The sequence below is a fragment of the Cupriavidus campinensis genome, assembly GCF_905397395.1.
Taxonomy (GTDB): domain Bacteria; phylum Pseudomonadota; class Gammaproteobacteria; order Burkholderiales; family Burkholderiaceae; genus Cupriavidus; species Cupriavidus campinensis.
In genome coordinates this window covers 1-115,343 of the sequence record NZ_CAJPVH010000008.1, presented here as the reverse complement: position 1 = coordinate 115,343, position 115,343 = coordinate 1, and the positions used below count along the sequence as shown (strand labels likewise).

The following is a 115,343-nucleotide window of genomic DNA, read 5'->3' as shown; positions in this document are numbered from 1 at the left end:
GGCGGCAGTCATCTTGAAGGGCCGGCCGCCCTTTCTACCGCGCGCCCTCGCCGAAGCCAATCCTGCAATCGTGCGCTCGGCAATCAGTTCGCGCTCGAACTCGGCCAACGCGGCGAAGATGCCAAAGACCAACTTGCCGGCGGCCGTCGTGGTGTCAATGGCTGCGCCGTGCCCAGTCAACACTTTCAGACCGATGCCACGGCCGGTCATGTCGTGCACGGTGTTGATCAGGTGGCGCAGGTCGCGCCCGAGGCGATCCAGTTTCCACACCACCAGCGTGTCGCCGGGCCGCAGCGCTTTCAGGCAAGACACCAGGCCGGGTCGGTCCTCGCGCTTGCCGGACGCCTGATCCTCATAGAGATGGGCCGGATCGACGCCGTTAGCAATCAGCGCGTCGCGCTGCAAGTCGGTGGCTTGGGAGCCATCCGCCTTCGATACCCGCATGTAGCCAATCAGCATGTTTCACCTGTCACATATACGTTCGATTATGTGACAGTGTGCACCGGAAAGTTCTGGTCGTCAAAATTTGTCACTTAACCCGTCATTCTGTCTAAGACATGCAAAGGGTCCATCAGCCTCGTAATGTGACAGAAATTCCGGGGGAATGCCTTCCTTTGCAAAGGTGGCGCGCAACTGTTCCAGGGAAGCGGGATCGCGCCGACCATAGGAAGCCAACGCGAACAGCGAGCGTGCCGTCTCGGGGTCGTGCCGGGCTTCAATGATCGCCTCACTGATAGCTTGGACCGCCCGTTGCCAATGATTGACGGGTTCGGGCTTCGGCGGTTTCGCCGGCAGACCACTGGTGAACCCGGTTTGGAGCTCGGACCAGAACAGCTTTGCATGCTCGCCTGGCGGGCTGATATCCCTCACCTCGATCAAGCTGATTGCCGTTGCCGCCGCCTCCAGCATCTGCAACCGTATTGCCGGGTTCAGGGTTTCATACGGTCGCCACAGACTTTGCCCAGCACGCAGCGGATGCCCGCAGCCTTGCCAGACTTGGCGGAGATACCCCGCGTAGGTTCCGCACGCCGAAAGCGGGGTGTTCAGCTCATCGAGCAGCGTGCGTAGCAGTCGAAACCACAATCCAGCGTGGATGCGTCGGCACGGCAGTTCCACATGGCCGGTCGTCAGTGCCTGCCAGGTACGCCGGTCCATCACTGCAATCGCGTCGCTGGCGGTGCGCGACGCAGTGTCGGCGTTCTCCCAGCCGAGAAACCGCCCAGGCACGCCCCAATAGGATTCCAGCCAGCAGCCATGCAGCGGGCAGCTCAGCATCAGGGGCAGCTTCCATGCAAGCAGTACGGCTTGGTTTGCCGGGTCGTTCAGACAGAGAGGACAGGCGCGATGTATCGGCTGGCTGGGCAGCCAGGCACGCCAGCTCGTGATGGATCGCGTCCTACGGCGGAGTTTCGGCAGCAGCACCGAGAGCTGGAACGCATAGGTTTCCAATGCGTCTGGAATCTGATCATCAAGGCTGTCCAGTAGCCAAGGCACCCAGCCGGCGAAACTCATGCAACGCAGCCGGTCCGGCTCGATGCCGCTCCGCTGGGAGAGCATCGCCAACAGCGCCAGTGGTGGCGCGGTATCCAGGTCATCAACCTGAGCGTGACCAAGATCGTGCTCCAGCAGCTCGGACACCTCCATGTGATAGCAAAGGGCCACGCGGTTGAGCCACGAAGACAAGGCTTCGCCTTCTCTGGGGGCCGGATGCAGTGGCCAGCGTGGCGCTGGCTTCACATCAGTTCCCGCTCGAATTGCCGCCGCCGCTCGCTGGGACCGGTGTAATCGGCCATGCTCAGCGTGCGATGGTTGATCGCTTCCTCGCCGCTCTCCACGGCGACGATGGCCGCCGCCATCAGCAAGTGCGCCAGTTCGCCGATGGTGCCCTCGCTGCGTGTGAGCAGGTAGCGGGCCATGTCCAGCGTGGCAATCGACGAGGGTCGCCGCAGTGGAAGCGAAGCGGCGAAACTGGCCAGCAGTGAGCAGCAATCGTGATTGGCCTCCCATACCGGCAGCATCATCGGCTCGAAGCGATTTTCCAACTGGTCATCGGAGCGGATGGCCAGGTAGGCGTCGCGCGTGCCGACCCCGACCAGTGGGATGCGCAGTTCATTGCCGAGGAAGCGCAGGAGATTGAGGAATTCCCGGCGATTGACGCTGTTACCGGCCAGGACGTTGTGCAACTCGTCGATCACCAGCATGCGCACGCCGACCTTGCGCAGCAGTGCCAGCGCCAGTTGTTCCATTTCTGGCAGCCGTGGGCGCGGTCGCAATGGCGCACCCATCGCCGCGAGCAGCGCGACGTAGAAGCGGATTACCGACGGTTCGGATGGCATCTGCACGACCAGTACCGGAATGTGCTCCTGGTCGGCGTCGGCTCTGGCCGGATGCGTGCGCCGGAACTTCTCGACGATCATCGACTTGCCGTTGTTGGTCGGGCCGACCAGCAGCAGGTTGGGCATGCGTTGCTTGTTTGGCCACGTATACAGGATTTCCAGCCGGTTCAGCGCCTCGACTGCTCGCGGATAGCCGATCCAGCGGTCGGCGCGAAGGCGATGGATGCGTTCGTCCGCCGGGAGACGGGCCAAGCCCTGGGCCGCCGGCAGCAGGTGGGACAAGTCGATGATGGGATATTCTTCCACGGCTACCACTCCTCAATCTGGTCGAACGGTTTGGCCGGCGGCTGGTTGTCTGCCTGCTGCCCATCCATGTCAGCGCCCGGTGGTGGCGTGGTTTTGACAGGCGTTGCCGTTGCCTTGAGATGCTGGCGTCGATCCGCGTCGCGCCGCGCCTTGCGCGTAGCCTTCTGCGCGGTGGTAACGATTTCGCGCATCTGGCCGATCATGCGGAACAACGCCGACTCATCCACCTGTTCGCGCCCTTGCTGCCGCAATTTCGCCAGCGCCTGTCGTTGTTCCCAGAGGGTGACAGCCGGGTGCGACAAGGTACGGTAGGGAATTTCCAGGTAGTGCTGCCCCTCTGGTTCCAGCACCCATATGCGGCTGATGTCGCGCGGGTCGCGCCGGATCAGGAACGCAGGCAAGCGGTCCCGCCGAGCTATCCACGGCTTGAGCGCATCGGCGTAGTAGTGGATGTGGTCGATGACGAAGCCGGTGCGGGTCAGCGTGCGGCGGATGATGGGCAGAAAATCGACCAGAAAAGCCGTAGCGCGAGTGATGACGGTTGGCACGCCGGTCCGCGTGATAGCTTCGGCCCAGCGCGCGGCCGGCGGTTGGAGCAGGCCGTTGTGCACGGAGCCGTGATAGGTGCCGACCGCCAATGTGAGCCAGCGCTCCAGCTCGCGCAGTGTCAGGGCGGCCATCTTCTCGGAGGCGTATTCCCCGCGCTGGTCAGGATTGGAGAAGGTCGTCCCCGGCAATTCGTCGTGGATCATCTGCATCGCCGTGCCGATGATCCGTTCCACGATACCGCCGTAGTGCGGCTGCCCAAGCGGGCGATAGTCCAACCGGATGCCATGCTGCTCGCAGCCACGGCGCAGCGCCTCGCTCTTGAACTCAGCCGCGTTGTCCAAGTAGAGCAGTCTGGGCTTGCCGCTCATCGGCCAATCCATCTCTACGTTCAACCCTTCCAACCAAGGGCGCTTGTCGCAGGCGGCATGCACCAAGCACAAGCCGACCGAGACGGCGGACGGGGCTTCCAGCGTAACGACCATGCCAACCACGCAGCGGGTGAATACGTCGATGGCGAGGGTCAGGTATGGACGGCCAATCGGTTGCCGGTCGCGCTCGTCCACCACGATCAGGTCGATGACTGTGTGGTCGATCTGCACCTGCTCCAGCGGCGCGGAGACGGGTGGCGGAACACCACCAACACCTTGCAGGTCGCGGGCGGCATCTTGTCCTTCCCGGCGGTGAGTGACCTCGCGCGGATCGAGGCCGGCGATCCGCAGAGCCACCGTGTTGCGCGCCGGCACCCGCAGCTTTTGCAGCTTGCACGCCCGCACAACTTCGCGGTGGAACGCCGCCAAGCTACGCTTCTGCTTGGTCAGGAAGCGCTTTTGCAGTAACTCGCGGATGATTCGTTCGACCGACTCCGGCAAGCGGCCTTTACCTTTGCCACCGCTCGACTGCCCAAGAGCCAAGTCAGTGACCAGCCCCGATCCTAGCCGGGCACGGCGGATCAGGACGTAGACCTGCCGCCGGGACAGCCCCAATGCCTGGGCTGCCGCGTCGGCCGCTTCATGCCCAACCGTCTCCGACTGCGCCAACGGCCCAATGATCTCCGCGCGACGACGCGCACGCTCCCATGCCTGTTCTGGCAGGGTGGCCACGCCGTGCTCGGTAATCGGTGCGGTATCGGTCGCCATGCTCATCTCGCTTTGGTGCACACGAGTATTGAGCATAGACGAGTTTCGTGCAGAGGAGTCCTGATATCTGGCTGTCAGGAGCCGTATGCACAAGAGGCTTCAAACCGCGCTGAATGGTGCAGTCGTCTTCTGAAAATGACACCCATTCCCGCGCTGGCAGTTGGTCCGGCGACCGTGACGAGCCACTGAGCTTTGCGAGACAGCGTGGGACGATCAGCCTGGATACTGGCCCCGCCAAAGAACGTAAGACCGACCATCCACCGGCGAACACGTTTGCCGCGCAACGACAGGAGAACCGGTTTCCCAAACCGCACGCCAATCATTCGGCCACCTAGGACCAGTGAAGTACAGCAGTGCCCCAGCTCATGCACAACCATATCAAAATAGAGCCAACCATAAACGAACGCGACGTCAGTCAGCGACACCCATTGGGTAGCCATATTCAGGGCATCGGTGGAAATTATGGGAGGTGCCGGCATTGTGGCGGTCCTGTCCTAGATGGCCACGTCCAAGTCTAAAGCGCGAATTCCTCGCTGAAAGCTTTCGAGTTCCGAGGGCGTGACTGTCCAATCGTCGCCAAACAGCATGCTCCTACTGTCGTTGACCTGCTGCTTGAGTTCGGGCGTCTGTGTGCCGGCGACATACTGTCCATACGCAAAGAGAACTTGTGCGAACCGCTCCAGGCCACCGCGTTGGCGTTGAGCGAACTTGTACCACTCGGTTGTGAGGTTGCCGAAGGTTGCGCGACCGGTTTCCGCTTCATCGCGCAACGCTTCATACAACTCCTGATGCTTGATCCGGATTGTAATGAGGCACGCCATCAAGCCGTTCCAACCAAGCCCCGCCAGTACGTATAGCGCGCAAGCACGTTCTATGTCGCGGAGTGAGAGGTTAGCCAAGACTGCCATCGCGGCCAGGCATCCGGCAAAGTTGTCCGAGTTGGCTATGTTGTAACGCGCCAAGGTGGATCGCACGAATGCGCTGATGGGGGCTCCTGGGCTCATGTCCCCGGTTCGCTGCTTCGGCAAACGCAAGGACAGATGTAGAAATTTCCCCAGATAAGCGGCGGCGTCTGTCTCGGCACCATAGACACCACAGATTGCCTTCTCAAGCTGGGATCGATTCATGACGAGCACAAAGACTAGATTCGGTACCTCGAAGAAGTGTTTGATCCGTTCAATCATGCTCACTGCAAACGCCGGCCTGCACCGATCAAGTTCGTCAATGAAGATCACAGTCGGCGTGTCGCCCTCCGTCGTAAAGTCCTCTAGCGTCCGACGAAATCCTACGACCGACTCTTTTTCCGCCTTATGAGACTCCAGCCGCTTCTTTGTCCATTCCTGCGCAAACTCCGCGCTTTTGTCGAGGGCCTTGTCGTAGCTGTCCTGAAACTGATCCACGACGTCACTCGTGCCCATCAGCTTGCCAAGGCCATTCACGGTGGCCTTCACCGCCAGCGGCATCAAGGCACTCCCAACAGCCGCCGCCTTCGTCGTCAAGCGCTGCGCAAGCCCGCTACCTTGGCAGAGCTGCCGTATCTCGCTGGCTAAGAGCACAAAAGGGTCTTCCGTGTAGTCTTCCTGAAAAGCGTCGATGAAGCCTACGCGGTACTGGAGCGCTTTTAGCTGGGCTGCCCAATGTCGAGCGAACCAAGACTTGCCCTCTCCCCATGGCGCGTCGAGCGCAATCACGGCGCCGTAGCGCAGCCGGCCAAGATAACCTGTCAGCTGCTCAGCGAGTTTTGCCCGCTGAAGTAGATCACCTTCAAATGGAGTGGTGATGGAGGTGAGATCCGCAACCGGCAGGGTCAGCGCCGGACCACGTAGCGTAGTGTCGTCGCTCATGATTTGGGCTTCTCCGCCGCACTTGCTGGCTCGTTTGGCATATCAGCATCCTCCTTCTCTGGGAACAGCCGTTTGGTGAAGTCCCATTCCTCTGCATGGACATCTGTGGCGGATAGCCCGCACTCTTGCCGGAGGTTCCCTGCAAGCTGCCACGCGCGGGCGCCGCGCCGGCGGGCATGCGTCTCAATGGTGGCGACGGTGTCAAACGCCGTTGCATCGACTACGGCTTGGGAAGCAATATAGCCCTTGCTGTACCGCACCTTTAGCTGCAGCCCGAGAATTGCATCGGACAGATGTGGGCTGATCCAACGCCAGTCAGGAGCGTCCGGCATTGCGAAGTCCGGTAAGCTGATTCGACGCAGGGGCCTTTCGTCGTGGTCTGCATGTGCCTCCCCTTCTGCTTGGTCGATATCATCTATGCAGTGTGCGCAGGCAAGTGCGTAGGCTTCCAGCGCAACGGCCACCGTCAGGGCCGTGCGCGTACGCTCACGTTGGTGGTCATCTTTTCTCTGGCGCCGCTCCTTCCAAAGCGTGACGCCCTGGTTGAAAATCGCAACAACCACAGCGCCGCCAAATGCCCAAGCAGCCGGGCCGATCTCGAATCCCGCCGTGGCCACGCGCTTATAGCCCTAGCTTCTTCAAACCGGCGGGAAGCTCTTCTGATAGGTTTTTGCCGGCCAGATAGGCGACGGAACCATCGTTGAGATTGGTCGTCGTCCACTCAAGATATTTCGAGAATGGTGCGTCGTGCCCAAAGTCATCACCACGGCCGTAGTGCATGAGTGCTTTGACGTAGATAAAGTCTTCCGCCGAAAGCGTGGCTAGCAACGTCTCGACCGCATCGGGGCCGGCTAGAATCGTGGGGATCTGTTGACTGTTCGCGCCCCCGGCGCGCCGTTGGCGATCAAGCCTCACGAGTTCATCAATCGTCTTTCGCAGGTTGGGGGTCATCCCTAGTCCTCGTCTTGTGCGTAGTGGAAGCGCCATGTCGATAGTCAGTTATCGGGCATGGCCGTATGACAAAAAAAACCGCCATCAGGCGGCATTCGCTAAATCCTAGCGACGATCAGCTCGTAGATGTCGGCTTTCCACCAGGGCCCGCCCTCGATGCGGGGCTTCTTACCTTCGCCGATCTGTTGCGCGAGACTGCCCAGTTGGTCGGCAGAGGAAACGCTCCACCCTTCCTCAAGGGCGGCACTTACCACGTCGCTCTTGAGAATGACTTCTCCTTTCTCATGAAGAATCTTGAACAACTCCTTGGCCCTGTTCTCATCATTGGGATGCGATAACCCGGTGCTGACGTTCGTCGAGAGGCTCAAAGTCCTTACTGCTTCGGTGACGATTTTGGACATCATTGGAATGTTCGGCTGCCGGCCGGTGCGGGACGCGATTGATGCGCCTGGTTGTGCCCCTCGGGGCAATTCCTAAACCGGTCACGCAATGTGGCCTCGTGATCGTGTAACGTTTGTGCGCCCCCAGCCGGCGCACTTTTCACTTTTGCCGTGCAGCATCGCGAATGCGTTTTGCTGCATCACTCGGAGTGTCTCCAACCATCGACCAGTCGCCATGCCACCACGCGATGATTGCCGCGGCCTGGCGTATCGTGGGAGCTGCCACAACCTCTGCCATTTCCGCTCTCACCTCGGCCCACCAGGTCGCGCCTTCCCCGTCGTCGGCGTGCGGGTCGACGGCTTGACGGTAGATGGCCTTAGCAGTTTCGAGATTGAGCGTGCGGCCCATGTCAAACCAGTTCGTACTTGAGCAGCAGTTCATTCTTGCGCTGCTCTTTACGCTTGCGAGCAAACATAGCCTCAGGCGTTGGCACAATTTCTGGCTGCTTCGCCAAGGTGGTGTCGTAGTTTTCGATCTCGGCTACGAGTCGGATCAGTTCGCGCAGTTCGTTCTTGGCGTCGGTAAAAACTTTCATCCTTGCTCCCTTTGATCTTTGCTACCAGTTGCGTCTCACTACTGCTTGCGGGAGACCCCACCAAGGGGCAGGCCAACGGTGCGTCATCGTTACCCACGCTAATTGTACCGTTGGCAGCGCGGCCTTCTTTGTCGGCTGATGGCGTGCCCCCATCATGGGAGAAACACAAGGCGGCAAGCACCACCGCGTTGACAGCCATTCATTTCAAGACTTCGCATTGGAGAATCCCACAGCAAGCCTCTTCCTTCGGCTACAGGTACAACCCCCTAAATATCAATTTCGCACTTGCCCAGAGCGGGCACCCGAGTCGCAAGTGATGTATTAAGTGAGAAGCCGGGGTAATACTGCTTCACCGCCTCGGCGAATTTTGCCTCCGCTTCGGCCTCCGTCGCTGCGAGCACCAAAGCGTGATAGAGCTTCTTGGTACCGGCGCCCTCTTTCTGCACGAGTAGTCCTGAAACCATGTATTGCGGAGGCTGGCTCGATCGCCAACGCGTTTGGCCTGCCGCGGCAGCCGTCGCGCCAATTGCGATAACAAGTGTGCAGGCGCTGGCAATCAAAAACCTCGAAACATGCCTTGCTCGTTGGAGCGGTTCCGAAACTCGATCAGAGTGGCGTCTCATGACAACTTTGAATGGATAGGAGTGATATTAGTATATCAATATAGCGCCGACGTGTGAACTCTGGTTAGTTGTTTCCAACGTCAGAAGTGCACCCTTCCCGACGCAAAAAAAAGCCCGCTTCAGGAGCGGGCGGGATGGGAAGAATCGCGGGGTCATCACGATTTAGAGAATTTTCGCAGAGTTATTTGTATTAGACACCCCGACTTAAGTTGGGTCTGGCCCTACGCGCTGCGATCGCACTCCACGTGGCCAGGCCGCAGCCGGGCAACGTGCAGAAAGAATGTCTTTAGCGGTCACGTCCCTTAACTCGACTTGGGGCAACGATGTGAGCTTGTTGGTACTCGTATCGAAGGCGCAACGGACCGGTTCCGACGGCGTGATCCTGAGCCTTTAGTGGTACTCGGAAACTATCGTGGATGATCGCTTCGCCTTTACCTACGTCCTGCACAAGATGCCTTTGCGTCCGTTGGACGATTGGGCCGCAGTAATCACCTTTCTCCAGGTTTGTTGCGCCTAGCGTCATCCCGCTCTGCTGGACAAACGCCTCTGCGTCGTGGCGGGAAATGTCTCGACTGCGGCTTAGTCCGGCAAGGTAGCTGAGAGCAACAGTCGAAGCTTCATCAAAGCTCGGGCGATAGTCCAATGCTTCGATGGAGTCGAATTGGCGGAGGAACTGTTCGCTTGGCGCGCTGACATGGGTCACGAATGCATCAATGTGCCGAAACATGAAATTCTCCGCATGCACGAGTTCATCCTTCGCCCGATCAACGACAAGGGCAAGATCGAAAAGGTCGCGAGGAGTGGCGACGTTGCCTCGATAGTGCATCTTTTTTGCCACAATTTCGGCCGCCGTTTCCACGCGTACAGGTTTGCCAAAGAGTTCCCAGGATTCGTAGGCGGTATCAGCAGGCAGAAGGTTTGGGCTGGCGACAAAGTCTATTTCGCCTTCCTCCATTTGGAGTTTGACGTAGCCCGCAGCCTCCGTGTATTGCGAGTTGCAGATTTCATCCGCCACATCGCTGAGCCGAGGCGTCACGTAGCCAAGGCTTTGAGGATCGGGCACGAAGAAATCTATGTCCTTGCTGAGTCGATGGTTGTATCGCAGCATCAACACGGTTCCGCCGCCGAAGGTGAAGAAAGGATCCGCGACTCCTCCATGCTCTGCGATCTCGCCAACTAGTCGCACGGCGCGAGGAAAAAGAACCTGCCAGACGCCGCCGGGCAGCGTGTCTTCGCTCATGCCCAAAGCTCCTTCCGCGCGCTGGCGAAGTGAGACGCAAGATGTGAAACCTGCGCCCAAATAGAGGCAGGTGATACGGACTCCTGTTCTGCCGCTTCTTCCACAGCCATCACGACGACTTCGACTGGCGTCTCGTCCAATAGATGGCCGATGTGTGCTTCGAAGCCTACGGGTACATTCCCTGTGGCCAAAGTCGCCTCTAGCATCGAAGGCGACAAGTCTCCTCTGTAGCTCACACTGGCAGACTTCGCCGCCATCCAAAGTCCGTGCTTTTTCTTGCGGCGCTCCAGGGAGAGTGTGTCGAAATCAAGTCCGACAACGCTCAACAACCTGGCGACCCGCTGGAACCCCAGATCATTTAGTGTCCCCGCTTCCAAACGCTGCACAGTCTCGCGCGAGAGGCCCGCCAGCTTTGCCAGCCTCTCTTGCGTAAGTCCAATCGATTCGCGCCGAGTTCGAACTTGCTTGCCGACGGTAAATAGGTCCATTTGCAACCCCTCTCTACTCCATTGCCGCGCACCTGCGCTACCACCTCAGTATAGAAAGCCAAGAAGCGTAGTGCAATATTTTGCGCTTTTTAAGAGCCTAATAGTCCGCTTACACACAAGTTTGGCGAGAGGTTTGTTGCGTCTCGACCGAAGCAAGGCGAAGTTTTAGCCATGTCTCATAGCGCAACGGACTAGGGCTGCTTTTGCCACACGCTGGCGGGAGGGAACTCACGCATCGCCTCAGACGTATCCCAATGCCAGGCCGCCAGATCACTTGCCTCCGTTAATTCCGCTAGTTGCCTGCGATACTCATCGGACGCCCCGAACGAGGTGACATACATTGCGACCGGGTCCGCGGTATCGGAGAGAACCACGCTGGCCAGTGGCGTGGTCGAGGCAAGGTTATAGCGCAAACCTTTGGTAAATCGTCGCTTCTGCGAAGTCAGCGCGTCGAGCAGCAGCTTCTCGTCGACGTTCTCATACGGGATCCAGTTCTCATTGACCAACATGAGGGACGCTTCTTCGAGTGAAGCAATCCCAGCTCCACTGACGCCGAAGGTAGCAACGATCATCAGGTGAGAATTGTCATTGCCCGCCCATAGTTCAAGCTCATGTCCAAACCGTTTGAGCAGCCGCTTATATAGATCCTCATTCATCATGAAATGGGCATCCGCCATATGCTTGATGACCATCTTCATACCGAATCGTGCGGAACCCATCTCCTTCACTTCGCCGACAAGAAGCATCAGCCGTCGCGCGCTTCCATCCGCCTGCGCCAGGGCATGAAAGACACTTTGGCGCCTCCGAGAGATCTCGTCCTTCTTCTCCATCGAGAATGACTCCGGCACGAACAGCAGGTCGGCGACCGTCGTTCCTTTCGCAACCTTGTCCACCGCGGCCTGGAGCAGGTACTTGCGGACCACCCACCAGCTTCGCTTGCCTTGCATGGCAGGAGACCACCGGGTGAGGCCCGCTTCGTCGTACAGGTAGTGCAGCGTGCCGCGAAGCGTCAGCTTCTTCCCGTCGGTGCGCACACTGTCATGCTCGGCGCCGCTTGGCGCGGGAGCCGCACGCGAGCCATTCTTGGTGAGCGCAAAATCGAGCTTGAGCGTTGTCAATCCATCGGCGAGATTCGTTTGGATGGCACCACCCATGACCTCACCCAGACCGGAGAGTTCGGCGGGCGGCTCATACGAGTCACAGTCCGCCGCGTGGGATGCACCCGAGTGCGGCATCCGTTTGATGATGAACTGCTGCCCAACCTTGGCAACATACATCTCGACGCCCTTTGGTCGGCACATACACATCGGTCGCTGCGACGAGCCGTAGACTGCCGCGAGAGCGTCATTCAATCGAGCGTCACCCGACTGGTAGGTTTTGTCGGAAATCTTGTACATCGTCACCTCATTCCCAATGCAGTTAGAGTTTGCGCACCTGCGCACAGACGCTGTCGCACCAAAGCTCGCATCCGAGCGTGCTCGCCGAGCGCACCAGACCGACCCTGTAGCCGTCTATGAACGAGATGCGGTTGAGACTGACAGAGAGCACGCGCCGGACGTGAGAGCCAGAGGGCGAGACCAGAACGTCGCCCGTTTCGGGGCCACCATGCGGCAAATCCAGCATTTCGAGTTCCAACGTTGGGCGCTCCCGCATCATGAAATATATATATCATAAGTTTAGAGGCCCAGCGCGAGCTGTTGTTTTCGCGCGGGGGCCTCGCTGACCTGGGCTTTGCCTTGGGAATATTGAACTGTGACCGTTTGCCCAAGTTTCGGCTTCTTCTCGAAAGCTGAGGCTAGATGCACGACCCCCTCATTTTTGCCAACGTCCTGGATCAGCACATCGCCGGCCGCCGCCACGATCTGCCCGGCGTATCTGCCGCGTGCAGGTTCAGGACGTCTAAGCGTGGCCACCACTTCGGAGGCGATTTCTGTCGTGCTTTCGGGAAGATCAAGCCCGCTAGCAATCTCCAGTGGCCTCCGCCCCTCGATCTCCACTTCGGGTCGATTTCCAAAGCGGTTGATCGCGTTGCCTATGTGATGGGCGACGTCTTTGAAGGGCTCGTACACGATTCCTTGGCCTAAGACCTCGTGTGCGATAGTTTCGGACAGACCATCCACCAGGTGCGCAGGAACTTGCTTCACTGCCGCATGTTCTGCCGGCGTCAGCTGACGCATAAGCTCTGGTCGCTCGGGATGTTGAAGCTTCGGCTCGGTGCTTCGGATCTTAGCGTACCCCTTTCCTATTGTGCCAACCGACTCTGCAGTCCCGTCGTAGACCTGCATCTTAAATCCCTTACCTGCTGCCAAGTCCTTTTCCTGCTTCTCCACCAGATAGCTCATGGGCTTCCAGCGCGAATCATCGAGAGCGATGGGCTCCAATACGTCGCCGAGTTGACGCGGCTTCTTCGCGGGCGGCTGGAGTTGGTCGAAGCCAAACTCTATGCCTTCGGTAACAGCGACCATGCACCAGCGGTCGCGGTTCTCAAGAGCGCCCCATTCGGCACCATTCAGGATGCGCTCTTGTGTGACGTAGCCGAGGTCCCGCAACTGATTTCGGAGAATCGCCGCAGAGGCCGTGGTTGCGTAGCCGGGCACGTTCTCGTACAAGACGATAGCTGGCGCGGCCTTGTTCAAGATCATCAGGGAAGCGACCACCAGGTGACCGACCTCTGGATGAGCCTCCGCGATGCCGTGTCCTCTCTTTGCGAGCCCGGACTTGCTAGCGCCACTGCACGGTAAGCCCATCTCCATGATTTCGACCTTCGGAATCTGTGCGAGCCCGCGATCGTCAAACGCAAGCTCTTGCATGGGTGCGGCAAACGGAATCGTCTCGGCGGACCAAGCATCATTGTGGACTGCAGCGTGCTCGATAAGCTCCGGTCGGATTTCGTTCGCGAACTTCAGTACCGCGTCAATGCTCGCCGCCTTCAGCCCTTCGTGAACTGCGTGACTAAGGATGCCGCCACCATGCGACAAGCTCCCGATCCCAAGAGCTTCTCCACTTTCCAGTTTTGATCTCAGCCTTTGATACCTCTCTTGCTTCTTCAGCTCCGAGGCGAGCGGTACTAGGTAGATTTCGCCCTCTTTGACAGCGACGCGGATCGCGGACATCCCATCAAAAACGGCGAGCAACTCCCTGCTGTTCAGGTCGATAATTGGATTGGCCTGTTCTCCGATTTTCTTCGAAGAAACAATCCGTGTGCCATCCGGGCTCAATTGCAGCACCACCGTCTTCCCTTGCACCGACACGTCGTAGCGTTGCCCCGGCTCGAAGCCAGCCCGTAGCGCCTGCAGACCTTCGAGCCAAACACGTGGCGCGCCACGGTGGTTGCCGATCTTTTTCACGAAATACCCGTCGAGCATCTGTCTTCCTTTATTTGGAGTAGGGAAACAAGGCTTCCCCATGAACCTACCGAGAAATTCCTGAATCAATATCGCGCGCTACAGCGTGACCAGCGCGATAAGAAAGGCGTGCAACATCTCCCGACTTCAACGGAATGGTGGAGACGATGTCGTCGCGATGGTGGATGACCCCACGATGAGAGCCGGAATCCTGAATCAAGTAGTGCTTGGTTTCCGCAACGATGCGACCCGCATAGATGCCGGCTTCGCGCGCAGGAAGCTCCGCGACTAGGCCCGCGTTCTCTGCGGCAATGCGTGCCTCTCTCTCCAATCCAAGCACTGCCTCTGCTGCTTGCTTCATACGATCCGAAGCGAAGCGTTTTCCGGGTGCTGTCAGGACAGCCAGGGAAAGCTGAGGATTTGCTTCAATGCGGGCGATGAGCAGATCGTGGACCTCTTGACCGCCATCCTCGAAGAGGCGTTCGTGCCCGCGATTGAAAATATCAGGAGCCTTAAGCGGTTCCGCTGCGCCGGCCAAATAGTCGCGCACCGCTTGCTCCGCAGATTCATTCACCAGTTGAGCGTGCGCCATCTCTTCTTGCGCCCGCTTCTCTGCCAGCGGGTCAATGGACGCGAATAGGCCGCCTGTCTCTCCGGGTATTGATTCCAGCGTCGCGGGCTCCCAATCCGAGACATACTCCGGGTTGTCTTGCATCTTGCGAAGTTCCATCATTACTTCTGCAGTGTTCTTGCGCGCTAACTCCAACTCGCGGTGCTGCGGGAACGGCTTGCCAAGTTCGATCTTCACCTTGGCAAGCTCATCAAGCTCGCGTTGATATCGTTGGGCCACCTGGTCAACATCTTCCTCAATCGAATTCAGAATGTTGTCCATGCGCTGGATGAAGCCCGTCATGCTGAACTTGTCCTCCTTAAGATAAGAGAGACTTGGAGGCGAATAGCTGGCGGTACCGCGCAATGCGAAATTAACGCGGCTTGCATCGGCGGTGGCGGTGACAGTGAAGCCCCGATACTTGCCGATGTGAATCACTTCCGGCTTCTCGTGGGCCCTGCCTCTACCCGCGATGGCATTTTGCATCCCTTGTAGGACGGCAGCCATTAGGTGCTCTTTTGTCTCCGAGTTGTAGCTGCGTGCGCCGACCTGCATGCTCCACTCCTTCGGCGAGTTAGCATCGCGCAGAGCAATGTCGGCCTTGTATTCCGCCGAATACTTATCGGCGCGCTGCTGAGCCCGCCCAAGCCACTCGGCGGAAGATTCGAGTGTATGCCGGCTGCGTTTGTAGTTGGCCTGGAGGGCTTCCAACTTTTTCAGTTCTGCAGAGAGCTGCACCTGCTGGAAAATTAATGGATTGCCAGTCGCTGCAGCCTTCATTTCTGCGGCATTGGCGGCTTCTCCGGCAACATCCTCAATTACGCGCGAGAGCCCGTCTCCCTTTCGGAATTGCTCAATAGCGCGAGCCTTGTACTCGATGGTCTGCCACATACGAGAGTCATATGTCTGCTTTGTTGCGTAGCGCAGGATCTCGACTTCGAAGCCATCTGGATCCTCTGCATACAGCAGGTTGCCCTGCCGCACGATTCGACCTTCTCGTTGCTCCAGGTCACGCGGGCGCCACGGAGCGTCCATGTGGTGCTCGGCCACGAGAAGGGTCTGGACGTTGGTCCCCGCCCCCATCTTGGCCGTCGATCCAAGAAGGAAGCGAACCTCTCCCCTTCGCACCTGCTCGAAAAGCTTCGCGCGCTGCAAGTCTGTCTTAGCTTCGTGCACAAAGCGGATCTCATGTGCGGGGATCCCGCGGGCAACGAGCTTGTCCTTGATGTCGTCGTAGACCGAGAATCGAGCAGAACCAGAACCCGCGAGAAGTTCATCCATCGAGACCACGGCATCGCCCGAATCGCCCACGTCGGCGGAATCGTCCTCGACGGCTTGAATTGCCTCGGATTGAGATTCGAGCCTTCGGCCCTTACCCAACTTTGGTGTCGACAGATCGCAGAAGACCAACTGTGTGCCCTTCTTTTCGTCCCACTTGTGGTAGATGCGGACCATGTGCTCGACAGCGGCGTTCGTTTTGCTGCCTTCGAAGTCGGGGGCATCCGGGTCTACAAGCCGGAAATCGAGACCAGCTTTCCGCGCATCGTTCGTGATCTTGAGTGGATTGTCTTTGCTCGGATCCTTCGGAAGATTCTCCATGCGATGGATGATCGATCCTTCAGTCCAATCCGTGATCGTTGAGCCATCAGCGCGCTTCAGTATCTCGCCGGTTGTGGCATCGCGCACGGGCGTCTGCAGGCCCATGTACTCGGCTTGAATTGGCGATCGCTCTACGACGACGTTCGTGGCCTTACCACCCTTCACCTTCGGAACCGGGAAGCGCATGCCGCGTTCGGCCGACTGCCGCTCCAGGTCTTCTCTAGTGATGACGTCAGCGAAGGAGCGATACAGGTTGGTTAGCTCGGGAACGTTCTGAAACTTTGCGAAGCGCGAGTTCAACCGATAGTTGACGCCAGTCGCGTCTAGTTCCCAGCCGGTTACGACTTGCCCGAACGTGCTTGCCCATGCGTCGAAGTGATGAATACCACGGGCTTTCAACTCGTCGTATTGCATGTACCGCTGCATCGTGTAGATCTCGGCGATGGTGTTCGCAACTGGAGTGCCAGTAGCGAAATAGACGCCGCGACCGTTGTTCTGCATCTGCACGTAGCGCGCCTTCACGAACAGGTCGAATGCCTTATCGGATCCCTGCAGATTGCCGAGGCCGGAAACGTTGGACAGAGTAGTTGTGATGAAAAGGTTCTTGAACTCGTCAGCTTCGTCGACAAACAGCGCGTCGATACCGAGTTCATCGAACGTAACGACCTTGTCCTTCGCACCAGTCTCAGCGGCACGCTTGAGCTTTGTCTCCATCCGTTCCTTTGCCTTCTCCATCTCCTTGATGGTGACGCGATCACCGCGGTCTGCTTTTGCCTTCAAGATCGCTTCGGTCAGATCGGCGATTTGTTCATTCAGGATAGAGTCCAAGACCTGCGGCGGCATTCCGATCTTCTTGAAGCTGGAATGACCGACCACCACAGCGTCCCAGTCTCCCGTAGCGATTCGCGCAAAAAGCCTTTGGCGATTCTCTTTCTGGAAGTCCGTTTTTTCTGCGATCAGGACATTTGCATCCGGATAGAGCTTGAAGATGTCGTCCTTCCACTGCAGCAGAAGGTGATTCGGGACAACGAACATGGGCTTCTTCATGAGCCCCATTCGCCTTGCTTCTTGCGATGTGGCAATGCATGCAAACGTCTTCCCCGCACCGACGACATGGTCATATAGCTCCGTGCCGTCCTGGATGCCCCGCCAGATCGCGTCCTTCTGATGAGGGCGCAGCTCGATGGCGCTGGAGGCACCGGGTAGGGTCAGATGGGAGCCATCGTATCGAGGGGCGACGTTCGTGTTGAAGCGGTCGTTATACAAGCGAGCGAGCGTTTCGCGACGGTCCTTGTCCTCCCACACCCAGTCATGAAATGCCTGACGCATTTCGTCTGCCTTCTGTTGCGCTGCGGCGGTTTTCTCTTCGTTGGTCTTGCGGATAGGGTTTTTGTGGTCGTCATACCCAACGATGTCCTCGACCTTGATGATTTTGTTCGTCAGGATCGCTTCGAGAATGTTGTTTGCGCTTGCATCTGGAGTTCCCCATGTGGCTCGCATAGTTGTCGGATCGCCCATACCGATCTTGACGAGCCATTTGCCGAGGCTTTCCTGGTAGCTGATGTTTCGATGCACATCACCGAAGATGTGGGAGACGAAGTCATTGATAACCCGGTCCGGAACCCAGGTAGACCCCAGGTGAATGGAGATGTCAATGGGTTCGATATCGGGGGGCTGTACCAGCTTCAGTGCTTCGACGTTGGACGCGTACCGCGAGTCGTGCGCTGCGGCATCTTGGGCGATTGCGAACTTTGCCTTAACGTTCCCTGTGAGATATCGATCTGCCGTTTCCCATCGCTGCGACGAAGGATTCAGGAAGATCAGGCCCTGTAGCTCTCGAACGAGGGATTCTTCGGAACGGCTTGTCAATCTAACCATCAGATCGAGATCCACCCCGCCTGTCTCGTTCATCGATACCACTAGCGCATCCTTGGCGGTGCCGGCGCGCGTCACTTCGCGTCGTGGCGACATCACCCGTTTGGAGAAGATCGCGGCCTTCTCCGCGCTCGGGTCGCGCGGCTCAACGCCATGCTTCTTGGCCAGGTCCGTGGAAATACCCTTGTCGTAGTCCTTTTCAAGCGATTGCAGCAGGGGATAGTCGGGATCCTCTCCCATCGCCTGTCGGTTCACCAGGGAACTGACATGCCCGTTTCGCTTGACGAATGTGTCATATGCGCGATTCAGGGCGGTGCGCATGGGCGCAAGATCTGCGTCGGAGAGATCACCGCCACGCTCCGCGGCCATTAGGGTGCGCAGGGCCGATCGAATGTCGACCATTCCCTTGATGCGCTCCAGAGCGCGCTCAGACTTTCCTTCGACAATCTCGGCCTGCGGCTCGTCGAGAAGGTCATCCAGGCGCGTGGCGACGCGTCCGCCATCCGTGACGAAGTAGGCGCCGATCTTCACACTGAGAGGCACGGAGATGGCTTCACGGGGCTCCGCCAGCTCTTGCTCTACCTCATTTGCCCTTGCCTGGTAGATCGCTGCCGGCAGCTGCATGATTGCTGCGCTCAGATCCATGGCCAGGTCTTGATCTGGCAGGGAGACAAGCGCTGGCGTGCCCGCAGCATACTGGGTGCCTGCTCGCGCCATGCGACCCAGCATCATCTGAGGGTTGTCGATGAAATAGCTGTTGAGCGGGATGGCTTCGCCGCCATCGGGATCGGGAATTTCTCCCACCTTCGTCCACCTGCTGTCAATGGGCTCGCCCGGCCTTGCGCGTTGAAGGAAGACGATATCGGTGGTGACTTCGGTCAGCGCGTTTTTCTTGAACGCCGTGTTGGGCAGGCGAATTGCACCGACAAGATGCGCTCGCTCAGCGATATGCGCGCGAGCTTGCTCATTGCGCGCGTCCATGAAGTAGTTGGACACGACGACTGCTACAAGTCCGCCCTCGCGAACCTTATCCAGTGATTTTGCGATGAAGTAGTTGTGGATCGAGAACGCGGAAATATCGCGATGGTTCGCGTCGTATAGTGATTGACTTCCGAAGGGGGGATTCCCGACAACCAGATCGAAGTAGCGCTCCGGGATCGTGACGTCCTGGAATCCCTTGTTGATGACGGTAGCAGACGGATAGAGGTGTCTCGCGATCTGCGCCGTTGTGGGGTCGAGTTCTACGGCAGTGACCTTGCTCCGATCCCGCAACGCCTCTGGCATCAGGCCAATGAAATTGCCGCTGCCTACGGAAGGCTCACCAATGCGGCCACCGTCAAAGCCGAAGCGGTGTAGGGCCGAGTACATCGACTCAATGATCGGCTGCGCGGTGTAGTGCGCATCCTGCGTGGAACGCCGTGCAGCTTCGTATTGCTCCGCCGTAAGGAGGGAGGCAAGTTCTTCAAACTCGCTACGCCATTCGGTATTGCGATGATCGAAGACCTGCGGAATTCCTCCCCAGCCAACGTATTTTACGAGGATCGCCTGGTCTTTAATCGCTGCAGGGCGTTCAGTAGCACGCAACTCTTGCAAGAGACGCAGCGCCGCTATGTTGTCGCGATACTTCGTCCTCGCTCCGCCTTCACCGAGACGGTCTGCATCCGTGATGCGATAGTCGCCGGCGGCACCGACTACAGCAGCTCTGTCTCCACTTCGTTCTGCGCGAGAATCTCTGTCTCCGTTACTCCGGAGTTCAGCAATGTCGTCGCCTCCAGAAGGATCTCGTGCTCCAGGTTCTGTTGTTCCAAGAGCCGGCCCAGAAGTACGACCTCGCCTTCCTCCTCCAGCGCCTGGAGCTTCGAGGGGCTGTTGATTGCCCAACGATCCAGTATCAGCCACCCCCTGAGATGGAAGGGGCGCGATCGCACTGAAGAGATCGTCTCCGGCCGGAGGATTCGCTTGGCTACGTCGAGAGGCTTCGTTTCCTTGGTCAGCATGTTTGGCTCCTGCAGGGGCATCTTCAATCGGATCAGCGGCAGCATCTTCGGCGATGCGGTCGATGGCCGCAATGGTTTCGTTAAATGTAAAGTCAAAGCCGAGTTGGGCCTCTGGGACTCGTTTCCTCTTCATCGCTTTCTTCCAACGTCGTGAGAAATTTGCTAGCCTCTCGCTGCCAGAAATGGCAGGAAGCTAGCCGGAATCACAGGGCCCTAACCTGTAATTCTTGCAACCCGACCGTGGGTAAAACACGGTCGGGTTGCTTCCTTCTCCCTGAGTTCAGGGGAACGCCGGAATAATAATATAAAAAAACTAGAAGGCGGACAAACTTCCGAGCTTCTGACGTCAGAAGCGCCCAGTTAGAGGGCTGGTTGATTTGTACTACCGAATGAACGGACTAAACTGTGCCTCGATCGCATCGTAGGCAAGGAAGCCAAAAAATGCGCCGAAGCCTGCAATCGCAAGCCAGTTTTCGCGCACCCAGTCTGTCAATTTCTGACGATTAGACTGGGGTCTAAGGCCGAGCCCTGGATCATGCTGCTTGTTCATGGTCTTCCCTACACAGTGGTAACGAGTTCGGTGTACCTCGACAGATGTCCGTCTGAGGTGATGAACCGCAATGGCTCCGACATTGCCTGCGCGACCAAAAGCCGGTCAAAGGGGTCGCGATGAATGTCGGGTAGGCTGCGGACCAAAGCAGCGTGAGCAGCACGCACTGGTAACTCTAGGTACCCGCTGACTTCAATTTCCGACACAAGCATATCGATGTCCGCTTGGAGTTTGCCAAGACCGACCTTGATCGACGCCTCCCAGATGCTTGCGCTGCTTACATATACTTCCTCAGCTTCCAAAATGAGCTTGCGTGCCGCTTTCGTCAGCTTGCGATCATCCATCACCGACCACAGGTAGACGTGTGTATCGAGAAGCAGGCGCATCACCGTCCCTCGAATGCTGCAACCACGTCGTCGGGGAGCGGTGCATCGAAATCATCTGCAATACGGACCTTGCCCTTGAGACCGCCGAAGCGGCGCGTCACCTTCGCGCGCTCCATCGGCACTAGTCGGGCAGCAGGCTTGCCGGCCTTGGCGATGACGATCTCCTCACCGCCGGCTGCCGCATCGACCAAGCGCGAAAACTGGGTTTTTGCCTCGTGAATATTGACGGTCTGCATCATCGCTCCCATATGGACTTAGTCCATATTAGTCCACTTCGTCATAGCGGTCAAGCGGGCCTCAGTACCGTGACGCGGCTAGGTGACGCATGACGCCGCGAATCGTTCGAACCGCGGCATTCATTGGAGAAAGCCTGCCAGGATTTACGCTGCAGGCTATGGGCGCCCGCCAACTCTGAGGCCTGCGCTCAACGCCGCGCGATCTTATGCGCCCACATCGTGGCGATGGGCCAACCGACAATTGAAATTTGCATTGCCATGCATACAGCAGCGGCATGCGGGCGCTTCGCCGCCAAGAGCGTCAGCCACGGAAAAAAAATGATGTTCAATGCGCGCATGTCGTTGGACCTGGATCGCGCCGCTGCAGCGGCGCGTCGACATATTGGTACTTCGTGACGAGAAGAGTGAGCGTGCTCGTTCGCTCCCCGATCCAGAGCTTGCCGCTTGCCCTTATGACACCTGGTCCCGTCGGTAAGGCGACACGGCCAGGATCGAAGCAAATATTGACGCAAGCATCGTGCGTCTGGAATTTTCCGAAGACTCGCGCCTGCTCTTCACGTCGATCTTCTGGAACGAACATGCCCTCCACGTCTTGCATGATAGCAAGCCGCTTCCCAATTCGACGTAGCGCTAGGAGCAAAATGGAAGGCGTGCTGTGTCGTGCGCTCTTACTGAAATTCAACCTCTAACTCCGCATGTCGTGGATCGAACGGCCTCGCTGCCATGGCACTTCGCCCTGCTGGTGGCGCGGGAGTGCTGCGGACTGGACCGGCCACTAGCGCCGGGACGCCGGCAGTCGTGTTATTCAGCACGGTGCGAACATAGCCGTTGGAAAAACCCCGCTCGAAGTTCCCTGTGTTGTAGGCGGATATAGCGGCCCGGAGTGCGGCCTGTTCGTCCCTATATTTGCCCGCCGCATTTACGTAGAAAGCCGCTAGGATCTTGCTACCCGCCTGCAGGTTCGTGCAGGGATCGAGTACCTGTTCAACCGTCAGTCCCAATCTCGCCAGGTTCTGACTGCTAACCTGTGTCAGGCCCAACCCGACTAGATGTCCTTTGCTAATCAGATCCTTTGCGATGGTGGCGGCCTCCGCCGCCGTTCCCGCGTGGATCGTTCGGAGCATTGCCTTGCGCTCAGAGAAAGGGAGACTCCGCGGCCCATCATCCGAGAGAACGAACATCCGCCCGTTCGACTCGGTCTTGACGATGGCCCCCATCGTAGTCGGATGAACTGTAGGCGCACAGGCCGCAAGCAATGCGTTCAGATCGGCCTGCGCATGCACGGATGCAGCGAAGAAACTCAGGCACGTAGCGAGGATCAGCCGCCTCACAATTGCCTCTCCTGCAAACGCTGGAATGCGACCATGCTTCGGGCAAGCGTGATGGCGATTGCCGTGGCGACGTTGTAATCCCAGCCATAGCGTTGAAGAGATTGGCGGCACTTTGCCTTGACCAAGTCCACATCGAACCAACGTGCATGGCCGAAAACTCGCTGCTGTGCGCTGATAGAAAGGACCAGATCAAACTCCTTGGGGCACTCTCTAGACAGCCACGCGTAGAGATCGTCTGGGCTACCAAGACGCCCGTAATGCAATTCAAGCAACGCTCGGAACTCCACTGCGACCTCTGCTGTGAGCGGCAACGGCTCATTGCCGCCATCATGCACTTCAAAATCCACTGGACTTTCCACCATGGCAATGCGGCTGCCGAATACACCGGCGCAATTCGCACGAATGCACAGCACGAGGAGCAGGCGTTCGACAGAAGCGACGCGTGGCCAGAAGCCGCTCCAGCGCGCACGATAGTCAGCACCAGACAAGCACCAGTTGTAGCGTTGGACGAGCTGGAAAAGATGGAGGGCGGCGGCACGGCTCATCGAGACCGGCGCATGTGATGGCAGCGCGCGGACGCGGACATAACTCAGCACAGATCGCCTCGCTTGCCTGTGTACTTGATCGTCACGCCGTCGCCCACCTTCGGCACTGCCGAGAGCTTCTCGATGCGGTGGAGCGAGACTTGCTCACGGTCATCTGCCAGGTGCAAGGCCACATAGTGGTCCGTCACGAGGAGCACCTTGCCTGCGTAGCGACCATCTGCAGAAGCGCGCTCAATCGTCGGTTCAGTTGGCTTGCCTTCCTTTTCTTCAAATTTGTGGAACACGCTGCGGATGGCACGTCGAACTTCTCGCTCGTGTACCGACATATCCCGATAGAAGCCTGCTTGGGAGAAGCTACGGTACTCCGACGGGTCGCTCACAATAAAGTGAAGTTCAAAGGCTTCGGACGGATTGAAGTCGCCGGCATCGCCCAGAGGCACAGCGGTGAGCGACAGATGATCCAACGTCAGTTCACTCGTCACTTGGTTCCCCTTGGGGTCAACAAGCCCATAGTCAAACTCAAGTACCTCTTCGCGCAGCAGATGCTCCTGCTTCAGGACCAATCGGCAGGCGGGGAAATCTGCGTAGGTGTTGATGGTCAGCGAGAGATTCTTCGATCCCTTAACCCGTTGGCAAAGAACCATGAACCACTTTGTTCGGATGGCTTGGCCTTCCCTGAAGGTCATATGGACACGGCTAGGACTCGGGATCTCCGCCCGCCGTTGGAACTCTGGCATCTCGAAATACTTCAGCTTCTTCGCGCGAATCGGATTGTGCCCAGTATTGAAGACCAGCATCTCGTCGCGTGGAAGGCGGCTTGCTTCATCGGCTGTTAGCAGGGGGCGCTCTACCAGCTCCTCCGAAATGTTCATCTGACCCAGCATTGCGCCGAGTCGTGTGCCGCTATAAGAGACGTTCTGGCGCTTCACCGTTGTCACGCCCGTCATCTTCGAAATCTCTTCGGCGGTTTCGAGGGTGTTGGGAGCATATGCAAGACGCAGCTGGCAGCCTGCTGTGACTGTTTCATTGTCACCATAGGCTTCACGCAGTTGAATGCGGTCCTGTACAAATAGGAAGGCGGTAATGCCATAGCCGGCCATGTAGCTAAGCGCGTCCTGAAGCTGCTCCAACTTCTTCAGAGATGCCAATTCGTCCACGAGTAGCAACAGCCGATGGCGGTAGTCTTTAACGCTCCGACCGTCTTCAAATGACATGTTGGCCGTCAGCCGCAAGATCAGGAACGTTATGAAGAGACGGATGAGCGGGCGCAGCCGGGCCTTGTCGGACGGCGGCACGACAATATAGAGGCTGACAGGCTTCTGATGATTCATCAGGTCATGGACGCGGAAGTCGGATCGCGATGTATTGCGAGCGACGATTGGCTCCGTGTAGAGGCTGAGCTTCGTCTTTGCGGTGGAGAGGACACTGTTCCGCTCCTTTTCTTCCTTGTTCAGCATCGCGCGAGCGGCAATGGCCACCTGCGGATGTGTCTTGGTCGGCTTGCCTTCGGAGTCGAGCCACCCCATGACTCCATCAGGATCGTGCTCCGCATTTAGCATCCGCAAGAACATTTGTTCGGGATGCGTGAAGCTCGGATCCGCAAGGTAGGTTGAGACGCCACTGAGGGACTTGTCCCGTTCGAAGTACTTGACGTGAAGAATGACACCGACAAGCAACTCGTACGAAGTGCTCACCCAGTGATCATCCATTCCTTCACCGTCAGGGTCTGCGATTGCCTGAGAGATGTTCTGTGCGTCCATCACGTCGTATTCGCTGTGGGCGCGAATCTCGTCCAGGACGTTCCAATATGACGCTACGTTGTAGCGAGACTTACCATCAATACTCTTCTGATCGACGGAGGTTGGATCAAAGCGAATGACCAGGGATCCCGCGGAATGCCTGAATCCGCTGGAGAGTTCGAAGTTCTCGCCTTTGATGTCGTTTGTTGCGGTGCTGTGGGGGTACGACAGCAGCGTCGTCAGTACGGGTCCAACCCCCTTACCGCTTCGCGAAGGGGCGAAGCACAGCAAGTGCGCTGGATCGCTGTAACGAAGGACCTTCCGGCCCTTCGGCGTGTCAAGCGCGCCCACGTATGGGCCACTGGCGAGCCGCTTGATGCGACGACGCTTCCAGGCGGGTCCCTCGCGTCGTTCGTACGAAAGCAGTCCCATCTTTTCGACGTCTCGGACAGTAGCCCAGTGTGCTGAGCCATGCAAATCCTCAGGTGTCTCGGTCTTCAAACTGCGCCGGTAGTACAACCAGAAACCGAACAACACGCTCGCCAGCACGCCACCGCAGAGCACAAGCAGCATGACCGTGACGTGCGTAGCAAGCTGGCCCGTCGCGTTGATCCATCGTCCTGCCCAATCGAACCAGGCAAACGGCTGGTAAATGCGCGTGCGGCCGAATTGCCAAGCATACTCGCCGAGTCCATCCTGATAGCCGACCGCATGGGCAAAGTATTGCGTAGCCATCCAGGACGAAAGAATGGCAAGCACGAAGAAGATCAACAGCACCGAAGCACTGAAGTGGACCGACTTGTTTCGCTGCCCTGTTCGCATGCGACAGCCCTCCCGTACCATAATATAAACGTATCACAATGGTACAGCTATTCAAGGATTTCGCAAAACGGAGTGCTACCGAATTCGACCATTCTGAAGCGACTGCTGCCCCTCCACCCGCCCTTTTCCCTCTGCGTAAGCGATTTTGGTCGAATGGCCGACCGCAGGGACACGATCCAGGCGCGCGAGATCGTGTGCAACGGCTGATAGCTTTCCAACGCTCTGCACAGCATGAGATGGCGTGTTTCCCACCACAGTCCCGACGTACTGACGATTATCCCTCGCGGGTTCGAGGGTTGCATTAGCGCCGATCGTAGCGCGAGCCACCTCTTCTGGAGTTCGTTGATCCGGCTGAGCGGATTTCCCCATCATGGCTAGGCCAACCTGCCGGCGCACTAAGGCGATCCCCTCTCTGGCATGCAGATCGTTGAAATCAGTCGGCGATCCATCAAGGGATTGAAAGGTGGGAAATGCCGTAAGGGCTCCGTGTGCGGCAGCCGCAGCAAGAGCCTTTTCTCTTCCTGTGTTCAGGATCTTCACTGCGACTTGTTTGCCTGTTTCGGAATTTGCAAACTCCCCTACGATTCGCTGAACCCCTTCGGGGCTCCGTTCGTAGCTCAGTCGAAGGGTGCAACGGGGGTTGGCCGAGAGGCTCCTGGGGGTTCCATCAATGCAGATCTCATCCCCCTTGATGCCGCCGTTGAGTTGGAGCTTGGGCCTTGAAAAGTCGGTGTTGGCGACTTTGTTGATGGTGCTGAGGACGCGATCGGGGGTCAAAACGTCATCGTCGCCGCAGATAAGTATGGTCCGTCCGGGCAGCATGGGGGCGAGTTTGGCGACAACAGGGCCTATGTTGCCGCCATCAAAGACTTCGACCACTGGAAGTCCTGTCGCCTCGTGCAGCGACGCACAGGTGGCATAGCCCTCGCCGAATAGAACGGTCTTGCCTTGGGTCAGATCGCCGAGTACGTGGAAATTCCCGGTCTTCTTCCCGTTCTTTTCGTACAGCTTGCTGCCCTTGGGGTCAATAGACTGGAGGCTCCATATGCGCCCCAGCTCATCGCGCAACGCAGTGATCAATCGGTCTCCGTCTTGGCGGAGACCATGTGCGCTCACCTGTTTCTTGGCCAGGTACGGATGGTCGTCCCGGGCTTCTGGCAGGCTCTTCCAACGCTTCGCAGAACGCTCCGCCGTAGATACCTGCTCCGCAGCAGTATCGCTTTCGCGTTGTGCTCGATTCTGTTCCATCGCCGTACGTTGCTTGTCCCGATCGGCATCCGTGAGGACAATGCCTTCAGGAAACCACGGCTCCTGTGACCCTGTGTCAAAGTTGACGATGTATCCGTTAGTCGCTTTCCCATTCAGGATTGCGCGATAGGCTCCCTTCTTCGCAGTTGCCTTCCTGCTGGTACTTACCTTCGTGTTTTGCCATGAGCCGTCCATCACTGGCGGCCCGTCCAAGACCAGTCCCGCAGCTTCACATGCCCTCGCGAATTGATCGCTAAGGTCGCGATCGCTCAGTGAGGCCGGGGGTTCGAACCAGCGCGAGAATGGCGCATCAGCGACGCCGTGCGGTACATACCAAAGCTCCTTCTTCCAATCGAAGGCCGCGCCTAACTTACTCGCCTGGTCCTTCTCAGCATACGGAACGAAGATGTAGCGCCGCCCCTTCCGGATCGGTTCGCGGGCGACTTCTGACGTTGGAAACTTTTCGGCGGTCATTGTGTTCTGCTAGGCATACGATAGAAGGAGCGCTGCCCGCATATCGCGGGCAGCCTGTCTTAGCGGCTAAGACCTTGAGACTTGGACTTGCCCTCATTCAAATCGAGGGCCGCGCGTCCGTTTGAGTATTGGACGCCTACGTGCTCGCGACGCTCGCGAGCCTTCGCAAGCTGGCGAGCGTCTAGCCGAGCTTTGTCGTGGACAACGTTCACTCGCTTGCCCACATCCTGAACGACGTGGTGATCCGTTTCGTGAACGATCTTGCCGACGTAGCGCCCGTTCTCAACGTTCGGCGCTTGCACGCCAGCACCGTGTTTCAATGCGAACTCAGTTGCAACGTCGCGAGACGCCGCAACGAGGCGTGCGCTTGCCGCGTCGGCTGACTGTTGAGAAGCAGATGCGGTATTGTCGCCGCGCGCTTGCGCTGTGCGTAGCGTCTCCAAGTCCTTTTCAGTTGGCTCATAGCCCACCACTTCGAGACCAGCCAGCTTCGCGTGATACCACGCCTCGCTGCGGAATTTCTCCGTACCGGTGACGAGAATGGCCTCCCATTCCTTATGCTTGGCCAACTCGATTGCCGCCTGAAAGGCGTCCATCTGCTTGTCCACGAAGCGGATCTTTTCGACTTCATCGACAAGCGCCACACGCTTGCTCTCTTCACCGTCCGCAATGCGGAAATACTCGCCGTTGTCTCGGCGCACGAAGCGACCGTTCAGCAGTGTCGCCGGCCCGGTCTTTGGCGGCTGTGGCTTCTGCTCAGCGGGCGTGCCAGAAGCGAGCGTGGATGCTGCCGCAACGCCACCGGCAGATTGAATGGTGTTCTCGCCGGTCCCAGCGGGCGTTGGCACTCGCGCGCCAGGGGCGAGCTGGATGGCGTTTTCTTGCTCCGGCGGAGCGGCTACGACACTACGGTTCTTCGCGTCCGCTTCCTTCTCAACACTGACCTCTCGGACCACGCGCGAGATTGAATTTTCCATTTCCATGCCTTCAGCTTGGCCGCCAGCGCCATGCTCCCCTCCATTGAGCGCGGTCTGCATTGCCGTTTGACCACGTGCGTTGGTCAGCGTGGAATATACGATCGCGCGCACGTCCGGGTCTTCCTCATGATCCAGCAGATAAGCGCTCAGCGAATCGGCATCCGGGAACTCGACGTTCTGATCGGCATGCTCTTTAGAGATAAAGGCAAACCTGCCTCCGCCAGCGCCAGCCACAAAGAGGTATTCCCCCTTCCCTGTTTGGACTACAGAAGGTTCGGAGATCGATACCTGCATAGCTGCCGACGCGGTATCTTGGTGCTGCTCAGCGTCTGCGGCGTGCTTGACGCTTGCGGGAACCACCGGATCGGGCTCGAATCCCGGCATCGTGCGCGCCAGGTGCTCCCGCGGCGTCGTCTCGAACTTGTCCCTCGCGTCCAAGTCGGCGCCGCCCTGCACGAGGATGTTCACGATTTGAGGGGTGGACGCGTAGTGCAGAGGTGTCACGCCATCAGCGTCGACCGCTCGAACATTGGCGCCTGCCTTGATCAGAGCAGCCACCAGATCCGCATTCGACAGCCGCACGGCCTTGTGCAGGGGTGTCGCCCCTCGCGAGTACAATTCACCGCCGCGCGTGACGCGTGCATTGACCTCAGCACCAGCCGCGACAAGCAGTTCCACGCCTTCGCTGTCTGCCGCGCCCCAGATAGGAGTCTCACCGTTCTCGCCCCGGGCATTCACGTCGGCGCCCCGCGAGATTAGCTCGCGTGCAAAGGCATGATCCTGCCAATGCAGAACGAAGCCCAACGCGGGATTCCCACCAACGCCTGTGACTGAGTTCGTGCTATTGGGGTCCAGATTGTTCTCTCGCCAAACGTTGGCAGCGAGTTGGACTTCACCAGCATAGAGGGCATCAAAAAATTCCTGCTTCGCATCCATCGTCATTCTCCAGTATCAATCACTTCGACAAACGGCGAAGTTATCGCTTAATGAGCACCTCGCATATTATGCTTTTAATATCTCATTACGTGGTTGGAACAATGCGGCATGTGCCGCACTGTCCCCTCTAACCTCTGCCGCCCCGGCCGAGTTCGCGCTGCTGATCCAATACCGTTCCACGCCCATCGCGATACTCGATCGCTACACTTTTGCCGATCGCTGGAACGCGGTCCAGCTTTGCCAGCTCGTGTACCACGACGGCGCCACGACCGACAGACTGGACCAAGTGGAAATCGGTGCGCGCAATTACGTCACCCATGGACTTCCCGTCCACCTTCGGCGTTTGGATATACGCCTCGTCGCCATACGCCTCCCGTGCCGCCTTTACAGCAACCGCGTAGCTCGCTTCCAAGGCAGCAACGTGTCCTGTACTGCTCGGAATCGGAGCGCCGTGACGAAGCGCCGCAAGGTCGGCCTCATCCTTCTGCTTCTGCTCGGCAGTACGTAGGACTTTCACGATCTGCGTCATGCGCTGCTTTGAAAGCCCTAGCTCGGCCCCCGCATCGGTTTGCGACCAGCCTTCGACGAACACCAGGCGCGCAGCTTCGCGGCTATTCTGGGAGAGATTCGTATCGCGGACTAGGTTCTGAAAGTCCTGCTCGTTCATGGTCTAGCGTTTGCAACAAAGAAGAGGACGGACTATATACCAGGCGCTACGCCGTTGAGCGTGAACGTTGTTTCGGCTTCGCCGGCGTCGAGCCGGCTTCAAACTCTTCCATCCCCTGCGCCCACGTGCTTTCCAGCCATTCTGCATAGACGGACATATCGACCGAGCCGTCGGAGTTCGTTTTGAAGGGAAGTGGTGTATCCGCGAACACACGGGCCAGGACTTCTGGCGCAACGACGGCGCGATTAGAAGGCACAAAGCTACGCTCTTCTGGAAAGACACCGACCCCCATCACCACCGATAATGCTTCAATCAACACACACCTCCCAATTGGCAGAACTGGCTTATCCACATGTCACCCGCACGATGGGTCACATGATACGCGAAAAATTCAGTAAGTAAATAGCTAGAACTCTTTACTTTTGCGGCACTGCTCTTTACTTGGGCGACTCACTTCCGACGTTAGAAGTGCAGCCGACGTTGCCGAACTACGGGCGCAATTGCGCAGATTGGATTAACGGCGTCGAACAGGTGATTTTCTCCCCACGCAAGTGGGGCGAAAGTGTGTCAATTTGTGACATTTCATAATCACAAGATCACAAGGCTCGCCGCACTGCCGAGCTGGCCGATCCCCTTCATCTGCAGCAGGATCCGGCGCTGAGGCACAATTGACTTCAACTGCGATTCAGTCAAACCGAGCTTACGAACGGCCTGAGGCCAGAAGTTCGGATCCAGCCCGAGAATCACTTTGGTTCCCAAGCTGGCCAGCAGCACGTCGGCGAAGTCTGTAGGGCTTTGGGAGGCGAAGAGCATTGAGACCCCAAACTTCCGCGCCTCTCGTGCCATCCGGTTGACGATATAGTCCTCTTCCTTGTCTTGGTACAGATGAGCCTCGTCAATCACGATGCAATCCAGGACCTCGCTCTGCTCCCCACGCTGAACGGCACGCGTGAAGATCGTTTCCAACCTGGTCAGCGTGAATAACTTCTTCTCGTCCTTGCTAAGCGACTTGATGATGTAGCGCCAGACTCTGGAGCGAGGATCGAGCGGCGGAGGCGTGCTGCGATAGATGCCGATCTGGTAAAGATTCTCAAGGCGGTCGACTACGCTTTCCAGCGTCTCCTTCTGCCCCTCCAGGTCGAGGGCTTCATCAAACTCTTCTCCGGTCTCGATTGCACAGACGGCATCCTTGTAGGCGTCGATCGCACGGACTCGCGCGGCCTCTAGCTCACGCTCTAACCGCGCCGCCCCATCATCGTCGACGTTCTGCAGCGTCGCCTTCTTCGCACGCATGGCCCGTGCGCATCTGTTCACCTCTTCAAGCGCTCGTATGGCGCGTTGATTCGCACCAACGTGGTAAGCCTTGAGTCGTTCCTTCCCAAACTCGATTGCATCCGGCAACGTAGGATATCGGCGATCCCCTCCTGCTTGCCACGTCCCGGGGTTGTCAGCGATGAAGCCTTCACGCTTGTATAGCCCGGTGAGCAGCTTTGTCAGTGCCCTCTCCTGACGCGGCCCTAGCCGAACGGACGTACGTTTGATCGCCCCAATCAACGACTGGATACGCTTTCGCACACCGCCAAATTCTGGGTCGGCGTTCAGTTCGAGAGGATTGAAACCGAAATCAGCGGATTCGTGGAACGCGACGGCCGACTCGCCAGGGATGGATACGTCGCCGTGGGCATCAAAGACATGGAAACGCAGCCGTGGATGCCCAGTCTCTTGCATTGCGGATACGATCTTCCGCAGCGTGTGCGTCTTTCCCATGCCCGTATCGCCGAATACGGCCATATGAGCATTGACCACGCGATCGGACGTCCATTTTGCGCGAGCGCCGCTTGCTGCGTTTTGTCCGAAGTCTACTTCCACGCCAAACACCCTAGCATCAAGACTTGCCTTGTTTTTTTTAAATTAGAACGGGTTTTTGCATCGCATAAAGAGGAAAGGCCGGCTGAACCGGCCCTTCCTCACTACGCGCGGTTGATGGCTTCCGCGAGAATCGTCGGAAGCGAACTATCGTCTTGAGGCAGGGTGCCGCCCATTGCCATGATCGCCTTCTTCATGTCCTCGACTGGCAACATCAGGGAAACGACGTGCGACTTATTGGGCAATGCTTTGCGCTTGAGCAGTGTTTCCAACTGCGCCACAGTCAACTTCGCTTCACGTTTCTCGTGCGCTACCGCGCCAAGCACAGTTGTGCCGCTCGGAATAACCGCATCCCCGCCCGTATCCACAATCTGCGGCCCAGGCTTCGGAACATCCTTCGCCTTTGAGCTGGGAGTATAGGACTCGTTCTGCGGTGCTTGTTCCTCTACGAAGGCTTGTACTGCTGCAGCCAGCGCAGGGTCGATGTCGACAGGCCTGCGCGGCGTTGCTGGCGCCGCGACCTCGGCTTTAGGTGCGGAAGACTTGCTTGCGCTATCGTTGGCCGCGCTCGCCTTTGCCGCACGGATATCGCCCGACGTTAGCGAACGTCCCTCTGCTTTCGCGCGTGCTACCAGCTGATCCTGTGCTTCCTTGGGAAGAGGCCGAAATTGCTCCAGGAGCGACGCATACGTAATGATGCCGGTGCTCACTACGTGCTCCCACTCGGGCTCCAGAAGGGCGAGCAGGCGCGATACATATTGCGGGCTTTTCTTGACCACTTTAGCCAGGTCCTGCTTCTGAAGCTCCGGATACTGCTCGATAGTGGTTTTCAGAAAGACCGCCGTTTCCAGATCCGTGAGGTTGGAGCGTTGAATATTCTCCGCCAGCTGCGACAGACGCAGGCGCTCTTGCGCCAAGTCCTGCCGAATAATGGTGGCGATCTCTTCCGAATTCGGACGCCCATTGTCTCGATTGAGCTTGACGGCGCGCCAGCGGCGCTCGCCCATAACAATGCGGTACCGGCCGTCCACCTCGCGGACAGTGATCGGTTGTAACAGGCTGTTTTCATAGATGTCGTCGGCGAGTTCCGACAATTCCTGCATGACCTCAGGGTCGATCTGCCCGTCCACCGGCTGGAATTGAGTCCGCGGCTGCTCGGGATCCGGCTCGATCAGATCGATGCTCAGATTCACGATCTGCGCGGTGGGTGCCTCGATACTGTTCAGAAAATCAAGAGTGGTGCTCATGTGTAGATCCCTTTAGACGCCCAAGTCCAGCACGCGCTTTGAGAACATTTTCCAGTGCTGCCCTAGCTTTTTGTCGCGGGCGTGTTGCCACACCGGCTTGAAGTTCTCAAGAGCATCGGACACCGGCGTTCGCAAAGGGAATTCCTCAATTATCGCGTTGCCGAACTTCTTTTGAAGGTCTTCTCGAAAACGGCGTTGGGTCTTAGACGACTTCGTAAATAAGTTGACCACCATGCGAATCGACAGTCCGTGGTTAATACGCTTGACGCCCTTGATGGTGTCGAACGTATCGTCCAGGCCGGTGATGGAAGACAGCTTCGGCTGTACTGTCAGAATGGCAGTGTCTGACCAGAACAGCGGCCCTGCGATTCGCGGCCCGAGTGCCGGCGGCGTATCGAAGATCACATAGTCGAAAGGCAGCGAGCGAATTGCGGGACGCAGCTTAATCGCGAGCTTCAATAGCTCGTCTTCCTTCTTGTCCAACTCCTCCAGGTACAGGTGGCCGTGCAAAACCTTGAGATTATCCCACGGCGTATCAGAGAACTTGAGTTCGTTCGACGAAAAGAGCGTCTCCGCCCCACCGCGCTGCTTGTTAATGCGCAGATCCTGCGTCAAAAACTGCGACGCATTGCCCTGCCCACAGAAGTCCACGACCAGCACCCGCTTCCCTGCTTCCTGAGCGGCAAACGCGAGATGACACGTCACGGTGGTCTTCCCGACCCCGCCTTTCTGATTCGTCACCGTTACGATCTTCGGCATGCTGATCCGTCCTGTCTGTGAATTTCGTCGCGAGTCGTCAGCCGACGGCCCCGGGTTGGTCCTGCGTATGCCCCTGCAGATAGAGGCGCGTGAGTTTCTCTACAACCAGCGATGGCACGGAAGTTCGCACACGCCGCTGCTTGGCCACCTCCACCGACTCCGAAAACAGGGACTCGTGCAGCGAAACAGGAACCCGCACAAGGACGGATTTCTTCTCTCCTGGAAGGGCGGCACGCTCGGAAAAATCCTCCCCAGCAACATCGCCTTGGTCCAAAAGCAGCGTGACGATCAAAGCCGGCACAGAAATCTGGACGCGTTGCTTTTCCGTCATCTGGATCGACTCTGAGAACAGCCAGTCGACAATCGGGAGCGGCAGCCTAATCAACACAGGATGCTTCTGCTCTTTTGCCTCATTCATTGGAACCCCTGGATAGCTTGCTAGAATGATATCCACATATCAGCCATTTGGCAACGAAACTTGATTTATTTATAGCTGAATTGTGACCGCCGCTGAAGCGCACGAGGCGCTTCTGACGTATGAAGAGGTGATGCAAAAGGCGGCAAGCGCCTTGCGTGCAGCTCAATTACACGAATTTGGCACCAAACGTCGTTTATCGATCACTTTTAGAGCCCAGCATTTTGGCGGGCGGATAAATGAACTGTACCCACCAAAAAATGGCCGTGTAGCAGAGACAGGCCCGCGAAACGCCGCAAACTGTTGCGGTTTCGCCAACAAGCTCAGCCAAATCCTGAGGCAGCTGGATATTGACTTGCTCCCAGCCCGTCTTACCGGCCTGGCCGCCAGCGTAGGACATCGCAGTTTTTGGCTTGCGCCAATGCAGTCCGTGCTCCCAAGGCCGTTCGGCCAGGAACCGGCGCAGCATGTCCTCGAACATCGCCGTGAGCGAGTTGTAGAGAAAAGGTGTGATGCCCTTCAGGTACGTATAGATTTGTGAGGGGCAGCGCGTGGGCACAGCGCGCAATTCCTCCAGCCTGGTCTTAGGTCGACCGATTCTTCGCCCGTGTTCGTTGCGCGGCCGCGCCTCTACGGCTGTCGCCGACAACGACGGCTTGGTAGGTTCTGGCGCATTTACCTCCGCGGATTTGCCCGGCTTCGGCGCCGCCTTCGTGACCTGTGGAGTTTTGGCAGGCACCTTCGCGACGGCGCCCTTCCTCGCAGGAACAGCTGCCGCCTTTTTCGGAAGTGCGCGCGCCGGACTTTTTGATGCCGGCGAGCTACCCCGCTTCGGCGCGACAGCCTGCTGTGCCTTTGAGCCAGTAGCTTTCGTCTTTGTTGCCGGCGCGCTTTTTTTAGCGGTCATCTAGGGTGTTACCTATCGGTTTAATGTATCAGAATGAATGCAACCCCTATAAACATATCGTATTTGGATTGCACCGGCAAGGCGCGAAAGTCCTACATGATTTGCGCCAAGTTGCCCCAGCGCAACTTCTGACGTTGGAAATGCGAAAACCGCCCCTTTATCTTGGGGCGGCCTCATTTCATTTTGTTACATTAACGGGAGCCCTTCGCGGCGTAGCCTGATGGGAAGACGATGTCTCGCGTCACTACTACGTTGAACTTATAGCCCGGATCGCGGCTAAGCGTCGGCTGAATGTTCATCCCCTTCTGGATGAAAGCATTGCCAGTTTGGCCAAGCTGCCTGCCCACTTCCTGCGTGACGACCTGAGAGGGTGTCAGCGTCCCGTTCACATTCACCGACTGCTTCTGGGTTAATGAAATCCCGGCGGAGAACGCAGCCAAAAGCAGAGCGCCACTGAATACCTTACCGTAGTGGTTGTCTACATCGGCGTCAAAGCCAGCATATCCTCCCTTGTCTGCGCCGGGCATCCCGTTAAGGCTGATGCTGCTCCCGTCAGGGAAGATCATACGATTCCAAACCGCCAAGATGCGCTTCTGTCCGTATGCAATTTGGCTGTCGTAGGTGCCGATCAGCTTCGTTGCCTGAGGTATAAGCAAGTGCCGGCCGGTGGCACTATCGAACACGTTCTCAGTAACCCGCGCGCAAGTCTGGCCAGGTAAGTCCGAGTTCACACCACACTCCAGAGCCGCAGGTATGACCCACCCGGCCTTGATCTCAAAGGGGGAGACTGCTGCTTGGACGCGCTCATTGAGGTAAGCCTTACTGGCATTCTCCGCCGTACGAAGGAATTGCTCTTTACGCGGCTGCTTGTTCGGATCGTCCTGCTGCTGCCCGCCGTATGCTGTCGGAACAATCGGGCTTGCGGCTGGGCCCTGCGCGGAGCCTTGGACCGCCTGTGCCGCCGCAGCAAGAGCAGCGAGCTGAGAGTTGACGGCACCACCGGCCAGGCCAGGCGCCGTCCCAGCAGCTGCAAGGCGGCCCAGGTCGCCACCGCCCTCCATCTCGATGCCCCCTTCTACCGCCTTTTTGCGAGATTCTTCGAGCGCTGCCTTCGCTCGTGCCGCCGCAGTCTCTTCTGAAGTCTGATATTTCGACTCCCCGCCCCCCATCGGTTGCTGCTGGTCCAGCTTTACACCCTGCGCCGCCGGCACCGTCGCTTGCGATGCTCCGCCTATGAGCAAACCGTTGCCTTTCGCTTCTGGAGCCGAGGCTGCTGCAACTGAGGCTACGCCGACAGCGAACGTTGGCTCCAGCCGCACGTCGTTCGGTCCTGAAGGTGACAACGCTGCTTGCCCATCCCCTACACCGCTGAAATCGGGCTTGGCCGGCTCTGCCGCACGCTTTTCCTGCTTCTGCGTATCCTGCGCTTCCGTGTCCGACTTGGGCTGAGGCGCGCCATCATCCATGCTCAGGATCGACACGACGATGAACATGGCAATCGCAAAGATTCCCAAAACGATCGCGAGCTTCACCTTTCTTGACAATCGAGTGACCCCAGTCAGGGTGCCTTTCATCTCCACCACATCGGGTGATTCAAAAGCTTCAGCCATTTTAATTCCCCTCGCTGCCCCACGAGAAAAAGCTACGCTTGTGCTTGGTCCAATCGATCGAGACCTTGCGTTCATCGCCATCCGTTCCAACCAGGAGGATTGCCTTCTCGAACAGTCCGTCGATTTCGTAGAGCGTCGGTGTCTTGGCTCGCCAGTTCAGGATTTCGAGCTTCCCGTCCGTGCCCACACGCATCAGTACAGGCGCCTCGGCTGCCGTCACGCTTTCGGGCATCTGGATATACACCTTCTGGCCGTTGTTGTAGACTCGCAGAGGCTTAAATTGCGAGTCTCCGTCAATCGAGTAAGCGAAGTCCAATTTCTCGATTGAACCAGCCGGCATCTCTGCTGCGACGAGCTTGTCTCGGGCGCGCTGCGCTTTATCCTTCAAGCGTGCCGATTCGTCCCACTCTGCAGCAATGTCCTCCGGGTAGTAGAAGCCAATCATGTTGACGTAGTCCTTTTCCGAAGCGCTCGACACAAGCTCCACCTGGTATGACCGCCGATCCGTGGTAATCAAAAGGTTGGTGGCAATGTTTGTGTCGGTCGGCTTGACAACGATATGCGTCACGGCCTGGTCGCCCGAGCCAGACACCTGCTTGCTCATCTTCCAGCGCACGGTGTCTCCTGCCAGTGGCTTGCCCGTGACAATCTCCCCCGGCTGCAACTGAATGTCGCAGACACGCATCAAAGTGCAGGTGAGCTTCGGAAGATATTGCCCGAACGGATACATCACGCGCCCATCGTCGGAAATGATCGGCTTGGCAGTTCCCGTCTGTTGCCACTTCTTGGCCTGCGACACAGCAGCGTCTTCAAGCGTAAGAAAGCGCTTCCCTCCCGCCGCAAATGCATTCGCACACAATGCAATGCCGGCGGCCAGCAATACCAGTTTTTTCATTCCAACTTACTCCCGATGTCTGAAGGGGCTTAGCCCGAAACCTTGGACCACGTGAAATCAGTGACGAAGAACCCCACACCGTTGGCGCGGATGCCTTCATCGGTGCTAAGTGGCTCGATCGCAAAGCTGAAGACGCCCTTCCAATGCTCTTCACGCAGTTTGTTTCCGTTCGGCGCGTAGAAGATTTCCGTCCATTCAACCTGGTAGGTGTTGTCCGACACCGCGAGCGCAACGTTCGTGGTGGGCGCCACGGTATAGGATGAAGCCACCTCGAATGGCTTGCGCTCTGCCTGGAACCTGTCGAGTGCCCTCTTGGCCTTCGATCCTTCCTGAACACGCGCATAGACCCACGAAATGAAGCGCTTCTGTGCCGCCTGGTCGCCGACAATCAATCGAGCGTTCTCGACCCACTGCGTGATCTGCTCACGTTCGACACGCTTCTTGTCGATCGGCGTTGCCCGATTGGCTGGACCGACCGAAACCACGTGCCCGATCTTGTCCACCTCGACAATGTAGGGCACATATTTGCTGGAAAGCATGTAGTAACCATTGAAACCCATCGAAATCGCAAGGAGCGCGCAGACGATCCTGAACGCAACGCGCCAGTTATGCGCTGCGGCAGCCAGATTCATGTAGCGATCATCTTTCGAAGCATCGCCGTTCATAAAAGGGCTGCTCGCCCGGTCCTTCGTTTCTTCTCTTGCCGCCGCCTTTGCATCGGCCTTCTTTCGTTTCAGCACGAACCATCACTCCGATTTTATTTAATCAGTCAGCCGAATGCTTCAGATCGATGTTGATACTCGCCGCGTGAGCAGCATCCTGCGGAACATATCCCTGAAGCTCCTGAATTCGTCGATGCAACGGATCACGATCCGCATTCCCACCGGTTTGCGGGCTGCTCGGAGCATCACCGCTAACGGACGCCGTTTGTCCGTCACCTCCTGGCACCGCTGCGCTTGTTGATGCGGCTGCCGAAGTAGGTGAACTCGAACTGCCGGTAGCTACAGTCGAAGGGGAATCGGTTGCCGTGGCTGCACCGCTATCACTCCCGCCTGCGGCCGGGGGTGCTGCCGGAGTGGAACCACTAATTCCTCCTGCCCCAACGGAGCCTCCTGCAGAGCTACCCGACGGAGCGCCGCTCGTAGGAGCCGAGGGACCGCCGCTGGACCCGGATGCGCTGGCGGAAGTGCCGGCCGACGTTGGTGCAGCGGCAGCAGACGTCCCGTCGGCGCTTCCCGCTTGCGACGATTCGGCGGCATCGCCAGGCGACGACGCTTGCCCGCCACCTCCGCCCCCGTCCAGTGCGGAACCGCGCGCTTGTCCGTCGCCTCCGGCTGCTGCTGACGGTCCGCCCGAAGCTCCAGCTCCCCCTGCCGCTGGAGTGATTGGCGGAGGCGCAGGCACACCGGAGACACTACCTCCACGTGTTGCTTCAATGCTCGAAGCGATTTTGCCGCCCGCCGTGCTGTCGACGCGGTCGGCGAAGGAGGTGCGAGCACTGTTCACGGCATCACCGACAGCGCCTCTGGCCAACCCCATACCGTGCTTCCCCACCTCGCCCATCGCGTGGGCAGCAAGATCGCCTCCGGACTTTCCCATGTCCAACCCTGAGTTGAGGCCCGCGCCGAGCGCCTTCGACAAGCCACTCGCTCCAGCTGCCGCGCCCGACACCCCCGCTGCTGCACCTGCGCCACCAGCCATCGCTGCAGCGCCCGCACCGGCTAGGGCCGCGCCCGCGCTGATGGCGGCGCCCATCATTCCACCAGCCGTCATGGACGGCGAGCCAGACATCATGGCACTCGCTATGGCCGGAATCTGAAACGCCAAGTAGGCATAGACGAGACCCGCGCCGGCTGCCTGCAAACAACTCTGGGTAATGTTGTCCGCGTCAATCATCGCCGCCTGGTCGAAGAGGCTCTGCCCAGCACCCACGACGAGATAAATCACCATGAGCTTGACGCCGGTGGCAACTGCATACTGCATGTACTTGGACGCCATATCGGTTGTCCAGCGCGAACCGCCAAAGCCCAGCATGATGATGCCGCCGCCAATAGCGATGTAGGACTCAATCAGCGTAACGAGCAATTGAGCAGCAACAAAGAGAAACGCAAGAAAGCACAAGATCGCAAGCCCGGTGATCGGAAGGACCAGCGCGATCTTTTCCGTCATCCCTTTCCCGTTCAACGCTTCGAACATGCCTAGTGCGGTGGAGAAGCCTACCGCCGCAATCCCGTCTGGAGTCATGCTTTGGCCGGAGACCCCCCCTGCTTCCTTCCCGATCTGACTGAACGAGTCCAAGATCATGGGGATCCACGTATCCGACATCTTCAGCAGCGTGAAGAAGAAGCTTATCGTCATCATCTTCTTAGCCAAGCTGCCAAGCATGTCTGTGACGTCGTTCTTGTCAATGACGTATGTGACAGTGGTCCAGCCAAAGTCGACCGCGACAAGCGCCCAGAATAGGCGCTCCGCGTAGGTCTTAATGATTCTTCCCCAAGTCACCTTCAAGGGTTCGAACTTCGCCTGAACGCCATTCAGGACATTGAAGTCGGCCGATTGGGCGTGCGCGCTCACAAACCATCCATAGAGCACTAGGACGATTGCCAGAATCATCCCGAAACGCAGTAGGCGCCGGGTCTTTGTGTGGCCAGCAAAGGCAAGGCCAATGAAGTATGAGGATGTCCGCATCGCTTTCCGCGCGCTGTGTGATTGAGCCTATGCCACGTGGAGACCGGTGGTTATTGCGGAGGAAGGTTCTTTACCCGGCCAGAACGAATCTTTCCGAACTCGTTTTGCACAGCGGTGTCGCCCACGTCGGTCCGGTCTTGCTGCGAAGCAATGTAGGCAGATTGTTGCTGTAGCTGGGCCATCTGCATCTGCCGCAATGATTGCATCTGGCCAACCATTGCAACGCCGATATCGTTGCCGGCCTGGAGGGCCTGCAGTTGACCAACCGCTGACTGCGAACGGCGAGAGAGTTCCTTCACCATTGATTCCTCGGTGGCGAAGTTCTGCACATGGGCACCCATCACGGACATGGCGTTTTGAACTGCTCCCAAGGTATTCTGTGACCAGCTCTTATAGCCGTTCTTGAAATCGAACGCAGAGCCGTAGCCGGGATGCAGTTGCTTGAACATCGTCTCGGCGTTGGACAGGGTATAGCTCACCTTCTGCCCCGCCATCACGATCGTTTGCAGATCCTTGAAGGTTTGAGTCATGTTGCTGTCGCTCCACAACGCTCCTGCCACTTGACCGAGGAGTTCACTCGGCGTGGAGTTCATCAGGTTGCGCAACATGGCCTGGTACTGATTGATTTGCGTGATCGTCTGCTGCGCCTGCTCGGCATACGATGCGATCAGGGTCACGTTGTTGAGAATCTGCGTCGGCTCCGTCGCCCCAGCAATCGCTCCCGCATGCGCTTGTCCTGCGAGCGTGAAATATAACGCTGCAGCGACTCCCTTGAGTTTGTTGTTCATTTTTCTTAGCCTCCTCCGCCCGTCTCGGGTCGGCAGACAAAAGGATTGTTTTCGACACCCGTTTCGACGTACGCAAACTTCCCTGCCTGCGTCATGTCGGTCTGTACGAGAGTTCGTCGGTAGTGATCCGGGTCGACAGCGCCGATCACGGGCTTCGGGCTGATAGCCTTCGCAGCCGCGATAGCGTCCGCTGCCTGCTGCACTCGCGACTCGGACTGCACAGAGAGGGCGCCATAGCCGACGTAGAGCTTCCATCCCCCACCCGCCAGATTCTGAGGCAACGCTAACGTCAAGCGCGGGCGGCCCAGTTGTGCCGATGCAACCGAGTAGGCAGGAAACAGACCTCCCGAGTAGCCAACCCAAGAACTAGTCGTCAAGAACGCAGCTTGGGACATCGAGGGATCGTGCATGCCTACATACAAGATTCCCGGCCGCGCCTGATCTTGGGCATTGACCGGAAATGTCAGCGTGACAAACGGATCCAAGCCTTGGCAGAAGACTTGCATATCGGTCACAGTGAGCTTCGGTTGCCCAACCTGCGCAGAGGCGCCGACTGACCAAGCCAGGACGATGGACGAAAGTAGAAAGCGAACGTTGTGCATGAGTAAATCGACCCTGTTATGTGGCACCGGCGACGGCGGGACGATCACCACCCCGCTTTCGCCGCAATGCCGCCTTGATCGTGTGCCCCAAAAGCACAAGAGGGAACGCGATCGAAGCACCTACCATGTACCCAATGAAGCCGAGCAAAGGCCCGGCCACCAGTAGTAGCAAGAGAAACATCGCCATGACATCCTCCTTCTTCAGTTGGTTTGCATCGTGACTTTATTATATCACACTGCTTTCACTAAAGATATCGCGATATCACGCTGCCTGTCGTACCGGCTCCAACTGACTTTCGTGGTACTTGGCCCAGTCTTCGAGCACAGGATCAGCCCATTTTTTGGTCGCGCGGCAATGGCGCAGCCATTCGACGGTCCATCGTTCCCCGTGCCGCTCGATCAACGATCGAGCCATCGCAATGTCTTCCTTTCCGGATGCGCCGGTAAAGGCAAGGTTCACCGGACCCAGGCCAAGCTGGTACTTCCGACGACCCAATGGTGACATGTAGTAGTAGTCGAGCTTTTTTGCCATACGACCGATGATGTCGATCTGCCTCTCGTTGAGCCCGATCGCACGGTACTGATTCGCCGAATCTTCATTGTCGCGAACCTCGGGATTCGCAAGAAGAATCTTGGTCGGGCAGCTTTCGAACAGTACGTCGCGAATTTGACTTTTTCCAACGTCAGAAACGGACTGCGTAGCGAACAGTACGGCGCAGTTGGCCTTCCGCAAGACTTTCAACCACTCCCTAATCTTCTCCTGAAACAGCGGGTGGTTGAGCATCAGCCACGCCTCATCGAGCACCAAGAGAGTAGGCGAGCCGTCCAAGCCCCTTTCGACGCAACGGAACAAGTAAAGGAGCACGGGCACAGCGCGCTTGTCGCCCATGGACATCAAATGCTCCATTTCAAAGACCGTAAACGGACTAAGCTTTACATTGTCCGTCTGCGCATCCAGAATCGGATTATCGCCCGCCAGAGTGTACGGCTTTAGTGCCTCACGGATTTCATTGTTCTTGATCTTCTGAAGAAAGTCCGTCATGGAGCGCCGATCCGCATCGGCGGCCCCCAGGAGAATTAGGCCCTCGCGAATATCGTTCGTGTGCCCAGACTTCACTTGAATACCCTGAAACTTCAGCAGCGTTTCAATGTAGTCCGTCGCCCACGCTCGTTCAGAGGGACGGTCTACGGCGCCCAGCGGGCAGAAGCCTCCGCTCTGGTCATGCTCTCCGCCGATGTCGTAATAGGTCCCACCCACCGCGTTGCACAGGATGAACGACGAATAGCCCTTCTCAAACTTGCGGACCTTAGCATTAGGGTAGCGCATAAACGCTGCCTCGATCAGCTCCAAGTGCGTCGACTTCCCCGCCCCGGTCGGTCCCAGCATCAAGGTATGCCCAACATCGTCCACGTGGAGGTTGAACCGGAACGGCGCGTTGCCAGAGGTCTTGCCCATCAGCAACGGGGGACTATCCGGCGGAAAGAATGAGCAAGGGTTCGTGGCGAGGCCGGGCCATGTCGCAGTCGTCGGTATCAGATGCGCGAGGTTGAGTGAATGCAGAATCGGCCGGCGCACGTTTTCATAACCATGCCCGGGGAATGTTCCAAGAAACGCTTCGACGGCATTCAAGTCCTCAATGCGCGCGGTGAAGCCGAGATTGCGAATGAGAGTCGCGCAGTCTTCGACGGCTTGCTTTAGGCGCGCGGTGTCTTCGCCCATAAGAACGATCACGCTTGTATAGTGGCCATAGCGGACAAGTCCTGATCCAGCCTCGCCCATTGCCACAACTGCGTCCACCTCCATCGCGGCCGCATCGACGTCGACAGGACCGGTGCGCGAGTCCGCGACCTGGTCTTTGAACCCTCGGATTTTCTGGCGCCATTTCTTGCGAAGGCGGTTTAGCACCCCCTTGCCTTCCTCGGGATCCATGAAGATGAACCGAGTGTTCCATCGATAGGCGACAGGCAGACTGTTCAGTGCGCCGAGAATTCCCGGAAAACTCTGTGCCGGGAAGCCTTCGATGGATACGCAGCGCACATGCTTCTGCCCGACGCGCGGGAGATTTCCTCCCACGAAGTCCTGGCTTCCGATCACGGTGTCGTAAGTCACGCCCACAGGCGGCTTTACGATGTGTTGACTGATCCCTGTGACGCAGTAGTGGATGTATCCTGCAAGATGATCGACCACAACGGAACGGCCATCAAAGGCACTCGTCACTGTCTGGTCTGTCATCCGCGAGATGCCTTCGAAGACGGTGGAAAGCTGTGCCTCAAGCTCGCTCAAATTGTCCTTAAAGCGCGTAAGCAAGCGATCCTGAATCGTTACCTGCTCCAGGCTGAGGTCTGTGCTCCGTTCGTACATCATTGCCGTCGCCCTGCTTTCCAGGAGCAAGGGAGGAAGGTACGTGAAAGTCATGGCATAGACGCTCTCGAAGTGCGCGCCTTCTGCGCGATGCTGACGTTCTCGCTCCAGATCCATCAGTTTGGCGGCGGCGGAAGGAAAGACCTGATCTTCTGGATACCCCACTGCAGACGATCGACTGGCGTCGATATGTACCATCCACCCAGAGCCGAAGCGACGCAATGCGTCGTTGAGGAGCGCCGCAATGGCCTCAAGTTCGCTGTTGCTCGCGGACTCAGTGTCCGTCCCCCGGTAGAAATACCCCGCGATCAGCTCGCCGCCTTTGCCAAGGACAATGCCTGGCTCAATGGGACGAGCATATCGAAGTAGGTCCGCGAGGCCCTGCGCTTCGTCTCGGTACTCCTTCTGCATTCCGACTCGACCACGGGCGCAGGCATAAATGACCACCCCAAGGATTGCGAGCAGAACGACTGCCCAAAAGCCGCTCATAGGTTGCTACCTCACCTGAAATCGTTATAGCTTGGCGACGGTGCGTCGAATCGACCTCTCGCCGGGTAAAAAGCTCGATACTTGCGATGCCGCATGTAGACTTCACGAACCTGCGGGTCAAATTTGCCGAGCTTGCGCATCAACGCAATCCATAGCACCCAGACTGCGACACTAGCCGGTATGCCGTACCAGACCCCATACCGCAGGCTCATTACGAAGGCGAGATATAGGGCGAATGTCGCCCCTCCCAGGACAAGCATGCGATCGCCGCCCATGAACTGCAGGATGCGCGTACCTGAAGCGTGGATGGCAACTTTCGTCAGTTCTCCGCGATGACCAGCGCTCATAGCTAAGCCTCGCTTAAACGGGGCAACTCGATGCAGTGGCGCCCGCCTTGACCGCGACCCAGCCGATGAAAGCACCGCCACCGACGGCCAGACAGACGGCGGCGACAATGTTCACCACTTTCTTCATGATGCCGGTCAGCTCCTCGCCGAAGACAAAGCCACCTGCAGCTGCGGCGAACGCAATGCTGCCAATCGCGACCATGGTCGGACCCTTGAACCAGTTCGCGACGCCACAAAGACCGCCTTCCCACGGCGCCGCGGATTGTGCTGCAGCAAGCCCCGCATACGTGCTCAGTACCAGAACGGCCCATACCTGACTGAGGGACACCCGATGCCGCATTCCAGCCAGGCCCGCCAGCACGGCTTTAGCTTGTTCACACAGACCTTTTTTCATTTCATTTACCCTTAAACAAATTAGACATTCGTCAACACATACTGTTTCGATACAGGATCGTATCGCTCCACCACAGCAATTTCGCGGATCTTCCGCCCCGCCAGCACCTCCTCCTCCTTCTCAATAAAGACGCACAAGTCGACCGCTTCCGCAATTTCTTGAGGATTGGCCCTGATACCAGGATTCTGCTCGATCAATCGCTCCAATCTCACGAGCCCCCCATAGGGGTCGTCGGCGTGAATTGTCGCCAGCCCCCCCGGATGCCCGGTGTTCCACATGTTCAAGAGAGCCAGCGCGGCCTTATCCCGTACCTCACCAGCAATAATCCGATCTGGACGCAGGCGGAGAGACGCCTTCAGCAACCGCGTCATATCTACGCTGCCGTCGGTCCGCATTTGAACGATGTTCTCCGATGCGCAACGGACCTCGCGCGTGTCTTCGATCGTGAGAATGCGATGCGAGGGGTTCAGCGTGGCAATGCTGTGAGTCATCGCATTGAGAGCCGTCGTTTTGCCCGATCCTGTTCCGCCGATGATAAGAATGTTGAGGCGCCGCTGGACTGCCAACTCGATGATCTCGCGGTGGCTCTTCCCTGCGGCCAACTCCACGAAGGGACGTTGCTCCGCACGCCGCTTATTTGCCGGATCATCGCGATGCGTGAGCACGCCTCGACGCTCAAAATCAGCAAGTGTGATCCCCAACGAATTTTGGATCCGAATGGCAAACGTCGGCCTCTGCACAATCGGCGGCACCAGCCCCTCAAAGCGCGCACCATTAATTGGGAGTTCGCATTCGAGAATGGGATTCGCTGCATTCAGTTCGATCTCCAGGATGCCGGCCAAGCTTCCGAATAGCTGCTCCGCCTCGATGACCGATATCCGGTGCCCCGTATCGGACATGCCCTCCCCCGCTACTTCTCGCCAGAGCTTCCCATCCGGGTTCAGCATCAGCTCTTGAAGTTTGGGGTTCTCGAACTCCTTCATACAGACACCGAGATCACGGCGCAGCCCTTCCAGCATCCGCGCATAGGCTTGTTCTTGCAGTGAGGGCTTCATTAGGTCCATTTGCTGTTGGGCTACGATAGACTGATATTAACATATCATACTAAAAATTGATTGTGTCACAATGCTGCTTCTGACGTCAGAAGCATGGTGCTTCCGATACACCGCTGAGGATGAACATGAAATTGAAGTGGTCGTTGGCCGTTGCCGCAGCCCTAACCAGCCTCCATGGCGCAGCGCACGCCGGCTTTTTTGTGAGTGAAGACACGCCGCAGATGGCTTCCGTTGCCGGCTATCCGGCAACGATCGTGGCTAAGCGTGAGACGACGCTGTACGTATCGTTCTTCGGCACCCGGCTTTCACGCTCGGGACGTGCAGGGCTAGAGGAAATCTCACAAACGCTCGCCCAAGCAGAGGTCATCTCCATCAATGCTGTCGCCAATTCCAAAGCACGTCTCATGCAAGCAACACGTCGTGCATATGGAGTGAAAGATTGGATGACCCGGAATGGAATCGACGGTGGCCGAATCACTATCTTGAGCGAACTGGACGCAGACGTAGCTGCCGATGACACTGACGTCCAGGTTGTGGCGAAGGCCCCGCGCTCTGCCACACTGCGCGATGCAATGCGCCATGCCCCGCTCGTGCAGCATGCCCAACAAGGCGAACTCCCCACATCTCCCCGCTCGATGACGCCCAGCCGAGAAAGCATCCCCGACCAGGCGCGCATCGAGTTTGCCCGCCGCATCCTCATGCTGGCACAGCGGAAGGCAATCTCGAACGATGACGCTCTCCGCCTCGTCGCCGATCTCCTGTCCCCCGCCCCCCCAGCCAAGGCCGACGCGCTGCCAGGCATCACCCCGGCAGCGTCGGCGACGCCACCCTCTTCCGACACGCTCCCACGGCGTGAGTGGGTACTTTCGCCCACCTTGTCCTTGCGAGATAACCTCGCCAAGTGGGCTAGCGACGCCGGCTATATGCCCGTGGAATGGTCTGTGGCAGACCCCTACCAAGTTCAGTATGAGAAGTCCTTTGCCGGCACATATCTTGAAGTGCTGTCACAAGTATCGGAAATGGTGCCGGCCCTCGACTTCAAGGTTTCCCCCCTGCGACGCACTCTCCGTGTGCTTCCAGGCAAAGGGGAAACGAGTCCTCAGGTCACTCTGCGATAGCTGCCAACGAGCCCTGAGATGAGATCCGCCTTCGTTCCAAGCGTCGCCTTACTTGCAAGATGAAGAGCAAGCCGAGCGTAGTCGTCAACGCTGTAGCCGGTCGAAGCGGCAGCATCGCGCAGTCGTTGCATATCCTCAGGGTGGAGTTTGAGCGTGATTTCGTGTGGCATCATACTTTTTTTATTTCACTATTTCGGTTTCAAAGAAGACTTCTGACGTTGGAAGTGGCCCAATCCCTGCAAGTGCGGAGCTTTTGTAGCGTTGTTTCGGGGGCAATGCGGCTCATAAGGCTGTTATCCTAGCGGACCCCCAAGGCATTTTTTGAATCTTACATCGAAAGTTACGCTTTTTTTGTACCACAGATTCGATTTCGTGATATTATGATATCACGGTGAACGACTGAAACACCTAGTGCAACACCCAGACAATCCAATCGGAGAAGAACATGAAGGGCAAGAAGATCCAAGATTTCGCAATGCTCGGTTTCGCCGCGGCTCTCGTAAGCCTGGTTGCTGCATGTGGCGGCGGTGGTGATGGTGCCGGCACCGGTAGCGGCGGCAATGGCGGTACCGGTGGCACGACGCCGACCGTCCCGACCACTCCTACCGTCCCGTCGTCCACTTCGCCCGCGACGGACGTGCCTGCGGCCACCTATAGCGACCTGCGCGCTACGCTGTTCACGCAACTCAACGACTTTCGTGCAGCGGTGGGTGTCGGCAAACTGAGCCAGGATGCGAAGCTGGACGTTGCGGCCCAGGCCCATGCGGACTACATGAAGGCGAATCTCGTGGTGGGTCACGACGAGCTTTCGACCAATACCGGCTACTACGAAGCAACGCCCCGCAGCCGTGCCACCAAGGCCGGCGTCGATGCGGCAACGTGGATTTCCGAGGTCGCGGGCGGCACTGCCCTGCTGCCGGTCAGCCAAGTTCCGATGTGCCTGCGCATGACGAACAGCGTGTACCACCTGCAAGCCTTGACGAGCAATGTGGAAACGGTGGGCCTCGGCATCAACGACTATGCGTGCTCGATCGACATGGGTGTCGTGACGCTCGGCGGTGTCGCGGGTACGCCCCCGGCAAACTCCTCGCCGGTTGGCAATGGTCAACTGATGGCGGCCAACGCAATCGGCGTTGCCCCGGTCGAAGGTTCGTCGGTGGACGGTGCAATGCCCGCCGAAAGCCCGCAGCCGGCTCCGGACATTGTTTCGCCGGGCCATCCCCTGATGGTGCGTGTGCGTGCCGATACGACCGCCGACAAGCTGACGGTAAGCAGCTTCACGCTCGTTGACAACGTGGGCGCAACGATCCCCGGTCGCGTGCTGGTGCCCACCGCCGCCCTCTCGGGTTCGACCGTGAGCGGTGCGCAGGCTGATGCGATGCTCTACCCCGGCGTCGCGTTCTTCATGCCCCTCAGCCCTCTGGCCAGCGGCAAAACGTACACCGCAACGTTTGCCGGTGCCCGGAATGGCACGGCAATCTCCAAGAGCTGGTCCTTCAAGACCAACTGAGGCCGACAACGCCAAAGAAGAAGCCCGGAAAGCCGGGCTTTTTTTATTCCTGCCGCTTCTAGTTCTTGCACACGCCGAAGGCGTACCAAGCAGTCCCGTTGCTATTGCCGGGGTCCGCGTTGATGTACTGGCCGCGCGAATAGCCGGCCGGCATATTCGCGTCCACCGCACTCTCCCAATCGGGCGCAATGCTGACGTAAGGATTCTCGAAAATCTTTGTCCCGTTGAACCACACAAAAATTCCGGGGCCTTGCCCGCCTGAATCGCCGTTCTGGATGTTCCAGTAGCCAATGTAGACGAACGTACCGGGCGAATCATAGTAGCCAGGGTAGCTCGCACCACAACTGGATGAGGGCGGCGGGCTCGGGGGCGTGGGGGGCGTTGGCGGAGGATTGGCAATACACTGCGCGAATCCCCCAGCCATTTCCCAATGGTAGCCGGCCACGCAGGCACTACCCAACGGCATTGCCACATTAAGCGCCTGCGCGGAAGCATGTGGCGCAGCGACTAGCATCGCAACGGACCAGGCCACACAGGAAAAGAGCGGGAGGATTTTCATGATGAAACGGAAGATGGTCAGTCTTCCATTTCAACCGTCCCCCGTTACATCGCTATGTCGCAGACAAAAAAGCCCGCTATTCGCGGGCTTTCTTCACATCACGGAAGTTGGGCAGAGTGCGTAGTTTAATGCTTGAGGTTGTCCAACATTGACGTTCGAAGATCCCGCATACAACACATTCGAGACGTTATACCCAACGGCATTAGAAATTATAGATTTTGCCTCGCCGCTGTCCGACGCGAGAGCGCAATTGGCCGCAATGAACGGCCCCATCCAGGCTCGCAACACGGTCGGATCCGTCGTCTGAGGATTGATCGCCAGGTACGGCGTCAGATCGATCCAAGGAAGGTTCGGGTCGTCCATAACAGAGAACACAGTCGTCCACTGTTTTCCGTTGCTGGTAGTCGTGCGCTCCACCCTAGTTAGCGAATGGCATCCATTCCCGTTGCACTGAACAGAAGTCGAGCCGACGAGATAGATGTACGTATATGCCGCTACAGGGGGCACCGGAGGGGTCGGCGGCGCGTCGATGATGCATTGTGCGAAGCCAACGTTCTCCCAATGGTAGCCAGTCGGACACCGGCTCCCCACGGGCATTTGCACATTCAGGGACTGCGACACGGCGCTACCGCTGGCCAACACCAACGAAGCGGCGAGCGCGGCCAGGAACAACGCGAAACACCTTTTCATAGAGATCCTTATGGGTAATAGCATTCGGCCTTAAACACGCCCTGCAAGCCGAGGACGTTGCCGCTCTGCAAGGCGCCGTTCATGTTGACCATGAGGATGCGCGGCACCCAGGCCCAGCCGTAGTCGTCTGCGCTGTACCGGACGGCGGTGTAAGGCGGGGCTTGGCTGAAATCAGTGCCCATCGTGCGCGCCTCGAAGGAGAACGACGGCGACCCACCGGCCGCGCAAGCTGGCTTAGGAACGGTCACGTTGTTGTCGCCCACGACATAGCGAGCGAGTTCAACGTTCTTCGGCATCAAGTTCGTGATCGACACGTAGTAGCCATTGCGACAAATGAACGCTTGGTTGCCGGGGTTGGTAGCGATCTGGCCAGGCCGCGAGCAGGCGACGTTTTCCGCAACATTGCTCACGGCCGTGCCCACCGTTTGCCAGGTGCCGTTGAAGCAGACCACGAGGCTCGTGCCTGTCTCTTGATTGCGTCTCACAGCTCCGACCGGTGAACAGGCTTGACCCGGATAACCCAATGCCAGCAGATTGAGGTTGTTGTTCACCGTGGCATCTGTGGTTGTCGTTGAGCCAGCAACCTTCAAATCGGAATTCAAGAATGTGTCACCGGCGATGGTAAGCGTGCCCTTCAGGTCGGGATCGCGCTTATCTCGGATTCGTACAAACGCTCCCCATGCCGACGAGCCATACCCATTGATCGCAACCAGTATGCCTGCGCGCTGTGTCGGATCAGGGTTCGGGATCATTGCGCCGCTAACGAGAGTGATGGTGGCAGGATTCTTTTCAGTGCTGTAGCCCGCATCAGATCCGATGGCCAATGCCGCGGCCATCAGTTTTCGATAGTCCGGCCTACCCCAACTGTCCACCACCGGCTGTGCAAGGCGGGAGCGGCTGATGATGTTGCAATCCTCAGGCGCGCATCCCGCAGGGACCAATGAAATCTCGTTGAGAACTTGAGCGCCGCCCGCCAAGCCGCCGTTACTGTACGTGCCTGGTAGCCCTGCCAGTTGCGCGAGATTTCCCAATGTGGGGTGCAGGGGATCCGCAACGCCAGCGATGGCAGTGCCTTCGGTAATTTCAGTCATAAATCTGGACTGAAAAGTACCCATCGAATTGTTGATCGAGCCGAGCCCTTTGCCCATGCTCGTGCCAATCTGCTCAAGGACTCCGTTTCGGCGCGATGTGGCTTGCGAAGTCAAAATCAGCGCCCACACAATCATGGCAATGATGGTCGTCAAGAGGATGAATCCCCCTTGCTGGCGCCGATTTCTTAGCTGTTGTCGGTGTCTCACAATGCAGGCCTTGGAAGCACGGCGCCGCAGCGCCGTGTCATAGCAGTTATCGAGTGAACGTCACGGTAATGGTGTTGTTTTCACCACCGGCCCGGCACGCTTGCATGATTGCCTTATCGTTCGGCTCCTGATTCGTCGACTTGATGAGCGTCGAACCCACGGACACGGCGATAACGTTTGCCGTCCCGTCCATCACAGCGTTCGTGCAGACCGCCTCCGTATAGCCGGTGTAAGTCATGGCAATCGAGTCATTTGCCGTAACCGTTTGTGCCGGCGTGCAGGTGACAACGCCGCGCCCTTCCGTGGCACGGATGGTCGTCGAAGCGCCCGAGCCGCTGTATTGCTTCTTGTCAAAGAAATAGCCAGCGCACGTTTCCGTATCGATGTCCGCGAACGTACCGCCGTGCGTGCCGGCGTACTGAACCGCCTTGACCGCGTGCTGACTCCATTCGGACCCCAGGTTTTGCGCGCGCATGTTGTTAAGCCAGGCCATGCCGCGCGTCGCCGCCAGGCCGATGATGGCCATAATCGCAATAACAACGATCACCTGCAGAAGTAGGTTGCCCCTCTGCTTCTTATTGAGTCGCGGGATTTGGCGATGGGTACGTGCGGTGGATTTCATTCTGACTCCAGATTGGTTTGGTAGAGCAAGTTGGGAATGCTTAGCGGGTGCTGTATGTCGACCCGGCAGCTTCGCGTGATTGTCTTTCGCCGGCGTCTGTCGAGCCGATCGCCATGGCGGCCGTCAACCACATGAACAGCAGAAAGATGATTGTGAGAAAAATCCCGTTACCGAGAATCGCAGTACGTCGAACACTCTTCACAATGGCTGACATAGCCGTGCGGCCGACGTACTGGAGCGTGGCGTCGAAGGTGCGCTGCGACGCCGATTCGGCTACCAGGTCAAGCATGCTGGTCGAGAACAGACCTGTGTCGAGTGCATGGAGCGGTTTGGTTGGATGCTCCTTATATCGGAGGCGCATCGCCTCGATGTGCCAGCGCATATACGGGCTTGCCTCCCGCGAGATTCGTTCAAACGACTGGTCGATGGTAAGTCCGGACTCAATGAGCGAACCCAGGCCGGTGAACAACGATGCTGCGCGAGCGTCCCGGTACGCTGACCACGGCGGAATGTGGTCCACGAACTTCCGCACATGGCCGGTCCATCGAGGGAGCGACCATCGATACAGAACAGCGAGAAGAAGCACCGCGGTGGTGGCCGGCCAGTATTTGGCAGATTTCATCTGCAGATCGAGGCAGGCGTACGCCCAGCCGTCCCAATACTTCTTGGGCGTTGCTTGCAGGAAATCGGGCCAAATGAAGAACCCGAGAAAGACCGACGTCGCCAGAAATCCGACGGCGGCAACAATGGGCTGGTGCATGGCCGCCCGAACCAGGTCGGAAATCTGATCCGATACCTGCTTCGAATGCTGTGCCGAGCGAATAGCCTCAAGTAGCTTTCCGTTGACTTCCCCGCCGTCAATCATCATTGCCTCTTCGGCAGGGATAACAGGCCGCATCGCCTCCGATAGCGTCAGTCCGTTTTCCAGCCGGTTCTGCACGCCATAGTGAGCAATCGCGATGAGGGAATTCCGTTCTGCTGCGCGGTCCCCTTTTCCCTCAAAAACGACCGAGAGAAGTGGTGTTCGAGCCGAACCGCCCTGTTCCATCGAGCGAGTCAAGGTTTCGTAAATTTCATCGCGCTTGTAGAAGAACATCGCGCGAGCGATGGATCGCCGAATGCTTTCCAGAATCATTGGGTCCCCTCGTCCAGATCGAACGTTGCCAATGGCCCGAACTCACGCTCAACATCACGAGGATCGACCACCCCCTGCGAAATCTTGTAAATGGCGTGCTCGAATGCCGTCTTGCCCGTGGTGTCTTCGTCGGCGTAAGACGACGTGCGTTTGCTGCGCCAGAGGCGGCGAAGGCCGGCAAAATCGCCGTTTCGCAACAGAGCCCGGCCCTCTTCGTCCAGCTCCATGACTTCAGCGGCTAGGGTCAGGCCTGCGACGCCACCGGATTTAAGGCCAGGCTTATTGCAAAGCTCGCAGCCAGCCGCGTTGGCACACCGAACCTTGCTGAGATCGAGCTTGAAGCGATGACGCAATGCATGCACATGCTCCGACGAGAGCAGAGAGACGGCATCCACTTTCTCAGAGCAACTGCAGAGCCGAGGGAGCAGCTTTTGATAGGTGAATGCACGGACAAACTTGCGGGCCGACAATAGGCTTGTGGAGACATTAAGCTCGAAGTGCATGCGGGAAAGTACGTCGATAGCTCCGTCACCGTGCATCGATGTCATGAGCAAGTGACCCGTCTGGACCATGCCTGCGGCGAAGTTCATCGTCATCAAGTCGCGGGTTTCGCCCATGATGATAATGTCGGGGTCTTGACGCAGAATCGACCGGAAGGCAGCCATGAGCTTTCGCATCACGTCTTCGTCCAGGTCATCGGCATTGCGCTGGAGCGAATACTGTTCGACGTACTCCCCGTAGTCGTACTCCGAGGGGTCTTCAACCGCGATGGTCACGATCTCGGACAAGAATGGATGCACTGCCATCAGCGCGCGCATTGTGGTTGACTTGCCGGAGTTTGTGGACCCAGCGAAGATGATGAGTCCTTGCGGCTCAACAATCGCCTGAATCAGCAGCGCGATCTGCTGCTTGGAGTAGCCCAGAGCGTCCGGTGTCGGCGCGGCCCCGTTGTCGAGGATACGGATGACAATCTTGCAGCCGTCATTGACGGTCGGATAAGAGCTGAAGCGCGCCTGGATGGGCGTGCCGTCGAACTCGTGCTCAGTGATCGTGTTAATTGCCCGGTCGACGCTGAAAGAGCCGGCAGAATTGCTGCCCGATTTGCTCAGCGAGTTGAAGCCGGCTCCGAGAGCCTGAACGAGAACGGAGCTATCCAGGCGTCTCCAATCCTGCATACGGCCGTACCGGCGAACGCGAATCAAGCTCTTTCTTTTGCCAACCCTGATATGCAGGTCGGCCACATTCAATTCCTTCGCACCCCGGATCAGATCTTCGTAGAGTTCGGTGTATCGAGTTTCTTCCGCGGTGTTGGTTCGACCGATGACGCTCGCCTTGCTTTCGAATCTGTCAGTCAGCATGGCGATCATTTCAGCGCTGACACGAAGCTCTTTTTCAAGGCTGATCGTCTTGGATTCGAGCGTTTGTCGCAGCGTTTGATGATGGTGCGATGCCATGAACTCAGGCGTGCAGAAAATCAGGGTGCTTGCGAAGCCTACGTCCAATGCGACACAACTTGCCTCATAGCCGGCTGGGACAAGATTCCTGAACAGTCCGCGCACATCTCCAAGCAAGTCTTCAACTTGCTGGATCTCTTCGAAGTCATAGCGCAGGCGCCTCGTAGGCGCGGGGGAAAGAGCGACCACAGACGCGTACGTGTCACGCCCTTCTGGCAAGCCGTGCTGGCCCTTGCCGCCAAGGATGCTTTTCAGGTTCATCATGGCGTCTCAGCGGTTCATCAGCGTGCCGGGCGCAGATGGCGTCGGGTCGTTGCCGACCGCTTTCGCGAGCGGCAGTTGCGCCGCAGACGCTGCAGGCGGGACAGGCATGTAGGCGCCGAGGGTGTCCTGGTACTCTAACGACTTGCGAACGTTCCCCCGCGATACTGTGACGACGTTCCCGTTGACGCCGACTACCTTCCAGCCGCCGCTTGTGGTCTGCCCAACAGCATAAGGCGCCGGATCTCCGCCTTCAGCAATCATTGCCGTCAATTTGGTTCCACTACCGCCGTTGATGCCACGCAGCACGGGCGCCGGCGGTTGCGGTGGAACGGGCTGTGCCACCGGTACCGCCGCTGCGGCAGAGTGCGCTGCGCTGGACGCCACGCCGGGGCAAACGTTCGGAGCGAAATCCTTGGTGATGTCTTTGCAAAGTTTGCTACGCGACCATTCCGTCAGCTGATCGACAGTTTGTGCGTTGGCGCAACCGAATGCCGCGAGACCAGCAATCGCCAGAATCGCTTGTTTACTTGCTGACATATGAAACTCCCGATGCATCGAATTGGACCCCTTTCCCGGTGAAAGAGATCGTTAGTTGCTCCAGGGACATGCTTTCCGGCGCGTTCTCAAACGCTTTGCTCAGAAGCCAGTCCGTCTTGCTGATGTTCCACGTTGACCCACGGATTGCTTCGGGGACTGCGGCGTAAATCGCTTGCGACTGCACGGAGGCGGACGCGACCGAGGGAAGCGCGCGAAGCTCGGGCTTTTGCAGGGTGATACTTAGGCCGAGTTCCTTCAGGCGTTGCCAGCGGCTGGCTTCCGATTGAAGAAATGCCGTTTGGGTTAGCCAGGCCTTGCGGTCGGGCAGCGTCCGCTTTGGCATTTCCAGCGGAAACGTGTGTGTCAGCCGTGACAGATTTTCATCAGGAACCACAGGCAACCATGCTTCAGGGGCCCGCGAAATGAACTCGTCAAAGGTTCCAAAATCACGTTCCCAGGTCGCGCTGCAGCTGGACGAATTGCATGAAATGGTCTTGAGCTTCCAGCCGGCCATCTGCACGTTGACCGGGCCGATAGAGGTCCTGACAGCTGGTATGGCGTCACGCAGCAAGATCCGTGGTGTCGCCAAAAACTGCTTGATCGACTCTTGATACAGATGGCGCGGATCCTGCTTTTGCTTAGCGGCAAAAGCACGCGCTGCTTCGTCGCGCTCTTGCAGCACGTCATTGGCATAGAGCCCTGCCGCGATGACAGCCACAGAAACACTAGCGATAGCGGTGTACTTCAGAGCCTGGTCCGTCTTCAGCGGCCGGAGATAGACGCTTGGCGTGGAACGGCCGAAAAAGCCTCGCAGACCGCGCTGCGGTGGAATCAAGTCATGCCAGGTGAAGGGAAATTGCCCTTCCGCGCGAGAGACGGCCTGCTGAATTTGAGGCGTCTGGATTGTCCCGTGCACGCGAAAGCTCTCTTCAGTTTTCGCGAGACGATCGGTGTACGCGCGAATTGTCGCTGGAGCATCGGCAGGCGAGACAAGCACGTCCATCGTCACGTTCCCACTTTGCAGGCCAATGATTCCAACAAGGCCTTGGGCGACCTGCGAGCCCTCCTCTTCGAGAACGATCAGGGCGGTAGTGCCGCGGATGTTCGGATGCAAAGCGGCTTGTCCCGCAGCGGAAAGCACCCTACCCTTTGGCGGTGCGCTACGCATCGTCCCCAGGTTCTCAAGGTAGCGCGCAGTCTTGTAGCTCGCCTGCCAGCGAGCGCCGTCGCGCTTCATCTGCTTGATAACATCATTCCGCGAGCCAAGCTGATCGATGACGCGCCAGGACAATCCGAAAATTGTCCGGCGTCCGTCGATTGTCACGACGTTTCTGTGGTCCATTCTCAGCTCCGGCCCAACACGCGAGGGGTCACCACCTGGATTTTCACGACGCGGGCGCGCTGGCCTGTCAGCGAGGCGCCGGAAGCGCCGTACCGCTTCTGCCCGTTCATGGTGTCGTCGTCCATCGCGACCAGGATGAGCGATTCGCCATCGCGGACTTCAACGGTTGGATCGGCCTTGCTTCCGGTGATGTGCGGCAGCTGCATTTTCTGCAGCGTCGCCCCCGAGCCGGTGGAAATTTCCTTGAAACCCTGATTCAAGCTTTCATCAAGGGAAAGGCGCAACTCGACGGCGCCGTTCTCATAGATGGTCGGCGTAATAACGGAAAAGTTGCCCGTTGTCACGGTGCCCGGGGTGAGGCCGGTTACGCTCGATCCGCTCAGTCCGCCATATCCCGGCGTGGTCTGCGCAAGATAGCCTTCCGATTCAAAATTGGTTACGTTGATCGGCAGGCGGTTCTTGGTCGGATAGGTGCGGGAGGTGTGCGACAACACGGTGCCGAGGCTGTTCACAGCCTGCGCGGTGATGCTCGTACCGTTCCAAGGCGAGGTCGGCGACACAACATTGAAACCGAACTGACCCGCCGCATTGCTGACAAGAGAAGTCGGGCCCGAGAGGTTCAAGGCCCACTCGGCGGCGCCGTTTGCAAGCTTGGAGTAGATGGCCGAAACGTCGAATCCAGCGTCAGACTGATTCGTGACCTGGACGAGATACGTATCCAAGGTCACAGCAACTTGCTGAGACAACGTTGCATTCTGATTGGCAATGAAAGCCCCTACCTGGTCGACCGTGTATCGGCTGCCAGTAATGGTGATGGACGATGTAGCGGTGTTCGCCGTGGCGACTTCTTCTGCCGAAAGCAGGTAATTGTCTTTGATGGTCTGGAGGAGGCTGGCCAGAGCATCCGACTTGGCCGACGTCGTTACCCTTGAGCCAGCATCGAACGAACCGATTTGCGATCCTGATCCATTGGAGCTGCCCTGCGTTCCGTTGTTTGCGGATAGGCCCTTGTTCATGGTGGACGTCGTTTCCACGGTACCGCTGCTAGCCCGGATCTGGAATGAGCGCGTCACATAGCGGAAGACGGTGATTTCATTCTTTTCGCGGTTGTAATCCCAACTCAGGCCCGCCGGCGCGGTCCACGCATCCATAGCCCGTGCCAGGGTGTCATCGACATTAACCGACAGATCATTGGGATCGATCCATTGCGCCCCCAGGTACCCGCTTTGGGAAACTACAGAGCCGCCATATGGGCTGCCGCCAGGGTAGCCGCCCGCTGCCGCCGGTGTGCTGGCTGCCACTGTCGCGGAAGCGTTCTGCGTCATCGCACCAGAGCCGTTAGGCAGACGCCGCATCGTCGGGCGAGACCAAACATCCACGTTGACGACAACGGGAATACGCGTGACATCCGTGATCCGTTTAGCGATGGTGCGGACGTTCGTGCGCTCAGCGAGCCTCAGCCGCTTTTCATGAAACGCTGGCGGAAGTGTCGTGTTATACGAGAGCGGAATCGCCTCACTACCGAGGTAGTTCGCATCTACCTCTTCCACGAGGGGTAGTTCGCGTTGGCGATCTTCCATCGCTTGTTTGCGGGCGGCAATCTTCGCCTGCAGTTCGTCTTTAGCCGAAGCCAGTTCGCCGGGAGTGAATGCGCAGCCCGACAGAATGGACGTCACAGCCGCCGCGATGGTGATCTTCTGGAATACGGTAGTTGCCATGACGATTACTGGAATTTGCAGAGAGTGTTCTTGGTGACGATGCGCACCAGGCCATTTTTGTAGATGCACGCACGGAGCCGGTAGTTGGTGGTCCCGGTGTCGTACATCACTTGCCACAGCGCTTCCTTGAAGGTGCCGGTTTGCTCCAGCCGATATGCGCGGATCTCGCGGCCGGCGCTCCATTCCAGGCCTTCATATCCAGCCTTCAGCACCCACTTGCGCAGGCCATCGGCCAAGGTGCCGTCTTCGGCGGTGATGCGCCAGATTTCCACAGGCTTGGGGGGCTCCGCTTTAGCCACAGGCAACGACGTTGCGACAGCGGCCGTCATGGCACCACTAGGGTTTCCTTCTTTCGCGCGCTGCTTCTCTCCGGCTTCTTCAGCAGCCTTCGCGGCAGCCAACGAAGTGCTTCGAGCCGCGACGAGATCCACACCACTTGCTGAGTGCGCTTCTCCTGCGCTGAGCAGCGCAGCAATTGCAAGGGCGATCGCGCCCGGAACCAAACGCGGGCTTGCCGCTGTCAAATAACGTGTCATTTCGCTTCCCCTGCCTGAAATTTGCTGAGCCTCTTTTCGATGTCGTTCGCGTACTTGATTCGCTTCCATTCCGTCTTCGCGTTGTAGCCGCCTACAGATCGCCAATTCGGACCAAGCTCCTTGCGACTCTCATACAAGATCCACCCGCCAACATCGAGGCACGTACACGCATCCCGGCGGAGATCCGTTTCGGTGATTCCGAAACGGCGCTGGATTGTGGGAAACCATGTGTTGAGGATTTGCATCATGCATACGCTGTACTTGCCGTCAGGCTCGCGACGGAATGCACTGTTGTTAAAGTGCGATTCCTGTTCGGCGATTGCCTTCAGAAGCGGAACGGGAATGTCGTACTTCGCCGATACAGCTTCCCAGCATTGCGCGGAGACGGACGTCATGCTGAAGAAGATGAGCGCTGCACCAAGTGGTCGGAGCCGCTTCATGCGGGCGCCCGTTCATCGAGTACGCGAACCAAGCCTTCGCCCTGCAAAGCGACTGTCAGAGTGCCTTCCTGAGAGCGAATCTGGATCTGGCGCATGCCGGCGACGTCAATACGTACCGCCGTGTCGCTTAACCAGTCTGCGTTGGAGATCGCCTCGCCCGTCGTTGGATCCTCAACAAAGAGCTTCGTCGGAGCTTTCGTGAACGTCAGCAGCAGCTTGGAGCCGTCTCGCGACGCGACCAGACCATGGGTCGCGCTGTTGATCTCGCGCACCCCGACAATCACGGCCTTCCATTGAGACGGGACGATCAGAGGACGCGCACCTTGTCCCTTCGCAGATGCCACTGCGGTACTGGCCTGCGGCACCGACGCCACTGGATCGTCGTCCTCAATGACGAAAGCAGCCATGGTGATCGACGGCACCAACACGAGAGCAATAAAAAAACTACTTTTCATCGCAGTAATCCTTTTTTTCTCTTCGCCCCAGCCCTCGAAAAACGAGGTGGGCGAATCTGCGTATCAGAATATATTTATATCATTGTCAACGCGAAGTCCCACGTCGTCAACAGATTTTGCAGTGATGCTTCCAACGTCAGAAGTCCGTCAGACGTCGTTGGGGGTTTTCAACAAATGTGAACTCCAGCGACGCCACGGCCCGGCCCCGTTTGACTGGCTTCCAGTCAATCACGAGGTCCGCCTTCTTGTTCAACTCTCCGACGGCAGTCTCGATGACGCGGCGCTTAATATCTGCGAATCGATAGGTCTCGGGAATGTCTAGCGCGACACGCAGATCTTCCACAGTGATAAAGAGCTTGCCCCGATCCTTTTCCCGCATCAGTAGTTCCAGCAGACGCCACGTATAGACGGACTGCAGGCCGCGTGCGAGTTCCAGGTTGTACTGAACGAATCGGTTCCGCAACATGAAGATGTGCGGCGTCAGGTCAGGTGAGAAGCTGATTTCTGCCCACCCTTCGCCGTCGTGGTAGACGGCCTTGAAGACCCATCGCAGTTGAACGAGACGCTTTCCTTCGCGGTACGTCAACTTTCGCTCCATCAATCGAGCGCAAGCGTCCTTCAGACCTTCGTATGCGGACGTAGCTTGGCGTTCACCGTCACGCGGCTGCAGATCAGCTACCGCGGCAAATTGGTCTGCTTTGACACGTACCGATACGTAGCCTGGTGAGCCTCCCTGTGCGTGTGGCGACTTCTTGCTGTCGATGAACCGCAAGGCACACATCATCAGCCGCTTTTCATTGAGCTTTAGACCATGGGATGCGTTGACCAAGGCGCGGCTCATTGCCACGGTCCCCTTTACGCGGCCTGTATCATCGGACACAACATCCCCGTCCTCCTCAATAATGATCGGCTCGGCTTCGATGACTTCCACTTCGGACAGCGCTGTGCTCATGGGCATGCTCGTTGTGCCTTGACTGGGCGGATTATAGTTTAGGGTGACAGCCATACGTCAAGTCACCTTTCGCGGAAGGTGACAAGAAACAACGGCGTCACCTCTCTGCCTCGCCTGCTGTGGATAACACGGTCGGCGGATGTCACCGTTGGGGATAGTGGTCGGAAAACGTCCACGCTCGCCCGGTATACGTCCACTTGCGCCCGGAATCCGTCACTTTTCGGTCGGATTGCGTCACTTTTCACAGTTCCTCGCGACCCGCAAACCGTTGCTGGCAAAGGCTTTGCGGGCGATGCCGCGACGTTTACAAAGGGTTTACTAAAGGTTTTATTAACTTTTATACAAAACCCCTTTTTGAAATATCGCTTCCAAGGCAAGCAAAAAGCCAAACCAGCCGCGCATGTGACACATAAGGCGTCCCGATGCTGCGCTTTTCGATGTCCAATGAGTGAGGTCGGCATATGTCACCTTTTGGGGAGTTTCGTCCCGGCTGGGAACGATGGTCGGTCAGTGTCACCTTTCGGCTGCCAGAGTTGGAATTGTGAAGAAGGGGTCGTAATACGTCATAGTTGGCCCGAAGGATCTCAAGGACGATATTTGCCAATCAAAAGAAGGGGATAGGTCGGATTGAGTCACCGTTAGCCTTTCTAGCCACTGGTCGCCAGATGTCACCTTTGGGTGCCCTTGCCAGGTCGGAATCTGTCACCGTTCCAACGAAGACGACTTCATGGGTCGGGAAATGTCACCTTTCTTGGTTATTGCTGGCGGTAATCCGCCACCCTCACCGCAAGGCGTGCATGGTCGCCAAATGTCATCTTTCGAAGCGCAACGCAGCATCGCCCGGTGGAGCGGCAGAAAAAGAGGCTTCTGTTGGAGAAAAAAAGTGATCTATTCCGAAGATGGAGGTCGGTGAATGTCACCTTTGGTGGGGCGAAAGCGCGTTTGCGGGTCGGAAACTGTCACTTTTTGGCCCAATCTCGATAGCTAGCGCCGTGCCGGGTCGGTATCCGTCACCTTTGGAAATGCGTTCGGCACCTACATTCTGGCCAAAAGGTGACATGTTCCGACCGAGCCGAGGACGATGCACGACGGTCGGAGGATGTCACCTTTACAGTTAGGTGGCGCGCGGGCTCCGAAGGCGAGGTCGAGATATGTCACCTTTGGACTCACTCGTTCTTTGCCCAGACTGACGGAATGCCGAGGAGACGGGCCCACGCAGAAGTGGCCTGAAGTTGGATCGCAGGTATGCTGGTTCCGCGCGCCCACCAGACATTGGAGGCTCCGACAATAATCTCGGGGCGGTTGGCCATGCTAACTGCGATTGGCCAGATCAACAGCTGCTCATAGCAAACCAGGCTGGCAGCACGTATCCCCGCGATGGATGTGACACCAGACTCCCACCAGAACGCAGTGGCGCTCTGAGAGTCCCACGGACGCCACATCGATATGGGCACTGGGACTCGATCGACCAGGGCCCAATCTGGATCTCGGCCGATCGAGAATAGGGCGTTCACGTAGCGGTGGTTGCGTGCGTAGGGTAGATAGGCGCCGATTAGGGCTGTCTGCCCACGAGCGGTCAGTTGTTCGCCGATGTCCTCCCACCAAATTGCATTGGCGTCCCAATTTCCGCCGACCAACTCAGGCAACACAAAAACCTTTGCCTCAGGATGTGCGTGAATATGAGACGTAACCTGGTGCTGTACAGCCTGCAGGCGAGAGAATTCGGACGCTGCGTCGCGGTCGGTTCCGACGGTGGTATCGATGGAAACCCATCCCGGAGGATCTGCCGGCACGTAAGCGGCGTTTGCAGCAATGGCCAGCGCGCACAGTCCGCTGACCAGTAGGGGCCGTAGCCTGTGTGCGAGCACGGCAAGAAGGCATATCGTAAGTGCCATGCCGAGCCATGAGAGCCCGGGAAAGATGGCGCCGGCGGCTGTCAGTGGATTCGCCCACCCGAAAACGCCAATTGGCGGGAGGGAGGTCAGAAGGAGCGCAACCCCAAGCCTCGCGATTCGCAGAGACCTTCCCCAGCAAACCGCCCAGGTTGCCGCGAGTATGGCGTTTGGAACAAGCCAGATTCCTATTCCATATGCCCATGCGGGGGCAGTTAGCGAATCGCCGAAGAAAATGCCCGCCCCTAACAGCAGCCCCCGTGACGCTGCAAGGTAGTAGGCATACAAGAAGATGAAGGCCTGCATGCGTGAACGCGCGGCCCGCCACACTACGACAATGGTGGGCGCGAAGGCTAGCATAGCGACAGAGCCATGCCAACTGAGCAACCCGACAGCACCCGCGATTGCAGCCAACAGAGCGCATCTTCCCATTGCAGCGTTGGTGCCGCTCGCGATAAGCGGCACCAATCCATGCACGCAGCTTCTGACGTTGGAAATCTGGACGGCCATGGCTGTCCGTCAACCCTTTGCCGCGTCAGTGAGGGGGACAAGCTTGAGACGGACGCCAAAGCCGAGCTTCCGCAAGTCGGCAAGAAGCGTCGATCCGGTAGTGGCTGACATATCAATCAAGGAGCCGAGATGGCCTTCAATCGCGTTGAGTAGCGCGGTGCCGTTCACGTTCGTATGGGCTGCGTCTACAGTTGATGGCGGGTGATTCCCTGCGGCCTGTTGCGCCCGGAGGCGCGAGTTCTCCTGCTGCAAGCTAGCGTTGGCGCTTTCCAGCTCCGAAGCACGTTCTTCGAGCGTGTTGTACCTGATCGTTAGCTCCTGGATTCGTTGCCCATCGTCGGACAGAGCATTTTCGACAGCTGCTACGGCCCCTACGCCGGGAGCGTTCATGTAGTGATCGAGCGACACGCCAGGCGCATTGGCGCGTAGCGTACTGGCGGGCAACGAGTTCGCGATTGCGCTATCGACATCGACGTTCACCAAGCGTGCCAGCAACCGCGCTTCCACCTCTGGGGATTCGCACGCGACCTTACAACTGCTCCAGCCAGCTTTGTGAATGACGTAGTTAAGGTTTGCGAAGTGTTCAGGAGCGTCACCGTAGACGAGGAACTCTTCCCCCTCCGTGACGACCTGCAGAGCGCAGCCAACAAGCTCTGCGCTGTCATCCGCGATGACCCAGCAATGATTTGCTGTGTCTTCCACGTAGCCGTACTGTTCGAGATAGATCGACAGTTCGGCCAGACTGCACAGGTTTCCGGACAGCATGCGGAGCGTTGCGGTTCTGACAAGATTCAAATTGTTCATATTGATACCTACTATAGTTTTTAAAAAGTGCTACTTGATACGCCAACCAAAACTGCGATTGGCCCTTTCGTCATAGGGCACGCAATACGTTGCGTTGGCTTCTTTGCGCACCTGGTAGCTCCGACATTCGAGCATGGCGTCGACGTTATTCAGTTGCGCGAGCGCTCGGGCGGCCCTCCCTTCTGGGGATTGGACCCATGCGGAATCCAAGGTTGCGATACTGGTCTGTGCCCGCATACCGGCGTGATAGGCACCGAAGACCAGCGCGCCAATCGACGGTACGGCAATCGCCAATGCGAAGCCGACACCCAGCAGAAATTTGCGACGAGACTGTTGATTGGCGAGGATCTTGCCGGCTTCCATGGAGCGATCGGCAAGCTCTCGCGCAGTCTTCGTAACCTGCTCGATGAGGCTGCCTCGAACAGCTCGCTCAGCAGCGTCTGCTGACGCTTCCAGCGCCAATTTGTGATCGGCCAGAAGTTGGCGCGTCTGCTCGGCGATCTTGTCCGGAATGCCGCCGTAGAGAATCTCGAAGTGTCCGAACGCTAACAGGATGGCCCAAACACTGTCGTGCTCCGAGAAGCCGCAAACTTCCTTGATCTTGTAGAACTTCGCAACCTCGTCCGGGGTCGGCTCGCGCTGAAGTAGCGTCTGTAACGCTTGGTCGATTGGCTTCATATCTAGTCTGTGTAGAGGACGTCTTCCAAGGCTTCGAACAGTGCTGCACGCCAGTCATGCACCACAAGTTTTGCGTAGACGAAATTCCCCTCGTGATTGCCGGTCTGGTCCAGGAAATCGGTGTAGGAGAGTGCAGACTCGCGCACGACCTGCATGATCCGAGGATTCATCGCAGGTAGAAGAACTACGCGGTCGTCCAGCTCTGCACCATAGGCGGTGTCGAAGTGCACGAATTCGCGTACTTTGCCGAATGCGAGGTTCTTGACGGGGATGACTTCGGGAAATGTCTGAAGCAGACGCCCGAAAAGGTGCAGTCCGTCGGGGAGGGGGTTCATGACGAACAGTACTTTCACCTGGAAGCCATAGGCTTGAGACAGGCGCACAAAGCGTTCAAAAAACAGCATCGCTCGGTCGTTGATGCCGTCGGGCAGATTTGTGACTACGTGCCCGGATACGAGAACGCCGTCTTCATCCGACGTACATAAATAGTCGGAGAAAGCGGGCCAGCCCGTGACGTCGTGAAGATCGAATCGTTTAGTCTGGAGTAGGGCGGCAAACGCGTCCGCTACGTCCGGCGTCCGCGCGTCTCCGTCGACTACAGTCACCGACTCCCGTTCCGCGCGGAGCCAATCAACCAAGCCTTTCGCGACGACGGATTTTCCGCACCCACCTTTGTTGCCGACTACGAGCCAAACAAACCTGTCCATTATTTTTGCTTTCCTGCAGAAAGTAAAATAATGATATCACGCTGTAAAGGGGAGGGGAGGGCATGAAGAAGATGGAACAGGGCATCTTTTGCGCGTCGCTGGAGTGGCCTTGTCGACGAAGCACTTACGCCGTAGGCCGAATCCACCCCAGCAGCAAGACGGCCAAGTTCAAGCAGGACCGGCGTCATTGTTGCCTTTGTGGCAGCCTCGAACGTCTCGAAAGCCGTGTCGCGGATTGAAACAGGGCTTATGATTCCGCGATCCCCAATGTTGACTTCCGAACCTATTGCCCAGGACGCCGGGCCAGCCTGCACATAGCGGAAGACAATCGCGATCTTGGAGGCTTTGTACTCGATCCTTTCGCAAACCGCGTCCTCATAAACGCCAGCGGCGTTTGGGGCGTGGAACACCTCCGCTTCGACCTTTTCCAGAGGCACGCACCAACCGGACTGCACGTTTGGAGTGGAAGACAGAACCCGGTAGGCGCCCATCTTGCCACCGAAATAGCAGCGCTGAGGCAATGCACCGCCATAGTAGATAACCGGGTCGCCACGCTTGATTTTCCGTGCCATTGCCGTCTTCCTTTTCCAACGTCAGAAGTTCTGGGGCCCGCCTACAGGCTCAGCACGGGGCGCAGACTGTCCAAAGTCTTGTGGTTGTCCTGAAGCCAGCTCAGCAGCTCCATGTTTTCGCTGGGCGTGAGTTTGTGTGGGGATGCGGCGGCTTCCTTCAGGGGCATTGCGGCCGAAGAGAAGGGCATGATGGCCTCGTTGTCAGAGAAAAGCTTGTCAACGGTCCGCTCGTGAAGCTCGGTCATGTTGACCGTCAGACCACCGCTTTTCTCGAAGCGCTTGCGCGTCTCGCTACCATCCCAGCGGCTGAATTTGTCCTCGTCCCCGAAGAACAGGTTCTTGACCACGACCTTCCCCGCGAGGCCGGGCTCCAGGACTTGCATTGCCTCGTTCAGGAGGTTCACGCTGTCGGGCAACCGATTGATGACCCAGAACATGAACAGAGGGCGCTCCAGCAGACTGATGGTCTGCAGGAAGCGGCCACCCTCTTTACGCAGGTCTGCTCCGATCCCTGCAGGCAGCGAGATCACGATCGCTCTTTCGGACTGAGCCAACATGAAGTCGGTCATGTCCATCCAGCCTTCATGAATGCGAAGATTGGCTTGGACCGTGGGAATGGAGTCCGCGAACATGCGTGACACGTCCGGGTTACGCGTGTCGCCATCCACGAGCGCCACCGGCATCTGCCGTTTCAGCGCCCAGTCGAGAAACAGGCACGCGCCTGTGCTTTTGCCCACTCCGCCTTTGTCGCCGTGAAAGACGATGACAGGCTTACCAGTGAGAGCATTCTTCTTCGATTCGGCCATGATGATTCCTTGTTGGGACACTGATATGTCAGTTATAAAATAAAAATACTACTAGATGAAAGTGTACCCAAAGGGTACGTTTAGGGGAACTATTATCGCTTCTTCAAACGTAGGGCTGGATGCTGGTCAGTTACCAGCAGGAAAAGCTCCCAGGCTGCAAGAGGGATCTCGCGATGGTTGTCAGTGCCGACGGGCTTCTCCCACTTTTCCCATGTCCGTCGGGGCTGTTTAGCCGACGAAACCAAGGCGCCTGCGGCGTCGGCAGTGAGTCCAGCCGCCTCGCGAGCAGCGCGAACCTCACCAGGACTGGGTTGAGTGACGCGCTCCGTTATGACCCCGTTGAGCACCATGTTCTGCCTCATTGCTGTGATCGGTCTGCAATGGTACACGGCTCTATCGCGGTCACGACTCGGAGAAGAACTCGCGAGTTGGCGCAGTTTCCTCCGGCCGCGTCTTAGGTGGGATCATCCCAGACTCATACAGCGCAAACAGCGTTCGGAAATGGTCGAGTACCGCGCTAGCACCTACCCAGATCGTTGCTGCGACCAGGGCCCACTGGAGTGCATAAGCGTTGAGCAGCGGTGTCTCTGCCGAGATGCCGGGAAACGCGCGGTTGGCAAGGCGCGCGAACGAAATTGCAGCTGCGAGAAGTGCCCACCCAACCGCGAGGCGGCAAGGATACTCGGCACTGCTCCACTGCACCCAATGCATGAGAACACTGCCCGCGGCGACTGCGCAGACGACCACAGCCCACAGCGGGAGCACCCCCAAGGCATGGCGAGAGCCAGAGTTCCAGAGCGCTGCTGCGACGGCAATGAAAGCGCCGAGAAAGAGCAGTCCCATCGCGTCCGTGAACGGATTGATCACCGACTGATGATCGGGCACTACCGTATCCTTTTCTTTCATGTTGATCGGGTGTGATGTTGTCGAAAGGTCTGAGGCACTGGCTATTCTGCGAGGAACCAGCACCAGCCGTCGAATTGGAAGAGAGACACGCTTCCATACTCGCCCGCATCAACGAGGCGGGGCTCAACAGCGCGTGCAGCCTCTTCGTCTAGGGTCAGAAAACCCTTCTGCGAGTTGTATGTAAGCAGTTCCGGATAGCGCCGAGCGATCTCCTTCATTGCATCCAGGGTGAAGCAGGGCTCGACGAACCCATTCTTCAGTTCCCCATTCCAATACGCTGCGACGGCCCATTCTGAAGTGTCATCGTCCAGCGTGACGTTGACTATTGACCACTGGGCGGTCGAAGTGTCCCCCGAGGCGTGCCGGATCGCTTCCAGCACGGCTGCTTTCGTGAAGCAATAGCCAGCGGGGGCAGTGACGTTGTGAAACCTCAGTTTGGACCAGGAAATCTTGCGAAGCCTGTGCTTTGGTGCTGCTGTACCGAACAGATGCAGCAAGCCAGCGCTGCAGATGCGCATTGGCTGCGATGAACTGCAGGACGGCCTTGGTGTTTTCCGACGGCATGTGCGCTCGTTGATAGCTTAGTTCATCCACTCTTTAGCGAGATCGCGTGCAACTTTGCGCGCATCCGCCACCGAATCTGCGCAGCCTACGTAATCGTCAGCTTCTTGGCTCAGAAACAATTCGTAGATCCCGGCTTCTTCATCCCACTTTGCCCACACTTCCCGGCCCATATCGGGGAAGGTCTGCAACAGAAAAATTTCCGCTTTGCCCACTTCTCTTCTCCACCATTAACTTGTTGTGCGTGTGCCTCTATGTTGTACCCAATGGGTACGTATGTCAATAGTGGTTTAAAGAAATGTTGCTTATCTCCACACGGGATATGAGCGTAAGTGCCAAAGTTTGGTGAGCTGCCATGCCATGGGCGGATCGGTTTTCCAACGTTGGAAGCAATCCCTGCGTGTCAGGTGCCGGCCGGAGCGCGGGTTGTGGCTAGGCGCGGTCTTCGCGTTGGGCGAATCGCAGTGCTCGGTCGAAGTCTTGAAACCGCTTGATACGAACGGGCCATTGGCTGTTCGCGTTGAATCGATACACGCCGACCCAATCGTTCGTGCTGCGCGCCAGAAACACATTCCCGAGGAGCGGCTTAAAGCTGTCGCCGAAGTTCAGGCCGACGCAGCCTGCACGCAACGCTGCTTGCTCTTGCTCGGGGGACAAAGCCCACAGGCCGTCATGCTTTACGTAAATGGTCATCTTGCATCCCCTTGCGTGTCAGGTGCCCGCCGTAGCGAGCGCGTTGTGGTTAGTCGGCGCTATTGCGCAGTGCTTCGCGGGCGGCGGCGATGGCTGCGTCGTTCTTGTTCATGAACGACACCGGCACGTAGGCAGTGCCCTTGTCCCAGCTTTGATGGAGCTTCACCAGCGTTTCCAGCGCGGCACGCAGTTGCTTGATTTGTTCGGCTTCGGTCATCTGTCATCCCCTTGCGCGTTTAGGCGGCGTGGTTGTCGCGCACGTAGATGACCTGCGAGAGATTCGACTCGCCGACATAGGCGTAGCGCTGCTTGTTGCTGTTCATGAACGACGCGCATTCCATGTGCGTGCCCTTAAATACGAATTCGCTGGCCGCAAGGATATGCAGGATGCGGACTTCCCACTGTGCCGGTGCGCTGAATGCCATTTCGTTTCCCCTTGCCAGTTACCAGTTGCCGGCCATGCCGTTGAGGCGGAACAGGTGTTTTGCTGCTGCGTCACTCCACTGCCTCGCTTCTTCTGGCTTGCCGTACTTCTTGGCGCCTGCGGCAATCCTTGCGCAGCCCAACATTTCGCGTCGGCTCGATTCCTTTTGCTTGTAGTTCATTTCGTTCCCCTTGCTTGTTGCTTGTCAAGTGCCGTTCGGCTCTGCGCGCATGATGTCGCCGTAACCCGTGCGACGCTTAAATGTACCCAACGGGTACATTTAAGTCAAGAGTATCACGCAATAAAAATCGCTTGATGAAAGTACCCAATGGGTACATAATAGACCATCGAAAGGGATCGATGAGGAGTGTTCAACGTGAAAGCGACAGTGTCGATTGTGGAAGTGGAGGCGGCGATTAATGCCTGGCGTGTGCGCAAGCCAGCGGACCATGGAGCTGGTCTGAGCATCTGCCCGGAGGTTCGCGTGCTCGCGGAACTCTATGGCGAGATGATCTTCTCTAAGCAGACTGACGTTGCGGTCTCAGCATTGACGGAGCGTCAATTGATTACCCTTCGCGTCGCTATTCAGGGGGTGGGCAAATGAACCCCGCCCTTCTTGCGATTGCGTTGCTTTGCACCCCCGTGCAGGCGACATCGGCGATGAACGCAGACGTGGCAAGCCGCTGCGCGGCGACACGTACCGAAATGCGTTCACATCAGCAACGGCCAGCACCGCTGCCACGGCAGCCGAGGAAGAACGAGAGGGCTAAGAATGGAACAGCCGGCGTTTGATCTCGCAACCCTGCGGCTGACGACCAACCAGTATCTGGAGTATCGCCGTGCTGGGTACAACCACAATGGCGCGATCCACCAGCTGGCGCTGTGGGCACGCGGTACCTTTAACCTGTCGCTGCGCGATGCGACCCAGCTGGCTCGCGATGCAGCCGAAGATGCTTGAGTGCCAGGCGGCATTGATGACCCTATCTCCGAGTGACTATCAAATGACGGATCAGCAAGAATTGGACGCTCTTATCGAAAGAGCGCGGTGCGCGGGATATGAGGTGACTGTGCGCTACGACAAGCTGGCGCTGGCTACAGAGGGGCGGACGCTTATCGAAACGGTCCGCATACGCGGCGCCGGAGTTGGTCCGAGTCCCATGCCCCCTATTTCCGCTGCTGAGAGACTCCGCGAATTAGATGCACACGGCATGCTGGCCGATCGGCTCTTTATAGGGGTCATGGGAGGAGGCGTATCGTTTGCCGATCGTGGTGGTACCAAGCATGGCGACTACGCGCGATTGGGGCTCTTGACCTTTGATCGACTCAACCTGGATGTCGAAAGTGATTGCCCGCCCTTCCTACGTGTGCGAATCGAACGCTTTGCGGCGGAGATGCGTGCTCGGGCTGGTGAGCCTGAGCAAGTCTCATCCAGTGGCCAATCCACTACGCTGGGGTATGCACTTAGCCCTGAGCAACAAGCAGAACTCCGCGACTCCGCACATGCGGATCTCGGCTCAGTTTGAACTTGAGCGAGACTCGTGAGCACGTCCCCTCCCCATGGTCGTGACAAAAAAATATGGCCCGCCGAGAGCGGGCCCTATTTTTTTCTGCAAGGCCCGTCAGAGGCGACCCGGCATCGCTACAAAGTCCTTGCTCGACTTTCCCTTGGTTGGCGCGACGATGCGCCCAACGGACCTGAGCAAATGGATTTGCTTCTTCGTCAGTGTTCCTTCGAAGGGCTTGCCGGATACGTAGAAAACGAATTCGCCACGCAGCTCCAAGTCTTCGGCCAGGTCAGTTCGGACTTCAGACGCTAAACTTGCTTCCTCAACCTGGGCAAGTGTCGGGGCACGTCGATCAACAGAGTTGGCTTCTGACGTTGGAAGTGTGAGCGTTTGCCCGCCTGCTCCCAGATCCCCCTCTTCCACACTATTTAACCGCCCTGAATCCGGCGCTTGCGGCGGATTCAGGGCGGCCGGCGAAGCCGGGCGCGCCGGAACTCGATTACCTTTATTGGGGCGATCGCGCGTTTGCAGTTGGGCATCCTGGATGTGGTGTGGCGTCGAATCGAGGGCGAAAGCATCGACCAGCCGGGGTGCCGCTCGTTCGGCGTATCGTTCCGCGATCGCTGCACCGTGCTGGACGTGTCGTTCCAACAGTTTCCGCTGAATTGCCTCCCTCGTCTCACTGACCTTTCGTGCGTGCCGTTGGGCTTCTGCGGAAAGGTCGTGCTGCGTCTTCAACTCAAAGTAGTAGCTTCGCAACGAGCTTATCGGCAGGTCCAAACCGGACGCCTGCAGGATCTCGGAGATCTTTTCGAAGCTCAAGCCCCGTTCCCGCGCTGCCATCAACGTGCTGAGCAGTTGCTTTACCGCCTGCTTCTTCAGGAACCGCTCGTCCGGTAATTCGCTGTAGATCGCCGCCAGCAAACGCTGGCGGGCAACCTCAATTTCATCCTTCTCAATCTTTTTCGGCGTCGCCATGTTTTCTCCCAGGCAATGCTCGGCATGCGCCAGCGGACTAATATAATAGCACCACACAAACATTAAAAAATTCGTGATGCTGCGTAGCACCTCCTTCGTTGCCGTGAAAGTCAGTTCCATTCGCCACCGATACGCCGTCCGTCTACACGTCAGCCGTATCAGTTTCGACCGCACCACGCTATCGGCCCTACAGCCGCTCCGGCCTTCGGCCGGAGGCTACTCGCGAGGTTCCTCGCGAGCTTCAACAAGTAACAGCAGAACTTCTTGGACAGGATAGGGAATGTACGGACGCGACAAGTCGCCTCCGTACACCGGGGAAATGCACTCGGTGGCCTTTGGCCCCCTTCGCGCATTTCCCCTTTCCGTTGAACTCAGGGCTTCGCCCCGAGACCCGTACTTCGATTAGTGAGAATTAGCATGAGCGCCAAGGCCGCCACCAAAGCAAAGAGTGCCCGCTTCGAGCTTCGGATCAGCCCCGAAGAAAAGCGGGCAATTGAAGAGAAAGCCGCAGAGCGGAAGCTGACCGTTTCCGAGTTTGTTATCAGGGCAGCGCTTGGGCGTGCCGCGCGTCAGCGTTCCGATGTGGATGCTATCTACCAACTTACGCTCTGCGTGGATCAGCTGAAGGCGATCCATCGCCAGTTGCAGGCTGGGGAAGCGGAGCCAGGCGCCCTCTCGCTGAGCACCTTGGACGGCACGATGCAGGCGGTATGCGCGGCGATTCAGCGGGTATGGACGAATGGAGCCGAGTCGTGATTGTCAAGATCGCCCCAAACCGAAGAGACGGCAAATCCTCGTTCAAGGATCTCGCAACCTACATGACGGCGGGCATCGCCCAAAGCGGCGAGCCTGCGCACAAATACAGCTGGGAGAACTTGACCCAGTACATCACCAAGGAAAGTGTTCTGAATGCGCTGGGAGAAGATGTAGAAAAAACGATTGGCGTAGAGGTCGGCAATGTCTCCTCGCTGGAGAACGCCCCCGCCGAGATGTACATGACGGCCAAGATGGCACCGCTCGTAGAGAACCCCGTCTACCACTACATCTTGTCGTGGCCAGAGCACGAGCGCCCGCGGACGGAAGATATCTTCTCCGCGGCCCGCGACACACTGAAAGCCCTTAGGATGGAGGAGCATCAGTACATCATTGCCATTCACGCCAACACCGACAATCTCCACGCGCACATCGAAGTGAATCGTGTGAACCCGCGCACGTTCAAGGCGGTGGACACGTTCCGCGACTACGTGACGCTGCACCGGGCAGCTCGCGAGGCAGAGATCAAGTATGGATGGCACCACGACAACGGCATCTTTCAAGTGGTTGAAGTAAATGGCACTAAGCACGTCATAAAAAACACAGACTTTGTTGACCCTGACCTTGTGCCGATGCGGCCAGGTGCCCAGAAGGCTGAGGTTTGGAGCGGTGAGGAGTCCTTGGAGACCTGGTGCAAGCGCGAGCCGGCTACAGAACTGAAGCAGCTGTTGAAGGATGGAAAGGCAAAATCGTGGCAGGACATCCATAGGGTCTTGGCACGCCACAGTTTGGAGTTACGCGATGCGGGCGGCGGCGGCATGAAGGTTGTTGACACCAGTGCCCCCACGGAAGAGAAGAAAGGCAAGTCGCTTGCAATCAGCGCTTCGGCGGCCTTCCGGTTTTTGAAGCGTGCAGATCTGGAACTGCGGCTTGGCGCCTTCGAGCCCCCCTCCCCCGAGACCCAGCAGACGGAGCCCACCCGCTCATACAAGCGAGACCCCCACAAAAGGTTGGAAGCGCGTCTAGCTCGCAAGACACTTCGGGATGCACTGCACGAGCGATTCAAGGCAGAGCAGCGGCTCGCCAAGGAAACGCAGGCGATCGCCAAGAAGGCGTTGGCGCCGTTCCAGGAGGAAGATCGAAAGCGCCATGCGGCTATCAGGCAAGCTCACGGGAATCGGCGAAAGCAGATTCGTGATGACAAGGCGCTGAGCCCAGCGCAGAAGCAGCAAGCGTACATGCTGGCCAAGCTCACCGCTGACAAAGCTCGGGCGCAGCTGATCGCTCAGATTCGTGCGGAGCGCGCCGTCCGAAGGGAGTTGCTACCGCCTGTACCAACGTGGAGGCAGTGGGTCGAGGACCAAGCAAAGCAAGGCGATGAAGCTGCCATCAGCGCCCTTCGCGGGATGATCTACCAGGAGGGCCGGAATCGGAAAAAGCAGGAGGGAGCAGCGGAAGAAAGCACCGATGAAGAGAACGCGATCGTGTCAGCGAAGCCGATCGACAGCGATCCAAATGTCCGCAATTTTCAGAACCTCATATGGAAGGTCAGCAAGAATGGACGTGTGAGCTACGAATTCGCCTCCGGGGATCCAGCGTTCCGGGACGAAGGCCAGCGCATCACGTGGGGCCGCAATTCGGTCTCCGATGATGCGATGCTTCTCTCGCTGCGCTACAGCGCTGACAAGTGGCGAGATGGTATTCGTATCAGCGGAGGCGATTTCGTGTTCAAGGAGCGCTTGGCGAGGATGGCCGTTCAAGAAGGGATTCGTATTCTGAATCCAGAGTTGAAGGAACTCGTAAAACGGATTGAGCATGAGAACGAGACGCGCGCCACATTGGGACCTGTCCGGTCGGCGACGGAAGCATTAACTGTCGCCGTGCAGATCGGCGCGGACATAGACCAGCTAGTTCGTCGTCTCGATGCAAAAGCGAGGATTCACCGTGCAGAGGTGCAGTCGGACAAGCGATACGTGGGACGTGTCGTCGCACATTCATCCGATGCCATTGCACAAGAAGTCGGGCGGCATGACTATGTCGTCCACGCACTTAAACACTTCGATCGCACGCCGACGGTGGGGGAAAATGCGACCATTGGCTATCGTGCAGGCAAGGCGGCCCTCCACACCGCTAAAGCCAAAACCACGCGGAACGGACGTTAGCCCATTCCACGCATGCTGTAGCATACAGGCCGCGCGTGATATCGATTGCGCACGAAACAAATCGAATGCGACCATGGCAACCCTCTCCGCTTTCCTGATGATGCTCGCCTCCCCCTTCCTCCGTTATGGCTGGATCGGGGTCGAGGTACTCGGCACGGTAACGCTGGTTGCTTTGGTCCTCATTGGCTTCTTTGTCTACGTGATGGTCCGATATCCAAAGCGCCGCCGCTGACTTTGCTATCGTGGTGCGGGCTTCCAACGTCAGAAGTATCACCCTCCCCTTGCAAAGCGTTGGAAACGTGATGCTGGGATGGAGCCTGGTCGCTTTACTTTGACCCAGTCGGATGACCGGATGCCGGCTTGGTATGCGGAGCCGGATCGCTTGCACACCACCCCTTCCAGTTTGAGGGCCAGGACGTGGGCGTACAGCCATTCGGCCTGATCTGCGATTGCCTGCACATACAGCAACCCGCCCGCTGCATTCTTGCGATTGGCATCCAAAATCAGTCGCTCCAGCGCGCTCTTACGCGTCTCTATTGGAACCTGCCTTACATCCCTCCCACGTTCCGCGAGCAGATCAAAGACGCAGTAGACGACCGAATCGGCCCCGTCATACCAGCCCCGGCGAAGCGCCCGAGTATGAACCCTATCGAAATCAGCGCGGCCGAACTCATCCAGGACGCAGATCTCCCCATCGAGGATGCAGTCTGAAGGGAGGCTCGCTAGCGTTGGAGTAAGTTCCGGAAACCAAGCTGTGCAATCCGCGCCATTTTTTGTGCGTAAAGCTGGGACGGGGCCAGTCGACGCGAGCGCGCGGTATCCGTCGAACTTAATCTCGGCAAGCCAGCCCAACCCCTTGGGCAAGGCTTTCCGTTCGGTGAGAAGCATCGGCCGTAGCGATTCTAGGTCGAGTGCTGCAGTGCGGGTGGCGTGGGCTTTAGCCCTTGACGTGGCGCGGGTCATGTCCAAAGGAATTGCACTCCCGAATCTGGCCGTCGCGGCCGTGAATCAGTAGTTCTACTTTGTCGGCTTTAGCGCGCTTCGTGCCTGCAGCGCCGCCTCTGCTTGGGTAGCGAACAATGGACGGGCGCCGCCACCGACCGTCTCAACTGCCCAGCCTTCGCCGGAAGAAACCCTGGATGTCTGTAGCCCATCTCCTTGTCTATGGCGCTAGTGTGGCGCTGTCCCCCGCCCTGCTCTATCAGGCGAATTCCTACAACTCCCGCCCTCCGGGTGACTTCTGACGTTGGAAGTGCCCTGCCCGGATCGGGCGAAAGCTCTTTGTTTATAAGGCGTGCGGGCAGGACCAAGTTCCTTCCGGTCATTTCTGGGGGCGGAAATGCAATGCAAATTATTTTAGGTTCTGTGCCTACGGTTTTCCGATCCCCAGAAAGTGGATGCGGTCCGATCCCCAGACGCTTGGCTCTAAGATCTTTCGCGGGGGGCGGGCAGACAGAGAAACGCGGGTGCGCGCGACAGTCGCTGCGGATTCGCTGCCTCTGGTATATTGAAGGCGCCTTAGGGTGGGAACCCTTAGGCGGCGGCCCTCCAAGCCGCACAAGGTGATGATCTCGCCTTGAGACGTCCTGCCGCTATTGGCTTTTGGACTATCTTTGCGCGAGCTGAGCCGACCTGTGAAAGTGCCACTGGCATCGACTTTCGGTGGAGGAACACGGGATCAGGTGTGGTCAGCCAGTTCTAGACACGGCCGGCTGCAACCGCCCACAGCTAGGGCGGTATAAAAATCACCCCAGGCTTAACGCCTGTGGCGCCACAGGCTTTCTGCTGAGCTAACGCGATGAAGAAAGTTACTGTGACGGTGGATGTGAAGGTGGATGTGGCAGCGTGTCTTCGGGCGCTCTGCTGGATCTGCTGGATCATCGTGACCTGACAAAGACGGGCCGGCGAAAGCCGGCCCGTTCAGTCGAGTAGCTATGGCGCGCGATCCCTACTACACCTGCCAATACTGCCAAGAAAAAACCAAACTGCCATAATCGACCCGCAAGAGGAAAACGAAGGGGTCGATTCATGCTTGTCGCATTGCGCAGCGGAGTGCGTAGCTTCGCGCATCTCTCACATAAGGGTCCAGCCTATCATTGCCCTGGCTGCGGTCAGGCGGTCACGCTCAAGAAGGGTCTGAAGAAGGCACACCACTTCGCTCACAAGCCACCTGTCACTTGCTCGTGGGCTAAGGGCGAGACGGCCGCGCACTTGGCAGCCAAGATGCTGTTTCTCAACCACTTCTTGTCGATACCTCGAAATGCCGACGTGGAATTCCCGATCGGCACCCAGCGCGCAGACGTGTACGCGGAGAGCAAGGACGGCGACAAGTACATCTTCGAGATGCAGCACCAGCCCATCACGGAGCAGGAGATTGCGAGGCGCACGGCTGAGTATCACAAACATGGCGCGGCTGTGACCTGGCTCCCCTTGATAGACTTGGCGAAGTTCGGCGACAAGAAGAAGACGGCAGACGGCTACGTCATCGAGCGCTACAGCCCTAAGCCCTTCGAAAAGTGGCTGCAGGGATATCACTGGAAGAAGGACATGTGGTACGTCGATACAGGCACGGGCAGTCTATGGCACGGCGTCATGGACGAGGTCATGCTATCTCGCGACTCTGCGGAGTGGTACGAGCCAGGCGGATATATGCAATCGGTGAGCGGCTACTCGTATCCCTCCAAGCGGTGGCGCAAGCTCACGCTGACCGGCCCCTACACGCTTTCCCAAGTGAGGATTGCTCGGACTCTACGGAAGGCCACCTCAAACAAGGCGCACACATATCCAGGTGGCTATCGCATCGTCATAGTACGGCCGGACGTTCATGTGCCGCCGCCCAAGCCTTAGTTGTGGGGATGCTCGAACTGGGACGCAGCGATTCGAGGCGCCCGAGGAGCTGCCGCCGCCGTCATTTGCTCAGCGGGAAAAAGCCTGAGAAAGCTGCGGGCCTCCTCAGGCTTCCGGCAATTCAGCCAAGCATCCCATTCACCGGGCGCTACGATCACTACCGAACGCTTTTCGTCGCCCGGTTTGTGCATACGATTCATGAGGGCGTGCCTGTCTGAGTTGACGGTCAACAGCGTGAACGAGAGCGAGCCGTCTTGCCAAGTGCGCCACAAACCGGCGATTCCGAATGCGGGCGCCGTGGAAAGCCAGATCCGATAGTTCACGGCCTTCGGTCCGGCCTCGTAGTTGGGCTCATATATTGCGGTCGCCGGCACTAAACAAAGCTGTGAGGCCTTCCATGCCCCGGAGAAGCTACGCTTCTCGCCCACTGTCTCTGAACGTGCGTTGGAGGTGTCGTACTTGCGCACACCAGGCGGGAACTTCAGTTCGATGGAAACCTCAGCCACCCTGACATCGATTCAATACTGAGCGATGTCAATGACTGCATTGGCGCCGCCATCGTCGCTGCGATCGCAGCAGGTGCGCTGACCGGGGGCGCTGGAGCTGGCGCCGCGTTGAAGTCCACCTTGGTGGCTTGCCTCAAGCTCAAGGGCGTGCAGTGGGCCGACGAGATCGGCGTTTGGATTACCACGACGGAGTTGCGTGGCAACTGGCACTTTTGCTTGTAAATGCATCTCAGACAATGTGTGGCCGAGAAATCGGCCCCTTCGCATTCCGCGGCCAGACACCAAGGACCAGAGTGCGGGGGAGTTAGTCATGCATTGTAAGTAAGCCGATGGAATAAGGCGCACGCCAGGTTTGGCGCGCGACAGCTGCTATTGCGATAGGAACAGTTATCCTAATAGTACGCGCCGGAGTTACACTGCGCCAATGAACAGTGCCACGCACCAACCGCTTTTCGCCTTTCCTGACGCCGATTCGCTGGCGGCGCTGCGCGCTTGGCATGCGGGTATGTCTTCGCGCGCTGTCGTTACCCAATACTTGGACGCTGACCGCATTCAAGGTCAGTCGTCACGCGGCATCGTGGGGGGCATCCGTCGGCAACTGGCTGCATACGCGCGCTACCGTCGACGCGAAGACCTGGCAGTGCTGTTCGAGTTCGCTGCCGCCGACCGGAGTGCGCGCGCCAGGGAAGCGGATCAGGCCATTGAGACGCTGCGCACCATGCCACCGGCAGTGCCTGCAATTGCCGACGACATTGGTATGTGGTTATCGCCGGGCTCTGTGGCTGCGCTGCGCGCGCAAGACCTCCACACGCTTGCAGACCTAGCTGTGCGGATCCCACGTCGTAGGCAGTGGTGGGCAACAATTCCGGGCTTGGGCGTTAGCGGCGCGAAGCGTATCGAAGCCTTCTTCAAAAACTGGCCCGATTTGACGGTTCGCGCTCAGGCGCTGGTCGCCGTCGAGCCGCGCGGCATGATCGTGCCGTGGGAGCAGATTGGGCGTCTGCCGCATGAAGTCGATGGTTCGCTGGGTCAGTTCCGCGCACCGCGCGAAACCTCTTCGCTCTCTGCCGATAACGACTACGCGGCGGTGCAGGCATGGCTGGCGCTGCACGAATCCCCGTCTACGCAGCGGGCCTATCGGAAGGAGGCCGAGCGGTTGATTCTGTGGGCCATCATCGAGAAGGACCGGCCTTTGTCGTCACTGACGACCGAGGACGCCACGGCCTACCGGAATTTCCTGCGCGAACCTTCGCCGCGCGAGCGCTGGGTAGGACCGGCGCGGCCACGTAGCGCGGCGGACTGGAAACCGTTCACCGATGGGCTGTCACCGCGTTCGGCGGCCTATGCATTGCAGGTCATCGGCGCGTTGTTCCGCTGGCTCGTGCAACAACGCTATGTGCTGGCCAATCCGTTCGCTGGTCTGAAAGTACGCGGCGGCGCCAAGACCGCAGCTCTCGACGTTTCGCATGCGTTTTCCGAAGGCGAGTGGATGATCACGCGCAGCATTGCCGATGGGCTGGAGTGGTCGTACGGCTGGGATGCTGCGGCAGCGCAGCGCCTGCGTTTTATCCTGGATTTCACGTATGCCACCGGGCTACGCGCCAGCGAACTAGTGGGCGCCACGCTGCGCAGCATCGAAACCGATGTGCACGGCGACCACTGGCTGCATCTGGTCGGCAAGGGCGCGAAGGCTGGCCGGGTGGCACTGCCGCCGCTGGCCCGCAATGCGCTCGATCATTACCTCGTCGAGCGGCAACTTCCGGTTACCCGGGCATTGTGGGAACCCGCTACGCCGCTGGTCGGCAACCTGGGCCTCGACGAAAGCGGCGGCATCACGGGCGCGCGTTTGTGGATGGTCATGAAGCGCTTTTTTGCCACGGCAGCGGACCAGCTGGAAGCCGAGCGCCCGGCCACTGCCGAGAAACTGCGCAAGGCCAGCCCCCACTGGTTGCGCCATACCCACGCCACCCATGCGCTGGCACGCGGGGCGGAACTGATCACGGTGCGCGATAACCTGCGCCATGCCTCAGTATCCACAACATCTCTTTACCTACATGGCGATAGCATCAAGCGCGCGCGGCAGATGGAGGACGCATTTGGCGCTTAGAACCTGTTTCAAAAGAGCATTTCTTCCCGCGCGCGACCTGCATGGCGGGGATCACCGCAGCCAGGATTGCGACGATGGCGACGCGCCCTGGTGCGTTCACGGGGTCTGACCAAGATACGGCCAATTGGCTATCATAAGCCTTGAGGTTATATAGAACGGATGGAATCCCCTCGTAGTGATATAAGCCGGGATTTGCCAGGACCTCCCAATTGGCGAGCGCACAAAATCGCTACGGAGCGGAGAATGCCACCCCAATTTGGCGTGCTCGTTTCACCTCGTCGCCGTGCAGGTAGATCGAGGTGGTCGAAATTGACGCGTGCCGCAAGTTGTCCCGCACCGTTGTCAATTCCGCGCCGCGGGCCAGCGCATGGGTTGCATGCGTGTGCCGCATCCAGTGGGGACTGGCCTGCCGCAGCTTTTCGGCGGCAGCCGGGTGGTCGGCCTGGATCAGGTCCGCCGCTTGCGTGAAGAACCGCCGCAACACGCCCCACAGCCGCGTGCCAGTGATGCCATTGGCCGGCTCCTGGCCGAGGCCGCCGATCAAGGGGGTATGCGGGTCCCAGCGCGCCGGCGTGACCGGCAGGCCGCGCTCCCCCAGATAGCGATCGAGCGCTATGCGTGCCAACGGTGGCAGCGCCACCTTGCCCGCCTTGGCGCCCTTGCCGATCAGGTTGAGCCAGTGGTCGCCATGGGGATCGATCTCGATGCCGCCAAGCGTGGCTCCAACGAGCTCACTCGCCCGCAGCCCCGTCGCGTAGCCAAAATCCAGCACGAAGCGCAGCCGCTGCGCCGCCACGGCGTCCCAGCCGTAGGACCACTCCAGTCCGTTGGCGAGCGTACGCAGCAGCATCCATTCGCCCTCGGTGAACGCGTGCGATGTATCCAACGGCGCAGCCCGCCCGCTGCCGCGCACCTTGATACCCGCGAACGGATTGGCCAGCACATAGCGTTGTTGGATCAGCCACCGGTACATGGCCCCGAGCACCGACAAGGCATAGGCCGTTGAACGGGGTGACAGGCCCTGCGCAAACGGCCGCCATTCGGGCGAGGTGCGTGGCCGCGACGGTCCCACCCAGCGCTTGTGTGGGGTCGGCCGGCGCAGGAAACTGCGGTAGGCAATCGCGTCCTCGGTGGTGAGCGACGACAGCGGCCGCTCCCGCTCGACGATCGCCCACAGGATCAGCCGTTCGGCTTCCTTGCGATACGCTCGTTGGGTGCCCGGCGACTCGTGCAGCGCGAGCCAAGCCTGGACGGCCGCATAGTCGTTGTCCGCATTGAGGGTGCAGGTTTGCCGCGGGGCGCGAAAGGTCCCCGACGAGCCATCAACCTCGTGGGGCAGGCACAGCTGCTCCCAGGGCACGATCACCCCGCGGTCGGCTACGGCGATCAGCGCGCGGGCGCGGTCGGTGAGTTGCGGGTGCTCGGCGAAGAAGGCCTCGATCCGCCGGGCGCTCGCCGGACCCAGGCCGGGCACCGCCGTCCACCAGCGACGCCGGCGCGGAATGCGCACGGTCAGGTCCGCCAGCGTCGCGATGCCGTGCGCGCGCAGCGCCTGCACGGCACGAGGCGGCAGCCACTGCCCGATGTCGTCGACGACCTCCGGCTGCGGCGGCGGCAAGCGGCGCAGCAAGTCGACCGCTTGGCTGATTGCCTTCGCCCGCCCGACTCGCTCGGAGGCGCCGTGTTCGAACAAGGCGGCCAGGTCGTCTCGCTGCCGACGGCGCGCGAAATCGGACAACTGTCGCCGGATGTGGCCGAGGATGCCGCGCGCCGACTGGCCGCTGGCCTTGCGCTCGTTCAGGTAGCGCACCACCGCATCGCGGGCCGGCAGCCCTTCGTACCAGGCCCGTAGCGCGGCCAACGCAGCCGCATCGGGAAAACCCGCCGGATCGGCCGGTGGGGACGGAAGGGTGGCAGTCTGGCGCGCTTTCATACCAGCCAGTTTAGCTCACTGGACGTGCTATTACGATAAGAACACTTATCTCAATAGCGTCGCTATTGGCAGCGGGATCCGGCACATGGCCTAACAGTATGCCGATCTTGCTGGCATCAGCACGTGCCTCGCAGCTCGCCATGGGGGACCGGCCTCCCTAAGCTCGTGGCTGGCGCCGCGGGAAGGTCAGAATAAAGCGGGTGAGACCGCCTGACGACTCAGCCGAGATTCCACCGCGGTGCGCCACCATGATGGCTTGCGTGATCGACAAGCCAAGCCCCACGCTGTCCGAATCAGCGCGCGCCCTGGACTTGTCGGCCCGAAAGAACCGGTCGAACAACGACGGCAACAGCTCGGGATCGATCCCCTCGCCCTGGTTCTCGACCACGATGGTGGCGCCGCCGTCTTGCTCGCATGCCTTGATCACAATCGCTTTGCCGCTGGGCGTATACCGCAGTGCGTTCGACAGCAGATTGCTCAGTGCGCGGCGCAACATCAGGCGATCGCCCACGATGCTGGCGTCGCCCTGCAGGCGCAGCTGCACACCCTTGTCCTCGGCCAAGGCGTCGTAGAAATCAAACAGCGCGCGGGCCTCGTCGCCGACATGGATCGACTCCTCGTTGGGCAGCGTGATGCCGTGCTCCATCTTGGCCAAGTAAAGCATATCGGACACCATGCGGCCAAGGCGCAGCAGCTCCTCGGCGTTGGAGGCCAACACGTCGCGGTACTTGGCGGCCTCGCGCGGCTGCGACAACACGACATGGGTCTGGGTCATCAGGTTGGTGATCGGCGTGCGCAATTCGTGAGCCAGGTCGGACGAGAATTCGGACAATCGCCGGAAATCGTCCTGCAAGCGCTCGAGCATGGCATTCAGCGTCGCCGCCAGATCGGCCATCTCCACCGGCACGGTCTCCACGGGCATGCGGGCGTCAAGGTGATTCGACGTGACACCCTTGGCGCGAGAGGCCATCGTTCGCAACGGCGCCAGACCGCGCCTGGCTGCCCACCAGCCGAACAAGCCGCTGGCGAGCACCGCCAACGTGGTATAGAAGGCCAGCGAGCGACGAAACGCGTGCATAAAGTGGGCATGGATTTCGGTGTCCATGCCGACCATCACCGCCAAGGGCACCGACTCGCCGGGCACTGTCGCGTGCGCGCGCATACCTCGGTATTCCTTGTCTCCCTGCTGCCAGCTCAAGGTCGTCTCATCCGGTCCAAGCCGGCCAATAACGTTGAGCATGGCGCCAAAATCGAACCCATTGGTGCGGTAAATGACGTCACCTTTCGCGGTGCTCACATGGGCGACAAAACCGGGGTGATGTTCCACCATTTCCGCAAGACGGCTCGGCAGGTGCGTGCTGGATTGCTCCTGAGCGATCTTTTGAATCAGACGAACGTTGTCCCCAAGCACCACATAATCTTCGTCGGCAAAATGCCGGTCCATGGAAAGCCAGATCAGTATTCCGAGGCCAAGTAGCACCAATGCCGACGTCAGAGAAAACAACAACGTCAGCCGCATGGTCAGCGACATACGGCGCTTCATTCTTGCCCCTCGGGCGCTTCCAGCACGTACCCCATGCCTCGCACCGTCTGAATCAGCTTGGCGTCGAAGTCGTCGTCGATCTTGGCTCGCAAGCGGCGAATCGCAACGTCGATCACATTGCTGTCGCTGTCGAAGTTCATATCCCACACCTGGGACGCAATCAACGAGCGGGGCAGAACTTCTCCCCGCCTGCGGGCGAGCAGTTCGAGCAGCGCAAACTCCTTGCTGGTCAGCGCTATCCGGCGACCTCCGCGCGAAGCGCGACGTCGACTAAGATCAAGCACCAGGTCGCCCACCTGAATGCGGTCCAGCCCCATCTGCACAGTGCCGCGGCGCAGCAGCGTCCGGACGCGAGCCAACAGTTCGGAGAATGCAAATGGCTTTACCAGGTAATCGTCCGCGCCGAGCTCCAGTCCCTTGACCCGATCAGCGACGCTGTCGCGGGCAGTAAGGAACAAGACCGGAACCGCGCTCTCGGCCGCGCGCAGGCTCAGCAGAATTCTCCAGCCATCGAGGTCCGGCAGCATGACGTCGAGAATAATCAGATCGTAAGACTCGTTGAGCGCCAGGTGTTGTCCATCAAGCCCGTTGCCAACCAGGTCGACAACGAATCCGGCCTCGGTCAATCCCTGGCGCAGGTACTGGCCTGTCTTGGATTCGTCCTCTACGACGAGCAGTTTCATGTTCGAGCTTCCTTTTTCCGATTGTATGGCTGCGCTTGGGTCAGCCCATGGCGAGTCTACGCAGCCCTGCTCCGAGTGGCCCGGACATTACCGGAATGTAATGTTCAGGTAAGTTGTCGGTAGCCTCGTCCTCGTTACTCTCTCTTTGCCGCTGTCCGATGCGGCCATTCAAGCAAAAAGGACTATTTCATGGGACGTGATCGACAGTCTGGCATTGTGCTGGCCAACCTACCGCGCCGCCGCTTCGTGCAGGGTCTGGCTGCGGGGGGTGTGATGGCAGGATTGTCCGGTCTTGGGGGCATCGCGTGGGCCCAAGCATCAGACAAGCCGCGCTCGTACCGCCAAACGGGCTGAAGCGCAGCAACACAAGCCACAGAAGCCGGACGACTCCAAGGCGATGTTGCGCCACCATGACGCCATGATGCAAAAGTGTCGCGAAATGATGGATCAGACCAAGTAACCCAGCCGCTCTCCGGTGCGCTGCGTGCGCGCGGTCGCCGGAGCGATCTCCGGGCGGGCATCAACTAGGCGGCCACCGCCCTTATCCGGCGCACTACGCGGCCGCCGGTCCAGCAACAACTTAGCCCGCCCATCATGCGCTTATGCATCAACAGCATGCCTACCACAGCCAGGATGGCAATCACGCAGATGATTGTGCACACAACTCGCACGGAGGCGGCTCTTCCGATGGACCCGCGATGGGTGGCACGCCGCAGCCGCCGGCACGAATGAGCGACTTCGTCAACGGTGACGGCGCAACGAATCGACGCTAGGGATGTCTTCGCCATGCTCGACCGGACGCTGAGACGGCATCCCGTCGCCGCTGGTGGCGGCCGGAAGAACCGACGCGTTTAATGACAGCGACGTTGCAGTCCTGTAGTCCGCGCGGGCTTTCGCGTGACCGTAGAGAGCCAAAAAGTTAGCGTCATGGCCGTTCTGCCGTTGGCAGCCGATCGTGCTACGCCATGGCGCGGCATGCCTGCGCACAACGCCGGCACGCTTGAGCGCATTCCTGGCAATGCTGAGCCGCATGTCGCTCGCACTCGGCACCGCATGCTTCGCAAGCGGTCGCGCAAAGGTTGCACAGATCCTTGGCGAAGCGACTTCCCCGCGCCATATAGGCGCTGGCCATCCGGCACATTGCGGCGCAATCGAGATCCAGGCGAATGCACTCGGCCATCTCGTGTACGTTCGGCTCACTTAGACACGAGGCGGCGCAGTGCTCGCATGCCACTGCGCAAGCATTGCACTCGTCGATACAGTGTTGAAAATTCTGATGCGGCATGGTCGGCTCCTTGAAGTGATGACGCCACGTCGGCGCCGCTATCGTCACAGCAATATTTGGACCGGCCGCACCGCGAGGCCGCAGCGCTCGCACGTTTTGCCCTCCCTTTGCTCGCGACGGTGCTATGACCGCGCTCATTTCCGCTTAAAGATTGAGGCCAAATTACAAGGCGAGGAATATCTTTCAGGAATAAGCTTGCGCGTTGATTACAGCCCGGTAATGTCGTGGCCTGCCGGCACTTCGAGTTTATGGCGACTTAGTATTTCGCTGGTCATGCGCGGATGACTCCGTTTGATTCGCTTCCTTGGGAGGGGCGATGCCAACATTGCTCGGGCTGACCAGTTCGTCCCGCACACGCGCCTCTTCTCGCGTTGCCTTCGCCGACGAGCGTTCTCCCGCGCGATGCCCGGCGCTCAATTTGAGACCAGCATTCACGCGCGGGCTATCCAATCACGGCACGCGCTTTGCTATCTGCTTTGCTATCTGTTGGGCTGCCAGTGCCGCCGCGCCACCAAGGGACGGCGCCCGGCGCACGCAAGCACCATGGCGTTGACCCGCGATGTCGGGAAGTCCTGGACGCCTGCGCCGATAACCTGTGCCGCCATGAAACTCGGTACAAGGAGGCATGATGGGCTCGATCTCCATCTGGGCGGCCACGCGCCCGCGTCGGCCTCGACCGGCCCTTGAGGGCGACCTGCGCGTCGACGTGGTGATCGTCGGTGCCGGCATCACGGGCCTGACCGCCGCCCTGCTGCTCGCAAAGACCGCCCGGTCGGTGGCGGCGATCGAAGCCCGTGCCGTAGGCGCGGGTGATAGCGGCGGCTCCACCGGTAACCTGTATCAGACCGTCACCGGTGGCCTCGAAACGCTGGCGGCTAAGTGCGAAGCGGACACCGCCCGCGCCGTCGTAGCGTCTCGCGGGGAAGCGATCGCCTGGATCGAGCAGCAAGCGCAGGCGATGGGGCCGAGCAGCGGCTTCCGCCGCTGCCCGATGTACCAGTATCCGCTAAGCCCGGATGCCGAGCCGACCATACTGGGGGAGCTGAAGGCATTGCGCGCAGCAGGTCTGGACGCGCAGTTGGCCTCTGAGATGCCCCCCGGCTTGCCCGCCGCAAAGGGCGCGGTGCTTCTGCTTTCGGCACAAGCGCAGTTCCATCCGATCGGCTATCTGCACGCCTTGGCCCTGCAAGCCGAACACGCCGGCGCCCGCCTCTTCGAAAACTCCCCTGCCCTCGAGCTGGACCTGGAAGTCGGCGTCGTTCGCACACGGACCGGTACCGCCTTCGGCCACCATATTGTGCTGGCCACCCATTCCCCGCTGGGTTTTCACTTGGTGCAAGCCGGCATGGCTGTGCGCCGCGAATATGGTTTGGCCTTCCACGAACAAGCCGTTCCGGCTGGCATCTTCTGGGCGCAGGCCCATCCCAGGCTATCGGTCCGCGGATTGGAGGCAAACGGCAAGCATTACTTGCTTTGCATCGGTGAACACCACGAAACGGGAAGGCATGATGCAGCCGCGGCACTCGCTCAACTTGAACGGGCCGCGCAGGAATACCTGGCTGTCGGTTCACCCGTTCAGCGCTGGTCGGCACAACACTTTCATTCTCCGGACGGCCTTCCCTACATCGGCCGGGACGAGTCAGGGGCTTTCATCGCCACTGGTTTCTCCACCGACGGGCTGGTGTACGGCACAGTCGCGGCCCACATCATTACTGATCAGATCATCGGCGCGCAGAGCCGTTGGAGTTCGCTGTACCTGGGGTCGCTTCAGAAAACGGAAAATATTGCACGCTAAGCCAGTCGGCACGGACGTCGGCTACCGAGCGGCAAAGGCCTGACCTATTTGGTGTGCCCGCTTGACTTCGTCGCTTTGCAAGTAAATCGAGGTGGTGGCCACCGACGCGTGGCGTAGGTTATCGCGCACGGTGGTCAGTTCCGCGCCGCGAGCGAGGGCGTGTGTAGCGTGGGTATGCCGCGTCCAGTGGGGACTGGCTCGGCGCAGCTTTTCGGCGAGTGTCGGGTGGTCGCCGGCGATGATGTCCGCGGCCTGGCCAAAGAAGCGCCGCATTACCATCCACAGCCGGGTGCCGGTGATGTTAGTGACGCTGTCCTGCTCCAGGCTGGCGATCAAGGGTGTCCTGGGGTCCCAACGGGCTGGTGTCACCGGCAGTCCGCGCTGTACAAGATGCTGATCGAGTGCGGTTCGCGCAAGTGGCGGTAGCGCCACCTTTCCCGGGCGCCCACCTTTGCCGACCAGGTGCAGCCAGCGGTCGTTGCGCTCGTCAGTGCGGATATCGCCCAGCGTCGCGCCAACCAGTTCGCTGGCCCGCAGGCCGGTCGCGTAGGCAAAATCGAGAATGAAGCGCAAGCGCTGCGCTGCGGGCACGTCCCACCCGTACGACCATTCCAGGCCATCGGCAATGGTGCGCACCAGCAGCCATTCGCCCTCAGTAAAGCCACGTGTGGTATCGAGTGGCGCGACCCGCGTGCGGCCGCGGACTTTGATGCCGGCAAACGGGTTGGCCAATACATAGCGCTGCTCGATCAGCCATCGGAACATGGCGCCCAGCACCGTGAGGGCGTAGGCCGTCGAACGTGCCGATAGCCCCCGTGCGAAGGGGCGCCAGTCGGGCGCGCTGCGTGCCCGCGGTGGCCCGATCCAGCGCTCACGCGGAGTTGGTCGCCGCAGGAACCCGCGGTAGGCGATGGCGTCCTCGGTCGTAAGCGACGACAGCGCCCGACCGCGCTCGATAATCGCCCACAGGATCAGGCGTTCCGCCTCCTTGCGATAGGCGCGCTGCGTGGTCTGGGTTTCGTGCAGGGCGAGCCAGGCCTGCACGGCTTCGTAGTCGTTCGATGCGTCGAGCGTGCAGGCCTGTCGCGGTGCCCGGAAGCTGCCTCGCGAGCCGTCCACCTCGTCGGGCAGTTTCAGCCGCTCCCACGGGACCACCTCGCCTGGCGGCGCGCCGACGATCAGGGCACGCGCACGCTCCGTCAACCGCGGATGGGCGTGGAAGAAGGCCTCGATGTGCCGCGCGCTCGCTTGCCCCAGCCCCGGGATCGCGCCCCACCAGCGGCGCCGGCGCGGCACGCGCACGGTCAGGTCCGCCAGTGTGGAAATGCCGTGGGCTCGCAATGCGCGCACGGCCCGCGGTGCCAGCCACAGTTCAATGTCGTCGGTGACCTGTGGCTGCGGCGCAGGCAGAGCACGCAGAACCCTGATGGCCTGGCCATCGGCGAGGCCATCGGGATTGCGGGGACGCTATGCGTCGATTCACCTACAAACTTGGGCGCCAGCGGCCGTCAGCATTTTCGTTAAGTTGCTGAGGTGCGTTGGCCGTAGCGAGCGCAGACAGTTGTGACACAGCCGCAACAGCCCTACCGCGGCGGGGAGGGCTGGCAATCGCAGTGATGATAGTGTGGAACTTGCGGCAGACTGAGACCGCTAACCAACACTCCAGGGAGACCTTTCTTGAAACGGATCACCATCATTCTCACGGCCGTTCTGGCCTGTGCGTCGGGCGGCGTGTGGGCGCATAGTGGTGGGACTGACAGCCAAGGCTGCCATATGGACCACAAGACCGGCATTCGTCACTGCCACTGAAGTCAAGCAGTATTGCGGCGTCCGCCGACATCGCGGACGCCAGCGGCTTAAGGTCTTGAGTAGTTTGCTCGGCCTCAAAAAAGCGAAGCGGGGCTTCCCTTCTTGCGCCGGTCTCCGTCCTTGCCTGACCGCGCCACCCTTGCGGTTACTTCCACCTTCGTAGCACACGTTGAAACACCAGACTGTTCGGCAGCTGCAGCACCACCTCTTGTCCTTCGACTGTTGTTTCCAGTAAGGTGGTATAGACGAGATTTACGTCGAGCACACGGCCCTTAATTCCCGGCTTTTCCCCGTTCTCAAGAAGCTCCACAACATCCCCAATGCGGAACGCACCGGTGACGTATATCAGGAGCGCGCAGAACAGGTTCGAGAGTACACTCCACGCGGCGAAAAACGCGACCGCCCCGACAGTGGCAAATCCCGTGAATGCGGTCCACAGGACGGTTCCAGACACGCCCATTCGCTCCAGAGCCCAGAGCGTGGCAGCTACGTACACGATGGTCGCGACCACACGCAAAGACAGCGCCGCAACTTTTCCTGGCAGAGAATATGTATTGGTCAGCTTTCTAAGCAACCGCCGCGCGATGCGCACTGCTAACCATGCGCCAGCCGCAATCAGCACGACCTCGATAGCGGGAACAAGAATGTCGAACCAATCTGCCAGCCACTGCGGCAAGCTTTCGTGTATAGCTTGAAGAAGTTTGTTCATCGAAATAGAGATACAGCCACAGCACCGTACTGTGGCACAGATACCAATAATCGGATTTTTACCGTTCCGGTCTTTGCTTGAAGGTCAAGCGCGACAACTTACATGCCGGCGTCGTGCCTACACTCACCGGTTTTTGATCGAGGTGCAGGCTCGATCGGCTCAACCAACAGATCACCGAAAAAGTAGGCGGCAAATTGATGGCGATTGCTGAGGTTCGCCTTGGCGAATACGCCCGCGGCAATTGTCCGCACCGTCACATCATGCCACGCTAGCGAGTGAGCGCACTCTTCAAGGGTCAACCCTTTTATGAGAAGCATCGCCACTTCCGTTTCCGATGGCGTATATTTCCAGCGCTCGAACTGCAGCAGCATCGACTGCAACAACTGCCGCGTCGCCTGAATTGCCACCTCGTTTCGTTCCGCCATCACCTGCCCTCGTACCTTGGCTGCGCCAGGTAGCGCCTCAGAAACAGGTCGGTTTGGGCTGACACGACGACACCGTTTTCGAATCACGAACCAAAGGATCGCGAGGCCGCCCACTACCTACGCGACTGCGTCGGCGACGACATGAGCGTCCGGTGTTCGCGTTGCAAGGTGGTAGAAATCCCACGCCTGATAGGTCGAGATTGCCATCAGAAGTGCCGTCAGTCTCGACCGCATAGCAGCGAAGTCCTTGCGACTTTTTGGGGTTGACAACGAACACCCCGGATCTAAGCGCAGCGCGAAAGACAAGCACCTTCGAAAGAGGCTGCGCCTAAGAACATCTGATGGAAAGCGACTTCCTAGGCTTGAGCACTAAGGGTGATGAGGCCCGCTGACAACTGCGGGGCGTCAAGTTTACTATGCAGAACATTGCGGCGACATTGCCGAATGGTTACGCACCAACGCATCGAACCCGACGCCCGTTCTCCGAAGCACTTGGGTTACCATGAGCTAACGCTGACGCTTCGTCAGGCAACTTCTTCTGCCGCAAAGCACTCGACGGCGGACTGCGCCGTCATCATCTCGTAATCCCCCCGACAGGTGAGCGCCCTAGAATCCCGCTGTTCGCTCTCTGCTGGCCAAGTCGCCATCCTTCGGACTCCCGCGTGAATCGCATCCTCGGCTCGTGGGGCGTCAAGCGGCGCCGCGTGAACTGCTCCATGATCCAACATCACGACGGCGACGAACCACATCCGGCATCTATGTCGTTGCGCCCTGAGAGCATTTGACCAAGCGCGGTAGCAGTGGCCACCGCACACCTGGACGGGCAGTCTCTTGAAGCGACAGATTTTCATGGCTTTGACCATCGCACTCACGGTGGTCCTCTGGATGTCCACGCTATCCGTGCGTCCCCTCTATGAACCCGACGAGGGTCGTTACGCCGAGGTTCCGCGCGAGATGTTCGTCTCCGGCGATTGGGTCACGCCGCGGTTGAACGGCATCAAGTTCTTCGACAAGCCGCCCCTGCAGTATTGGGCGACCGCCAGCGCCTATACGCTCTTCGGGCCGTCCGAGTGGACAGCAAGGATCTGGAGTGCGCTTGTGGGACTGCTGGGCGCACTCGCCGCATGGTGGGCGGCGCGATCGCTCTATGACACGCGCATAGGCCTCGCCTCAGCGCTGGTGCTCATCGGCGCTCCCCTCTGGATTCTCGGCTCGAATCTGACAACAACAGACATTGGTGTCGGCGCACTGCTCGGCAGTGCCGCTCTCGTTTTCGCCGTGGCCTACCAGAATCGGGAACCTCGCTTATACCCCCTGATCTGGTTGTTGGTCGGTCTGGCATTTCTTGCCAAAGGCCTGATTGCCCTGGTACTGCCAGGAATCACGCTGCTGCTATACGGGGCGGTCACTCGACAATTTTCCGCATTTTTTAGCGCGAGATTCTGGCGCTGGAGCCTGCTTGCGGTGGCCATCACCATGCCTTGGTTTGTCGTGGTGTCCCAGCGCAACCCCGAATTTCTGAATTACTTCTTCATCCACGAACACTTCGCGAGATTCTCGTCCTCGGTTCACGAGCGGGACAAGCCATTCTGGTTCTTCCTGGCCGTTGGTGCGGCAGGCGTCCTGCCGTTCATGGGCTTGATTCCCCGTGCTATCGCACTCCGCTCTCGCAGCGCACAGGCAACGCCTGGCTTCGACGCACGACTGTTTCTGTCGCTGTGGGTAGTCGTTGTCATTGCCTTCTTTTCGATTTCGCGCTCGAAGCTGCCGCTCTATATCCTGCCCGCCTTACCACCGGTGGCCGTCTTGCTCGCGTACAGATCCATGACTGCAGCCCGCCCCACACTGGCGGCAAGCTTTCTTGCCATGCCTGTGCTCGGCGTTGCCATCGCCGTGCTGCTATGGCATCCGACAATGTCGAATGCGGTACTGAAGCTCAATATCAGCAATCCGGCCTCATTGCATACCTGGGGCGCCATCACGATGGGCATTCTGGTCATCGGTGGCTTCCTGGCCTTTGGGATCGCCCTGCGCGGCCACAGGCTCTGCGCGGTTGCCGTCGCTTCGCTGGCGACGCTGGCCAGCCTTCAGGCTGGCTTGATGGCGTCTCGGGCGTTTGGGTCCCTCTCCATCAAACCACTTGGCTTGGAAGCCAAGGCGGCGTCCCGCGACAACACACAACTGTTCAACGTGGGCCAGATTGACCGAGGTCTGGCGTTTTACGCCGAACGAGAACCGATCATTGTCGGGGCCAGATCCGAGCTGGATCTCGGCTTCTCGGTCGAGCCCGACAAGTGGATTGCTAATGAAGAAGCTTTTGCGCAGCGATGGCTGACCCCTGGTCACAAGCTCGCGGTCATGCGGCACGAGACGTTTCATCGACTGAGACCGCTGCTCGGCGGCAACACAACTGTGATCGGACGACATGGCGTCAACGTTCTGGTGCAAAAACCATGAACATCCCATCACGATTTGTACGGTTTCTGGGCGCGGGGGCGACGGCAACCGCTACACACTACGCAACACTGATCACGCTGGTCGGTTTCGGGGTTGCAGCGCTACCGGCGTCTGCCGCCGGCAGTGTTGCAGGCCTTCTGACGCACTACTGCATCAGCAGCCGATGGGTGTTCACACCAGTCCGACCACAACGCGCCACTTTCGGACGGTTCATTCTCGTTTCCGCGCTGGCGTTCTTTCTTAACTCACTTCTGATGTGGGCTGGACTAGCATTGGGGCTTCACTACCTGGTTGCTCAAATCCTCTCGACAATTTTCGTCATGTTGGTCAACTACGTACTCCATGCAAATTGGACGTTCATGAATGGAGCGATGCGATGAATGCCGCCAGCCTGCTGCCAGAGAAGATCTCGGTCGTCGTACCGCTCTTCAATGAAGAAGCTGTCCTGCCACAGTTTCACTTTCGGCTTCTCCGCGTGATGGATGGATTGGCATCGGACTACGAGATTATCTACGTGGACGATGGCAGCCGCGATCGATCACTGGCGGTTGCACACAATCTCAAGGCGGCCGAAGCGCGCGTCGGCATTGTCGAGCTGAGTCGCAACTTCGGCAAGGAAGCCGCGCTAACGGCGGGCCTCGACGTGGCAAGCGGCGACGCCGTTGTGATCATCGACGCCGATCTGCAGGATCCGCCCGAACTGATTCCGTCGTTGATCGAGAAATGGCGCGAGGGGTTCGACGTGGTGTACGCCACGCGCACTTCCCGGGATGGCGAATCGTTCCTCAAGAAGTTCACCGCGCACTGGTTTTACCGCCTGATGGGCAAGCTCAGCGATACGGAGATTCCGGCCGACACCGGCGACTTCCGCGTCATGAGCCGTCGTGCCGTTGCCGCACTCGGACAACTCCGGGAGCAGCACCGCTTCATGAAGGGGCTGTATGCCTGGATAGGATTCCGGCAGACGGCCGTCTTGTATCGGCGTGACGCGCGGGCATCCGGGACGACCAAGTTCAACTACCGCAAGCTGTTGCGTTTTGCCGTGGATGGCATCACTGCCTTTTCCACCGTGCCGCTCAAGTTTGCAACCTCGATCGGCCTGCTTGTTGCCGTTCCCGCCTTTGGCATGGCCGCCTTCATCGTTGGCAAGACGCTGCTCTACGGCGACCCCGTACACGGCTACCCATCCATGATGACCGCCCTGCTTCTGCTGGGCGGCCTGCAACTGGTTTTCCTAGGCGTGCTCGGGGAATATGTTGGGCGTCTGTTCAATGAAGTCAAGCGGCGGCCGGTGTATCTGGTGGCAAGCTATACGGCGCCGATCGGCCCCGGCACCCCCACCGCTGAGCCGGGGCAGGTGGCCGCAGCGACACGGGGTGGCACCCCGCCTGCAGCAATCTTTCACGCACCCGGATGCCCGGAAGGCAAAGCTCCTGGCCTCCCCGAGGCTCCTCAGCGGGATGCCATCCTCACGGAAACCCTTGCGCCAAGCCGATAGACAGCCCGCCTTCCATGCGCTCTCACGACATGGCCAGCAACTATCGGGATCATGACGTTTTCGAAAGAAAGAGCCTCGTATTCAACTTATTCCGTTCTTCGCATCCACCGACCATTGACCCTGTAGTCACTACAGACTATTTACTACAGGCATTGGCTGACGCGTAGCAGCGCAAGTCGTCGCAGCACCCGACACCACGGGGCCGCAGCGACGATCCATCCACTTAGGAGGAATGATGGGTTTCTTGGAAAGGCTCATGGGCCGTCACAGCGGCGGTCATCACGGCGGCGGAAGTGAGCACGGTCGTCGAGGAGGTCATCATGATGGTGGCGGCAGCTACGGCTATGGGAATCCTTTGCCACCACAAAGCCCCGCCGGCGTCCACTGCCCCAACTGCGGCACGGTGAGCGCCCAGGGCGCGCGCTTCTGCCAGCAATGCGGCAGTTCACTGGCTCCGGCGCCGTGCAGTCGATGCGGCACCTTACTCCCACGCGACGCAAAGTTCTGTGGAAGTTGCGGCAATGCCGCCAAATGAGTCGGCGGCCATAGCTGCCGCCGCATCTGGCATCGCCATCATTGCGGCCGGGGCCCGTCATGGGGATTTGTCGCGATAGGCTAGCAGTCGAAGCGCATTGAACACGACGATCAGCGTCGACCCCTCATGCATGGCCACGGCGGGCCCGATACCGAGGCCGAGGATCGTGGCTGGCAGAAGGAACGCCACGACGCCGAGGCTGATATACACGTTCTGAAGGATGATGGCCCGCGTATGTCGGCTTAAACCGACCACAAAAGGCAGGTGTTGGAGGTCGTCGGCCATCAGCGCAACATCCGCCGTTTCCAGTGCCACATCTGAACCTGCCGCACCCATTGCGATGCCCACCGTGGCGTTGGCCATTGCCGGCGCGTCGTTGACGCCGTCGCCGACCATGGCCACTTTGGCTTCCGCGCGCAACGTCTGGATGGCTTTGACCTTGTCCTCAGGCATCAGATCGCCCCAGGCTTCATCGATACCTACGTCCTTGGCGACGGCTTCGGCTGCGCGCTGGTGATCGCCGGAGATCATGATCATGCGTGTGATACCCAGCCTGCGCAGTGCCTCGAGGGCAGCGCGCGCCGAGGCGCGCGGCGTGTCCATCAGCCCAATGGCGCCGAGGTCCCGATCTCCCTGCCTGACGATCATTGTCGTGCGGCCAGTGCTGCGCAGCGTCTGCACTGCGCTCGCCATCGATTCGCTAAGCGGTGCAATCCCGTCGGCGCCGAACATGTCAGGCTTGCCAATCCAGACGGTCTTACCGCACAACGTCGCCGTGACCCCGCGTCCGGTCAAGCTTTGGAGATGAGACGCTTCCGGGATGGAACTGCCTTCCAGGCGCTTGCGGCCATCGCGGGCAATGGCCGCAGCCAACGGGTGGTCGCTGAGCGACTCCACGGCGACCGCTACGCTCAACAATTCCGCTTCAGCTACTCCTTCGGCGACCATCACATCGGTAATACGGGGGCGCCCCTCCGTCAGCGTCCCCGTCTTATCGAATGCAATGGCTTTCAGTGAACCCAGGTTTTCGAGCGGCGCCCCGCCCTTGATCAGTACACCCCCTCTAGCGGCGCGCGCTACCCCCGACAGCACCGCGCTCGGTGTCGCGATGGCGAGCGCGCATGGGCTGGCGGCAACCAGCACCGCCATGGCGCGGTAGAAGGTCGCACTGAACGGCTCATTGATCACTAGCCCTGCAAACAGCAGCAATACCGCCAGCACAAGCACTGCAGGAACAAAGATCCGTTCGAACTTCTCAGTGAACCGCTGGCTCGGTGACTTTTGCGCTTCGGCCTCGTTGACCATCTTGACGACTTTCGCCAGGGCGCTGTCCGTGGAAAGGCGCGTCACTTCCACTTCAATGGCGCCGGCGCCATTGATGGTTCCGGCGAACACGCGGGACACGGCCCCTACGGCATCGGGCTTCCTCCTGGCTGCGGCGGCGTCATCCACGGGCTGCTTGTCGACCGGGATGCTTTCGCCAGTAACCGGCGCTTGATTGACTGCGGAAGCCCCCTTTACCAGAAAACCATCGGCGGGGAGGCGTTCGTTCGGCCGAACCACCACCACATCCCCCACCTGCAATTCCTCGACGGGGACCTCTCGTACCTCGCCTTCACGCCGCACACTTGCTGTAGCCGGTGCGAGCGCCGCCAACGCTTCGATCGCCCGCTTGGCGCGCCCCATGGCGTAGTGTTCGAGCCCGTGGCCGAGACTGAACAAAAAGAGAAGTAGCGCGCCTTCCGCCCAAGCGCCTAACGCCGCCGCCCCTGCGGCGGCTACCAGCATCAGTGTGTCGATTTCGAACTTCTTTAGCCGGAGGTTCTCTATCGCTTCCCGAACGGTATAGAAACCACCAAAAAAATACGCGCCGACAAAGAAGGCAACCGGAATCCATGCTGGCAGGCTGCCGAACAGCTTACCAACGGCAAATCCGAGACCAAGCAAGGCCCCACAGATCAGGGAGAAGATTAGCTCAGTATTCGGGCCAAACACGCTGCCGTGTGCGTGGGCCTCATGCCCCTCGCCTTCCCCATGTGCATGATCCTTGACGCCTTCGCGGTGTTCATGGTCTGCATGACCGCTCTTCCGGGCACCGATCTCAACCGGCGCGAGCCCGCGTTTTGACAGGGCCTGCTCGATCCCTGCCGCGGAGATCCGATCGTTGTCGAATTCGACGCGCGCTATGCCGGAGGCGCTGACTTCGGCCTCGATGACGCCGGGCAAGGCCCGCAGTTGGCTAGCTACGGTTCGCGCTCGTCGTTCGTGCCAGACGCCCTTCAATTGCCAAAGCACATGACCAAACCGCGACGAAATCACCGCACCCGTGCTTGTCACCAGCTCCCGGATGCGGGCAAGGGAAATCGCTGCGGGATCGTAGTGGACACATATCTGTGAATCGCTATCAACATTTGCAGTTTTTATATGCGCCGCCTCGACGCCCTCTTTCCCTCTCAGTTCGGACAGCAACCGTTCTACACAGGGATCAGAGGAATCGGGAAGGCCAGGAAGCAAGACAGGAATGTCCAGGCGCAGCTTTTCGGTCATTGTCGCGGGCTCCAGTCAGTCTGAATCGGCATTCACGCCGTTGCACACTATTAGCAACTAGTGTGCCCCGCATTGCAACAACAAAGCTCAACGAGTCAGCGCCCCAATGCCCCGCCGTAATGCGTTGGTAATGTGCCCGCAATCTGAGCGTACTATCTTGCGGATGACAGGATCCTCATGTCATCCGTCCAGGAACCATACAGATGATTAGCGCCGTCGCATGCTCTGCCTTGCTGGCCTACGCTTTGCCGGCTCCTGCGACCGGTGATCGACTCAGCGAGAAGCCGACCCAGTGGCACACCCTCGCCATTGGACATTCAGACACGGGATACGCCTCCCGCGACCAACGGGTTGCCTGGGCGGCCAACCCGCGACATCGCACAGCCAAACATCCGTCGAAGCAGGAATCCGCAGCGAGCACACCGGAGCCGTCTTCCAGAGACGCGTCCAGCGCTGTCGCCGCACCCAAGCCGCCCTGCCAGTAGTCGCGGTTTCCCCGCTAGGGCCGCATGTCCTGGTAGAGCTTGAGCATGTCCTTGTACTCGTCGGCAGTCTTTTGAATGGAGAACCGCATCCGCAGCGCGTTCTCTGCAAACGCCACACGCTCGACGTCCATCTCCACGGTGTTGCCGTCCATACTCGACTGCAGGGGGACGCGATACATCAGATCCTCTTCCAGCGCGGGCTTGCTTGCCTCGATGTGTCGCGGCGAAGTCATGGTCATGCCCGCAAAATTCTGGCCACTGCCCATCACCCTATCCAACTCGGCGCTGAAGTCGATATCGCGCGCCTTGTAGTTCGGCGTATCCGCATTTGCAATATTTGCAGACAGCAGCTCGAACCTCCGTGTGCGAAGTCGCAGCGCTTGCTCATGAACGCTGTCTTCGCTACGCGCCCATTTTGCGACGTATGGCGTGTCCATCCTTACTCTCCAACTAGATCGGAACCCGCAGCGTATTGCAAAGGCAGTCGATCTTGCTTCGAGAGAAGCGACCTCTTTTCGTGAGTTTCCCATTACCGGCCCGCAATGTTCGCGCGCACACAGGTTGACGCGTCCGCGCGAAAGCCATGTCAATCCACATAACCCCGGTACGTTCCACCTTGTCGTCATCACGCGACGAAGTGACCCCACGTAATTACTTCGCAATCTGACCGTCATCTGCAGATTTCTATACTCGCCCCCACCAAATTAATTTCGGGTCTTAATGAGGAGAATCCATGAAGATTAGTCGCATTGCCGTCGCATCCCTCGGTCTGTTCGCTACAACCGCATTCGCTCAATCGAGCGTCACGCTGTATGGTGTGGCCGACGCGGGTATCGAGTATCTGAGCAACGTCCCATCGGCTTCGCCCGGTGGCTCGAACCAGGTTCGCATGACCTCCGGCAACATGTCGACGTCGCGTTGGGGCCTGCGTGGCGTCGAAGACCTTGGCGGCGGTCTGAAAGCCATCTTCGAATTGGAAAGCGGCATTTCGTTCGACACCGGCGCACAGAACAACAGCACCCGTCTTTTTGATCGTAGTGCCTTCGTAGGATTGGGTAGCAAATATGGTCAACTGACGTTGGGTCGTCAAACGACACCAATGTATGACACCACGCTGCAACTCGACCCGATGGGCTTCGCGCCGCGCTACTCGCTCTTCAAGATGGATGACGTCTTGGCGGGTCGCGCTGACAATGCTATCAAGTACCGTGGCATCTTCAGTGGCCTGACGGTCACCGGCCTCTACAGCTTTAGCCGCACCGGCGGCGGCGAAGTGCCGGGGAACTACAAGGTCGATCGAAACATGGGCGTATCGCTCATGTATGAAACCGGCGCCCTCGCTGTCGGCGCGGTGTACGACGAGATCCAGGGCAGCACCGTCGCCACGGCCGACCGCAAGGACCGCCGCGCTCTAATTGGCGCGAGCTACGCTTTCGGACCGGCTAAGGCATTTATTGGTTATCGCTGGTACAACGGCAATGTCGGTGCGCTGCCGACGAACGGTTCTAACATTTACTGGGCCGGCCTGCGCTATGGCCTGACGCCCGCACTGACGCTGACCGGCGCCGCCTACTACACGGACAGCCGCAATTCTGGCGCAGACCCGTTCCTGTTCGTTGCCTCGGCAGATTACGCTTTCTCGAAGCGTACCGATGTGTATATGAACGTCGGTTATGCACTGAACCGCGGCAACTCGCAGCTGGGCATGAACGGCTACAACTCGACGACCGGCAGCCCGACCAACGTTGTCCCTGGCAAGGATCAGACCGGCGTCGTCGTAGGCGTACGCCACAAGTTCTGAGCGAGCTCAAAAGAATCGACACTTTCTTGTTAATTCAAGAGAGTTTGTGCCTCCCAACCGGGAGGCATTTTTTTATGACAGGATCGTAATACGCGGGTAATTCAGTGGAGCAGGTCCGGTAGCTAGACTGTGAACACGGTGAGCGATTAGAGACTCACAAACATTGACTCCGGAGAGATTCCATGAAGACGATTCACACTGCCTGGTACGTCCCCGGTTCTGTAGACAGTTACAGCGATCGAGTTGGGTGAGCTTCCTCGAAAGCCATGGGAGACAGGCCGCCATTGTGCCCGTGGCGGCGCTGTCGGTTGTAGAACACCTCGATGTAGTCGAACACGTCTGACCTGGCATCGTTCCGTGACGGATAGACCTTGCCCCGGATTCGTTCCTTCTTCAAGCTGCTGAAGAACGACTCGGCCACCGAGTTGTCCCAGCAGTTGCCACGCCGGCTCATGCTCACCTCCAACCCGTGTTCGCGGCAGAACCGCTGCCAGTCGTCGCTTCCGTACTGCACGCCCTGATCGGAGTGGATCGTGACCGTTCGCGTCGGCCTGCGGCGCCAGATCGCCATCAGCAGTGCATCCAGCGCCAACTCCCGCGCCAACGTCGGTTTCATCGACCAGCCGATGACCGCACGGGAGTACAGATCCAGCACCACCGCCAGGTACAGCCAGCCTTCGGCCGTGCGCAGGTAAGTGATGTCCGTGACCCAGGCGTGATCCGGCTCGGGCACGGTGAACTGCCGCTGCAGCCGGTTGGGCGCTACCACTGACGGTTTACCCGTCTTGTAGCGGCGGCGTTGCGGCGACCGCACCGAGCGTAAGCCGTTCTCGCGCATTAGGCGTGCAACCCGGTGCTTGCCGACACGTTCGCCGGCTTCGATGAGATCACGATGAATGTTGCGGCTGCCGTACACGCCGCCGCTGGCCAGATAGGCTTCTTCGATCAGCTTGAGCAAGCGTGCATCCTCAATCGACCTGGCCGAGCGGGGCTTGGCCAGCCAGGCGTAGTAGCCGCTGCGTTCGACCTTCAGGACCCGGCACATCGTCGTGATCCGGAACTCGTGCTGGTGCGCATGCATGAACCCGTACCTTGCCCTTACCCCCTGGCAAAGTACGCGGCGGCCTTTTTTAGGATGTCGCGCTCCTCCTCGACACGGCGAAGTTCGGCGCGCAGTTGTTGGTTCTCGCGCTGCAGATCGGCATCCTGCTGCGTCTTGCGTGCCTGCCGGCTGACCCCGCTGCGGCGAAGCCACTCGTACAGGCTGTGGCTCGACACCCCCAGCCGCTGCGCCACTTCCGCCACCGGGTAACCGCGTTCGGTCACCTGCTTGATCGCCTCGGCCCGGAACTCATCCGTATATCGCTTGCTTTTCATGCTTCCTCCAGTCTCAAAAACACCCTATCAGGTGTCTACAAGACCGGGGACGTACCAGCCCTGATTGCTGCTGCCCTCACGATTGCTGCCGCCGGCTCCGCCATCGCTGCTACCCCTGATGGCCAGATCCACCGTCCCCGCGACCCCTACACCGACGGCGGACGCGCCGCAGTCAACGACATTTACGCCGGCGGTGCACGCATCGACAAGCGCGACGTGTTCACCGACGGCGCACGCCTCGGCCAGCGTGACGTATTTACCGACGGCTCGCGTATTGGGCCGCGTGATGTGTTCACCGATGGCGCACGCGGAATTTGACGCAAGCCGTCCCTGAAACTCAGACCGACCTCTGTGGGGGAGCCAGGCACCCGTCAGTTGCTTGGCTCTTGGTGCTCTTTCGCTTTATCCCGATGGCGAAAGCTTCCGAAGCTTGCCCTCCCCGGAGGGCAAGCTTTTTTTCCCTCCATCGGCGTCAATCCGGTGCCGTTCATGATGCGGTGGCGCGTGCTACAACTTCCCATCGCCTCGTGTATTGCTAAGCGGCAGAACCGACGCCAATGACGATGAAAAAGGCCCCGCATTGTGCGGGGCCTGTAGTTCACCGGTTCAGCAACGTTCAGCCACCTGTGAAGAGGTCGCTTCTATCAATATAGACGCGCACGCCAGCGCTACCCGGCAGATCCGGCATCAACAAGCCAAGGTCCACACTCGTATCCCTGACCATCTGGGCGAAGGTCCATGCGACGATCTTCTCGCCGGCCCGAAACGCCACCGTCTCGCCAGAGTCCACGTTGACATACCGCATCCCTGGCTTCACGTCGATAATGCGACTGGCCTGAGATTGGCCGGCTGGATCGCCATACAAGGTCGCGTGACGCTTCGCCATCGCCTGCGCCGTCGCCGTCGACGCAGGCACGCCCGGTTTCAACCCGGTCATTTCCAAAGCATACGAAGCCGACATCCCACCCAACAGCAACGCCGCAAACAGCAAGGCGTGTTTCTTCGTTTTCATAGTCATCTCCTTTCTAGAGACTTCGTTGATCTATGAAAACGAGTGTATAAATTGTACGCATGCTGCAGCCTTGCCCGGCGATTACAAATAGGCAATCGGGCTCATTGCACCACTCTACCCAACGACTGGTCGGTCCTGACTCGGCCTACCCACCGAAACCCGCGCTGAGGCTTCAGCACCGTTGAGCGGGAAGCGCAATGTAAAGCGTGTCTTCCCATCCAAGCCGCTCACGGCTGACGCGTCGCCGCCATGGAGCTCCATGATCGACAGGACGATGGCCAGGCCCAGCCCCGTGGACTGTGACGAGTTGGATCTCGCCCTATCCCCACGGAAGAACCGATCAAAGATGAGGGAAAGTTCCCGCTCCGGGATTGGGTCTCCAACGTTCGTGATGTCGATGCAACAATGTGCCGCTTCGCGGCGCACCACCAGATCTATCATCGAATTCGGCCACGCATGACGGACCGCATTTGACAGAACATTGTTGATCGCACGCTGGAACAGAATGGCATCAGCGACCAGGGTGGCATCCCCGCTTACCCTGATTACGACGCTTCGCTCCTCTGCAAGCACCGAAAAGTAGGCGGACAACTTGCGAAGTTCTGCATTCAACTGGAGTTCCGTCAACTCGAGCGCCACATTGGCACTGTCAGCTCGCGCGAGGAACAACATCGCATCGATCATCCTCGCAAGTCGCTGGTATTCGACCAGGCTTTCCTCCACCAAGGCGACATACTCGGGCCCGGTGCGGTCTCGTGACAAGGCGACCTCGGCATGTCCAATGAGGTTGTTAAGCGGCGTGCGCAAATCATGGGCAAGATCGGCGGAGAACCGCGACAGCTTCTGATAACCATCCTCGAGGCGTTGCAGCATCGCATTGAACGCAGAGGCGATATCACGCACTTCGGTGGGCTTGGGTGGCATGTCCACCCGGTAGCTCAGCCGTTCCACACTGATCCGGTTGATCTGCTTGATAAGTACGTGCGCCGGCTCCAGCTCACGGCGCGTAATGGCCGCCCCCACCAGGGCCGTCAATATCACACCGACGGTGGTACCAAGCACGAGCGTCGTCCGGAATCGCGCAGTCACCTGCTTCCTGTCCTCGCCAGACTTCGCCACGAACACCGTCGCCCGCGTACCGTCTCGCCCCAACACCGCATCGGCGGACTGGAACATGAGCGATGACTTTCCCGTGACCGCCGCTTGGTCAGTGCCTTCCAGCAATGCATCGTTGCCCGTGCGAAACAAAAGCCGGCCATCCAGCGCCGTGACGCGAACGATGAGGTCCGAGTAACCTCGCACCAGATCATCGAAGCGATGCTGCGCCGCCGGGACGCCCTGCACCCCGTCCACCTCGCGCAAGAAATGCTCGACCTGTTCGAGTTTTCCCTTTACAACCTCATCGTCTCTGGCCTCGAGTTGCGCGGCGAGCGAGTAGTAAGCAAAGGCGCCCATGCTGGCCAGCGCGATAGACAGTACCAATGCAAAGAAGAGCCCAAGCCGCCTCGTCAGTGACAGCGGGGTTATCGAAGTCCCGGGCCTCATTCCGTCACCGGCCGCGCTCTGGGTCGAGGACATAGCCCATTCCCCGTACGGTATGGATCAGCTTTTGATCGAAGGGATCATCCACCTTGGATCTCAGGCGCCGGATCGCGACGTCAACGACATTGGTATCCGTGTCGAAGTTGACGTCCCAGACCTGGGACGCGATCGTGGTTCGCGACAGCACCTCCCCTCTCCGGCGCATGAGCAGGTGCAACAGCGAGAACTCCTGATTCGTCAATTCAATGCGGGTAGTTCCCCGGAATACCCGCCTTCCAAGCACGTCGATGTCCAGATCGGCAATGCGCAATCGCTCGGACTCCTTCGAGGTGCTTTGGCGCAAGCAACGCCGGATACGGGCAAGGAGCTCGGCAAAGGCGAAGGGCTTGACCAGGTAATCGTCTGCCCCCAACTCGAAGCCTCTGACACGATCCGCCACATCATCCAGCGCCGTCAGAAACAGTACGGGTGTCTCGGACTTGGATCGAATGGACTTGATGACCGTCCACCCGTCCATACCTGGCAGCATGACGTCCAGGATGATGACGTCGTAGTCGGTCTCTTCCGCCATGTGGAGCCCATCGCCACCATTGTTCGCGATGTCGACCACGAAACCCGACTCCGACAATCCCTTCTGCAAATACTCCGCAGTACGCGGTTCGTCTTCTACAACAAGTACCCGCACCTTAGTTTCCTCCTGCAGCAAGCGACTTCGATCCGACCAGTGCTGGCGATGCATTGAAATGCTGAGCTGCATCCGCTTGTTCGCATGGTGCCAGTTCGAACTGAATGGTCACGTGCGTGATATCGAATTTGTCAGCCAGCATCTGCTTCAATTCCGGTAGCACTTCCATTTCCGGGTTGACGGCCGTGTCATTCACGACATGAACCGTCAAGCTCGCCTTGCCGCTGGTAAGTGCCCAGATGTGGAGGTCATGGAAGCTTTTTACCCCGGGCGTCGCCAGAATTTGCTTCTCAACCTCTGCCAGATCCACGTCATCGGGTACGCCTTCGAGCAGCACATTCAGGCTCGACTTCAGCAGGATCCAAGTGCGAGGCAGTACCCAGAGGCCGATCAGCACCGCAATGGCGGAGTCGACCCACGCCCAGCCCGTGAAGCGGATGATGATCGCATCGGCGATGACGCCAACCGACCCGAGCAGATCGCTCCAGACTTCCAGATAAGCACCCTTCACGTTCAGGCTGCTGCTTTGCCCGGAGGACAGCATGCGCATGCTGATGAGATTGATGATCAGGCCCAGCACAGCCACGACGAACATGCCGGTTGACTCAATCTGAGGTGGCGATTTCAGCCGCAGGTAGGCTTCGTACAGGATGTAGATAGCCACACCGAACAGCAGCAATGCGTTAAAGGCCGCGGCAAGAATCTCAAAACGGTAGTAGCCAAATGTCCGCTTCTTGTCCGCGGGTCGCTTGGCGATCGCAATAGCAGCCAGTGCGATGGCCAGTGCGACGGTGTCCGTGAGCATGTGCGCGGCGTCGGAGATCAACGCCAGGCTCTTCGTCATGACACCACCGACCACTTCGGCAATCAGGAACGTACCGGTCAGCGCAAGGGCGATCTTGAGCGATCGCTCGTTGCCACCGGGATGGTCGTGTGAGTGACCTGCGCCCATAGAAACTCCTATAAAAATTGGGCGGTACGATGACCGCCCAAGGATTTACGTCATGCAGGCTGGCGGCCTTGATCCGGTTGATGCGTCTGAGTGACTGGCTCGCGAGTATCTTCCGCGTCCTCATCCTTGCGGTGAGCAAGTCGATAGAGCACCGGCAACACCAGTAGGGTCAGCGCCGTGGACGACAAGATGCCACCGATTACCACCGTTGCGAGGGGACGTTGCACCTCAGCGCCCGTACCGGTGGCGATGGCCATCGGCACGAAACCCAGGGATGCCACCAGGGCCGTCATCAGCACCGGACGCAGTCGCGTCAGGGCGCCAACTCGGACCGCGCTGTCGAGGGAATGCCCTTCTTCGCGCAGCGATCGGATAAACGACAGCATCACCAGACCATTGAGCACCGCCACCCCGCACAGCGCGATGAAGCCCACCGCTGCAGTAATGGACATCGGAATGCCGCGTATCCACAGGGCAAGAATCCCGCCAGTCAGCGCAAAGGGAATGCCCGTGAAGACTAGCAAGCCATCCTTGATGTTGTTGAACATCGCAAACAACAGTACGAAGACCAGCAACAGCGCCACCGGCACTACCACCTGCAGGCGGGTGGTGGCGGACTGCAGTTGCTCAAAGGTGCCACCCCATGTCATCCAGTAGCCAGCCGGGATCTTGACCTGGCTTTGGATAGCCGCTTCCGCCTCGGGCACGAATGAACCAATATCACGTCCACGAACGTTGGCACTGATCACGATGCGGCGCTTGCCGTTCTCGCGCGAGATCTGGTTCGGGCCGGGCGCCATTTCCAGCGTCGCCACCTCGCTCAATGGGATAAACGTCGTTCTCGCGTCCACTCCTTTTGGCAACGGAATCGGCAATCGGCGCAGAGCCTCGACCTCGCCGCGCACAGCTTCGGGCAGGCGGACCACGATATCGAAACGACGATCGCCCTGGAAGAAGGTTCCGGAATCACGGCCTCCGACGCCCGTTGCCACCGCGTCTTGCACGTCGCTCATGTTAAGCCCGTATCGCGCCGCCTTCTCCCGATCGATCTTGACCGTCAGCATCGGCAAGCCGGTGGTCTGTTCTACCTTCACCTCCTGCGCGCCGGGGATGCCCTGCAGCACGGCCGATACCTTCTTCGCCGTCTCGCTGAGCACGTTGTTGTCATCGCCGAAGATCTTGACTGCGACGTCCGAGCGGACCCCGGAGATCAGCTCGTTGAACCGCAGCTGGATCGGTTGGGAGAACTCGTAGTTGTTCCCGGGGATCTTGCCGGCTTCCTCCTGGATGGCGGACAGCAGTTCGGCATGTGTTTTCTTCGGCTCTGGCCAATCCTTCTCAGGCTTGAGCATGATGTAGCCATCCGAAATATTCGGCGGCATCGGATCGGATGCAATCTCCGCCGTACCTGTCCGCGCAAACACGCGCTCGATTTCGGGGAATTTTGCCTTGAGGGTCGTCTCGATCGTCTTCTGCATCTCCACGGACTGCGACAGGCTCGTGCCAGGAATGCGCAGCGCCTGGATGGCAATGTCGCCTTCGTTCAGATTGGGGATGAACTCGCTGCCCAGGCGGGCCGCAATGGCCACGCACAGAACAATTGACACCGCGGCAAACGTCAATACAACGGCCGTGTTCGCGAGCGACTTTTCCAGCAGCGGCTCGTAGCGACGCTTCGCCCAGAGCATGAGACGATTTTCTTTCTCGGCCACCCGTTCGCCGATGAACAAGGCGACCGCAGCCGGAACGAACGTCACGGACAGAATCATCGCGCCCAGCAGCGCCAGGACGACCGTGAACGCCATCGGGTGGAACATCTTGCCTTCCACCCCCGTCAGCGCAAAGATCGGCAGGTAGACGATCATAATGATGAGCTGACCGAAGATCAGTGGGCGACGCGCCTCCTTCGCTGCGGCAAACACCTCATGGAACCGCTCGGAGCGCGTCAATGGCCGGCCATGGTGTTCCTGCGCATGCGCCAGTCGCCTCACACAGTTTTCGACAATCACCACCGCGCCATCGATGATGATGCCGAAGTCGAGCGCGCCCAAGCTCATCAGGTTCGCACTGATCTTGTAGTTCACCATCCCCGTGAAGGTGAACAACATCGCCAGCGGAATGATCGTCGCGGTAATCAGCGCCGCGCGGATGTTACCCAGGAAAAGGAACAGAATTACGATGACGAGCACCGCGCCTTCAAGAAGGTTCTTCTTGACGGTCGCAATGGCCTTGTCGACCAGACGTGTCCGGTCGTATACCGTTACGATCTTCACACCTTCCGGCATCGTACGGTTAATGGAAGCGACCTTTTCATCGACCGCTTTTGACACAGCCCGGCTGTTTTCGCCGATGAGCATGAATACCGTGCCCAGCACAACTTCCTTGCCATTCTCGGTTGCCGCACCGGTACGCAGTTCCTTGCCAATCTCCACATCCCCGATGTCGCGAATGCGGATCGGCTGCCCCTGCGCTGTACCGACAATAATGTTGCGGATGTCGTCTTCGGACGCAACCTGACCCGGCGCACGAACCAGATACTGCTCGCCCCTACGCTCGATGTAGCCCGCACCCACGTTGTCGTTGTTCTTGTTCAGCGCATTGACGACGTCGGTCAGCGTCAGCCCGTACGACGCTAGCCGTTCAAGACTCGGCGCGACCAGGTACTGCTTGTTGAAACCACCGATAGTATTGATCTCGGTGACACCGGGCACGTTACGCAGTTGCGGCCGTACCACCCAATCCTGGATTTCGCGCAAATCTGTCGGCGTATAGGCAGTCCCGTCAGCTTTGCGAGCACCCTCTTCGGCTTCAACGGTCCATAGATAGATCTCCCCGAGGCCGGTCGAAATAGGCCCCATCGCCGGCACAACGCCTTCAGGCAGATTGTCCTTGGCTTCCTGGATGCGCTGGTTGACGAGTTGGCGCGCGAAATAGACGTCCGTGCCATCCTTGAAGATGACCGTCACCTGCGACAAGCCATAGCGGGACAGGGAACGCGTCTGTTCGAGTCCCGGCAGGCCGGCCATCACGACCTCGATCGGATACGTAACACGCTGTTCGGTTTCGAGCGGTGAATAGCCTGGTGCCGAGGTATTGACCTGAACCTGAACGTTGGTAATGTCAGGGACCGCGTCGATCGGTAGTCGGTTGTAGCTGAAAATCCCTAACCCGGCCATTCCAAACACGGCGAGCAGGACCAGCCATCGCTGCTGGATGGCGAAACTAATGATACGTTCAAACATTGCTGTTTCCCCCGTATCAATGGCCGTGTTCGGCGCTGGATTTGCCAAGTTCGGCCTTCAGAACAAAACTGTTGGCGGCGGCGTAACGTGCGCCCGGCTTCAGGCCCTCGACAATCTCGATGACCTTGCCGTTTGTCCGGCCGACCTTCACCGGCTGCGGCACGAATCCACCTTGAACCGCGACAAAGACTACGCTCTCGCCATTGACGTCCTGGACGGCCTCGGTCTTCACCGCAACGGGCACCTCGACATCAGCACCGAATACGTCGACCGTGACGAAGAGACCCGGTCGCCAAGCCATCTGTGGATTGGTCAATGTTACGCGGGCCTTCGCCGTCCGCGTCTGCTCGCCCAGCAGCGAACCCACGTATGAAACGGTGCCATCTGCCTTCACATCGGACGATGCCGAATTGATCGACGCCTTTTCGCCGATGCGCACCCGCTCGACATCCTTGGCAGACACCACGAACTCGGCCCAGACGGACGACAGATCCGACAGCGTGAACACGTTGGCGTTGTCCGCCACCGCTTCCCCAAGCGAGATATGCTTTTCAACGATCATGCCGTCGAACGGTGCGCGCAGCTCGTAGCGATTGAGTGCCGTCGAGCTGTTGCTGGCGCCAATGGCGGTCAGCTTCTGCTGCGCGTTCTGGACACTGATCTGCGCTTCCTGCAGCGCGTTGCGGGCGCTCAGATAATCTTGCTCCGCAGAGATCTTCTGTTCCCAGAGCTTCTTCTCGCGGTCATAAGTGACACGCGCCAGATCCAGACGTTTCTGTGCTGCGAGCAGTTCGCTGCGCTGGTCAGAAAGTCCGGTGCTCGCGATGACCGCGAGAACCTGTCCCTTCTTAACCTGTTGCCCAATATTGGCCGGAACGCTCTCTACGACGCCAGCCAGTCGCGGCACCACGTGGGCTGTCTTGTCTTCGTTGAAACGGATTTCGCCGGGGAACTGGACGCCAGCCTGGACCTTTGCCGAGCCCGCGGTTTGAACCACTACCCCTGTCTTGGCCAGCTGGTCCGCTGTCAACTCAATCTTGCCTTCCTCTTTCGAGAGCCGCACGGCGAGTGGCGAAGACGAACCGGGCAAGGTCACATTTGCGGTCACGTCAAAGACATGGGGCTCGGCAACTGGCTGTTGGCTTTCCAGCGCGTCGCCAGACACCACGAACTTGAGCGCTTGAGACTCGCCCGTAGCCCGCACGAGCTGGCCTGTCGCTGCCACGCCATTTGCCACCGCCTTCCCAGACTTGCTAACCCAGAGCCGAATACGGGCCTCGCCCTTGGATTCGGCCGTGCCAATTTCGACGTCATAGCCATCACGCGAAAAGAGCGCGCCACCATTGGGGCCCTTCTTGACCTCGTGATGCTCGCCGTCGCCGTGTGACTTGTCATCCTTGTGGTCGGCTTCCGCCGCCTGCTTGCCATGGTGCTCGGTGTCGCCATGCCCCTTGGATTCCGAGTGCCCACCCTGCTCTTCCGGCGCAGAGCGCCCGCTCAGCAGAACGCCACCAGTCGCGACGCCGCCCACCAGTACGATGGCCGCAATGGCAGCCTTTTGTTTGTTCGAAATAGCCATGTTTTATGAATCCCGTCTTAACGTCCCAGAATGCGATCGATCGTGGTCGCCGCCTGATAGGTTTGTCCAAGCACGCCGAGATAGCGGATGCGTGCCTGGAACAGCGTGCGCTGGGCATCCAGGACGTCCAGATAATTGAACTTGCCGGCCTCGAAGCCAATGGTCGCCGCGTTGAAGGCTTGCTCGGCGCCTGGCAAGACGGTCTGCTTCAGCGTTTGTGCCGAGGCGCGCGATACCGACAGCTGGTTCGATGCCATCAGGAGATTTCGGGTCAGGCTGATGCGATTGGCCAGATATTCATCCTGGGCCTTGTCCGCCTGGCGAATGGCCGAATACAAGTTGCCCTGATTCCGGTCAAAAATCGGCAACGGGATCGCCACACCGATCACCGCCATGTTGCGGTTGGCTTCTGTATCTCGCTTGGCACCCAGACTGACTGTCAGATCCGGATACTGGCGGCTGCGCTCAACGCCCACCAATGCCTGGCGGCGGTCAAGTTCAGCGCGGCTTGCGGCCACCAGCGGTGAGTTTTCCAGCTCCTTCAGAAGGAGTTCAGGCGCCGGCCTGGATGGCAGCGCGTCCAGATTGCCCTGTGCTTCGGTAAACTGCGGCGATGCATTGCCCCACAACGCCGTCAACGCCTGACGGGCGGACTGCAGGCTCGCCGTTGCTTCGGCCAATTCAAGTTCGGCGTTGGCCTGTTCGACACGTGCCTTAGTTTCGTCAACCGGGGAGATCTTGCCGGCCGCGACGCGGCGTGAAGCGGCTTGCGCGCCCCTCGCAGCGATATCCGCGGAGCCAGTTGCCAGCTTGACGCGTTCCTGTGCGATCAAGACGGAAAAAAAGCTCTCGATTACCTGCGCCCGAATGTCACCGCGAACGCCAGCCAGCGTTGCCTGCGCCAGTTCGCGCGTCCTTTCCGCGGCATTGATACGAGCCGAGCGCTTGCCGCCCAGTTCGATGGGGATATTCATCTGGGCGGTGGATGTACGGGTGGATTTCCGCGTGTCCTCGACCAGCGTCTGGAGTTCCGGGTTCGGAATAACCCGGGCCTGCATGATCCCACCTTCTGTGGAATCGAGTTCCTTGGCGGCGGCGGACAGGTTGAAATTGCTTCCTGCCGCCAGCGACAACGCGGCCTCGAGGGTCAACGGTCCCGCCGCTTCCCTTGGGAAGACGGGCACCATGGACGTGCCGGTGTCAGATTGCGCTACGGCAAAGTTTGGGCTGAGAAATGCTACCGCCAGCCCGAGCGGCAGAAATAGTCTTCGCATCGAATTGCACCAAGGTATGTGACCAGGAGAATTCGGCGAGAGACGAAAGGAGAAAAAGAGTCGTCGTCTCGCCGATCAAGCGAGACGCTGCCACTGAGGACGGTCGGGAGCCCTGGCATTCAGAGACGAGAACTCGGACGCATGTTGAGTATCGGTCACTTCTACCCGATTCGCTATCAACACGTCCTGCGTCTGTCCATAGACGAACGGGAGGGAGACCAGATGGCATACCCCGCAGTCTGTATCCACGAATGGCTTTTTCTCGGCATCCGTTTTACCTTCCGGCTGCTGATGACGATGCTCGTGGTGCCCAAGGTGCCAAGTGGCCGTGGCTTTCTCGTGCTGACAATAGCGTGCCGCTGCCGCCCAGGAAAACTGGAACGGCAAAATGAGCAGCACGAAGATCAGAACGAAACGTCGCATTCCTTGGGAGACTGTGCGGGGGGCTTGGGGTTGAAGTACTAACGGCTGGGCCGTCGCCGAAGTTTACATGAATCCTCGATCACCAGCATTAAGAGCAGATTACGATTATCGCTTTCGCCTGCTCGTTTTGGGGTGCCGCTTTCGCCCCTCATCAGTCTTACGCTTGGGGGCGGGCCCATGCTTCCACCGCAAATAGACAGCGAACCCCACATACAGGACGATCAGGCCGACCAGCATCACGAGCATGCTCTCGACAACAGAATCGGAGACGTGAGCGTAGTGCATGGCTGTACGTGTATGCGGAGTTGCCCGCATCAGGCAAGCGTCACGACCGCCCGGAGGACGCCGGCGTCATGGAACAAATCAAACGACTCCACGACCACCGACAGGCCGAGAAACCAGACCGAGTCCGCAATATTGCGTTGAAAGGAAGACACATGGACCGTCCATGTCGACTCCCCCCTATACAGCGACAGACGGGGAAAGAACGCTGGTGTACGGCGTGCGTATTCGGCGAATTCCGGGAAGGCGGAAGCCAGAAAGCGGTCTTCCGTCCGGATGACAGCCGGGTACATCAGCGCAAATGCGAGCGCCAGGACTGCGGTAACCGCCAGCGACTCGGTCATCGCCCCTAGTCCGATAATGCCTAGCAAGTTGCAGACATAGAGCGGATGGCGACACAGTGAATATGGACCCGAGGTCACCAAGGTATTGTTCTTGCGCCCGGAAATGTACAACGCGCACCAGAGCCGCCCGACCGTGGCCAGGCTCACCCCCAACATCCCCAGCGTCAGCAGCAGCGGCGACACCCAGGTACCGTCCCAGCGAGAATGGCCAAAGACCAGACTTGCCAGGACAAACGTTACGACAACACGCCAAACGCCGATGCGGTGGCGTGTCAGGAAATTGTCCAGCGCCCTCGAGAGACCAGCGGGTTGGGACGGGGAGATTGAAGAATCGGTCATGCGGTTCGGGGGCTGGAGGAGAATGTCGCGCACTTCGAGTGGACACACTGGCGCGAAAACGAGCACTAATGGCCGGCATTCTAAGGTTGCCCTTCCGTTGTCAGGCTTTATTGCCGAAATGTAATACGTTGTTAATCTTGCCCCCGGGCCAGCGAATCCGGTTGTGTCATAGCTCGGCAATCTGACAGTCATCTTCTGCGACATAGACTGTCTTGGCCATTTTCAGGACACACCCAGAGACGCTCCGCAATGAACGACATCATCCGCACATTGAGCTCGGAATTCTCCGATCTCGCTAATGCTGCCGAGGCAGTACGTGCCGTCGTTCGAATGACCGTCTCTATCGTTTTGGGGGGCTTGCTGGGGTACGAGCGGGAGAGCTCGGGAAAATCCGCAGGCGTGCGCACTCACATGCTCGTCGCGCTGGGGGCATGCGTTTTTGTCGTGGTTCCCCTCCAGGCGGGCGTGCAGCTTGCCGACATGAGCCGCGTGCTTCAGGGTCTCACGTCAGGCATCGGATTCCTTTGTGCAGGGGCGATCCTGAAGCCGGACAATGAGACACACGTCAGGGGGCTCACAACTGCCGCGAGCATCTGGATTGCTGCCGCGATCGGCGTGGCCGCCGGCATGGGCCATGCGGTGACGGCCATCGTCGCGACTGCCTTCGCACTCATCGTGCTCAGAATCCTTCAAATGTCGAAGAAGTAAGACTCCCACTGCTCCCAAGCCACGTGCAGCGCGAATGCGCCAACTTCAGGTTCGGCCAGCATTTCCCAAACGTATGAGCGCGCTTAACAATACGCAAACTCCATCGCATGAGAATTTACCTGGATTACAACCTGTTTGCGTACCTTCACGAGGGCACGAACCCGGCTCTGCAAGCCAAAGTGAGCGCACTGTCCGATCGACATGAGTTTCCTTGCAGCCCGGCGCACATGGAAGAAATTGCCTCGGCGCTCGCAAGACCTTCGGATACTCCCCCGCTCGATCGGTTAGCGGCCGCTTTCTGCAAAATAGACGATGTTTCTCGAATTAGCCGGAACGTGCAATTGTCTCCGACGACGTTAGGCCCGATGGTTACGAAAGAAGAACAGCCTCTCGAGTGCTTTCTTCGGGTCATGCGGCACTATCGCAAAGAGCCGGTTGTCGAGAAGAACGACTGGTATACGCGGGACTCCGTAAAGAAGGGGTCACTTCAGAAAACGGAAAATATTGCACGCTAAGGCATGGAAGAGGACCACTGCTGTCCCCAGGGGCATTGGCCAGCCGATGGCAAGCAGGTAGAAACCAAAGTCGGGGGACTCCCGTTCTCAGAGATCGGCTAGCAGCAGGTAGGCGCGGTCGAGTTGCCGATGAGCTTCCTGCCGGCGATCCATCGCTTCTAGGGCGAGCAGGAGGTCCTCGGCCAGCTCGAAATCGCTTTCCTGGCATGCCCTTTCGAACACCGCAAAGACCTCTTCATACAACGTGCGCCCCGGAACGCCCATTTGACTAACCTCCGGCGGAAAATCCGATGCTCTCTGCCGACTTGGTCCTGCCACGCCGCAGGGGCTTCTGTCCCCCATGGTTAATATGGACGTTCCCACGGCAGGGAAGGTCAAGCATTTTTCCGGCCGCGGGCCGACCTATGGTTCGCAAGCCGCCGCGCGAGACGGTTAGTGCTCGCCCCCTACAGTTCGTCCAGCGACTAGTTACCCGCACCCGGGCGCAGCCGCACCACCAGCATCGCCGCCCACTGGATATGCGGCCAGGCCAGCGAATAGACGAATGTCTGGATCAGGGGTCCCCTTGATTTCGCCGCAATTTACCGGGGTAGCCACCCGTAGCAGCCATGCGGGTTCCAGGGTGATGCCCACCCTAAAACCCTAGTCAAATCAGTCACTTGCTGACTGGTCCTTTTCCCCTTGGTTTTGGAACGTTGACCGCCCCCGCCGCGCGGCCAAGCGCGCCCTGTGGCTGGAAGCCATTGTTTCCGCAAGATAACTAGATTTATCCGTCTTTGGTTTTCCCAAGCAACACATAAATGGCTTTTCTAACGTTAGGTATGTGCGTAAGATAGGCTGAAATGCGCCTCCGGAAACTGCCATGCCCCGCCTCGCCGCCACCCCCGACCAGATCCGCGCCACCGTGCTGGCCATGCTCACCGAGGCCGGCGACGCGGCGCCGCCCACGGCCGCACGCTTTCGCCGCGTGGTGTCGGTGCGCAAGCTGCGTGACCGCCTGGGCGGCGGTGACCCTGCAACGCTGTCGCGTACGCTCAACGCGATCGAGGCCGAGGTGGTGCGCTCGGGCCTGGCCGACCTCGCCCTGCCCGAGATTCCGGTCGAGATCGCCGAAGCGATGCGCGCGCTGTGGCAGGCCGCGGTCGCGGTGCAGCTCGACGACGTGGTGCGCCTGAAGCGCGAGGCGCAAGCCACAGCCGACACCGCCGAGGCCGCCCGCGCCGAGGCCGAACTGCGGGTCGAGCTGCTGCGGGCCGAACTGAGCGAGGTGCGCGGCCAGCTCGCCGCGCGCGACACCGCGCTGGCCGTAGCGTG

Annotated in this window: 112 protein-coding genes and 2 pseudogenes (1 of these 114 running past the window's edge); 20 read left to right on the top strand and 94 right to left on the bottom strand. The window is 59.0% G+C overall.

Annotated elements, in window-relative coordinates:
* From KHO18_RS07680 to KHO18_RS07470, 44 genes are all read right to left on the bottom strand, one after another.
* On the bottom strand, window positions 1-459 hold the 5' portion of the coding sequence (locus tag KHO18_RS07680; RefSeq protein ID WP_011875630.1) for a recombinase family protein. It extends 156 nt beyond the left edge of the window; 459 of the gene's 615 nt are visible here — the first part of the coding sequence; its start codon is at window positions 457-459; its stop codon lies beyond the left edge, outside the window.
* 60 nt (window positions 460-519) lie between these two features.
* Window positions 520-1,737, bottom strand: a complete 1,218-nt coding sequence (locus tag KHO18_RS07675; RefSeq protein WP_011517528.1) for a TniQ family protein — start codon at window positions 1,735-1,737, stop codon at window positions 520-522.
* Window positions 1,734-2,642, bottom strand: a complete 909-nt coding sequence (locus tag KHO18_RS07670) for a TniB family NTP-binding protein (RefSeq protein ID WP_009687862.1) — start codon at window positions 2,640-2,642, stop codon at window positions 1,734-1,736. Before KHO18_RS07670 ends, KHO18_RS07675 begins: the two co-directional genes overlap by 4 nt.
* Before the next feature lie 2 nt (window positions 2,643-2,644).
* On the bottom strand, window positions 2,645-4,363 hold the full coding sequence (locus KHO18_RS07665; RefSeq protein WP_011518541.1) for a Mu transposase C-terminal domain-containing protein: 1,719 nt from the start codon (window positions 4,361-4,363) through the stop codon (window positions 2,645-2,647).
* A gap of 458 nt (window positions 4,364-4,821) precedes the next feature.
* Window positions 4,822-6,171, bottom strand: a complete 1,350-nt coding sequence (locus tag KHO18_RS07660) for a KAP family P-loop NTPase fold protein (RefSeq protein WP_144200090.1) — start codon at window positions 6,169-6,171, stop codon at window positions 4,822-4,824.
* Window positions 6,168-6,788, bottom strand: a complete 621-nt coding sequence (locus tag KHO18_RS07655) for a hypothetical protein (RefSeq protein WP_144200092.1) — start codon at window positions 6,786-6,788, stop codon at window positions 6,168-6,170. The genes KHO18_RS07660 and KHO18_RS07655 overlap by 4 nt, the downstream gene beginning before the upstream one ends.
* Before the next feature lie 4 nt (window positions 6,789-6,792).
* Window positions 6,793-7,122 (bottom strand): DUF3775 domain-containing protein, encoded by a 330-nt coding sequence (locus KHO18_RS07650; RefSeq protein WP_144200094.1) that lies wholly within the window; start codon window positions 7,120-7,122, stop codon window positions 6,793-6,795.
* Window positions 7,123-7,220: 98 nt separating this feature from the next.
* Window positions 7,221-7,526: a DUF1889 family protein gene (locus KHO18_RS07645; protein ID WP_144200096.1), complete on the bottom strand. Its 306-nt coding sequence runs from the start codon at window positions 7,524-7,526 to the stop codon at window positions 7,221-7,223.
* Between the two features lie 136 nt (window positions 7,527-7,662).
* Window positions 7,663-7,911 carry a hypothetical protein gene (locus KHO18_RS07640; RefSeq protein WP_144200099.1) on the bottom strand — a complete coding sequence of 83 codons (249 nt, stop codon included), beginning with the start codon at window positions 7,909-7,911 and terminating at the stop codon, window positions 7,663-7,665.
* Between the two features lies 1 nt (window position 7,912).
* Window positions 7,913-8,098 (bottom strand): hypothetical protein, encoded by a 186-nt coding sequence (locus KHO18_RS07635; protein ID WP_144200101.1) that lies wholly within the window; start codon window positions 8,096-8,098, stop codon window positions 7,913-7,915.
* Window positions 8,099-8,364: 266 nt separating this feature from the next.
* Window positions 8,365-8,544, bottom strand: coding sequence for a hypothetical protein (locus KHO18_RS07630; RefSeq protein WP_144200104.1), 180 nt, complete (start codon window positions 8,542-8,544; stop codon window positions 8,365-8,367).
* Between the two features lie 463 nt (window positions 8,545-9,007).
* Window positions 9,008-9,961, bottom strand: a complete 954-nt coding sequence (locus KHO18_RS07625; RefSeq protein ID WP_144200106.1) for a nucleotidyl transferase AbiEii/AbiGii toxin family protein — start codon at window positions 9,959-9,961, stop codon at window positions 9,008-9,010.
* The gene (locus tag KHO18_RS07620) at window positions 9,958-10,449 is read right to left on the bottom strand and encodes a helix-turn-helix domain-containing protein (protein ID WP_144200108.1); all 492 of its coding nucleotides are present in this window, start codon (window positions 10,447-10,449) and stop codon (window positions 9,958-9,960) included. Before KHO18_RS07620 ends, KHO18_RS07625 begins: the two co-directional genes overlap by 4 nt.
* A 191-nt stretch (window positions 10,450-10,640) precedes the next feature.
* Window positions 10,641-11,846, bottom strand: a complete 1,206-nt coding sequence (locus KHO18_RS07615; protein WP_144200110.1) for a DUF1173 domain-containing protein — start codon at window positions 11,844-11,846, stop codon at window positions 10,641-10,643.
* Between the two features lie 279 nt (window positions 11,847-12,125).
* Complete coding sequence (locus KHO18_RS07610; protein WP_144200114.1) at window positions 12,126-13,814, bottom strand: DNA cytosine methyltransferase; 1,689 nt, start codon at window positions 13,812-13,814, stop codon at window positions 12,126-12,128.
* 46 nt (window positions 13,815-13,860) lie between these two features.
* A complete protein-coding gene (locus KHO18_RS07605) occupies window positions 13,861-19,470 on the bottom strand; it encodes a KfrB domain-containing protein (RefSeq protein ID WP_244844613.1) in 5,610 nt (1,869 codons plus the stop codon).
* A 98-nt stretch (window positions 19,471-19,568) separates the two neighbouring features.
* Window positions 19,569-19,874, bottom strand: a complete 306-nt coding sequence (locus tag KHO18_RS28415) for a hypothetical protein (protein ID WP_244844611.1) — start codon at window positions 19,872-19,874, stop codon at window positions 19,569-19,571.
* Between the two features lie 382 nt (window positions 19,875-20,256).
* Window positions 20,257-20,424 carry a hypothetical protein gene (locus tag KHO18_RS07600; protein WP_186296907.1) on the bottom strand — a complete coding sequence of 56 codons (168 nt, stop codon included), beginning with the start codon at window positions 20,422-20,424 and terminating at the stop codon, window positions 20,257-20,259.
* Window positions 20,425-20,432: 8 nt separating this feature from the next.
* Complete coding sequence (locus tag KHO18_RS07595; RefSeq protein ID WP_144200118.1) at window positions 20,433-20,810, bottom strand: type II toxin-antitoxin system VapC family toxin; 378 nt, start codon at window positions 20,808-20,810, stop codon at window positions 20,433-20,435.
* A complete protein-coding gene (locus tag KHO18_RS07590) occupies window positions 20,810-21,046 on the bottom strand; it encodes a type II toxin-antitoxin system Phd/YefM family antitoxin (RefSeq protein ID WP_144200246.1) in 237 nt (78 codons plus the stop codon). The genes KHO18_RS07595 and KHO18_RS07590 overlap by 1 nt, the downstream gene beginning before the upstream one ends.
* Window positions 21,047-21,371: 325 nt before the next feature.
* A complete protein-coding gene (locus tag KHO18_RS07585; RefSeq protein ID WP_144200120.1) occupies window positions 21,372-21,644 on the bottom strand; it encodes a hypothetical protein in 273 nt (90 codons plus the stop codon).
* 70 nt (window positions 21,645-21,714) lie between these two features.
* The gene (locus KHO18_RS07580) at window positions 21,715-22,377 is read right to left on the bottom strand and encodes a lytic transglycosylase domain-containing protein (protein ID WP_144200122.1); all 663 of its coding nucleotides are present in this window, start codon (window positions 22,375-22,377) and stop codon (window positions 21,715-21,717) included.
* On the bottom strand, window positions 22,374-22,922 hold the full coding sequence (locus KHO18_RS07575; RefSeq protein WP_144200124.1) for a hypothetical protein: 549 nt from the start codon (window positions 22,920-22,922) through the stop codon (window positions 22,374-22,376). The genes KHO18_RS07580 and KHO18_RS07575 overlap by 4 nt, the downstream gene beginning before the upstream one ends.
* A 44-nt stretch (window positions 22,923-22,966) precedes the next feature.
* Window positions 22,967-25,483: a type IV secretory system conjugative DNA transfer family protein gene (locus tag KHO18_RS07570; protein ID WP_186296908.1), complete on the bottom strand. Its 2,517-nt coding sequence runs from the start codon at window positions 25,481-25,483 to the stop codon at window positions 22,967-22,969.
* A gap of 75 nt (window positions 25,484-25,558) precedes the next feature.
* A complete protein-coding gene (locus tag KHO18_RS07565) occupies window positions 25,559-27,205 on the bottom strand; it encodes a KfrB domain-containing protein (RefSeq protein WP_144200128.1) in 1,647 nt (548 codons plus the stop codon).
* A 59-nt stretch (window positions 27,206-27,264) separates the two neighbouring features.
* Window positions 27,265-29,118, bottom strand: coding sequence for an ankyrin repeat domain-containing protein (locus KHO18_RS07560; RefSeq protein WP_186296909.1), 1,854 nt, complete (start codon window positions 29,116-29,118; stop codon window positions 27,265-27,267).
* Between the two features lie 127 nt (window positions 29,119-29,245).
* Window positions 29,246-29,785, bottom strand: a complete 540-nt coding sequence (locus KHO18_RS07555; protein WP_144200132.1) for a KfrB domain-containing protein — start codon at window positions 29,783-29,785, stop codon at window positions 29,246-29,248.
* Window positions 29,786-29,831: 46 nt separating this feature from the next.
* Entirely contained in the window at window positions 29,832-30,104 is a 273-nt protein-coding gene (locus KHO18_RS07550; protein ID WP_186296910.1) for a hypothetical protein, read from the bottom strand.
* A 269-nt stretch (window positions 30,105-30,373) separates the two neighbouring features.
* Complete coding sequence (locus tag KHO18_RS07545; RefSeq protein WP_186296911.1) at window positions 30,374-31,654, bottom strand: ATP-binding protein; 1,281 nt, start codon at window positions 31,652-31,654, stop codon at window positions 30,374-30,376.
* Window positions 31,655-31,755: 101 nt separating this feature from the next.
* On the bottom strand, window positions 31,756-32,898 hold the full coding sequence (locus KHO18_RS07540) for a ParB/RepB/Spo0J family partition protein (RefSeq protein WP_144200138.1): 1,143 nt from the start codon (window positions 32,896-32,898) through the stop codon (window positions 31,756-31,758).
* Window positions 32,899-32,910: 12 nt separating this feature from the next.
* Window positions 32,911-33,657 (bottom strand): ParA family protein, encoded by a 747-nt coding sequence (locus KHO18_RS07535; RefSeq protein ID WP_144200140.1) that lies wholly within the window; start codon window positions 33,655-33,657, stop codon window positions 32,911-32,913.
* A 37-nt stretch (window positions 33,658-33,694) separates the two neighbouring features.
* A complete protein-coding gene (locus KHO18_RS07530) occupies window positions 33,695-34,075 on the bottom strand; it encodes a hypothetical protein (RefSeq protein WP_144200142.1) in 381 nt (126 codons plus the stop codon).
* A 193-nt stretch (window positions 34,076-34,268) separates the two neighbouring features.
* On the bottom strand, window positions 34,269-34,979 hold the full coding sequence (locus KHO18_RS07525; protein WP_144200144.1) for a hypothetical protein: 711 nt from the start codon (window positions 34,977-34,979) through the stop codon (window positions 34,269-34,271).
* Window positions 34,980-35,170: 191 nt separating this feature from the next.
* Window positions 35,171-36,589 (bottom strand): TraB/TrbI/VirB10 family type IV secretion system protein, encoded by a 1,419-nt coding sequence (locus KHO18_RS07520; protein ID WP_186296912.1) that lies wholly within the window; start codon window positions 36,587-36,589, stop codon window positions 35,171-35,173.
* Window position 36,590: 1 nt separating this feature from the next.
* Window positions 36,591-37,484: a P-type conjugative transfer protein TrbG gene (gene trbG, locus KHO18_RS07515; protein ID WP_144200148.1), complete on the bottom strand. Its 894-nt coding sequence runs from the start codon at window positions 37,482-37,484 to the stop codon at window positions 36,591-36,593.
* Window positions 37,485-37,513: 29 nt separating this feature from the next.
* Window positions 37,514-38,224, bottom strand: a complete 711-nt coding sequence (locus tag KHO18_RS07510) for a VirB8 family type IV secretion system protein (RefSeq protein ID WP_144200150.1) — start codon at window positions 38,222-38,224, stop codon at window positions 37,514-37,516.
* 25 nt (window positions 38,225-38,249) lie between these two features.
* Window positions 38,250-40,097 (bottom strand): P-type conjugative transfer protein TrbL, encoded by a 1,848-nt coding sequence (trbL, locus tag KHO18_RS07505; protein WP_186296913.1) that lies wholly within the window; start codon window positions 40,095-40,097, stop codon window positions 38,250-38,252.
* 125 nt (window positions 40,098-40,222) lie between these two features.
* Window positions 40,223-40,960, bottom strand: coding sequence for a P-type conjugative transfer protein TrbJ (gene trbJ, locus KHO18_RS07500; protein ID WP_186296914.1), 738 nt, complete (start codon window positions 40,958-40,960; stop codon window positions 40,223-40,225).
* Between the two features lie 5 nt (window positions 40,961-40,965).
* Window positions 40,966-41,562: a hypothetical protein gene (locus tag KHO18_RS07495; RefSeq protein ID WP_186296915.1), complete on the bottom strand. Its 597-nt coding sequence runs from the start codon at window positions 41,560-41,562 to the stop codon at window positions 40,966-40,968.
* A 16-nt stretch (window positions 41,563-41,578) separates the two neighbouring features.
* Window positions 41,579-41,749, bottom strand: coding sequence for a hypothetical protein (locus KHO18_RS07490; protein ID WP_186296916.1), 171 nt, complete (start codon window positions 41,747-41,749; stop codon window positions 41,579-41,581).
* A gap of 75 nt (window positions 41,750-41,824) precedes the next feature.
* Entirely contained in the window at window positions 41,825-44,335 is a 2,511-nt protein-coding gene (locus tag KHO18_RS07485; RefSeq protein ID WP_244844609.1) for a VirB4 family type IV secretion/conjugal transfer ATPase, read from the bottom strand.
* Window positions 44,336-44,424: 89 nt separating this feature from the next.
* Complete coding sequence (gene trbD / locus KHO18_RS07480; RefSeq protein ID WP_144200158.1) at window positions 44,425-44,760, bottom strand: conjugal transfer protein TrbD; 336 nt, start codon at window positions 44,758-44,760, stop codon at window positions 44,425-44,427.
* Window positions 44,761-44,773: 13 nt separating this feature from the next.
* Window positions 44,774-45,154 (bottom strand): TrbC/VirB2 family protein, encoded by a 381-nt coding sequence (locus KHO18_RS07475; protein ID WP_144200159.1) that lies wholly within the window; start codon window positions 45,152-45,154, stop codon window positions 44,774-44,776.
* Between the two features lie 20 nt (window positions 45,155-45,174).
* Window positions 45,175-46,209: an ATPase, T2SS/T4P/T4SS family gene (locus KHO18_RS07470; protein ID WP_144200161.1), complete on the bottom strand. Its 1,035-nt coding sequence runs from the start codon at window positions 46,207-46,209 to the stop codon at window positions 45,175-45,177.
* 125 nt (window positions 46,210-46,334) lie between these two features.
* Here KHO18_RS07470 and KHO18_RS07465 point away from each other — a divergent pair, with 125 nt between their 5' ends.
* Window positions 46,335-47,327: a TcpQ domain-containing protein gene (locus KHO18_RS07465; protein WP_186296917.1), complete on the top strand. Its 993-nt coding sequence runs from the start codon at window positions 46,335-46,337 to the stop codon at window positions 47,325-47,327.
* Window positions 47,328-47,772: 445 nt separating this feature from the next.
* The gene (locus KHO18_RS07460) at window positions 47,773-48,837 is read left to right on the top strand and encodes a CAP domain-containing protein (RefSeq protein WP_144200165.1); all 1,065 of its coding nucleotides are present in this window, start codon (window positions 47,773-47,775) and stop codon (window positions 48,835-48,837) included.
* 58 nt (window positions 48,838-48,895) lie between these two features.
* Here KHO18_RS07460 and KHO18_RS07455 read toward each other — a convergent pair whose 3' ends face one another.
* The 25 genes from KHO18_RS07455 to KHO18_RS07335 form a co-directional block, all read right to left on the bottom strand.
* The gene (locus tag KHO18_RS07455; protein WP_144200167.1) at window positions 48,896-49,396 is read right to left on the bottom strand and encodes a hypothetical protein; all 501 of its coding nucleotides are present in this window, start codon (window positions 49,394-49,396) and stop codon (window positions 48,896-48,898) included.
* Between the two features lie 698 nt (window positions 49,397-50,094).
* Window positions 50,095-51,330: a hypothetical protein gene (locus tag KHO18_RS07450; RefSeq protein WP_144200169.1), complete on the bottom strand. Its 1,236-nt coding sequence runs from the start codon at window positions 51,328-51,330 to the stop codon at window positions 50,095-50,097.
* A gap of 100 nt (window positions 51,331-51,430) precedes the next feature.
* Complete coding sequence (locus KHO18_RS07445; RefSeq protein WP_144200171.1) at window positions 51,431-52,006, bottom strand: type 4 pilus major pilin; 576 nt, start codon at window positions 52,004-52,006, stop codon at window positions 51,431-51,433.
* A gap of 40 nt (window positions 52,007-52,046) precedes the next feature.
* Window positions 52,047-53,141, bottom strand: coding sequence for a type II secretion system F family protein (locus tag KHO18_RS07440; RefSeq protein WP_144200173.1), 1,095 nt, complete (start codon window positions 53,139-53,141; stop codon window positions 52,047-52,049).
* Complete coding sequence (locus tag KHO18_RS07435) at window positions 53,138-54,859, bottom strand: GspE/PulE family protein (RefSeq protein ID WP_144200175.1); 1,722 nt, start codon at window positions 54,857-54,859, stop codon at window positions 53,138-53,140. Before KHO18_RS07435 ends, KHO18_RS07440 begins: the two co-directional genes overlap by 4 nt.
* 6 nt (window positions 54,860-54,865) lie before the next feature.
* Entirely contained in the window at window positions 54,866-55,396 is a 531-nt protein-coding gene (locus KHO18_RS07430) for a hypothetical protein (protein ID WP_144200177.1), read from the bottom strand.
* Entirely contained in the window at window positions 55,383-56,738 is a 1,356-nt protein-coding gene (locus KHO18_RS07425; RefSeq protein WP_144200179.1) for a type 4b pilus protein PilO2, read from the bottom strand. The genes KHO18_RS07430 and KHO18_RS07425 overlap by 14 nt, the downstream gene beginning before the upstream one ends.
* Window positions 56,739-56,740: 2 nt before the next feature.
* Window positions 56,741-58,456: a hypothetical protein gene (locus tag KHO18_RS07420; RefSeq protein ID WP_144200181.1), complete on the bottom strand. Its 1,716-nt coding sequence runs from the start codon at window positions 58,454-58,456 to the stop codon at window positions 56,741-56,743.
* A gap of 5 nt (window positions 58,457-58,461) precedes the next feature.
* Window positions 58,462-58,992, bottom strand: a complete 531-nt coding sequence (locus tag KHO18_RS07415) for a TcpQ domain-containing protein (protein WP_186296918.1) — start codon at window positions 58,990-58,992, stop codon at window positions 58,462-58,464.
* Window positions 58,989-59,432, bottom strand: coding sequence for a lytic transglycosylase domain-containing protein (locus KHO18_RS07410; RefSeq protein ID WP_144200185.1), 444 nt, complete (start codon window positions 59,430-59,432; stop codon window positions 58,989-58,991). Before KHO18_RS07410 ends, KHO18_RS07415 begins: the two co-directional genes overlap by 4 nt.
* Window positions 59,429-59,887 (bottom strand): hypothetical protein, encoded by a 459-nt coding sequence (locus KHO18_RS07405; protein WP_144200187.1) that lies wholly within the window; start codon window positions 59,885-59,887, stop codon window positions 59,429-59,431. The genes KHO18_RS07410 and KHO18_RS07405 overlap by 4 nt, the downstream gene beginning before the upstream one ends.
* 136 nt (window positions 59,888-60,023) lie before the next feature.
* Window positions 60,024-60,839: a replication initiation protein gene (locus KHO18_RS07400; RefSeq protein WP_244844607.1), complete on the bottom strand. Its 816-nt coding sequence runs from the start codon at window positions 60,837-60,839 to the stop codon at window positions 60,024-60,026.
* A gap of 1,166 nt (window positions 60,840-62,005) precedes the next feature.
* Complete coding sequence (locus tag KHO18_RS07395) at window positions 62,006-63,241, bottom strand: nitrilase-related carbon-nitrogen hydrolase (protein WP_144200189.1); 1,236 nt, start codon at window positions 63,239-63,241, stop codon at window positions 62,006-62,008.
* 9 nt (window positions 63,242-63,250) lie between these two features.
* A complete protein-coding gene (locus KHO18_RS07390) occupies window positions 63,251-64,045 on the bottom strand; it encodes a cell division protein ZapB (protein ID WP_144200191.1) in 795 nt (264 codons plus the stop codon).
* Between the two features lie 30 nt (window positions 64,046-64,075).
* A complete protein-coding gene (locus tag KHO18_RS07385; protein WP_144200193.1) occupies window positions 64,076-64,723 on the bottom strand; it encodes a DUF6753 family protein in 648 nt (215 codons plus the stop codon).
* A gap of 2 nt (window positions 64,724-64,725) precedes the next feature.
* Window positions 64,726-65,328 (bottom strand): hypothetical protein, encoded by a 603-nt coding sequence (locus tag KHO18_RS07380; protein ID WP_211942954.1) that lies wholly within the window; start codon window positions 65,326-65,328, stop codon window positions 64,726-64,728.
* Window positions 65,329-65,429: 101 nt separating this feature from the next.
* A complete protein-coding gene (locus tag KHO18_RS07375; RefSeq protein ID WP_144200197.1) occupies window positions 65,430-66,002 on the bottom strand; it encodes a hypothetical protein in 573 nt (190 codons plus the stop codon).
* Between the two features lie 41 nt (window positions 66,003-66,043).
* Entirely contained in the window at window positions 66,044-66,808 is a 765-nt protein-coding gene (locus KHO18_RS07370) for a nucleotide-binding protein (RefSeq protein ID WP_144200199.1), read from the bottom strand.
* 402 nt (window positions 66,809-67,210) lie between these two features.
* Complete coding sequence (locus KHO18_RS07365) at window positions 67,211-67,714, bottom strand: hypothetical protein (RefSeq protein ID WP_144200211.1); 504 nt, start codon at window positions 67,712-67,714, stop codon at window positions 67,211-67,213.
* 41 nt (window positions 67,715-67,755) lie between these two features.
* Window positions 67,756-68,211, bottom strand: coding sequence for a hypothetical protein (locus tag KHO18_RS07360; RefSeq protein ID WP_144200213.1), 456 nt, complete (start codon window positions 68,209-68,211; stop codon window positions 67,756-67,758).
* Between the two features lie 84 nt (window positions 68,212-68,295).
* The gene (locus KHO18_RS07355; protein ID WP_144200215.1) at window positions 68,296-68,490 is read right to left on the bottom strand and encodes a hypothetical protein; all 195 of its coding nucleotides are present in this window, start codon (window positions 68,488-68,490) and stop codon (window positions 68,296-68,298) included.
* 217 nt (window positions 68,491-68,707) lie between these two features.
* Complete coding sequence (locus tag KHO18_RS07350; protein WP_144200217.1) at window positions 68,708-68,968, bottom strand: hypothetical protein; 261 nt, start codon at window positions 68,966-68,968, stop codon at window positions 68,708-68,710.
* Between the two features lie 49 nt (window positions 68,969-69,017).
* The gene (locus tag KHO18_RS07345) at window positions 69,018-69,185 is read right to left on the bottom strand and encodes a hypothetical protein (protein ID WP_186296919.1); all 168 of its coding nucleotides are present in this window, start codon (window positions 69,183-69,185) and stop codon (window positions 69,018-69,020) included.
* A gap of 19 nt (window positions 69,186-69,204) precedes the next feature.
* Entirely contained in the window at window positions 69,205-69,393 is a 189-nt protein-coding gene (locus KHO18_RS07340; protein ID WP_144200219.1) for a hypothetical protein, read from the bottom strand.
* 18 nt (window positions 69,394-69,411) lie between these two features.
* Entirely contained in the window at window positions 69,412-69,573 is a 162-nt protein-coding gene (locus KHO18_RS07335; protein WP_186296922.1) for a hypothetical protein, read from the bottom strand.
* A gap of 195 nt (window positions 69,574-69,768) precedes the next feature.
* Between KHO18_RS07335 and KHO18_RS07330 the strand changes: the two genes are divergently transcribed.
* Window positions 69,769-69,996, top strand: a complete 228-nt coding sequence (locus KHO18_RS07330; RefSeq protein WP_244844605.1) for a DUF3717 domain-containing protein — start codon at window positions 69,769-69,771, stop codon at window positions 69,994-69,996.
* A 168-nt stretch (window positions 69,997-70,164) separates the two neighbouring features.
* Window positions 70,165-70,350, top strand: a complete 186-nt coding sequence (locus tag KHO18_RS07325) for a hypothetical protein (RefSeq protein WP_144200223.1) — start codon at window positions 70,165-70,167, stop codon at window positions 70,348-70,350.
* A gap of 661 nt (window positions 70,351-71,011) precedes the next feature.
* Here KHO18_RS07325 and KHO18_RS07320 read toward each other — a convergent pair.
* Complete coding sequence (locus KHO18_RS07320) at window positions 71,012-71,995, bottom strand: hypothetical protein (RefSeq protein WP_144200225.1); 984 nt, start codon at window positions 71,993-71,995, stop codon at window positions 71,012-71,014.
* A 297-nt stretch (window positions 71,996-72,292) separates the two neighbouring features.
* On the opposite strand from KHO18_RS07320, the gene KHO18_RS07315 reads away from it, so the two are divergent.
* From KHO18_RS07315 to KHO18_RS07305, 3 genes are all read left to right on the top strand, one after another.
* Window positions 72,293-72,631: a plasmid mobilization protein gene (locus tag KHO18_RS07315; RefSeq protein WP_144200227.1), complete on the top strand. Its 339-nt coding sequence runs from the start codon at window positions 72,293-72,295 to the stop codon at window positions 72,629-72,631.
* Window positions 72,628-74,790: a TraI/MobA(P) family conjugative relaxase gene (traI, locus tag KHO18_RS07310; RefSeq protein WP_186296920.1), complete on the top strand. Its 2,163-nt coding sequence runs from the start codon at window positions 72,628-72,630 to the stop codon at window positions 74,788-74,790. Before KHO18_RS07315 ends, traI begins: the two co-directional genes overlap by 4 nt.
* 73 nt (window positions 74,791-74,863) lie before the next feature.
* Window positions 74,864-75,022 carry a hypothetical protein gene (locus KHO18_RS07305; RefSeq protein ID WP_186296921.1) on the top strand — a complete coding sequence of 53 codons (159 nt, stop codon included), beginning with the start codon at window positions 74,864-74,866 and terminating at the stop codon, window positions 75,020-75,022.
* Between the two features lie 38 nt (window positions 75,023-75,060).
* On the opposite strand, the gene KHO18_RS07300 is transcribed toward KHO18_RS07305, so the two are convergent.
* Window positions 75,061-75,678, bottom strand: a complete 618-nt coding sequence (locus tag KHO18_RS07300; protein ID WP_144200231.1) for an ATP-dependent DNA ligase — start codon at window positions 75,676-75,678, stop codon at window positions 75,061-75,063.
* Window positions 75,679-75,727: 49 nt separating this feature from the next.
* Window positions 75,728-75,871: a DUF2188 domain-containing protein gene (locus tag KHO18_RS07295; protein WP_377732108.1), complete on the bottom strand. Its 144-nt coding sequence runs from the start codon at window positions 75,869-75,871 to the stop codon at window positions 75,728-75,730.
* 947 nt (window positions 75,872-76,818) lie between these two features.
* On the opposite strand from KHO18_RS07295, the gene KHO18_RS07290 reads away from it, so the two are divergent.
* Window positions 76,819-77,637, top strand: coding sequence for a competence protein CoiA (locus KHO18_RS07290; protein ID WP_144200233.1), 819 nt, complete (start codon window positions 76,819-76,821; stop codon window positions 77,635-77,637).
* Here the strand turns inward: KHO18_RS07290 and KHO18_RS07285 are convergent.
* Window positions 77,634-78,143: an SOS response-associated peptidase gene (locus KHO18_RS07285; protein WP_322791029.1), complete on the bottom strand. Its 510-nt coding sequence runs from the start codon at window positions 78,141-78,143 to the stop codon at window positions 77,634-77,636. The genes KHO18_RS07290 and KHO18_RS07285 overlap by 4 nt on opposite strands.
* A gap of 424 nt (window positions 78,144-78,567) precedes the next feature.
* Here KHO18_RS07285 and KHO18_RS07280 point away from each other — a divergent pair, with 424 nt between their 5' ends.
* The gene (locus tag KHO18_RS07280; protein ID WP_144200237.1) at window positions 78,568-80,250 is read left to right on the top strand and encodes a site-specific integrase; all 1,683 of its coding nucleotides are present in this window, start codon (window positions 78,568-78,570) and stop codon (window positions 80,248-80,250) included.
* Window positions 80,251-80,479: 229 nt separating this feature from the next.
* On the opposite strand, the gene KHO18_RS07275 is transcribed toward KHO18_RS07280, so the two are convergent.
* The 3 genes from KHO18_RS07275 to KHO18_RS07265 form a co-directional block, all read right to left on the bottom strand.
* Entirely contained in the window at window positions 80,480-82,183 is a 1,704-nt protein-coding gene (locus KHO18_RS07275) for a site-specific integrase (RefSeq protein ID WP_144200239.1), read from the bottom strand.
* 157 nt (window positions 82,184-82,340) lie between these two features.
* Window positions 82,341-83,726 (bottom strand): heavy metal sensor histidine kinase, encoded by a 1,386-nt coding sequence (locus KHO18_RS07270; protein ID WP_012435767.1) that lies wholly within the window; start codon window positions 83,724-83,726, stop codon window positions 82,341-82,343.
* A complete protein-coding gene (locus KHO18_RS07265) occupies window positions 83,723-84,409 on the bottom strand; it encodes a heavy metal response regulator transcription factor (protein WP_012435768.1) in 687 nt (228 codons plus the stop codon). The genes KHO18_RS07270 and KHO18_RS07265 overlap by 4 nt, the downstream gene beginning before the upstream one ends.
* Before the next feature lie 189 nt (window positions 84,410-84,598).
* Between KHO18_RS07265 and KHO18_RS07260 the strand changes: the two are divergent.
* Window positions 84,599-84,724: pseudogene (locus tag KHO18_RS07260) on the top strand (twin-arginine translocation signal domain-containing protein); the annotation flags it as partial.
* A 426-nt stretch (window positions 84,725-85,150) separates the two neighbouring features.
* Here KHO18_RS07260 and KHO18_RS07255 read toward each other — a convergent pair.
* Together KHO18_RS07255 and KHO18_RS07250 are read right to left on the bottom strand one after the other, a co-directional pair.
* Window positions 85,151-85,441 (bottom strand): hypothetical protein, encoded by a 291-nt coding sequence (locus tag KHO18_RS07255; protein WP_162491053.1) that lies wholly within the window; start codon window positions 85,439-85,441, stop codon window positions 85,151-85,153.
* Window positions 85,368-85,694, bottom strand: coding sequence for a four-helix bundle copper-binding protein (locus KHO18_RS07250; protein ID WP_012435770.1), 327 nt, complete (start codon window positions 85,692-85,694; stop codon window positions 85,368-85,370). Before KHO18_RS07250 ends, KHO18_RS07255 begins: the two co-directional genes overlap by 74 nt.
* Before the next feature lie 625 nt (window positions 85,695-86,319).
* Between KHO18_RS07250 and KHO18_RS07245 the strand changes: the two genes are divergently transcribed.
* Window positions 86,320-87,489 (top strand): NAD(P)/FAD-dependent oxidoreductase, encoded by a 1,170-nt coding sequence (locus KHO18_RS07245; protein ID WP_103519529.1) that lies wholly within the window; start codon window positions 86,320-86,322, stop codon window positions 87,487-87,489.
* Between the two features lie 21 nt (window positions 87,490-87,510).
* On the opposite strand, the pseudogene KHO18_RS07240 reads toward KHO18_RS07245, so the two are convergent.
* A pseudogene (locus tag KHO18_RS07240) lies at window positions 87,511-88,923 on the bottom strand (phage integrase family protein); the annotation flags it as partial.
* 297 nt (window positions 88,924-89,220) lie between these two features.
* Here KHO18_RS07240 and KHO18_RS28720 point away from each other — a divergent pair.
* Window positions 89,221-89,298, top strand: a complete 78-nt coding sequence (locus KHO18_RS28720; RefSeq protein ID WP_223819874.1) for a YHYH domain-containing protein — start codon at window positions 89,221-89,223, stop codon at window positions 89,296-89,298.
* A gap of 145 nt (window positions 89,299-89,443) precedes the next feature.
* Here KHO18_RS28720 and KHO18_RS07230 read toward each other — a convergent pair whose 3' ends face one another.
* Together KHO18_RS07230 and KHO18_RS07225 are read right to left on the bottom strand one after the other, a co-directional pair.
* A complete protein-coding gene (locus KHO18_RS07230) occupies window positions 89,444-90,007 on the bottom strand; it encodes a mechanosensitive ion channel family protein (RefSeq protein ID WP_012435773.1) in 564 nt (187 codons plus the stop codon).
* A gap of 98 nt (window positions 90,008-90,105) precedes the next feature.
* Window positions 90,106-90,432 carry a helix-turn-helix transcriptional regulator gene (locus KHO18_RS07225; protein WP_049768032.1) on the bottom strand — a complete coding sequence of 109 codons (327 nt, stop codon included), beginning with the start codon at window positions 90,430-90,432 and terminating at the stop codon, window positions 90,106-90,108.
* An 849-nt stretch (window positions 90,433-91,281) separates the two neighbouring features.
* Between KHO18_RS07225 and KHO18_RS07220 the strand changes: the two genes are divergently transcribed.
* From KHO18_RS07220 to KHO18_RS07205, 4 genes are all read left to right on the top strand, one after another.
* Complete coding sequence (locus KHO18_RS07220) at window positions 91,282-92,889, top strand: glycosyltransferase family 39 protein (RefSeq protein ID WP_008650720.1); 1,608 nt, start codon at window positions 91,282-91,284, stop codon at window positions 92,887-92,889.
* Window positions 92,886-93,269 carry a GtrA family protein gene (locus KHO18_RS07215; RefSeq protein WP_008650722.1) on the top strand — a complete coding sequence of 128 codons (384 nt, stop codon included), beginning with the start codon at window positions 92,886-92,888 and terminating at the stop codon, window positions 93,267-93,269. The genes KHO18_RS07220 and KHO18_RS07215 overlap by 4 nt, the downstream gene beginning before the upstream one ends.
* Window positions 93,266-94,387 (top strand): glycosyltransferase family 2 protein, encoded by a 1,122-nt coding sequence (locus KHO18_RS07210; RefSeq protein ID WP_008650723.1) that lies wholly within the window; start codon window positions 93,266-93,268, stop codon window positions 94,385-94,387. The genes KHO18_RS07215 and KHO18_RS07210 overlap by 4 nt, the downstream gene beginning before the upstream one ends.
* A 232-nt stretch (window positions 94,388-94,619) precedes the next feature.
* Window positions 94,620-94,922, top strand: coding sequence for a zinc ribbon domain-containing protein (locus KHO18_RS07205; protein ID WP_008650724.1), 303 nt, complete (start codon window positions 94,620-94,622; stop codon window positions 94,920-94,922).
* A 57-nt stretch (window positions 94,923-94,979) separates the two neighbouring features.
* Here the strand turns inward: KHO18_RS07205 and KHO18_RS07200 are convergent, their stop codons facing one another.
* Both KHO18_RS07200 and flgB read right to left on the bottom strand, forming a co-directional pair.
* Window positions 94,980-97,469, bottom strand: coding sequence for a heavy metal translocating P-type ATPase (locus tag KHO18_RS07200; protein WP_011514822.1), 2,490 nt, complete (start codon window positions 97,467-97,469; stop codon window positions 94,980-94,982).
* A gap of 499 nt (window positions 97,470-97,968) precedes the next feature.
* Complete coding sequence (gene flgB, locus KHO18_RS07195; RefSeq protein WP_008650726.1) at window positions 97,969-98,391, bottom strand: flagellar basal body rod protein FlgB; 423 nt, start codon at window positions 98,389-98,391, stop codon at window positions 97,969-97,971.
* A 296-nt stretch (window positions 98,392-98,687) separates the two neighbouring features.
* Here flgB and KHO18_RS07190 point away from each other — a divergent pair, with 296 nt between their 5' ends.
* A complete protein-coding gene (locus tag KHO18_RS07190) occupies window positions 98,688-99,755 on the top strand; it encodes a porin (protein ID WP_011229350.1) in 1,068 nt (355 codons plus the stop codon).
* A 229-nt stretch (window positions 99,756-99,984) separates the two neighbouring features.
* Here KHO18_RS07190 and KHO18_RS07185 read toward each other — a convergent pair.
* From KHO18_RS07185 to czcN, 10 genes are all read right to left on the bottom strand, one after another.
* A protein-coding gene (locus tag KHO18_RS07185; RefSeq protein ID WP_372585118.1) for an IS3 family transposase occupies window positions 99,985-101,132 on the bottom strand; the annotation gives its coding sequence in 2 pieces (ribosomal slippage) (window positions 99,985-100,889 and window positions 100,889-101,132; 1,149 coding nt in all).
* Window positions 101,133-101,748: 616 nt separating this feature from the next.
* On the bottom strand, window positions 101,749-102,150 hold the full coding sequence (gene czcE, locus KHO18_RS07180) for a copper-binding periplasmic protein CzcE (RefSeq protein WP_011514820.1): 402 nt from the start codon (window positions 102,148-102,150) through the stop codon (window positions 101,749-101,751).
* A gap of 108 nt (window positions 102,151-102,258) precedes the next feature.
* The gene (czcS, locus tag KHO18_RS07175; protein WP_011229349.1) at window positions 102,259-103,689 is read right to left on the bottom strand and encodes a sensor histidine kinase CzcS; all 1,431 of its coding nucleotides are present in this window, start codon (window positions 103,687-103,689) and stop codon (window positions 102,259-102,261) included.
* Between the two features lie 4 nt (window positions 103,690-103,693).
* On the bottom strand, window positions 103,694-104,371 hold the full coding sequence (gene czcR, locus KHO18_RS07170; protein WP_008646724.1) for a heavy metal homeostasis two-component system response regulator CzcR: 678 nt from the start codon (window positions 104,369-104,371) through the stop codon (window positions 103,694-103,696).
* A gap of 1 nt (window position 104,372) precedes the next feature.
* On the bottom strand, window positions 104,373-105,323 hold the full coding sequence (locus KHO18_RS07165) for a cation diffusion facilitator family transporter (protein WP_062739169.1): 951 nt from the start codon (window positions 105,321-105,323) through the stop codon (window positions 104,373-104,375).
* A gap of 50 nt (window positions 105,324-105,373) precedes the next feature.
* Entirely contained in the window at window positions 105,374-108,565 is a 3,192-nt protein-coding gene (czcA, locus tag KHO18_RS07160) for a heavy metal efflux RND transporter CzcA (protein WP_004635342.1), read from the bottom strand.
* A gap of 16 nt (window positions 108,566-108,581) precedes the next feature.
* Complete coding sequence (gene czcB / locus KHO18_RS07155; RefSeq protein ID WP_004635340.1) at window positions 108,582-110,144, bottom strand: heavy metal efflux RND transporter CzcB; 1,563 nt, start codon at window positions 110,142-110,144, stop codon at window positions 108,582-108,584.
* A gap of 17 nt (window positions 110,145-110,161) precedes the next feature.
* A complete protein-coding gene (gene czcC / locus KHO18_RS07150; protein ID WP_004635338.1) occupies window positions 110,162-111,418 on the bottom strand; it encodes a heavy metal efflux RND transporter CzcC in 1,257 nt (418 codons plus the stop codon).
* 75 nt (window positions 111,419-111,493) lie between these two features.
* Window positions 111,494-111,841, bottom strand: a complete 348-nt coding sequence (gene czcI, locus KHO18_RS07145) for a CDF family cobalt-zinc-cadmium transporter CzcI (protein WP_137924345.1) — start codon at window positions 111,839-111,841, stop codon at window positions 111,494-111,496.
* A gap of 314 nt (window positions 111,842-112,155) precedes the next feature.
* Window positions 112,156-112,806, bottom strand: a complete 651-nt coding sequence (czcN, locus tag KHO18_RS07140; RefSeq protein ID WP_020206397.1) for a heavy metal efflux RND transporter CzcN — start codon at window positions 112,804-112,806, stop codon at window positions 112,156-112,158.
* A gap of 249 nt (window positions 112,807-113,055) precedes the next feature.
* Here czcN and KHO18_RS07135 point away from each other — a divergent pair, with 249 nt between their 5' ends.
* Both KHO18_RS07135 and KHO18_RS07130 read left to right on the top strand, forming a co-directional pair.
* On the top strand, window positions 113,056-113,514 hold the full coding sequence (locus tag KHO18_RS07135; protein WP_004635330.1) for an MgtC/SapB family protein: 459 nt from the start codon (window positions 113,056-113,058) through the stop codon (window positions 113,512-113,514).
* A 107-nt stretch (window positions 113,515-113,621) separates the two neighbouring features.
* On the top strand, window positions 113,622-114,029 hold the full coding sequence (locus KHO18_RS07130; RefSeq protein WP_004635327.1) for a hypothetical protein: 408 nt from the start codon (window positions 113,622-113,624) through the stop codon (window positions 114,027-114,029).
* Between the two features lie 87 nt (window positions 114,030-114,116).
* On the opposite strand, the gene KHO18_RS07125 is transcribed toward KHO18_RS07130, so the two are convergent.
* Complete coding sequence (locus tag KHO18_RS07125) at window positions 114,117-114,293, bottom strand: hypothetical protein (RefSeq protein ID WP_004635326.1); 177 nt, start codon at window positions 114,291-114,293, stop codon at window positions 114,117-114,119.
* A 598-nt stretch (window positions 114,294-114,891) separates the two neighbouring features.
* Here KHO18_RS07125 and KHO18_RS07120 point away from each other — a divergent pair.
* The coding region (locus KHO18_RS07120; RefSeq protein WP_211942953.1) for a DNA-binding protein at window positions 114,892-115,343 on the top strand (452 nt) is incomplete at its 3' end.

Coding starts and splice junctions, on each gene's coding strand:
- KHO18_RS07665 (WP_011518541.1), bottom strand. CDS start 4,363: ATGCTCAATACTCGTGTGCACCAAAGCGAGATGAGCATGGCGACCGAT.
- KHO18_RS07660 (WP_144200090.1), bottom strand. CDS start 6,171: ATGAGCGACGACACTACGCTACGTGGTCCGGCGCTGACCCTGCCGGTT.
- KHO18_RS07650 (WP_144200094.1), bottom strand. CDS start 7,122: ATGACCCCCAACCTGCGAAAGACGATTGATGAACTCGTGAGGCTTGAT.
- KHO18_RS07645 (WP_144200096.1), bottom strand. CDS start 7,526: ATGATGTCCAAAATCGTCACCGAAGCAGTAAGGACTTTGAGCCTCTCG.
- KHO18_RS07640 (WP_144200099.1), bottom strand. CDS start 7,911: ATGGGCCGCACGCTCAATCTCGAAACTGCTAAGGCCATCTACCGTCAA.
- KHO18_RS07635 (WP_144200101.1), bottom strand. CDS start 8,098: ATGAAAGTTTTTACCGACGCCAAGAACGAACTGCGCGAACTGATCCGA.
- KHO18_RS07625 (WP_144200106.1), bottom strand. CDS start 9,961: ATGAGCGAAGACACGCTGCCCGGCGGCGTCTGGCAGGTTCTTTTTCCT.
- KHO18_RS07620 (WP_144200108.1), bottom strand. CDS start 10,449: ATGGACCTATTTACCGTCGGCAAGCAAGTTCGAACTCGGCGCGAATCG.
- KHO18_RS07615 (WP_144200110.1), bottom strand. CDS start 11,846: ATGTACAAGATTTCCGACAAAACCTACCAGTCGGGTGACGCTCGATTG.
- KHO18_RS07610 (WP_144200114.1), bottom strand. CDS start 13,814: ATGCTCGACGGGTATTTCGTGAAAAAGATCGGCAACCACCGTGGCGCG.
- KHO18_RS28415 (WP_244844611.1), bottom strand. CDS start 19,874: ATGCTGACCAAGGAAACGAAGCCTCTCGACGTAGCCAAGCGAATCCTC.
- KHO18_RS07600 (WP_186296907.1), bottom strand. CDS start 20,424: ATGAACAAGCAGCATGATCCAGGGCTCGGCCTTAGACCCCAGTCTAAT.
- KHO18_RS07595 (WP_144200118.1), bottom strand. CDS start 20,810: ATGCGCCTGCTTCTCGATACACACGTCTACCTGTGGTCGGTGATGGAT.
- KHO18_RS07590 (WP_144200246.1), bottom strand. CDS start 21,046: ATGCAGACCGTCAATATTCACGAGGCAAAAACCCAGTTTTCGCGCTTG.
- KHO18_RS07585 (WP_144200120.1), bottom strand. CDS start 21,644: ATGCAAGACGTGGAGGGCATGTTCGTTCCAGAAGATCGACGTGAAGAG.
- KHO18_RS07575 (WP_144200124.1), bottom strand. CDS start 22,922: ATGAGCCGTGCCGCCGCCCTCCATCTTTTCCAGCTCGTCCAACGCTAC.
- KHO18_RS07570 (WP_186296908.1), bottom strand. CDS start 25,483: ATGCGAACAGGGCAGCGAAACAAGTCGGTCCACTTCAGTGCTTCGGTG.
- KHO18_RS07565 (WP_144200128.1), bottom strand. CDS start 27,205: ATGACCGCCGAAAAGTTTCCAACGTCAGAAGTCGCCCGCGAACCGATC.
- KHO18_RS07560 (WP_186296909.1), bottom strand. CDS start 29,118: ATGGATGCGAAGCAGGAATTTTTTGATGCCCTCTATGCTGGTGAAGTC.
- KHO18_RS07555 (WP_144200132.1), bottom strand. CDS start 29,785: ATGAACGAGCAGGACTTTCAGAACCTAGTCCGCGATACGAATCTCTCC.
- KHO18_RS07540 (WP_144200138.1), bottom strand. CDS start 32,898: ATGAGCACCACTCTTGATTTTCTGAACAGTATCGAGGCACCCACCGCG.
- KHO18_RS07535 (WP_144200140.1), bottom strand. CDS start 33,657: ATGCCGAAGATCGTAACGGTGACGAATCAGAAAGGCGGGGTCGGGAAG.
- KHO18_RS07530 (WP_144200142.1), bottom strand. CDS start 34,075: ATGAATGAGGCAAAAGAGCAGAAGCATCCTGTGTTGATTAGGCTGCCG.
- KHO18_RS07525 (WP_144200144.1), bottom strand. CDS start 34,979: ATGACCGCTAAAAAAAGCGCGCCGGCAACAAAGACGAAAGCTACTGGC.
- KHO18_RS07520 (WP_186296912.1), bottom strand. CDS start 36,589: ATGGCTGAAGCTTTTGAATCACCCGATGTGGTGGAGATGAAAGGCACC.
- trbG (WP_144200148.1), bottom strand. CDS start 37,484: ATGAAAAAACTGGTATTGCTGGCCGCCGGCATTGCATTGTGTGCGAAT.
- trbL (WP_186296913.1), bottom strand. CDS start 40,097: ATGATTCTGGCAATCGTCCTAGTGCTCTATGGATGGTTTGTGAGCGCG.
- trbJ (WP_186296914.1), bottom strand. CDS start 40,960: ATGAACAACAAACTCAAGGGAGTCGCTGCAGCGTTATATTTCACGCTC.
- KHO18_RS07495 (WP_186296915.1), bottom strand. CDS start 41,562: ATGCACAACGTTCGCTTTCTACTTTCGTCCATCGTCCTGGCTTGGTCA.
- KHO18_RS07490 (WP_186296916.1), bottom strand. CDS start 41,749: ATGGCGATGTTTCTCTTGCTACTACTGGTGGCCGGGCCTTTGCTCGGC.
- KHO18_RS07485 (WP_244844609.1), bottom strand. CDS start 44,335: ATGCAGAAGGAGTACCGAGACGAAGCGCAGGGCCTCGCGGACCTACTT.
- trbD (WP_144200158.1), bottom strand. CDS start 44,760: ATGAGCGCTGGTCATCGCGGAGAACTGACGAAAGTTGCCATCCACGCT.
- KHO18_RS07475 (WP_144200159.1), bottom strand. CDS start 45,154: ATGAAAAAAGGTCTGTGTGAACAAGCTAAAGCCGTGCTGGCGGGCCTG.
- KHO18_RS07470 (WP_144200161.1), bottom strand. CDS start 46,209: ATGAAGCCCTCACTGCAAGAACAAGCCTATGCGCGGATGCTGGAAGGG.
- KHO18_RS07465 (WP_186296917.1), top strand. CDS start 46,335: ATGAAATTGAAGTGGTCGTTGGCCGTTGCCGCAGCCCTAACCAGCCTC.
- KHO18_RS07460 (WP_144200165.1), top strand. CDS start 47,773: ATGAAGGGCAAGAAGATCCAAGATTTCGCAATGCTCGGTTTCGCCGCG.
- KHO18_RS07455 (WP_144200167.1), bottom strand. CDS start 49,396: ATGAAAATCCTCCCGCTCTTTTCCTGTGTGGCCTGGTCCGTTGCGATG.
- KHO18_RS07445 (WP_144200171.1), bottom strand. CDS start 52,006: ATGAAATCCACCGCACGTACCCATCGCCAAATCCCGCGACTCAATAAG.
- KHO18_RS07440 (WP_144200173.1), bottom strand. CDS start 53,141: ATGATTCTGGAAAGCATTCGGCGATCCATCGCTCGCGCGATGTTCTTC.
- KHO18_RS07435 (WP_144200175.1), bottom strand. CDS start 54,859: ATGATGAACCTGAAAAGCATCCTTGGCGGCAAGGGCCAGCACGGCTTG.
- KHO18_RS07430 (WP_144200177.1), bottom strand. CDS start 55,396: ATGTCAGCAAGTAAACAAGCGATTCTGGCGATTGCTGGTCTCGCGGCA.
- KHO18_RS07425 (WP_144200179.1), bottom strand. CDS start 56,738: ATGGACCACAGAAACGTCGTGACAATCGACGGACGCCGGACAATTTTC.
- KHO18_RS07420 (WP_144200181.1), bottom strand. CDS start 58,456: ATGGCAACTACCGTATTCCAGAAGATCACCATCGCGGCGGCTGTGACG.
- KHO18_RS07415 (WP_186296918.1), bottom strand. CDS start 58,992: ATGACACGTTATTTGACAGCGGCAAGCCCGCGTTTGGTTCCGGGCGCG.
- KHO18_RS07410 (WP_144200185.1), bottom strand. CDS start 59,432: ATGAAGCGGCTCCGACCACTTGGTGCAGCGCTCATCTTCTTCAGCATG.
- KHO18_RS07405 (WP_144200187.1), bottom strand. CDS start 59,887: ATGAAAAGTAGTTTTTTTATTGCTCTCGTGTTGGTGCCGTCGATCACC.
- KHO18_RS07400 (WP_244844607.1), bottom strand. CDS start 60,839: ATGAGCACAGCGCTGTCCGAAGTGGAAGTCATCGAAGCCGAGCCGATC.
- KHO18_RS07395 (WP_144200189.1), bottom strand. CDS start 63,241: ATGGCCGTCCAGATTTCCAACGTCAGAAGCTGCGTGCATGGATTGGTG.
- KHO18_RS07390 (WP_144200191.1), bottom strand. CDS start 64,045: ATGAACAATTTGAATCTTGTCAGAACCGCAACGCTCCGCATGCTGTCC.
- KHO18_RS07385 (WP_144200193.1), bottom strand. CDS start 64,723: ATGAAGCCAATCGACCAAGCGTTACAGACGCTACTTCAGCGCGAGCCG.
- KHO18_RS07375 (WP_144200197.1), bottom strand. CDS start 66,002: ATGGCACGGAAAATCAAGCGTGGCGACCCGGTTATCTACTATGGCGGT.
- KHO18_RS07370 (WP_144200199.1), bottom strand. CDS start 66,808: ATGGCCGAATCGAAGAAGAATGCTCTCACTGGTAAGCCTGTCATCGTC.
- KHO18_RS07365 (WP_144200211.1), bottom strand. CDS start 67,714: ATGAAAGAAAAGGATACGGTAGTGCCCGATCATCAGTCGGTGATCAAT.
- KHO18_RS07350 (WP_144200217.1), bottom strand. CDS start 68,968: ATGACCATTTACGTAAAGCATGACGGCCTGTGGGCTTTGTCCCCCGAG.
- KHO18_RS07345 (WP_186296919.1), bottom strand. CDS start 69,185: ATGACCGAAGCCGAACAAATCAAGCAACTGCGTGCCGCGCTGGAAACG.
- KHO18_RS07340 (WP_144200219.1), bottom strand. CDS start 69,393: ATGGCATTCAGCGCACCGGCACAGTGGGAAGTCCGCATCCTGCATATC.
- KHO18_RS07335 (WP_186296922.1), bottom strand. CDS start 69,573: ATGAACTACAAGCAAAAGGAATCGAGCCGACGCGAAATGTTGGGCTGC.
- KHO18_RS07325 (WP_144200223.1), top strand. CDS start 70,165: ATGGAACAGCCGGCGTTTGATCTCGCAACCCTGCGGCTGACGACCAAC.
- KHO18_RS07320 (WP_144200225.1), bottom strand. CDS start 71,995: ATGGAACTGACTTTCACGGCAACGAAGGAGGTGCTACGCAGCATCACG.
- KHO18_RS07315 (WP_144200227.1), top strand. CDS start 72,293: ATGAGCGCCAAGGCCGCCACCAAAGCAAAGAGTGCCCGCTTCGAGCTT.
- KHO18_RS07305 (WP_186296921.1), top strand. CDS start 74,864: ATGGCAACCCTCTCCGCTTTCCTGATGATGCTCGCCTCCCCCTTCCTC.
- KHO18_RS07300 (WP_144200231.1), bottom strand. CDS start 75,678: ATGCTTCTCACCGAACGGAAAGCCTTGCCCAAGGGGTTGGGCTGGCTT.
- KHO18_RS07290 (WP_144200233.1), top strand. CDS start 76,819: ATGCTTGTCGCATTGCGCAGCGGAGTGCGTAGCTTCGCGCATCTCTCA.
- KHO18_RS07280 (WP_144200237.1), top strand. CDS start 78,568: ATGAACAGTGCCACGCACCAACCGCTTTTCGCCTTTCCTGACGCCGAT.
- KHO18_RS07275 (WP_144200239.1), bottom strand. CDS start 82,183: ATGAAAGCGCGCCAGACTGCCACCCTTCCGTCCCCACCGGCCGATCCG.
- KHO18_RS07270 (WP_012435767.1), bottom strand. CDS start 83,726: ATGAAGCGCCGTATGTCGCTGACCATGCGGCTGACGTTGTTGTTTTCT.
- KHO18_RS07265 (WP_012435768.1), bottom strand. CDS start 84,409: ATGAAACTGCTCGTCGTAGAGGACGAATCCAAGACAGGCCAGTACCTG.
- KHO18_RS07255 (WP_162491053.1), bottom strand. CDS start 85,441: ATGCGGCTCAGCATTGCCAGGAATGCGCTCAAGCGTGCCGGCGTTGTG.
- KHO18_RS07250 (WP_012435770.1), bottom strand. CDS start 85,694: ATGCCGCATCAGAATTTTCAACACTGTATCGACGAGTGCAATGCTTGC.
- KHO18_RS07245 (WP_103519529.1), top strand. CDS start 86,320: ATGATGGGCTCGATCTCCATCTGGGCGGCCACGCGCCCGCGTCGGCCT.
- KHO18_RS07230 (WP_012435773.1), bottom strand. CDS start 90,007: ATGAACAAACTTCTTCAAGCTATACACGAAAGCTTGCCGCAGTGGCTG.
- KHO18_RS07225 (WP_049768032.1), bottom strand. CDS start 90,432: ATGGCGGAACGAAACGAGGTGGCAATTCAGGCGACGCGGCAGTTGTTG.
- KHO18_RS07220 (WP_008650720.1), top strand. CDS start 91,282: ATGGCTTTGACCATCGCACTCACGGTGGTCCTCTGGATGTCCACGCTA.
- KHO18_RS07215 (WP_008650722.1), top strand. CDS start 92,886: ATGAACATCCCATCACGATTTGTACGGTTTCTGGGCGCGGGGGCGACG.
- KHO18_RS07210 (WP_008650723.1), top strand. CDS start 93,266: ATGAATGCCGCCAGCCTGCTGCCAGAGAAGATCTCGGTCGTCGTACCG.
- KHO18_RS07205 (WP_008650724.1), top strand. CDS start 94,620: ATGATGGGTTTCTTGGAAAGGCTCATGGGCCGTCACAGCGGCGGTCAT.
- KHO18_RS07200 (WP_011514822.1), bottom strand. CDS start 97,469: ATGACCGAAAAGCTGCGCCTGGACATTCCTGTCTTGCTTCCTGGCCTT.
- flgB (WP_008650726.1), bottom strand. CDS start 98,391: ATGGACACGCCATACGTCGCAAAATGGGCGCGTAGCGAAGACAGCGTT.
- KHO18_RS07190 (WP_011229350.1), top strand. CDS start 98,688: ATGAAGATTAGTCGCATTGCCGTCGCATCCCTCGGTCTGTTCGCTACA.
- czcE (WP_011514820.1), bottom strand. CDS start 102,150: ATGACTATGAAAACGAAGAAACACGCCTTGCTGTTTGCGGCGTTGCTG.
- czcS (WP_011229349.1), bottom strand. CDS start 103,689: ATGAGGCCCGGGACTTCGATAACCCCGCTGTCACTGACGAGGCGGCTT.
- KHO18_RS07165 (WP_062739169.1), bottom strand. CDS start 105,323: ATGGGCGCAGGTCACTCACACGACCATCCCGGTGGCAACGAGCGATCG.
- czcA (WP_004635342.1), bottom strand. CDS start 108,565: ATGTTTGAACGTATCATTAGTTTCGCCATCCAGCAGCGATGGCTGGTC.
- czcB (WP_004635340.1), bottom strand. CDS start 110,144: ATGGCTATTTCGAACAAACAAAAGGCTGCCATTGCGGCCATCGTACTG.
- czcC (WP_004635338.1), bottom strand. CDS start 111,418: ATGCGAAGACTATTTCTGCCGCTCGGGCTGGCGGTAGCATTTCTCAGC.
- czcI (WP_137924345.1), bottom strand. CDS start 111,841: ATGCGACGTTTCGTTCTGATCTTCGTGCTGCTCATTTTGCCGTTCCAG.
- czcN (WP_020206397.1), bottom strand. CDS start 112,806: ATGACCGATTCTTCAATCTCCCCGTCCCAACCCGCTGGTCTCTCGAGG.
- KHO18_RS07135 (WP_004635330.1), top strand. CDS start 113,056: ATGAACGACATCATCCGCACATTGAGCTCGGAATTCTCCGATCTCGCT.
- KHO18_RS07130 (WP_004635327.1), top strand. CDS start 113,622: ATGAGAATTTACCTGGATTACAACCTGTTTGCGTACCTTCACGAGGGC.
- KHO18_RS07125 (WP_004635326.1), bottom strand. CDS start 114,293: ATGGGCGTTCCGGGGCGCACGTTGTATGAAGAGGTCTTTGCGGTGTTC.